Origin of the sequence: Pseudomonas sp. MYb13, from assembly GCF_002980075.1 — a bacterium.
GTDB lineage: Bacteria > Pseudomonadota > Gammaproteobacteria > Pseudomonadales > Pseudomonadaceae > Aquipseudomonas > Aquipseudomonas lurida.
The window spans coordinates 1-112,563 of record NZ_PCQI01000008.1 but is presented as its reverse complement, the minus strand read 5'-3'; the positions used below and the strand labels follow the sequence as shown (position 1 = coordinate 112,563).

The 112,563-nt window shown below is 61.6% G+C and carries 110 protein-coding genes and 1 pseudogene (1 of these 111 only partly in view); 60 read left to right on the top strand and 51 right to left on the bottom strand.

The genetic code is table 11. From position 1 onward, the window contains the following. Together wrbA and CQ002_RS16385 are read left to right on the top strand one after the other, a co-directional pair. Positions 1–330: the 3' portion of an NAD(P)H:quinone oxidoreductase gene (gene wrbA, locus CQ002_RS16390; protein ID WP_034106795.1), read on the top strand. The gene continues 285 nt to the left of window position 1, outside the view; only the last 330 of its 615 coding nucleotides appear in the window; its start codon lies off the left edge, out of view; its stop codon occupies positions 328–330. Continuing rightward, a complete protein-coding gene (locus tag CQ002_RS16385; RefSeq protein ID WP_069077612.1) occupies positions 314–724 on the top strand; it encodes a DUF2069 domain-containing protein in 411 nt (136 codons plus the stop codon). The genes wrbA and CQ002_RS16385 overlap by 17 nt, the downstream gene beginning before the upstream one ends. 100 nt (positions 725–824) lie before the next feature. On the opposite strand, the gene CQ002_RS16380 is transcribed toward CQ002_RS16385, so the two are convergent. Together CQ002_RS16380 and ttcA are read right to left on the bottom strand one after the other, a co-directional pair. Continuing rightward, on the bottom strand, positions 825–1,496 hold the full coding sequence (locus tag CQ002_RS16380; RefSeq protein ID WP_034106798.1) for a DNA-3-methyladenine glycosylase I: 672 nt from the start codon (positions 1,494–1,496) through the stop codon (positions 825–827). A gap of 67 nt (positions 1,497–1,563) precedes the next feature. Then, positions 1,564–2,388, bottom strand: a complete 825-nt coding sequence (gene ttcA, locus CQ002_RS16375) for a tRNA 2-thiocytidine(32) synthetase TtcA (protein WP_014718888.1) — start codon at positions 2,386–2,388, stop codon at positions 1,564–1,566. Positions 2,389–2,691: 303 nt separating this feature from the next. Between ttcA and CQ002_RS16370 the strand changes: the two genes are divergently transcribed. Together CQ002_RS16370 and CQ002_RS16365 are read left to right on the top strand one after the other, a co-directional pair. Then, complete coding sequence (locus tag CQ002_RS16370) at positions 2,692–3,294, top strand: Yip1 family protein (protein ID WP_105162491.1); 603 nt, start codon at positions 2,692–2,694, stop codon at positions 3,292–3,294. A gap of 128 nt (positions 3,295–3,422) precedes the next feature. Next, a complete protein-coding gene (locus tag CQ002_RS16365) occupies positions 3,423–3,917 on the top strand; it encodes a SprT family zinc-dependent metalloprotease (RefSeq protein ID WP_034106983.1) in 495 nt (164 codons plus the stop codon). A gap of 59 nt (positions 3,918–3,976) precedes the next feature. On the opposite strand, the gene CQ002_RS16360 is transcribed toward CQ002_RS16365, so the two are convergent. Continuing rightward, complete coding sequence (locus CQ002_RS16360; RefSeq protein WP_034106800.1) at positions 3,977–5,158, bottom strand: CaiB/BaiF CoA-transferase family protein; 1,182 nt, start codon at positions 5,156–5,158, stop codon at positions 3,977–3,979. 157 nt (positions 5,159–5,315) lie between these two features. Here CQ002_RS16360 and tusD point away from each other — a divergent pair, with 157 nt between their 5' ends. The 6 genes from tusD to CQ002_RS16330 all read left to right on the top strand — a co-directional run bounded on the left by tusD (position 5,316) and on the right by CQ002_RS16330 (position 8,752). Further along, on the top strand, positions 5,316–5,708 hold the full coding sequence (gene tusD, locus CQ002_RS16355; RefSeq protein WP_034106802.1) for a sulfurtransferase complex subunit TusD: 393 nt from the start codon (positions 5,316–5,318) through the stop codon (positions 5,706–5,708). 1 nt (position 5,709) lies between these two features. Next, complete coding sequence (gene tusC, locus CQ002_RS16350) at positions 5,710–6,060, top strand: sulfurtransferase complex subunit TusC (RefSeq protein ID WP_034106805.1); 351 nt, start codon at positions 5,710–5,712, stop codon at positions 6,058–6,060. After that, positions 6,060–6,338: a sulfurtransferase complex subunit TusB gene (gene tusB / locus CQ002_RS16345; RefSeq protein WP_034106807.1), complete on the top strand. Its 279-nt coding sequence runs from the start codon at positions 6,060–6,062 to the stop codon at positions 6,336–6,338. Before tusC ends, tusB begins: the two co-directional genes overlap by 1 nt. Next, entirely contained in the window at positions 6,335–6,670 is a 336-nt protein-coding gene (locus CQ002_RS16340) for a TusE/DsrC/DsvC family sulfur relay protein (protein ID WP_034106809.1), read from the top strand. The genes tusB and CQ002_RS16340 overlap by 4 nt, the downstream gene beginning before the upstream one ends. A 14-nt stretch (positions 6,671–6,684) precedes the next feature. Next, positions 6,685–7,668 carry a glycosyl transferase family protein gene (locus tag CQ002_RS16335; protein WP_371919460.1) on the top strand — a complete coding sequence of 328 codons (984 nt, stop codon included), beginning with the start codon at positions 6,685–6,687 and terminating at the stop codon, positions 7,666–7,668. An 88-nt stretch (positions 7,669–7,756) separates the two neighbouring features. Next, positions 7,757–8,752: a glutathione S-transferase family protein gene (locus tag CQ002_RS16330; protein ID WP_105162492.1), complete on the top strand. Its 996-nt coding sequence runs from the start codon at positions 7,757–7,759 to the stop codon at positions 8,750–8,752. A 105-nt stretch (positions 8,753–8,857) separates the two neighbouring features. Here CQ002_RS16330 and cysG read toward each other — a convergent pair whose 3' ends face one another. The 6 genes from cysG to CQ002_RS16295 are packed head-to-tail and all read right to left on the bottom strand — an operon-like array spanning position 8,858 to position 16,356. Continuing rightward, a complete protein-coding gene (gene cysG, locus CQ002_RS16320; RefSeq protein WP_105162493.1) occupies positions 8,858–10,252 on the bottom strand; it encodes a siroheme synthase CysG in 1,395 nt (464 codons plus the stop codon). Further along, positions 10,253–11,533 carry a serine--tRNA ligase gene (gene serS, locus CQ002_RS16315; protein WP_034106817.1) on the bottom strand — a complete coding sequence of 427 codons (1,281 nt, stop codon included), beginning with the start codon at positions 11,531–11,533 and terminating at the stop codon, positions 10,253–10,255. It abuts the gene before it with no gap. A 16-nt stretch (positions 11,534–11,549) separates the two neighbouring features. Further along, complete coding sequence (gene crcB, locus CQ002_RS16310) at positions 11,550–11,924, bottom strand: fluoride efflux transporter CrcB (RefSeq protein ID WP_003232122.1); 375 nt, start codon at positions 11,922–11,924, stop codon at positions 11,550–11,552. Then, positions 11,924–13,246 carry a replication-associated recombination protein A gene (locus CQ002_RS16305; protein WP_069077608.1) on the bottom strand — a complete coding sequence of 441 codons (1,323 nt, stop codon included), beginning with the start codon at positions 13,244–13,246 and terminating at the stop codon, positions 11,924–11,926. The genes crcB and CQ002_RS16305 overlap by 1 nt, the downstream gene beginning before the upstream one ends. A gap of 23 nt (positions 13,247–13,269) precedes the next feature. Further along, entirely contained in the window at positions 13,270–13,893 is a 624-nt protein-coding gene (gene lolA / locus CQ002_RS16300) for an outer membrane lipoprotein chaperone LolA (RefSeq protein ID WP_016975527.1), read from the bottom strand. Positions 13,894–13,947: 54 nt separating this feature from the next. After that, positions 13,948–16,356, bottom strand: a complete 2,409-nt coding sequence (locus CQ002_RS16295) for a DNA translocase FtsK (RefSeq protein ID WP_069077607.1) — start codon at positions 16,354–16,356, stop codon at positions 13,948–13,950. 498 nt (positions 16,357–16,854) lie between these two features. Between CQ002_RS16295 and aat the strand changes: the two genes are divergently transcribed. The 3 genes from aat to infA all read left to right on the top strand — a co-directional run bounded on the left by aat (position 16,855) and on the right by infA (position 18,617). Then, a complete protein-coding gene (gene aat / locus CQ002_RS16290; RefSeq protein WP_069077606.1) occupies positions 16,855–17,535 on the top strand; it encodes a leucyl/phenylalanyl-tRNA--protein transferase in 681 nt (226 codons plus the stop codon). A gap of 55 nt (positions 17,536–17,590) precedes the next feature. Continuing rightward, positions 17,591–18,298: an arginyltransferase gene (locus tag CQ002_RS16285; protein WP_034106829.1), complete on the top strand. Its 708-nt coding sequence runs from the start codon at positions 17,591–17,593 to the stop codon at positions 18,296–18,298. 100 nt (positions 18,299–18,398) lie between these two features. Further along, positions 18,399–18,617: a translation initiation factor IF-1 gene (gene infA, locus CQ002_RS16280; RefSeq protein ID WP_002553999.1), complete on the top strand. Its 219-nt coding sequence runs from the start codon at positions 18,399–18,401 to the stop codon at positions 18,615–18,617. Between the two features lie 139 nt (positions 18,618–18,756). On the opposite strand, the gene clpA is transcribed toward infA, so the two are convergent. Further along, positions 18,757–21,027: an ATP-dependent Clp protease ATP-binding subunit ClpA gene (gene clpA / locus CQ002_RS16275; protein ID WP_034106831.1), complete on the bottom strand. Its 2,271-nt coding sequence runs from the start codon at positions 21,025–21,027 to the stop codon at positions 18,757–18,759. A 29-nt stretch (positions 21,028–21,056) separates the two neighbouring features. Then, the gene (clpS, locus tag CQ002_RS16270; RefSeq protein ID WP_005789091.1) at positions 21,057–21,425 is read right to left on the bottom strand and encodes an ATP-dependent Clp protease adapter ClpS; all 369 of its coding nucleotides are present in this window, start codon (positions 21,423–21,425) and stop codon (positions 21,057–21,059) included. Between the two features lie 225 nt (positions 21,426–21,650). On the opposite strand from clpS, the gene cspD reads away from it, so the two are divergent. Continuing rightward, the gene (gene cspD, locus CQ002_RS16265; RefSeq protein WP_105163145.1) at positions 21,651–21,929 is read left to right on the top strand and encodes a cold shock domain-containing protein CspD; all 279 of its coding nucleotides are present in this window, start codon (positions 21,651–21,653) and stop codon (positions 21,927–21,929) included. 81 nt (positions 21,930–22,010) lie between these two features. Here cspD and icd read toward each other — a convergent pair whose 3' ends face one another. Continuing rightward, positions 22,011–23,267 (bottom strand): NADP-dependent isocitrate dehydrogenase, encoded by a 1,257-nt coding sequence (gene icd, locus CQ002_RS16260; protein WP_034106987.1) that lies wholly within the window; start codon positions 23,265–23,267, stop codon positions 22,011–22,013. Positions 23,268–23,760: 493 nt separating this feature from the next. Here icd and CQ002_RS16255 point away from each other — a divergent pair, with 493 nt between their 5' ends. The 23 genes from CQ002_RS16255 (at position 23,761) to nuoN (ending at position 50,734) form a co-directional block, all read left to right on the top strand. Next, positions 23,761–25,986 (top strand): NADP-dependent isocitrate dehydrogenase, encoded by a 2,226-nt coding sequence (locus CQ002_RS16255; protein WP_034106832.1) that lies wholly within the window; start codon positions 23,761–23,763, stop codon positions 25,984–25,986. Between the two features lie 177 nt (positions 25,987–26,163). Continuing rightward, entirely contained in the window at positions 26,164–26,571 is a 408-nt protein-coding gene (locus CQ002_RS16250) for a carbohydrate-binding module family 20 domain-containing protein (protein WP_105162494.1), read from the top strand. A gap of 67 nt (positions 26,572–26,638) precedes the next feature. Further along, entirely contained in the window at positions 26,639–27,085 is a 447-nt protein-coding gene (locus CQ002_RS16245; protein WP_105162495.1) for an NUDIX hydrolase, read from the top strand. Positions 27,086–27,144: 59 nt separating this feature from the next. After that, positions 27,145–28,269, top strand: a complete 1,125-nt coding sequence (gene mnmA / locus CQ002_RS16240) for a tRNA 2-thiouridine(34) synthase MnmA (RefSeq protein WP_034106836.1) — start codon at positions 27,145–27,147, stop codon at positions 28,267–28,269. Next, positions 28,266–28,889 carry a high frequency lysogenization protein HflD gene (gene hflD, locus CQ002_RS16235; RefSeq protein ID WP_017137510.1) on the top strand — a complete coding sequence of 208 codons (624 nt, stop codon included), beginning with the start codon at positions 28,266–28,268 and terminating at the stop codon, positions 28,887–28,889. Before mnmA ends, hflD begins: the two co-directional genes overlap by 4 nt. Before the next feature lie 125 nt (positions 28,890–29,014). Further along, positions 29,015–30,385: an adenylosuccinate lyase gene (gene purB, locus CQ002_RS16230; RefSeq protein WP_010209589.1), complete on the top strand. Its 1,371-nt coding sequence runs from the start codon at positions 29,015–29,017 to the stop codon at positions 30,383–30,385. Positions 30,386–30,469: 84 nt separating this feature from the next. Next, positions 30,470–31,636 (top strand): cupin domain-containing protein, encoded by a 1,167-nt coding sequence (locus CQ002_RS16225; protein ID WP_034106839.1) that lies wholly within the window; start codon positions 30,470–30,472, stop codon positions 31,634–31,636. Continuing rightward, entirely contained in the window at positions 31,629–32,051 is a 423-nt protein-coding gene (locus CQ002_RS16220; RefSeq protein ID WP_034106841.1) for a GNAT family N-acetyltransferase, read from the top strand. The genes CQ002_RS16225 and CQ002_RS16220 overlap by 8 nt, the downstream gene beginning before the upstream one ends. Positions 32,052–32,270: 219 nt before the next feature. Next, positions 32,271–33,008 carry a secretin N-terminal domain-containing protein gene (locus CQ002_RS16215; protein WP_034106843.1) on the top strand — a complete coding sequence of 246 codons (738 nt, stop codon included), beginning with the start codon at positions 32,271–32,273 and terminating at the stop codon, positions 33,006–33,008. A gap of 491 nt (positions 33,009–33,499) precedes the next feature. Next, positions 33,500–34,825, top strand: coding sequence for an isocitrate lyase (gene aceA, locus CQ002_RS16205; RefSeq protein ID WP_034106845.1), 1,326 nt, complete (start codon positions 33,500–33,502; stop codon positions 34,823–34,825). Between the two features lie 970 nt (positions 34,826–35,795). After that, positions 35,796–36,209, top strand: coding sequence for an NADH-quinone oxidoreductase subunit A (locus CQ002_RS16200; protein ID WP_003219575.1), 414 nt, complete (start codon positions 35,796–35,798; stop codon positions 36,207–36,209). Positions 36,210–36,219: 10 nt separating this feature from the next. Then, entirely contained in the window at positions 36,220–36,894 is a 675-nt protein-coding gene (locus CQ002_RS16195) for an NADH-quinone oxidoreductase subunit B family protein (protein WP_003174719.1), read from the top strand. Between the two features lie 72 nt (positions 36,895–36,966). Beyond that, positions 36,967–38,751, top strand: a complete 1,785-nt coding sequence (nuoC, locus tag CQ002_RS16190) for an NADH-quinone oxidoreductase subunit C/D (RefSeq protein ID WP_025858969.1) — start codon at positions 36,967–36,969, stop codon at positions 38,749–38,751. Between the two features lie 2 nt (positions 38,752–38,753). After that, positions 38,754–39,251: an NADH-quinone oxidoreductase subunit NuoE gene (gene nuoE, locus CQ002_RS16185; protein ID WP_105162497.1), complete on the top strand. Its 498-nt coding sequence runs from the start codon at positions 38,754–38,756 to the stop codon at positions 39,249–39,251. Next, positions 39,248–40,603: an NADH-quinone oxidoreductase subunit NuoF gene (gene nuoF / locus CQ002_RS16180; RefSeq protein WP_025858970.1), complete on the top strand. Its 1,356-nt coding sequence runs from the start codon at positions 39,248–39,250 to the stop codon at positions 40,601–40,603. Before nuoE ends, nuoF begins: the two co-directional genes overlap by 4 nt. A gap of 135 nt (positions 40,604–40,738) precedes the next feature. Beyond that, positions 40,739–43,453 carry an NADH-quinone oxidoreductase subunit NuoG gene (gene nuoG / locus CQ002_RS16175; RefSeq protein WP_034106847.1) on the top strand — a complete coding sequence of 905 codons (2,715 nt, stop codon included), beginning with the start codon at positions 40,739–40,741 and terminating at the stop codon, positions 43,451–43,453. After that, a complete protein-coding gene (nuoH, locus tag CQ002_RS16170) occupies positions 43,450–44,457 on the top strand; it encodes an NADH-quinone oxidoreductase subunit NuoH (protein ID WP_017137518.1) in 1,008 nt (335 codons plus the stop codon). The genes nuoG and nuoH overlap by 4 nt, the downstream gene beginning before the upstream one ends. Before the next feature lie 11 nt (positions 44,458–44,468). Continuing rightward, positions 44,469–45,017 carry an NADH-quinone oxidoreductase subunit NuoI gene (gene nuoI, locus CQ002_RS16165; protein ID WP_003174725.1) on the top strand — a complete coding sequence of 183 codons (549 nt, stop codon included), beginning with the start codon at positions 44,469–44,471 and terminating at the stop codon, positions 45,015–45,017. 9 nt (positions 45,018–45,026) lie between these two features. Next, entirely contained in the window at positions 45,027–45,530 is a 504-nt protein-coding gene (nuoJ, locus tag CQ002_RS16160; protein WP_017476146.1) for an NADH-quinone oxidoreductase subunit J, read from the top strand. 2 nt (positions 45,531–45,532) lie between these two features. After that, entirely contained in the window at positions 45,533–45,841 is a 309-nt protein-coding gene (gene nuoK / locus CQ002_RS16155) for an NADH-quinone oxidoreductase subunit NuoK (protein WP_003174727.1), read from the top strand. Further along, entirely contained in the window at positions 45,838–47,691 is a 1,854-nt protein-coding gene (gene nuoL, locus CQ002_RS16150; protein WP_034106852.1) for an NADH-quinone oxidoreductase subunit L, read from the top strand. Before nuoK ends, nuoL begins: the two co-directional genes overlap by 4 nt. 39 nt (positions 47,692–47,730) lie before the next feature. Further along, on the top strand, positions 47,731–49,263 hold the full coding sequence (gene nuoM / locus CQ002_RS16145; RefSeq protein WP_010209575.1) for an NADH-quinone oxidoreductase subunit M: 1,533 nt from the start codon (positions 47,731–47,733) through the stop codon (positions 49,261–49,263). A 7-nt stretch (positions 49,264–49,270) separates the two neighbouring features. Continuing rightward, positions 49,271–50,734 carry an NADH-quinone oxidoreductase subunit NuoN gene (gene nuoN / locus CQ002_RS16140; RefSeq protein ID WP_012724956.1) on the top strand — a complete coding sequence of 488 codons (1,464 nt, stop codon included), beginning with the start codon at positions 49,271–49,273 and terminating at the stop codon, positions 50,732–50,734. 98 nt (positions 50,735–50,832) lie between these two features. On the opposite strand, the gene CQ002_RS16135 is transcribed toward nuoN, so the two are convergent. Continuing rightward, entirely contained in the window at positions 50,833–51,585 is a 753-nt protein-coding gene (locus tag CQ002_RS16135; protein ID WP_034106856.1) for an outer membrane beta-barrel protein, read from the bottom strand. A 123-nt stretch (positions 51,586–51,708) separates the two neighbouring features. Further along, positions 51,709–52,545 (bottom strand): arylamine N-acetyltransferase, encoded by an 837-nt coding sequence (locus CQ002_RS16130; RefSeq protein ID WP_034106858.1) that lies wholly within the window; start codon positions 52,543–52,545, stop codon positions 51,709–51,711. A 120-nt stretch (positions 52,546–52,665) separates the two neighbouring features. On the opposite strand from CQ002_RS16130, the gene CQ002_RS16125 reads away from it, so the two are divergent. Beyond that, positions 52,666–52,902, top strand: coding sequence for a DUF6555 family protein (locus tag CQ002_RS16125; protein WP_012724960.1), 237 nt, complete (start codon positions 52,666–52,668; stop codon positions 52,900–52,902). 122 nt (positions 52,903–53,024) lie between these two features. Here the strand turns inward: CQ002_RS16125 and CQ002_RS16120 are convergent, their stop codons facing one another. The 3 genes from CQ002_RS16120 to CQ002_RS16110 all read right to left on the bottom strand — a co-directional run bounded on the left by CQ002_RS16120 (position 53,025) and on the right by CQ002_RS16110 (position 54,094). Further along, positions 53,025–53,435 carry an ASCH domain-containing protein gene (locus tag CQ002_RS16120; protein WP_034106860.1) on the bottom strand — a complete coding sequence of 137 codons (411 nt, stop codon included), beginning with the start codon at positions 53,433–53,435 and terminating at the stop codon, positions 53,025–53,027. Between the two features lie 264 nt (positions 53,436–53,699). Beyond that, a complete protein-coding gene (locus tag CQ002_RS16115) occupies positions 53,700–53,900 on the bottom strand; it encodes a DUF6021 family protein (protein ID WP_034106862.1) in 201 nt (66 codons plus the stop codon). 14 nt (positions 53,901–53,914) lie between these two features. Beyond that, complete coding sequence (locus CQ002_RS16110) at positions 53,915–54,094, bottom strand: hypothetical protein (protein WP_034106863.1); 180 nt, start codon at positions 54,092–54,094, stop codon at positions 53,915–53,917. Between the two features lie 113 nt (positions 54,095–54,207). Between CQ002_RS16110 and CQ002_RS16105 the strand changes: the two genes are divergently transcribed. Continuing rightward, a complete protein-coding gene (locus CQ002_RS16105) occupies positions 54,208–54,729 on the top strand; it encodes a DUF3087 domain-containing protein (protein WP_105162498.1) in 522 nt (173 codons plus the stop codon). 12 nt (positions 54,730–54,741) lie between these two features. Here the strand turns inward: CQ002_RS16105 and CQ002_RS16100 are convergent, their stop codons facing one another. Next, positions 54,742–55,872, bottom strand: a complete 1,131-nt coding sequence (locus tag CQ002_RS16100; RefSeq protein ID WP_105162499.1) for an MFS transporter — start codon at positions 55,870–55,872, stop codon at positions 54,742–54,744. A 70-nt stretch (positions 55,873–55,942) separates the two neighbouring features. Beyond that, complete coding sequence (locus tag CQ002_RS16095) at positions 55,943–57,307, bottom strand: MFS transporter (protein WP_034106869.1); 1,365 nt, start codon at positions 57,305–57,307, stop codon at positions 55,943–55,945. Between the two features lie 190 nt (positions 57,308–57,497). Here CQ002_RS16095 and CQ002_RS16090 point away from each other — a divergent pair, with 190 nt between their 5' ends. After that, positions 57,498–58,244: a carbonic anhydrase gene (locus tag CQ002_RS16090; RefSeq protein WP_105162500.1), complete on the top strand. Its 747-nt coding sequence runs from the start codon at positions 57,498–57,500 to the stop codon at positions 58,242–58,244. 5 nt (positions 58,245–58,249) lie between these two features. Here the strand turns inward: CQ002_RS16090 and CQ002_RS16085 are convergent, their stop codons facing one another. The 8 genes from CQ002_RS16085 to CQ002_RS16050 form a co-directional block, all read right to left on the bottom strand. Continuing rightward, positions 58,250–58,702 carry an alpha/beta fold hydrolase gene (locus tag CQ002_RS16085; RefSeq protein ID WP_105162501.1) on the bottom strand — a complete coding sequence of 151 codons (453 nt, stop codon included), beginning with the start codon at positions 58,700–58,702 and terminating at the stop codon, positions 58,250–58,252. Continuing rightward, on the bottom strand, positions 58,695–59,444 hold the full coding sequence (locus CQ002_RS16080) for a DNA-binding domain-containing protein (protein ID WP_105162502.1): 750 nt from the start codon (positions 59,442–59,444) through the stop codon (positions 58,695–58,697). Before CQ002_RS16080 ends, CQ002_RS16085 begins: the two co-directional genes overlap by 8 nt. Continuing rightward, complete coding sequence (locus tag CQ002_RS16075; RefSeq protein WP_034106879.1) at positions 59,441–60,265, bottom strand: DUF692 domain-containing protein; 825 nt, start codon at positions 60,263–60,265, stop codon at positions 59,441–59,443. The genes CQ002_RS16080 and CQ002_RS16075 overlap by 4 nt, the downstream gene beginning before the upstream one ends. Before the next feature lie 53 nt (positions 60,266–60,318). Beyond that, entirely contained in the window at positions 60,319–60,591 is a 273-nt protein-coding gene (locus tag CQ002_RS16070) for a hypothetical protein (RefSeq protein WP_034106881.1), read from the bottom strand. A 27-nt stretch (positions 60,592–60,618) separates the two neighbouring features. Continuing rightward, a complete protein-coding gene (locus tag CQ002_RS16065) occupies positions 60,619–61,380 on the bottom strand; it encodes an alpha/beta fold hydrolase (protein WP_034106883.1) in 762 nt (253 codons plus the stop codon). Between the two features lie 18 nt (positions 61,381–61,398). Continuing rightward, entirely contained in the window at positions 61,399–61,830 is a 432-nt protein-coding gene (locus CQ002_RS16060) for a DoxX family protein (RefSeq protein ID WP_105162503.1), read from the bottom strand. Next, a complete protein-coding gene (locus CQ002_RS16055) occupies positions 61,827–62,099 on the bottom strand; it encodes a DUF2282 domain-containing protein (RefSeq protein ID WP_069077593.1) in 273 nt (90 codons plus the stop codon). The genes CQ002_RS16060 and CQ002_RS16055 overlap by 4 nt, the downstream gene beginning before the upstream one ends. 328 nt (positions 62,100–62,427) lie before the next feature. Continuing rightward, a complete protein-coding gene (locus CQ002_RS16050) occupies positions 62,428–63,303 on the bottom strand; it encodes a Dyp-type peroxidase (protein ID WP_098466850.1) in 876 nt (291 codons plus the stop codon). A 138-nt stretch (positions 63,304–63,441) separates the two neighbouring features. On the opposite strand from CQ002_RS16050, the gene CQ002_RS16045 reads away from it, so the two are divergent. Both CQ002_RS16045 and CQ002_RS16040 read left to right on the top strand, forming a co-directional pair. Next, the gene (locus CQ002_RS16045; protein ID WP_098466851.1) at positions 63,442–65,058 is read left to right on the top strand and encodes an NADP-dependent glyceraldehyde-3-phosphate dehydrogenase; all 1,617 of its coding nucleotides are present in this window, start codon (positions 63,442–63,444) and stop codon (positions 65,056–65,058) included. A 169-nt stretch (positions 65,059–65,227) separates the two neighbouring features. Beyond that, positions 65,228–66,289: an FUSC family protein gene (locus tag CQ002_RS16040; protein ID WP_034106989.1), complete on the top strand. Its 1,062-nt coding sequence runs from the start codon at positions 65,228–65,230 to the stop codon at positions 66,287–66,289. Between the two features lie 209 nt (positions 66,290–66,498). Here the strand turns inward: CQ002_RS16040 and CQ002_RS16035 are convergent, their stop codons facing one another. Further along, positions 66,499–67,257 (bottom strand): TetR/AcrR family transcriptional regulator, encoded by a 759-nt coding sequence (locus CQ002_RS16035; protein ID WP_034106890.1) that lies wholly within the window; start codon positions 67,255–67,257, stop codon positions 66,499–66,501. A gap of 357 nt (positions 67,258–67,614) precedes the next feature. Between CQ002_RS16035 and CQ002_RS16030 the strand changes: the two genes are divergently transcribed. Genes CQ002_RS16030 through CQ002_RS16015 form a run of 4 tightly spaced genes read left to right on the top strand, consistent with a single transcriptional unit; the run spans position 67,615 to position 72,223 of the window. Continuing rightward, on the top strand, positions 67,615–68,322 hold the full coding sequence (locus CQ002_RS16030; protein ID WP_034106892.1) for an ABC transporter ATP-binding protein: 708 nt from the start codon (positions 67,615–67,617) through the stop codon (positions 68,320–68,322). Beyond that, the gene (locus CQ002_RS16025; RefSeq protein ID WP_034106894.1) at positions 68,319–69,518 is read left to right on the top strand and encodes an ABC transporter permease; all 1,200 of its coding nucleotides are present in this window, start codon (positions 68,319–68,321) and stop codon (positions 69,516–69,518) included. The genes CQ002_RS16030 and CQ002_RS16025 overlap by 4 nt, the downstream gene beginning before the upstream one ends. After that, positions 69,511–70,989 carry a TolC family protein gene (locus CQ002_RS16020; RefSeq protein ID WP_105162504.1) on the top strand — a complete coding sequence of 493 codons (1,479 nt, stop codon included), beginning with the start codon at positions 69,511–69,513 and terminating at the stop codon, positions 70,987–70,989. The genes CQ002_RS16025 and CQ002_RS16020 overlap by 8 nt, the downstream gene beginning before the upstream one ends. Beyond that, entirely contained in the window at positions 70,979–72,223 is a 1,245-nt protein-coding gene (locus CQ002_RS16015; protein ID WP_098466853.1) for an efflux RND transporter periplasmic adaptor subunit, read from the top strand. Before CQ002_RS16020 ends, CQ002_RS16015 begins: the two co-directional genes overlap by 11 nt. Positions 72,224–72,613: 390 nt before the next feature. Here CQ002_RS16015 and CQ002_RS16010 read toward each other — a convergent pair whose 3' ends face one another. The 11 genes from CQ002_RS16010 to CQ002_RS15960 all read right to left on the bottom strand — a co-directional run bounded on the left by CQ002_RS16010 (position 72,614) and on the right by CQ002_RS15960 (position 83,594). After that, entirely contained in the window at positions 72,614–74,008 is a 1,395-nt protein-coding gene (locus tag CQ002_RS16010) for an FAD/NAD(P)-binding protein (protein WP_105162505.1), read from the bottom strand. Between the two features lie 12 nt (positions 74,009–74,020). Beyond that, entirely contained in the window at positions 74,021–74,788 is a 768-nt protein-coding gene (locus CQ002_RS16005; RefSeq protein ID WP_034106902.1) for an ABC transporter ATP-binding protein, read from the bottom strand. Between the two features lie 3 nt (positions 74,789–74,791). After that, positions 74,792–76,132, bottom strand: a complete 1,341-nt coding sequence (locus CQ002_RS16000) for an ABC transporter substrate-binding protein (protein ID WP_105162506.1) — start codon at positions 76,130–76,132, stop codon at positions 74,792–74,794. A gap of 31 nt (positions 76,133–76,163) precedes the next feature. After that, positions 76,164–77,213: a branched-chain amino acid ABC transporter permease gene (locus CQ002_RS15995; RefSeq protein WP_105162507.1), complete on the bottom strand. Its 1,050-nt coding sequence runs from the start codon at positions 77,211–77,213 to the stop codon at positions 76,164–76,166. 4 nt (positions 77,214–77,217) lie between these two features. Then, positions 77,218–78,099: a branched-chain amino acid ABC transporter permease gene (locus tag CQ002_RS15990; RefSeq protein WP_034106908.1), complete on the bottom strand. Its 882-nt coding sequence runs from the start codon at positions 78,097–78,099 to the stop codon at positions 77,218–77,220. Next, on the bottom strand, positions 78,096–78,869 hold the full coding sequence (locus tag CQ002_RS15985; RefSeq protein ID WP_105162508.1) for an ABC transporter ATP-binding protein: 774 nt from the start codon (positions 78,867–78,869) through the stop codon (positions 78,096–78,098). Before CQ002_RS15985 ends, CQ002_RS15990 begins: the two co-directional genes overlap by 4 nt. Beyond that, entirely contained in the window at positions 78,866–79,768 is a 903-nt protein-coding gene (locus CQ002_RS15980; protein WP_069077698.1) for an AMP-binding protein, read from the bottom strand. The genes CQ002_RS15985 and CQ002_RS15980 overlap by 4 nt, the downstream gene beginning before the upstream one ends. 183 nt (positions 79,769–79,951) lie before the next feature. Next, on the bottom strand, positions 79,952–81,331 hold the full coding sequence (locus CQ002_RS15975) for an LLM class flavin-dependent oxidoreductase (RefSeq protein ID WP_098466858.1): 1,380 nt from the start codon (positions 81,329–81,331) through the stop codon (positions 79,952–79,954). Further along, complete coding sequence (locus CQ002_RS15970) at positions 81,331–81,669, bottom strand: acyl-CoA dehydrogenase (protein WP_034106915.1); 339 nt, start codon at positions 81,667–81,669, stop codon at positions 81,331–81,333. The genes CQ002_RS15975 and CQ002_RS15970 overlap by 1 nt, the downstream gene beginning before the upstream one ends. 10 nt (positions 81,670–81,679) lie before the next feature. Further along, a complete protein-coding gene (locus CQ002_RS15965; protein ID WP_105162509.1) occupies positions 81,680–82,876 on the bottom strand; it encodes an SfnB family sulfur acquisition oxidoreductase in 1,197 nt (398 codons plus the stop codon). A gap of 154 nt (positions 82,877–83,030) precedes the next feature. Then, positions 83,031–83,594, bottom strand: coding sequence for a helix-turn-helix domain-containing protein (locus CQ002_RS15960; protein WP_098466861.1), 564 nt, complete (start codon positions 83,592–83,594; stop codon positions 83,031–83,033). Between the two features lie 92 nt (positions 83,595–83,686). Here CQ002_RS15960 and CQ002_RS15955 point away from each other — a divergent pair, with 92 nt between their 5' ends. From CQ002_RS15955 to CQ002_RS15925, 7 genes are all read left to right on the top strand, one after another. Continuing rightward, positions 83,687–84,616 (top strand): DMT family transporter, encoded by a 930-nt coding sequence (locus CQ002_RS15955; RefSeq protein ID WP_034106921.1) that lies wholly within the window; start codon positions 83,687–83,689, stop codon positions 84,614–84,616. Between the two features lie 211 nt (positions 84,617–84,827). Then, positions 84,828–87,749: a monovalent cation/H+ antiporter subunit A gene (locus CQ002_RS15950; RefSeq protein WP_034106922.1), complete on the top strand. Its 2,922-nt coding sequence runs from the start codon at positions 84,828–84,830 to the stop codon at positions 87,747–87,749. Continuing rightward, positions 87,749–88,093 (top strand): Na+/H+ antiporter subunit C, encoded by a 345-nt coding sequence (locus CQ002_RS15945; protein ID WP_003192163.1) that lies wholly within the window; start codon positions 87,749–87,751, stop codon positions 88,091–88,093. The genes CQ002_RS15950 and CQ002_RS15945 overlap by 1 nt, the downstream gene beginning before the upstream one ends. Beyond that, positions 88,090–89,772, top strand: a complete 1,683-nt coding sequence (locus tag CQ002_RS15940; protein WP_098466862.1) for a monovalent cation/H+ antiporter subunit D — start codon at positions 88,090–88,092, stop codon at positions 89,770–89,772. The genes CQ002_RS15945 and CQ002_RS15940 overlap by 4 nt, the downstream gene beginning before the upstream one ends. Continuing rightward, positions 89,769–90,257, top strand: coding sequence for a Na+/H+ antiporter subunit E (locus CQ002_RS15935; RefSeq protein ID WP_034106927.1), 489 nt, complete (start codon positions 89,769–89,771; stop codon positions 90,255–90,257). Before CQ002_RS15940 ends, CQ002_RS15935 begins: the two co-directional genes overlap by 4 nt. Next, complete coding sequence (locus CQ002_RS15930; RefSeq protein ID WP_005789171.1) at positions 90,254–90,532, top strand: K+/H+ antiporter subunit F; 279 nt, start codon at positions 90,254–90,256, stop codon at positions 90,530–90,532. Before CQ002_RS15935 ends, CQ002_RS15930 begins: the two co-directional genes overlap by 4 nt. Continuing rightward, positions 90,529–90,867 (top strand): Na+/H+ antiporter subunit G, encoded by a 339-nt coding sequence (locus CQ002_RS15925; protein ID WP_034106929.1) that lies wholly within the window; start codon positions 90,529–90,531, stop codon positions 90,865–90,867. Before CQ002_RS15930 ends, CQ002_RS15925 begins: the two co-directional genes overlap by 4 nt. Positions 90,868–90,932: 65 nt before the next feature. On the opposite strand, the gene CQ002_RS15920 is transcribed toward CQ002_RS15925, so the two are convergent. Next, positions 90,933–91,391: an HIT family protein gene (locus tag CQ002_RS15920; RefSeq protein WP_098466863.1), complete on the bottom strand. Its 459-nt coding sequence runs from the start codon at positions 91,389–91,391 to the stop codon at positions 90,933–90,935. A gap of 113 nt (positions 91,392–91,504) precedes the next feature. Here CQ002_RS15920 and CQ002_RS15915 point away from each other — a divergent pair, with 113 nt between their 5' ends. After that, a complete protein-coding gene (locus CQ002_RS15915; RefSeq protein WP_034106931.1) occupies positions 91,505–91,834 on the top strand; it encodes a helix-turn-helix domain-containing protein in 330 nt (109 codons plus the stop codon). Here CQ002_RS15915 and CQ002_RS15910 read toward each other — a convergent pair. Continuing rightward, positions 91,831–92,613 (bottom strand): SDR family oxidoreductase, encoded by a 783-nt coding sequence (locus CQ002_RS15910; RefSeq protein WP_105162510.1) that lies wholly within the window; start codon positions 92,611–92,613, stop codon positions 91,831–91,833. The two genes, CQ002_RS15915 and CQ002_RS15910, sit on opposite strands and share 4 nt — an antisense overlap. Positions 92,614–92,793: 180 nt before the next feature. After that, positions 92,794–93,462 carry a signal peptidase I gene (lepB, locus tag CQ002_RS15905; protein ID WP_034106935.1) on the bottom strand — a complete coding sequence of 223 codons (669 nt, stop codon included), beginning with the start codon at positions 93,460–93,462 and terminating at the stop codon, positions 92,794–92,796. A gap of 112 nt (positions 93,463–93,574) precedes the next feature. Between lepB and CQ002_RS15900 the strand changes: the two genes are divergently transcribed. The 3 genes and pseudogenes from CQ002_RS15900 to CQ002_RS28565 all read left to right on the top strand — a co-directional run bounded on the left by CQ002_RS15900 (position 93,575) and on the right by CQ002_RS28565 (position 95,225). After that, positions 93,575–94,126 (top strand): dihydrofolate reductase family protein, encoded by a 552-nt coding sequence (locus CQ002_RS15900; RefSeq protein WP_069077705.1) that lies wholly within the window; start codon positions 93,575–93,577, stop codon positions 94,124–94,126. Positions 94,127–94,349: 223 nt separating this feature from the next. Then, entirely contained in the window at positions 94,350–94,589 is a 240-nt protein-coding gene (locus CQ002_RS28915; protein WP_199777305.1) for a Type 1 glutamine amidotransferase-like domain-containing protein, read from the top strand. Positions 94,590–94,890: 301 nt separating this feature from the next. Next, positions 94,891–95,225 (top strand): annotated as a pseudogene (locus tag CQ002_RS28565) (DUF6124 family protein). A gap of 213 nt (positions 95,226–95,438) precedes the next feature. On the opposite strand, the gene cysS reads toward CQ002_RS28565, so the two are convergent. Beyond that, a complete protein-coding gene (cysS, locus tag CQ002_RS15885; RefSeq protein ID WP_034106943.1) occupies positions 95,439–96,827 on the bottom strand; it encodes a cysteine--tRNA ligase in 1,389 nt (462 codons plus the stop codon). A gap of 42 nt (positions 96,828–96,869) precedes the next feature. Then, complete coding sequence (locus tag CQ002_RS15880) at positions 96,870–98,570, bottom strand: glutamine--tRNA ligase/YqeY domain fusion protein (RefSeq protein ID WP_034106945.1); 1,701 nt, start codon at positions 98,568–98,570, stop codon at positions 96,870–96,872. A gap of 249 nt (positions 98,571–98,819) precedes the next feature. Here CQ002_RS15880 and CQ002_RS15875 point away from each other — a divergent pair, with 249 nt between their 5' ends. Next, positions 98,820–99,323 (top strand): peptidylprolyl isomerase, encoded by a 504-nt coding sequence (locus tag CQ002_RS15875; RefSeq protein ID WP_034106947.1) that lies wholly within the window; start codon positions 98,820–98,822, stop codon positions 99,321–99,323. Further along, on the top strand, positions 99,320–100,069 hold the full coding sequence (lpxH, locus tag CQ002_RS15870; RefSeq protein ID WP_069077709.1) for a UDP-2,3-diacylglucosamine diphosphatase: 750 nt from the start codon (positions 99,320–99,322) through the stop codon (positions 100,067–100,069). Before CQ002_RS15875 ends, lpxH begins: the two co-directional genes overlap by 4 nt. A 137-nt stretch (positions 100,070–100,206) precedes the next feature. Here lpxH and CQ002_RS15860 read toward each other — a convergent pair whose 3' ends face one another. From CQ002_RS15860 to CQ002_RS15830, 7 genes are all read right to left on the bottom strand, one after another. Next, positions 100,207–101,736, bottom strand: coding sequence for a DHA2 family efflux MFS transporter permease subunit (locus CQ002_RS15860; protein ID WP_034106951.1), 1,530 nt, complete (start codon positions 101,734–101,736; stop codon positions 100,207–100,209). Further along, complete coding sequence (locus CQ002_RS15855; RefSeq protein ID WP_034106953.1) at positions 101,736–102,938, bottom strand: efflux RND transporter periplasmic adaptor subunit; 1,203 nt, start codon at positions 102,936–102,938, stop codon at positions 101,736–101,738. Before CQ002_RS15855 ends, CQ002_RS15860 begins: the two co-directional genes overlap by 1 nt. 15 nt (positions 102,939–102,953) lie before the next feature. Further along, complete coding sequence (locus CQ002_RS15850) at positions 102,954–104,405, bottom strand: efflux transporter outer membrane subunit (protein ID WP_034106955.1); 1,452 nt, start codon at positions 104,403–104,405, stop codon at positions 102,954–102,956. Beyond that, a complete protein-coding gene (locus CQ002_RS15845) occupies positions 104,402–104,875 on the bottom strand; it encodes a MarR family winged helix-turn-helix transcriptional regulator (RefSeq protein WP_034106957.1) in 474 nt (157 codons plus the stop codon). The genes CQ002_RS15850 and CQ002_RS15845 overlap by 4 nt, the downstream gene beginning before the upstream one ends. Before the next feature lie 236 nt (positions 104,876–105,111). Further along, positions 105,112–108,783, bottom strand: coding sequence for a translocation/assembly module TamB domain-containing protein (locus CQ002_RS15840; protein ID WP_105162511.1), 3,672 nt, complete (start codon positions 108,781–108,783; stop codon positions 105,112–105,114). Beyond that, positions 108,783–110,510: an autotransporter assembly complex family protein gene (locus CQ002_RS15835; RefSeq protein ID WP_034106960.1), complete on the bottom strand. Its 1,728-nt coding sequence runs from the start codon at positions 110,508–110,510 to the stop codon at positions 108,783–108,785. Before CQ002_RS15835 ends, CQ002_RS15840 begins: the two co-directional genes overlap by 1 nt. 64 nt (positions 110,511–110,574) lie before the next feature. After that, the gene (locus tag CQ002_RS15830; protein WP_034106961.1) at positions 110,575–111,225 is read right to left on the bottom strand and encodes an N-acetyltransferase; all 651 of its coding nucleotides are present in this window, start codon (positions 111,223–111,225) and stop codon (positions 110,575–110,577) included. A gap of 168 nt (positions 111,226–111,393) precedes the next feature. Here CQ002_RS15830 and xthA point away from each other — a divergent pair, with 168 nt between their 5' ends. Then, positions 111,394–112,206, top strand: coding sequence for an exodeoxyribonuclease III (xthA, locus tag CQ002_RS15825; protein WP_034106963.1), 813 nt, complete (start codon positions 111,394–111,396; stop codon positions 112,204–112,206). Positions 112,207–112,563 lie beyond the last annotated feature (357 nt).

The following is a 112,563-nucleotide window of genomic DNA, read 5'->3' as shown; positions in this document are numbered from 1 at the left end:
AGCAACCTGTGGCTCACCGGCGCCCTCGTCGGCAAGCCGGCCGGCGTCTTCACCTCCACCGCCAGCCTGCACGGCGGCCAGGAGACCACGCTGATGTCGATGCTGCTGCCGCTGCTGCACCACGGCATGCTCATCACCGGCCTGCCCTACAGCGAACAGGCGTTGCTCGATACCCAGGGCGGCGGCACGCCGTATGGCCCCAGCCACCATGCCGGGCCTGACGGCAAGCGCCTACTTGATCAACACGAAACTGCCCTGTGTCGCGCCCTCGGCCTGCGCCTGGCCAACACCGCCACGCTGCTGGAGAACGGCCGTGGCCAGAAAACCTAAGGTCCTGCCGCCCCAGGCGTGGCTGGAGCCGCGGGTCAAGGTGGCACGTGCACTGAGCTTGCTGGCGTTTTTTGCCCTGGTGGGGTTGCTGTGCGTGTACTACCTGTTCGTCGCCGACCTGCACGGCGCACGGCCATGGGTGATCCTGCTGATCGAACTGGTGCCACTACTGGTGCTGGCGCCGGGCATGCTGCTAGGCAGCGCGCGCGGGCATTCGTGGATGTGCTTTGTGGTGAACCTGTACTTCATCAAGGGCGCGCTGGCGGCGTATGACCCGAACCGGCAGTGGTTCGGGGTGCTGGAAATGCTCGCGAGCCTCGCGGTGTTTTGCACGGCATTGTTGTATGTGCGTTGGCGGCATCAGCTGAATCGGCGGCTGGCTGCCGCCTGCTAGCGAGTGGGCGCCTGTTAGTCCTCGCGGGTAAGCCCGCTCCCACATTTGGACTGCATTCCCCTGTGGGAGCGGGCTTGCCCGCGAAACCATCAACGCGGTCTCAATGATTCACCGTATACGCCAGCATCATCGACAACTGGCACATCGGCCGGCCACTCTCGGCATGCCATTGGTTGAACGCGCCCTGCACCGTCGCCAGGTCGCGAAGGCTGGTCGGTGCCTTGTCGACGATCTTCTGTGCGTTCAGCGCGGCCACCACGTCATCGCTCGGCACAAACGTATCCTTGCCGACCATGCGCAAGAAGCGCGGCGCGGACAACCCGCCGAGTTGATGGCCGTGCTTGCTCAGGTACTTCCACAGCCCGACGATATCGGTCACCGGCCAATCGGCGACAAACGCGCCGAAGCTGCCTTTTTCCTGCTCGATGTCGAGGATCATCTGCGCATTGCGCGGCACGCTCTTGAGCTTGCCCAGGTGGCGGATGATCCGCGTGTCCTGCATCAGCCGCTCCAGGTGCTCAGCCCCCATCAGCACGACCTTTTCCGGGTCGAAGCCAAAAAAAACCTGCTCGAACGCCGGCCACTTGGCGTCCACGACACTGTGCTTCAAGCCCGCACGAAACACGCGCAGCGCCAGGGTCGACAGGTAGCGATCATCGCTGATCTTGCGCAACTGCGCCGGGGTCTTGGGAACCGGTAGATGGGCTTCCAGCTTGGCCGCCGAACCGAAGCGGTTCAGACAATATTCGTGCAGCCACTTGTAATCGCGCATGCCCTCTCCTGGCAGTTGAATTGAAAACGGCGCCCGCGAGCGCCGTGTGTCAGAGCGATGAATGGGCTCAGAGGTTCACAACATTGACGAAGCGCGAGGCAGCGGTCTCGTCAATCTTGAGGCTGGTGAAGTCGAACAGGTTGCGGTCAGCCAGCTGCGAGGGGATCACGTTTTGCAGGCTGCGGAAGATGCTTTCGGTACGGCCCGGGGTCTTGCGCTCCCAGTCCACCAGCATCTCCTTGACCACCTGGCGCTGCAGGTTTTCCTGGGAGCCGCACAGGTTGCACGGGATGATCGGGAACTGCTTGAAGTCGGAGTAGGCCTGGATGTCCTTCTCGTTGCAATACGCCAAGGGGCGAATCACCACGTTGCGCCCGTCATCGGCACGCAGCTTGGGCGGCATGGCCTTGAGCGAGCCGTTGAAGAACATATTGAGGAAGAAGGTCTCGACGATGTCGTCGCGGTGATGACCGAGGGCCATCTTGGTCGCGCCGATCTCATCGGCAAAGGTGTACAACGTGCCACGGCGCAGTCGCGAGCACAGCGAGCAGGTGGTCTTGCCCTCCGGGATCAGTTCCTTGACCACCGAATAAGTGTCTTTTTCGACGATGTGGTACTCGACGCCCAGCTCTTTGAGGTAGGCCGGCAGCACGTGCTCGGGGAAACCCGGTTGTTTCTGGTCCATGTTGACGGCCACGATCTCGAACTTGATCGGCGCGACCTTTTGCAGGTGCAGCAGCACGTCGAGCATGGTGTAGCTGTCTTTACCGCCAGAGAGGCAGACCATGACCTTGTCGCCGTCCTCGATCATGTTGAAATCGGCGACCGCTTCACCGGCCAGGCGACGCAGGCGTTTTTGCAGTTTGTTCTGGTTAACCGTAAGAGTGCCCATGGCGCTTGGATCCGCTAGAGGTGTGTGACGAAAAGCCGGGTATTTTAGCGTCATGAGCGACCGAGTTCCAATGTGGGGGCGAGCACGCCCGCTCCCACACCCGAGCGCATCACCCTTTACAGACCCTGCCGCGATTAGGGCCAACGTTTACAGCGCAATTTGCTCTAAAGGCCCTACAGTTATTCAGGTCATCCCTTCCTATACTGCGACTAGAGGTCGCACAGCTATCCAGGACCTTTGAGGCCATTTGGCCCGTGGGCGCTCCGATGGGGGGCGATGGCAATAACGACAGGAGTGAATGGCATGATCCATCACGTCGTGGGGCTTTTTACCCATCCCGACCAGGAATGGCGGGAAATTCGTGGCGATAAAGAAGAAAGCATCGGCCACATGTACCTCACCCATACCTTGATTCTCGCGGCGATCCCCGCCGTATCCGCCTTTATCGGTACTACCCAGGTCGGCTGGGTCATCGGCAACCGCGCGCCGGTGATGCTGACCCAGGAAAGCGCACTGTGGATGACCCTAATGTCCTACGCCGCCATGCTCGGCGGCGTGGCGGTGATGGGCGCGTTCATTCACTGGATGGCGCGCACCTACGATGCCAACCCCAGCATGGCGCGCTGCGTGGCGTTTGCCACCTACACCGCCACACCGCTGTTCATCGGCGGGCTGGCCGCGCTCTACCCACATATGTGGCTGGGCATGATCGTGGGCACGGCGGCAATCTGCTACACGGTTTACCTGCTGTATGTGGGGCTGCCCACGTTCATGAGTATCGACCCGGATGAGGGCTTCCTGTTTTCCAGCTCGGTACTGGCCGTGGGCCTGGTGGTACTGGTGGCGATCATGGCGTTTACCGTAATCGTCTGGGGCCTGGGCGTTGGCCCGATCTACACTAACTGACCGTTTAAAACCGTAGGCAAGGCCACCGCAAGGTGGCCTTGTGCGTTATGCATGACCATTCGGCGCCTGACAGATTCGGAAACACGCAGCTTTGCGGCATACTGGACGTCTCTGGAGATATGTACAGCATGCCCGAGCAACTCAATACCCGCGTCGAAGATTGTTTCCTGCAAGCCGAATCCTTTTTCAAACGAAGCTTCAAACGCCCCCAGGTCAGCCTCAAGCTGCGGGGCCAGAAGGCCGGTGTCGCGCATTTGCACGAGAACCTGCTGCGCTTTAACCCACAGTTGTACCGTGAAAACAGCCAACACTTCCTGAAACAGACCGTGGCCCATGAAGTAGCGCATTTGATTGCCCACCAATTGTTTGGCGAACGCATCCAGCCCCATGGCGAGGAATGGCAATTGATCATGCGCGGGGTCTACGAACTGCCGCCAGACCGTTGCCACACCTATGAGGTCAAGCGCCGCCAGGTGACCCGCTACATCTACCGCTGCCCATGTGCCGACAGCGACTTTCCGTTCTCGCCACAGCGCCATGGCATGGTGGCTCAGGGACGGCGCTATTTGTGTCGGCGGTGTCGGCAGACGTTGGTGTTCACCGGGGAAACCCGCGTGGAGTAAGGGGCGCGGCGCGTTCAACCTGTGGGCGCTGGCTTGCCTGCGAGAAGGCCGCCCAGCCCCTACCCAACTATCTTGGCCTTGCGCAAATCCGCGATGTGCTGAGAGCTGAACCCCAACGCCACCAACACCTCATCGGTGTGTGCCCCCACCGCCACACCGATGTGCCTGGGCGCCGGCAACCCGTCGGAGAACTTCAGTGGGCAAGCCAGTTGCGCCTGGGTCGAACCATCCCCCCTCGGCACCTGGCTGACCAGTTCCCGCGCCTTCAACTGCGGATGCTCGACTGCTTCGCTGAGGCTCAATACCGGTTCCACACAGGCGTCCACCTCGGCGAACAATGCACACAGCTCATCGAAGCTGCGCTTCTCAAATTCGACTTGCAGCGCCTGCTTCAGGGCTTTTTGCTGGTCCGGATTGGGCGACAAGCCCTGCGCTGCCAGTTCCGGGCGCCCCAACGCTGTGCAAAGTGACTGCATGAACCCAGGCTCCAGGCTGCCGACTGACAGCCAGCGCCCGTCCCGCGAGCGGTAATAGTCGTAGAAACTGCCACCATTGAGCACATGGTTCTCCCACTCCGGCTCTACCCCGCATGCCAGGTACCCCGCGCCGGCCATGGCGTTCAGGCTGAACGAGCAATCGGTCATGCTCACGTCCAGGTATTGGCCAACCCCGCTGTGCTGCCGGGCGACAACCGCCGCGAGCAGCCCCACCACCGCATGCAGCGAGCCCCCGCCCACGTCCGCCAGCTGCACGCCGAGGGGCAGCGGGCCGCTGCCCTGGCGCCCGGTGTAACTGGCCACCCCGGCTAGGGCCAGGTAATTGATGTCGTGCCCGGCGCGATCCTTGTAGGGCCCGGTCTGGCCGTAACCGGTGATCGACACATAAATCAGCCGGGGGTTGATCGACTTCAATGCCTCATACCCCAGGCCCAGGCGCTCCATGACCCCGGGCCGGAACTGTTCGAGCACTATGTCGTACTCCTTCACCAGCGCCCGCACGATCTCCAGCGCCTCGGCCTGCTTGAGGTCCAGCGCCAGGCTGCGCTTGTTGCGGTTTAGGTAGGCGTGGCTGGCCGACGTGCCCTGGTCGAGAGGTGGCAGTACGCGCAACAGGTCCATGCGCGTGGGCGATTCGATGCGCAATACCTCGGCGCCCATGTCCGCCAGCATCAACGAGGCGAAAGGGCCAGGCAGCAAGGTAGAGAAATCCAGCACTTTGAGGGACGCCAAGGGACCTGACATGAGCACTCCGTTTCCGTTTTCGATGCCCACAGACTAGGCAGCCTTGCGCCTGCCGGCAATCGCCGGAACGGTCACCGACAGTGACTGTTTTGATCACGGCGGGCTTTTTCGTGGCGGCGGCTTTATCATTGCCCCACGTTTGCTTGCAGAGTGTTCCATGAAGTTCGCGATTGCACTGTTTTGCGCCGCCCACGCGCCCTCCTCGCGCCGTGCCCTGCTGTTCGCCCAGGCGGCACTGGCCGGCGGGCATGAGATTGTGCGGCTGTTTTTCTATCAGGACGGCGTCTACAGCGCCTCCAATGCCATCGTTGCGCCTCAGGATGAGCAGGACATCGCCCGCCAATGGCGTGAGTTTGTCAGCGCGCACCAGCTCGATAGCGTGGTATGCATCGCCGCCGCGTTGCGCCGGGGTGTGCTCAACCAGGATGAAGCCACGCGCTATCAACGCAGCGCGGTCAACCTCGAGGCGCCGTGGGAGCTGTCGGGCCTGGGGCAATTGCACGATGCCGCCCAGGCCGCCGACCGCCTGATCTGTTTTGGAGGGCCGTGATATGTCCAAGTCCCTATTGGTTATTAGCCGCCAGGCACCTTGGTCTGGCCCGAGCGCGCGCGAAGCGCTGGACATCGTGCTGGCCGGCGGCGCGTTCGATCTGCCGATCGGCTTGCTGTTCCTCGATGACGGCGTGTTCCAGCTGGCGCCGCACCAGGACGCCAAGGCCGTGCAGCAAAAGGACCTGAGCGCCAACCTGCAGGCGCTGGGCCTGTTCGGTATCGATGATGTGTTCGCCTGCCGCCACAGCCTGGCCGAGCGCGGCCTCACGACGCCTGCGAGTGCGCAGCCGCTGGACAGTGCCGCGATCTGCGCGCTGATTGACCGTTACGACCAAGTGATTACCCTCTGATGTCGACTCTCCATGTGATATCCCACTCCCCGTTTACCGACAGCCGCCTCGACAGCTGCCTGCGTATCTGCGGCGCCGAAGATGCCATCCTGCTCTGTGGCGATGGCGCCTACGGGCTGCACAACCCGGCCCTGCACACCAAGGGCGTGAAGGTCTTTGTGCTGGCCGAAGACATGCAGGCGCGCAACTTGCCGCTTCCAGACTGGGCCGACAGCGTCGATTACCCAGGTTTTGTGCAATTGTCGATTGACTACGACAAGGTCAACAGCTGGCTATGAACACCCTGACCGTAGGCGCACGCACCCTGGAACTGGACAAAGACGGCTACCTCGTAGACCTCAATGAATGGTCCGATGAGGTGGCCAACGCCCTGGCCGCCGCCGAGCCCCTGGCGTTGACCGCGGACCACTGGGAAATCCTCACCCTGCTGCGCCAGTTCTATGCCGAATTCCAGCTGTCCCCCGCTACACGCCCATTGATCAAGTACACCGCCTTGAAGCTGGGTCCGGAAAAGGGCAACAGCCTGCACCTCAACAAATTGTTCAACGGCACTCCCGCCAAACTCGCCGCCAAGCTGGCGGGCCTGCCCAGGCCAACGAACTGCTTATGACCGACTTTGCCCCGCTGACCCTTGAAACCCCCGCCGAGCATCCGTTTGCGCAGTTCGTGCGCATCCTGGGCAAAGGCAAGCGCGGTGCGCGCAACCTCACCCGCGAAGAGGCCCGCGAAGCCATGGGCATGCTGCTCGACGAAAAAGTCGAGGACACCCAACTCGGCGCCTTCCTGATGCTGTTGCGCCACAAGGAAGAAAGCCCGGAAGAACTCGCCGGTTTCACCGAAGCGGTGCGCGAGCGCCTGGATGGCCCGGCGCTGAACGTGGACATCGACTGGCCAACCTACGCCGGCAAGAAGCGTCACCTGCCCTGGTACCTGCTGGCGGCCAAGTGCCTGGCGCAGAACGGCGTGCGCATCCTGATGCACGGCGGTGGCGCGCACACGGCAGGTCGGCTGTACACCGAGCAATTGCTGGAAGGTTTGCAGATTCCGCTGTGCCGTAACTGGCAGCAAGTCGAGGCCGCGTATGAACAAGGCGACCTCGCGTTTATCCCATTGGGTGATTGGGCGCCGCAACTGCAGCGCATGATCGACCTGCGCAACACGCTGGGACTGCGCTCGCCGATCCACTCCCTGGCGCGCCTGCTCAACCCACTGAATGCACGTCTTGGCCTGCAAAGCATTTTCCATCCGGGTTACCAGGGCGTGCACCGCGACGCCAGCGGCCTGCTCGGCGACAATGTGATCGTGGTAAAGGGTGACGGTGGCGAGGTCGAGATCAACCCCGACACCCTCAGCCATCTGTACGGCACCACCGCTGGCGAAAGCTGGGACGAAGAATGGCCCGCCCTCTCCGCCCAGCGCCACGTCAAGCCGGCCGCACTCGACCCCGAACACCTGAAGGCGGTGTGGCGCGGCGATGTCGAAGACAGCTACCCGCAACTGGCGCTGATCGCCACCATGGCCCTGGCGTTGCGCGGCCTGGGCCACCCACGGGAACAGGCCTTTGAATTGGCCCAGCAATACTGGACCGCACGAGACAAATCGATTTAATCGATCATTCACGCCCGGTCTTTGCGCTTTTAGTTCGAACTCATCCCTTTAGACTGGGCTCCAACGCTTATTAGCCAAGGAGCCAGTCATGGGTTTGCTGATCGAAGGACACTGGAAAGACCAGTGGTACGAAAGTAGCGCAGATGGCGCGTTCCAGCGCGAACAGGCGCAACGCCGCAATTGGGTAACCGCTGACGGCTCGCCTGGCCCAAGTGGCCAAGGCGGCTTCAAGGCCGAGGCCGGTCGCTACCACCTCTATGTGTCCCTCGCCTGCCCGTGGGCCCATCGCACGCTGATCCTGCGCAAGCTCAAGGGCCTGGAAAGTTTGATTGAGGTGTCCGTGGTCAGTTGGCTGATGCTGGAAAACGGCTGGACCTTCGACAAGTCCCACGGTTCTACCGGCGACCAGCTCGACGACTTTGCCTTCATGCACCAGCGATACACCGCCGACACTGCCGATTACACCGGGCGCGTCACCGTACCGGTGCTGTGGGACAAAAAGCTGCAGCGCATCGTCAGCAATGAATCGGCGGAAATCATCCGCATGTTCAACAGCGCCTTCAATGAACTGACCAGCAACACGCTGGACTTCTACCCCGAGCCACTGCGCGTGACCATCGATGCGCTGAACGATCGGATCTACCCGGCCGTGAACAACGGCGTGTATCGCGCAGGCTTCGCCACCTCACAGCAGGCGTATGAACGTGCGTTTGATGATGTGTTTGCCGAGCTGGACTACCTGGAACAGCACTTGAGCGACCATCGCTACCTGGCGGGCGAGTTCCTCACCGAAGCGGATGTACGGTTGTTCACCACACTGATTCGCTTTGATGCGGTGTATTACAGTCACTTCAAATGCAACCTGCGCAGGATCGCGGACTATCCGAACCTGTCGAATTGGTTGAGGGAAATGTATCAGTGGCCGGGCGTGGCCGAGACGGTGGATTTTGCCCACATCAAGGGGCACTACTATGCCAGTCACCGCACGATCAACCCGACGGGCATTGTGCCGAAAGGCCCCTCGCAACGGTTTGATGGCCAGCATGATCGGCAGCGGTTGATTGCCAAGGGCGTGTGGGACTGATCCAAAGCATTGACTGGCTTTTAGCGCCTCATCGCGGGCAAGCCCGCTCCCACAGGGGATTGTATTCCCATGTGGGAGCGGGCTTGCCCGAGATGCTCCCAAGGCTTACACCTGGGATTGCGCGCCTTCAAACCACTTCAGCTTCTCTCGCAACACCACCACCTCACCGACGATCACCAGTGTCGGCGCATGCACTTCATGCTCCGCCACCATGCGTGGCAAATCCGCCAGCGTGCCGGTAAACACCCGCTGGTTGGACGTGGTGCCTTGCTGGATCAACGCCGCCGGGGTATCCGCCGCCCGCCCATGCTTGATCAGTTGCTCGCAGATGATCGGCAAGCCAATCAAGCCCATGTAGAAGACCAGGGTTTGCGAAGGCGCCACGAGATCACTCCAGGGCAGGTCCGAAGTCCCGTTCTTTAAGTGCCCAGTGATGAAGCGTACAGACTGCGCATAGTCGCGGTGGGTCAGCGGAATCCCGGCATAGGCCGCGCAACCGCTGGCCGCCGTGATCCCCGGTACCACCTGGAATGGGATGCCATGGGCCGCCAGTTCCTCGATCTCTTCGCCACCGCGGCCAAAAATGAACGGATCGCCACCCTTGAGCCGCAGCACGCGCTTGCCCTGCTTGGCCAGGTCCACCAATTGCTGGTTGATCTGCTCCTGAGGCACCGCGTGGTCGGCGCGTCGCTTGCCGACGTAGACACGCTCGGCATCGCGGCGGCACAGTTCGAGAATCGCCGGCGCGACCAGGCGGTCGTACAGCACCACGTCGGCTTGCTGCATCAGGCGCAGGGCGCGGAAGGTCACCAGGTCAGGATCACCCGGACCTGCGCCCACCAGGTAAACTTCGCCCGGTGCGTTAGGGGGCGCGCCATTGACCTTCTCGATCAACAGCCGCTCGGCTTCATCGCCCTGCCCGGCCAACTGGCGGTCGGCAATCGGCCCCTGGAAAACCTCTTCCCAGAACGCACGACGCTGTTGCACGTTCGGGTACAAGCCTTTGACCTGGGCACGAAAACGCGCGGCCAGGCCGGCCAGTTGACCGTAAGTGGACGGAATCCAGGTTTCCAGCTTGGCGCGGATCAAGCGCGCCAGCACGGGTGCATCACCGCCGCTGGAGACGGCGATCACCAACGGTGAACGATCGACAATCGCCGGGAAGATCACACTGCACAAGGCCGGCGCATCCACCACATTGACCGGTACGCAACGGCGCTTGGCGTCGCTGGACACTTGCGCGTTCAGCGGCTCGTCGTCGGTTGCCGCGATAATCAGGGTGCAACCATCGAGGTCGGCCTCCTGGTAACCGCGCAACACCAGTTCCCCGCCACTGCCCAGCACCAGTTCACGCAACTGGTCTTCGATCTGGGGAGCAACCACCCGCAGCAACGCACCGGCATCGGCCAGCAGGCGGGATTTGCGCAAGGCAATCTCCCCGCCACCGACGACCAACACACGACTGCCGCGCAGGTTATGAAACAGCGGCAGAAATTCCATTTAGCGGATGACCTCGACGCCCGCCATGTACGGCTTGAGCACTTCAGGTACGCGGATCGAACCGTCAGCCTGCTGGTAGTTTTCCAGCACGGCCACCAGGGTGCGACCTACAGCCAGGCCCGAACCGTTGAGGGTATGGACCAGTTCCGGCTTGCCGGTTTCCGGGTTGCGGAAACGCGCCTGCATGCGACGGGCCTGGAAATCACCACAGTTGGAGCACGAGGAGATCTCGCGGTATTTGTCCTGGCTCGGCACCCACACTTCAAGGTCGTAGGTCTTGACGGCGCTGAACCCCATGTCGCCAGTGCACAGTGCCAGCACGCGGTACGGCAGTTCCAGCAGTTGCAGCACGCGTTCGGCGTTGGCGGTCAGGCCTTCGAGGGCTTCCATGGAGGTCGACGGCTCGACCACCTGCACCATCTCGACCTTGTCGAACTGGTGCTGGCGGATCATGCCGCGGGTATCGCGACCCGACGCGCCGGCTTCGCTGCGAAAGCACGGGCTGTGCGCCACGAACTTGATCGGCAGTTGCTTGGCATCGAGGATCTCGCCGGCCACGATGTTGGTCAGCGACACTTCGGCAGTCGGGATCAGGTACAGGTCGGCTTCGCCGTCGCGGCTGATCTTGAACAGGTCTTCTTCGAACTTCGGCAACTGGCTGGTGCCCATCAGTGCCGGTGCCTGCACCAGGTAAGGGGTGTAGGCTTCTTCGTAACCGTGCTCGCCGGTGTGCAGGTTGATCATGAACTGCGCCAGGGCACGGTGCATGCGCGCGATCGGGCCGCGCAGCAAGGCAAAGCGCGCACCCGACATTTTGGCGGCGGTCTCGAAATCCAGGCCACCGGTCAACTCGCCCAGGGCGACGTGGTCCTTGATCTCGAAATCAAACGCCTTCGGCGTGCCCCAGCGGCGGACTTCGACGTTGCCGTCTTCGTCTTCGCCAATCGGCACGGATTCGTGCGGGATGTTGGGGATGCCCAGCAGGATCGAATCCAGCTCGGACTGGATCTTTTCCAGCTCGACCTTGCCGTCGGACAGCTCGGTGCCCATGCGCTCGACATCCGCCATCAACGGCGCGATGTCTTCACCGCGCTGCTTGGCCTGACCGATGGATTTGGAACGCGCATTCCGCTCAGCCTGCAGTGCTTCGGTGCGGGTCTGGACGGTCTTGCGCTGTTCTTCCAGCGCTTCGATGCGCGCAACATCCAAGGCAAAGCCACGGGATGCCAGGCGGTCCGCTACGTCCTGAAGGTTGCTACGTAACAGTTTGGAATCGAGCATGTCGGTCTCTCGTTTATCAAAGTTTGGTCAAGGACAGGCCAGCCCAGGTGGCGAGCAGCCCGCCGAACACGCTGATGCCCAGGTACCCGAAGGCTACCAGGGCCTGCCCGCTTTCCAGCAGGCGCAGCGTATCCAGTGAGAAGGATGAAAAGGTCGTCAGACCGCCTACAAAGCCGACAATCAAGCCAGCACGTATTTCAATCGGTACTTCCGGGCGCAACAGGAACCAACCGTACAACAGCCCGATGATCAGGCAACCCACCAGATTGACCGCCAGGGTCGCTGCATAAAAGTGCTTCGGCCAGTTAGCGCTCACCCAAGTACCGGTGGCGAAACGCAATAATGTACCAGCGATGCCGGCTGCGGACACGGCAAGAATCGTCTTGAGCACTACTTTCTCCGCTGTCTGGGGCTGAGTCGATCGAGTTGCGCGAGGTGATTGAGCTTTTCGCCGATCTTCAGCTCCAGTCCACGGGGCACCGGCTGGTAGAGCGGCAGCGGCTCAAGCTCATCGGGAAAATAGTCCTCACCGGCCGCATAGGCATCCGGCTCATCGTGGGCATAACGGTATTCATCACCGTAACCCAGCTGCTTCATCAACTTGGTTGGCGCGTTGCGCAAGTGCATCGGCACTTCGAGGGAGCCATATTCGGCGGCGGCGCGCAGTGCGGACTTGAAGCCCATGTACACCGCATTGCTCTTAGGCGCACACGCCAGGTAAGTGATGGCCTGGGCCACAGCCAACTCGCCTTCCGGGCTGCCGAGTCGCTCCTGCACGTCCCAGGCCGCAAGGCACAGGCTCAGTGCCCGGGGGTCGGCGTTGCCGATGTCTTCGCTGGCCATGCGCACCACCCGGCGCGCGAGATAAAGCGGGTCGCAACCGCCGTCGATCATGCGTGCGAACCAGTAGAGCGCGCCGTCCGGGTTGGAGCCGCGCACAGATTTGTGCAGCGCCGAGATCTGGTCGTAGAAGGCCTCGCCGCCCTTGTCAAAGCGCCGGCGTGTATCGCCGAGCAGGCTTTGCAGCAGGTCGACGCCAATCTCACCGCCGTCTTCAGCCAGGTCGGAGGCGTTCTCCAGCAGGTTGAGGAAGCGGCGGCCGTCGCCGTCGGCGGCGGTCAGCAGGATCTTGAAACCCTCTTCGCTCACGCTGAGTTGCCGCTTGCCCAACCCCTTGTCTTCGTTCAAGGCGCGGTGCAGCAGCTTCTGCATGGCAGCCTCGTCCAGGCTTTTGAGCACATAGACCCGTGCTCGCGACAGCAAGGCGTTGTTCAATTCAAACGAAGGGTTTTCGGTGGTGGCACCGATAAAGATCAGCGTGCCGTCCTCGACATAGGGCAGGAACGCATCCTGCTGCGACTTGTTGAAGCGATGCACTTCGTCGACGAACAGGATGGTGCGCTTACCGTATTGCCCGGCCTGTTGCTTGGCGACCTCCACTGCCTGACGGATCTCCTTGACCCCGGCCAGCACCGCCGAGACCGTTTCGAAGTGCGCATCCGAGACCTTCGCCAAGAGCCGCGCCAGGGTGGTCTTGCCCACCCCAGGCGGCCCCCAGAAGATCATCGAGTGCAGCGCACCCTGCTCCAGCGCTTCACGCAAAGGCTTGCCGCGAGCGAGCAGGTGTTCCTGACCGACGTACTCGTCCAGGTTGGTCGAACGCAAGCGCGCGGCCAGTGGCTGGGCAATCGGGTCACTTCGAAACAGATCCATGGGCAGCGTTTGAAACCTCTAGATTATTCCTGGATCACGTCGGCACCCTTGGGGATGTCGAACTTGAACTTGGACGCGGGAACCGGCTGGTTAGCCTTGACCCCGGAGAACAGGATATCGGTGCGTTGGCCGACGCTGTCGACCAGGCGCATGTTGTTGATCACGCCGTTGCCAAACGACAGGGACAGTGTGTCAAACAGCGTGTCCTTGGATTTCGGCTTGAGGGTGAACTCGATCACGTTGCTGGTCTGCTTGGACGTGATATCGAAGCTGTCGTTGATTTTCGACACATCACCCGACAACAGCAGCGCCGGAGTCTGGTTCAGGCGCGGGTCAAGCTTCTTGATGGTCGCCTGCTCCAGGTCCGGGTCCCACAGGGTGACCTTCTGGCCATCGGAAACGATGGTCTGCTCAGCCTTGCCCTCGGTGTGCCAGTAGAACAAGCCAGGGCGCTGCACGGCCATTTCGCCTGCAGTTTCCTGCAGTTGGGTGCCGCCGGCATCCAGGGTCAGCTGGGAAAAGCGCGCGGTCAGGGTCTGGGATTTGTCCAGCAGGTTTTTCAGGCTGGCGACGGAGGCCGGGTCAGCGTGGGCCGAAACAGCGGTCAGGGCCAGTGCCGGCAACAACAGCATGCGGATTAGACGCATGGGAGTCCTCATTGAGTAGTCAGGGCGTGCCGCGTGCTGCCACGCGGCGCGGGATCAGTCGCGCATCTGCCCGGGGGCAATGACTTCGCGCGAGCCGTTGGTGTTCATTGCGGTAACGACGCCGGCCATTTCCATGGCTTCGATCATGCGGGCGGCGCGGTTGTAGCCGATTTTCAGCTTGCGCTGCACAGCAGAGATCGAGGCGCGACGGCTTTCCAGTACGAAGGCCACGGCTTCGTCATACAGCGCGTCGGTCTCGGCGTCATCGTCACCACCGCTGCTGCCGCCGTCGAAGCCACTGCCGGCCTCTTCCACACCGGCGAGGATATCGTCGTTGTATTCCGGTGCGCCACGCAGTTTCCAGGCCTCTACCACGCGGTGGACTTCATCGTCGGAAACAAAGGCGCCATGCACCCGGATCGGCAGGCTGGTGCCCGGCGGCATGTAGAGCATGTCACCGTGACCGAGCAGTTGTTCGGCGCCGCCTTGGTCGATGATGGTCCGCGAGTCGATCTTGCTCGACACCTGGAACGCCATACGGGTCGGGATGTTGGCCTTGATCAGGCCCGTGATCACGTCAACCGACGGCCGCTGGGTCGCGAGGATCAAGTGAATACCGGCCGCACGGGCCTTCTGGGCGATACGTGCAATCAGCTCTTCAACCTTCTTGCCGACGATCATCATCATGTCGGCGAATTCGTCGACCACCACCACGATGGTCGGCAGCTTGCTCAGCAGTGGCGCTTCGTCGTGGATGCTTTCGCGCTTGTACAGCGGGTCGGTGAGCGGCGTCCCGGCCTCCTGGGCTTCCTTGACCTTGGCGTTGAAGCCAGAGAGGTTACGCACGCCCATCTTCGCCATCAGCTTGTAGCGGCGTTCCATCTCGGCAACGCTCCAGCGTAGGGCGTTGGCGGCGTCCTTCATGTCAGTAACCACCGGACACAGCAGGTGCGGGATGCCTTCGTAGATCGACAACTCCAGCATCTTCGGGTCGATCATGATCAGCTTGGCGTCTTCCGGGCCGGACTTGAACAGGATCGACAGGATCATCGCGTTCACACCCACCGACTTACCGGAGCCGGTGGTACCGGCCACCAGCAGGTGAGGCATCTTCGCCAGGTCAGTGATGACCGGCTTGCCACCGATATCGTGGCCCAGGGCCAGGGTAACCGGCGATTTGAAGTTGTCGTACTCGGGGGTCGACAGCACTTCGGAGAAGCGCACAATCTGTCGGTCTTCGTTGGGAATCTCGATACCCACGGTGGTCTTGCCAGGGATGACTTCCACCACGCGCACACTGGTCACGGCCAGGGAACGGGCCAGGTCTTTCGCCAGGTTGGCGATACGGCTGACCTTCACGCCGGCAGCCGGCTGGATTTCGTAACGGGTGATCACCGGGCCGGGGTGGATGGAGTCCACCGACACTTCGACGCCGAACTCCTTGAGCTTGATTTCCAGCAAGTGGCCGACGGCCGCCAGGGATTCCGGTGAATAGTTGAGTTGTTTCTTTTCGGCCGGATCGAGGATCGAGATCGGCGGCAAGGTGCCCTCGACCGCGCTGTCGACGAACAGCGGTGCCTGTTTCTCTTTCTGCACACGATGGCTCGGTTCCGCCGGCTTCGGCGGCGCTGGGGCAATCACGGGCGGCACCTGCTTCTCGCGGTCCGACATGTGTTTGCTCAGGGCCTGCTCGCGCTCGATCAAGCGCTCCTTGACCTTGGCCTGCTCGCGCCGGTCCGGCGTGCTCGGGGCCACGACTTCATTGACGCGGGTGTCCACCTCACGCAATTGGGCCACCATGCGCTTGCGGTCGACGCGCGCCGCCCACCAGCGGTTCGCGGCACCCTGGAACAGTTCCAGCAGGTCGAGGGTGATCTTGCCGGTCACGTCCATCACCTTGAACCACGACAGGTCGGTGAACACAGTAAGGCCGAACAGGAACAGCGCAATGAACATCAGGGTGCTGCCCTGGATGTTCAGGGACTTGCGCGCCAGGTCGCCGAGGCTTTCGCCCAGCGCACCGCCCGCGCCCGCCGGCAGGCCAGTGGGTGCATGGAAGTGGATATGGGCCAGGGCCGCGCCGGACAGCACCAGGAACACCAGCCCGATCAGGCGCCAGGAGAACAGCCAACCGCTCCACTGCCATGGCTCGTGACGCTGGCGGAAGATCTGCCAGGTCTTGATCGCCAGCAGCAGCGGGAAGATATAGGCGAAGTAACCCAGCACCATGAACAGGATATCGGCGCTGTAGGAACCGGCAGGCCCACCGAAGTTCTGCACGTCTTCGATCTTGCTGTTGTGGCTCCAGCCCGGATCGTCCTTGCCATAGGTCAGCAAGGCCATCATCAGGAACAGGCACAGGGCGCCGATAGCGATCAGCGCGCCTTCCTTGAGGCGATAATGCAGGTGCTGGCGCCAGGCTGGCACCACGGCTGCTTTAGGTGTTGCGGCGGATTTCTTCAAAACGGGTCTATTCCTGCGCCTTTAGCGCGTCCATCTGTTGAATGACTGCAAATACTGCCCAATCCGAGCAGCTGAAAAAATGAACGAGCGTCGTTGAATCTACTTTTAACACTGGGCGATTGCTGGATGAAATGGCGATAACGCCACAATCGCCGCATTGTACGGGTTTGTGCCCCTGATGCCACGCCACTTGGCGATCTTCAAGCAGCATAGCCAATTGCGTGTCACAAGATGTTCAATTTGAGCATGCATTGTCTTTGCTGACAAAGGCTTATGGGCTGTTTTTACTAATCCAGGCAAGCTTGGCAAAAGGCCTGCACGGGCCAGACCCGATTACGACCACGGCTTGCGCAGGGAGTTGCAGAAACACCCGCTCACGCTAATGCACGCCAATAGCCGATTCGGGCTGGCCCCAGAGCGCTGTGTCGACAATAATCACCTCTTCGGGGCACGCGCCGTACCTGCCCACTCCCCTCCCCTTCCGCAAGCCTGGATGCCATGCTGACCTGGTTACAACGCGACACCCTGACGTTCCCACCGCTGGCCAAAGCCATGCGCGAACCCAATGGCCTGCTCGCTGCCGGCGGCGACTTGTCCGCCGAGCGACTGATCAAGGCCTACCGCCACGGCTGCTTCCCGTGGTTCTCGGAAGGCCAACCGATCCTCTGGTGGTCGCCCGACCCACGCACCGTGATATTCCCCGACGAGCTGCACGTCTCGCGCAGCCTGGGCAAACTGTTGCGCCAGCAGCGCTACACCGTGACCTTCGACCAGGACTTCGCCGCAGTCATCCAGGCCTGTGCCGCACCGCGCGCCTATGCGGAGGGTACGTGGATCACCGAGAGCATCCAGAGCGCCTACCTGGAGTTGCACCAGCGCGGTTATGCCCACTCGGTGGAGGTCTGGGACAACGGTGAACTGGTCGGCGGCCTGTATGGCCTGGCGATGGGCCAGCTATTTTTTGGCGAGTCCATGTTCAGCCGCGCCGACAACGCCTCGAAATTCGGCTTCGCCACGCTGACCCGTCAACTGCAGGCTTGGGGTTTTGTGCTGATCGACTGCCAGATGCCCAACGATCACCTGCACAGCCTGGGCGCCCGCGCCATATCCCGCAGCGACTTCGCAGGTTTCCTGCGCGATCATCTGGACCAACCCAGCTCTGGACCGTGGGTTTCCTAGGCGACTTTCGCACTCCTGGCTTACACTTATTTCAAAGCTTATCCGAGGGTTGATCATGACCGAGTTGGCGCGCTTGAAGTTTTATGCCACTCAACCCCACTCTTGCAGCTATCTGCCCGACGAGCAGGCCACCACACTGTTCCTCGACCCCAGCCAGCCTATGGACGTGCATGTGTATGCCGACCTGTCGGAGATGGGCTTTCGGCGCAGTGGCGATCATCTCTACCGGCCGCACTGCCAGAATTGCAATGCCTGTGTACCGGCGCGCATCCCCGTGGCCCAGTTCCTGCCGGACCGTAACCAGAAACGCATCCTCAAGCGCAACGCCGACCTGACGGTGACGGCGACCAAGCCACGTTTCACCGAAGAGTACTTTGACCTTTACCAGCGCTATATCGAGGAACGGCACGCTGATGGCGATATGTTCCCGCCCAGTCGCGACCAGTTTTCCACGTTCCTGGTACGTGACCTGCCCTTCTCGCGCTTCTACGAGTTTCGTGCAGACGGCCGACTGGTGGCGGTTGCCGTGACCGATCTGTTGCCCAATGGCCTGTCAGCGGTCTACACCTTCTATGAACCTGCCGAAGAACGTCGCAGCCTGGGACGCTTCGCGATCCTCTGGCAGATCGGTGAAGCACTGCGCCAGGAACTGGAGGCGGTGTACCTCGGATACTGGATCAAGAACTGCAAAAAGATGAACTACAAGACCCAATATCGGCCCATAGAACTGCTGATTAATCAAAGATGGGTCACGCTTAACTAGAACCCCTTGGCTTGAACACCCTTTTTCGGGCACAATGCACGCCGCTTTTGCCTGGCGCAGTTGCACCGGGCCATTCACTGGATACCGAGGGCTTTACTGCATGTCGAAAGAAGACAGCTTCGAAATGGAAGGCACTGTCGTCGACACCCTGCCCAACACCATGTTTCGTGTGGAGTTGGAAAATGGGCACGTCGTAACCGCGCATATCTCCGGCAAGATGCGCAAGAACTACATTCGTATTCTTACCGGTGACAAAGTGCGCGTCGAGCTGACGCCCTATGACTTGAGCAAAGGGCGCATCACTTACCGCGCTCGTTAAGCAAGTCAATACAGGACGCCCGGTTATGCCGGGCGTTTTTGTGTGTGCGCTATTTAACTATCGCCACTTGATCCCATAGCTGACACGCAGGCAGCAAAAAGGCGCCTTAGGGCGCCTTTTTGTTGTGTCGCGACCGCTATCAGGCCATTTCAGCCGTGGTCTCGAACTCGAAGGTCAGCTCGCCGTCCTTCAGGTCGATATGCACCACGCCACCATGGTCGGAGAGTTCGCCAAACAGGATCTCTTCGGCCAATGGCCGCTTGATCTTGTCCTGGATCAGACGCGCCATTGGGCGAGCGCCCATTGATGCATCATAACCACCCTCCGCCAGCCAGTTGCGCGCCGCATCCGTCACATCCAGCTGCACGCGCTTGTCTTCCAGCTGCGCCTGGAGCTCGGTGAGGAACTTGTCCACCACGCTCTTGATAACCTCATGGCTGAGGCGACCAAACTGGATAATGGTGTCCAGGCGGTTGCGGAACTCCGGCGTGAAGCTCTTCTTGATCACTTCCATCGCATCGGAGGAGTGATCCTGATGCGTGAAGCCGATCGAAGCCCGCGCGGCCGTTTCAGCGCCGGCGTTGGTGGTCATGATCACGATCACGTTGCGGAAGTCCGCCTTGCGGCCGTTGTTGTCGGTCAGGGTCCCGTGGTCCATCACTTGCAGCAGCAAGTTGAAGACTTCGGGGTGGGCCTTCTCGATTTCATCGAGCAGCAATACGCAATGCGGCTGCTTGGTGATCGCTTCGGTCAACAGACCACCCTGGTCGAAGCCGACATAGCCCGGAGGCGCACCGATCAGGCGCGAGACAGTGTGGCGCTCCATGTACTCGGACATGTCGAACCGCACCAGCTCAATACCCATGGCCTTGGCCAACTGCCGTGCCGCTTCGGTCTTGCCGACGCCGGTCGGGCCAGCAAACAGGAACGAGCCCACCGGCTTGTCAGGCGACTTGAGGCCCGCACGCGACAGCTTGATCGCCGTTGAGAGCGCGTCGATGGCTGCATCCTGGCCGAACACGGTGAGCTTGAGGTCACGCTCCAGGTTACGCAGCAGCTCCTTGTCAGAACTGTTGACGTGCTTAGGCGGAATCCGCGCGATCTTCGCCACGATGTCCTCGACCTGAGGCACGTCGATGCGTTTGACACGCTTCTCGACCGGCTGCAGGCGCTGGTAGGCACCCGCCTCGTCGATCACGTCGATGGCCTTGTCGGGCATATGCCGGTCATTGATATAGCGCGACGCCAGCTCAGCCGCCGAGCGCAGCGCTTCATCGGTGTACTCGATGCCGTGGTGCGCTTCGAAGCGCCCCTTGAGCCCGCGCAGGATGCCGATAGTGTCTTCAACCGAAGGCTCGGACACGTCGACCTTCTGGAAGCGACGCGCCAAGGCACGGTCTTTCTCGAAGATGCCGCGGAATTCCTGGAACGTGGTCGAACCGATGCAGCGGATATCACCCGACGACAGCAGCGGCTTGAGGAGGTTGGAGGCATCCATCACCCCACCGGATGCAGCGCCCGCACCAATGATGGTGTGGATTTCATCGATGAACAGGATCGCCTGTGGACGTTTTTTCAGCTCACCGAGCAACGCCTTGAAGCGCTTCTCGAAATCGCCACGGTACTTGGTCCCGGCGAGTAGCGCGCCCAGGTCAAGGGAGTAGACGACACTGTTCGCCAGCAGGTCCGGCACCTGGTTGTCCACGATGCGCTTGGCCAGGCCTTCGGCAATCGCGGTTTTACCCACGCCAGCCTCACCCACCAGCAACGGGTTGTTCTTGCGCCGACGCGCCAGGATCTGCGCGACGCGCTCAACCTCGAGCTCACGACCCACCAGCGGATCGATCCGCCCCTGGCGCGCCAGTTCGTTGAGGTTGCTGGCATAGGCATCCAGTGGATTGCCCGAAGAGGAAGACTCACCGCCCTCATCGTCCTGCATATCCTGCTCACCCTCGGAATGATCGCCGTGCCCAGGCACCTTGGAGATACCGTGGGCGATGTAGTTGACGACATCGATACGGGCAACGCTCTGCTGTTTCAGCAGGAACACTGCCTGGCTTTCCTGTTCGCTGAAAATCGCCACCAGCACATTGGCGCCTGTGACTTCACGCTTACCGGAGCTCTGAACGTGGAAAACAGCACGCTGCAATACCCGCTGGAAGCCCAGGGTTGGCTGGGTCTCACGGTCCTCGTCGTGTACGGGGATCAGTGGCGTGGTGGAGTCGATAAACTCCTGCAGGTCGTGCTTGAGTTTGTCGAGGTTGGCGCCGCACGCACGCAGAACGGTGGCGGCAGCTTCGTTATCCAAAAGTGCCAGCAGCAGGTGCTCGACGGTCATGAATTCATGACGCTTCGAACGGGCCTCCTTGAAGGCAAGATTGAGGGTGACTTCGAGCTCGCGGTTTAACATAGCTTCACCTCATACCCAAGTGGTCGGCGTTAACCGTCCTTCTCGATTTCACAGAGTAGCGGATGCTGGCTTTCCCTGGCGTACTGGTTGACCTGCATGGCCTTTGTCTCGGCGATGTCGCGGGTAAACACTCCACATACTGCCCGTCCTTCTGTGTGAACGGCCAGCATTACCTTGGTCGCCAACTCGCGGTTCAGGTTAAAAAACACCTCGAGCACTTCGACCACGAAATCCATCGGTGTGTAGTCATCATTGAACAAAACCACCTTGTACATCGGCGGCGCCTGTAGAGCAGGCTTGGCCTCCTGAACAGCAATGCCTGCAGAACCGTCGTCATCATGTTCCTGATCCGGTCGATCCTGATTGAATGTTAGTCGAATCTGGCTGTTTGCATGCATGGAAAGAAAGGTTCGTCAGTGGTTCAAATACAGTGGTGGGGGCGACCTGTCAGAATTTCAACTGCTGACCGGCCGGTCGCCTTGACTATCGGCGAAACGGTGTTACAACCAATAGAACCCACAGTGGGTAAAAAAGGTCCGCGCAGTCAACCTTATTTATTCGGGTTAGGACGGATAAACTGGATGATACTCCAGTGATGGAGTCTGGTGCAGAGGGATATGGGTATGTCTGGCGTCAAGATCAATGGCAAGGTCAAGTGGTTCAACAATGCCAAGGGATATGGCTTTATCAATGAGGAAGGGAAAACAGAGGACCTTTTTGCGCACTATTCAGCGATCATCATGGACGGGTACAAGACGCTGAAAGCGGGACAAGCAGTCACCTTTGAGATCATTCAAGGCCCAAAAGGGCTACACGCCGTGAATATCGACACAGCCAAGGCAGACGTTCTTGCCAGCCCCGCAGCACACGCGAGCGAAACAGAAAAGAAACAAACGGCTTGATCCGCCGCCGAGCGCGCAGCGCGCGATAAAAAAACGGCCAACCCATCAATCTGGAATGGCCGTTTTTTATGCCCGCCTGCTTTACATGTGCGAGATCAACGCATCACCAAACCCAGACGACGACACCAGCTTCGCACCTTCCATCAGGCGCTCGAAGTCATAGGTCACGGTCTTGGCCGAAATCGCACCATTGGTGCCCTTGATGATCAAGTCGGCCGCCTCGGTCCAGCCCATGTGCCGTAGCATCATTTCCGCCGACAGAATCAAGGAACCCGGGTTGACCTGGTCCTTGCCCGCGTATTTGGGCGCGGTGCCGTGGGTCGCCTCGAACATCGCCACGGTATCCGACAGGTTTGCACCGGGCGCAATACCAATGCCCCCCACTTCCGCTGCCAGGGCATCGGAGAGGTAGTCGCCGTTCAGGTTGAGGGTGGCGATCACATCATACTCGGCCGGGCGCAGCAGGATCTGCTGGAGCATGGCGTCGGCAATGGCGTCCTTGACCACCACGTTCTTGCCGGTCTTCGGGTTCTTGAACTGCATCCACGGGCCGCCGTCGAGCAGCGTGGCACCGAACTCTTCGGCGGCCACTTCATACGCCCACTCCTTGAAGGCACCTTCGGTGAACTTCATGATGTTGCCTTTGTGCACGATGGTCAGCGAGTCGCGGTCGTTATCCACTACATATTGCAGGGCTTTACGCGCCAGACGCTGAGTCCCCTCCTTCGAGACCGGCTTCACGCCAATCCCGCAATCCTGATCAAAACGGATCTTGGTGACGCCCATTTCCTCCTTGAGGAATTTGATCACCTTGATCGCCTCCGGCGAACCCGCCTTCCACTCGATCCCGGCGTAAATATCTTCGGAGTTTTCACGGAAGATGGTCATGTCCACGTCGCCAGGCTTCTTCACCGGGCTGGGCACACCTTCGAACCAGCGCACCGGGCGCAGGCATACATAAAGGTCGAGTTGCTGACGCAGCGCCACGTTCAACGAACGGATACCCCCCCCGACCGGCGTGGTCAGCGGGCCCTTGATGGACACCACGTAATCCTTGACCGCATCCAGGGTTTCCTGGGGCAGCCAGGTGTCCTGGTCGTAGACTTGAGTTGCTTTCTCACCGGCGTAAACCTCCATCCACGAGATTTTTCGCTTGCCGCCGTAGGCCTTTTCAACAGCTGCGTCGACCACCTTGATCATCACCGGGCTGATGTCGACGCCGATACCGTCACCTTCGATGTAAGGGATGATCGGTTGGTCAGGAACATTGAGAGAATGGTCTGCATTGACGGTGATTTTGTCGCCGACTGCCGGAACCTGAATCTTCTTGTATCCCATGCTGAACTCCATCTATGGATTGAACATCTGGCTGCGTTCGAGCCTACTCCAGATAAATGGCGACTGAAACCTCACGCCATGCTCATTTGCATCGAAAACAGCATAATTTGTCGCCTACAAGCCTGAAAGCAAAGGGAAAAGCGCCAATCTTGAGCACATCGTGCGACTTTGGTAGCACCCTGCACCCTGCGACCTTTAGACCAATGGACGACACACCTTTTGTATGAAGGCTCGGCGTAAGCATAGCGACCTATGTATAATGCCGCCGCTGACCAAAGAGTCACGACGGCGGACCGCTCTAGAACACTGCCTTCCGCTACAAAGCAGGACTAATACAATAGTCCACCCGCTTGACGCTCGACTGATGCAACCCAACATCACCGCGAAGAAACCTCGACATTTCGCTCATGGATGACTTTGAACGAACGCGCTCCACCCGGCGCATCTCGAGTTTCTGCGCACGCTTTCAGCAAAGAAGAGAGTTAATCCGAATATGCCCACCCGCTCGAAGATCATCTACACCTTCACCGACGAAGCCCCAGCCCTCGCCACCTATTCACTGCTGCCTATCGTAGAGGCCTTCACCGCTTCCGCTGATATTGCCGTGGAAACCCGCGACATCTCCCTCGCAGGGCGCATCCTCGCAAGCTTCCCCGAGCAACTGGGTACCAAGGCCATCCCGGACCACCTCGCCGAACTGGGCGACCTGGCCGTTACGCCTGAAGCCAACATCATCAAGCTGCCTAACATCAGCGCCTCGACTCCGCAGCTGCAAGCCGCGATCAAGGAGCTGCAGGCCCAGGGCTACGCCCTGCCGGACTACCCGGAAACCGTAACCACCGACGCGGAAAAAGAAACCCGTGCACGTTACGACAAGGTCAAGGGCAGCGCCGTGAACCCGGTACTGCGCGAAGGCAACTCCGACCGCCGCGCACCGCTGTCGGTCAAGAACTATGCACGCAAGCACCCGCACAAGATGGGCGCCTGGGCTGCCGACTCCAAGTCGCACATTGCCCACATGAGCAATGGTGACTTCTACGGCAGCGAAAAAGCCGTCCAAATCGAAGCCGCTGACGCTGTCAAAATCGAGCTGATCGCGCAAGACGGCACTGCGACCGTGCTGAAGGAAAAGACTTCGGTACAGGCCGGCGAAATCATCGACACCGCCGTGCTGAGCAAGAAAGCCCTGCGCGCATTCATCGCAGCTGAAATCGAAGACGCCAAGCAGCAAGGCGTGCTGCTGTCGGTTCACCTGAAAGCCACCATGATGAAGGTCTCCGACCCGATCATGTTCGGCCAGATCGTTGCCGAGTTCTATAAAGATGCCCTGGCCAAGCACGCCACCGTGCTGGAGCAGATCGGCTTCAACCTGAACAACGGTATCGGCGACCTGTACGCTCGCATCAAGGCCCTGCCGGCCGAGCAACAAGCGCAGATCGAAGCAGACATCCAGGCGGTCTACGCCGCTCGCCCTTCCCTGGCGATGGTCAACTCCGACAAAGGCATCACCAACCTGCACGTGCCGAGCGACGTGATCGTCGACGCCTCGATGCCCGCCATGATCCGTGACTCCGGCAAGATGTGGGGCACCGACGGCCAGTTGCACGACACCAAGGCCGTGATCCCGGATCGCTGCTACGCCACCATCTACCAGGCGGTCATCGAAGACTGCAAGGCCAATGGCGCCTTCGACCCAACCACCATGGGCAGCGTGCCAAACGTTGGCCTGATGGCGAAGAAAGCCGAAGAGTACGGCTCCCACGACAAGACCTTCCAGATCAAGGCTGACGGCGTTGTCCGCGTCACCGACAGCAAGGGCAACCTGCTGATGGAACAGAAAGTCGAGGCCGGCGACATCTTCCGCATGTGCCAGACCAAAGACGCGCCGATCCAGGACTGGGTCAAACTGGCCGTCAACCGTGCCCGCGCCAGCAACACCCCAGCCATTTTCTGGCTGGACCCTCAGCGCGCGCACGATGGCGTAGTGGTCGAGAAAGTTCAGGCTTACCTGAAAGACCACAACACCGAAGGCCTGGACATCCGCATCATGTCGCCTGTCGACGCGATGAAGTTCACCCTGGAGCGCACTCGCAAGGGCCTGGACACCATTTCGGTGACCGGCAACGTACTGCGCGACTACCTGACCGACCTGTTCCCGATCATGGAACTGGGCACCAGCGCCAAGATGCTGTCGATCGTGCCGCTGATGAACGGCGGTGGCCTGTTCGAAACCGGCGCCGGCGGCTCGGCTCCAAAGCACGTGCAACAGCTGCTGGAAGAAAACTTCCTGCGCTGGGATTCCCTGGGCGAGTTCCTGGCCCTGGCCGCTTCCCTTGAGCACCTGGGCGTGACGTACAACAACCCGAAAGCCTTGGTACTGTCCAAGACCCTGGACCAGGCCACTGGCCAGTTCCTCGACAACAACAAGTCGCCATCGCGCAAAGTCGGCAACATCGACAACCGCGGTAGCCACTTCTACCTGGCGCTGTACTGGGCTCAAGCCCTGGCCGCCCAGACCGAAGACACTGCACTGCAAGCGCAGTTTGGCGAACTGGCCAAGACACTGACCGCGAACGAAGCAACCATCGTTGCCGAGCTCAACGCCGTACAGGGCAAGCCAGTGGACATCGGTGGCTACTACGCACCGAACCCGGAGCTGACCAGCAAGGCCATGCGCCCAAGCAACACCCTCAATGCGGCGATTGCTGCACTGAAGTAAGTTGTAAGGCAATATCGCAAACCCCGGCCAAGTGCCGGGGTTTGTGTTTTCAAGCCCCAAGCAAGCGCAACAATTGCGAAAGAATCTAATGAACTGTCAGTTCTGACAGGTGACTTGCCCCGCCCCTGAACACCATCATTCTCCCGTAACGACTGAGCCAAAACGGGAGGACTTACAATGTCGCGCACCAACTGCCTATTAGCCCTGGGCGCTTTCCTCCTGACGTTGCCGCCCTTGGCGAACGCCGGCCAAAACGCTCAGATGACGTATTTCCTCAGCGCAAGTTTTACCTGCCTGAACGGCAACACAACGCCTGGGTACAGCGTTTATGTAGTCGGCTCACACCGTGAGATCGGGGAATGGAAAACGGAAAACGCGGTGTTACTCACCACCACACGCGCGGATTATCCGAAATGGACTGGGCAGGTGCGATTTTCGGGCGTCCAACTCGATGAGAAGGTGCAATGGAAGTGCATTGTCCGCAACGAAGCCCCCCCATACGATGTCAAGGAATGGCAGCCCGACCCAAACAGCGAGGTGATATTGAAATTCTCCCCGCAAGCGCAGGCCACCGCTTCGTTCTGAGCAACACAGGCGCCCGGGGGGTATCATGCAGATTGCCTGAACAACGACCTGCATTCGAGAGCCACATATGACCTGGCAACCCCACATTACCGTCGCCACCATCGTCGAAGACAACGGCCGCTTCCTGATGGTCGAAGAACTCAAGGGCGGCCGCGCCGTACTCAACCAGCCTGCCGGCCACCTCGACCCGCACGAAACCCTTACCCAAGCCGCCGTACGCGAGACCCTCGAGGAGACCGGCTGGGACGTCGAGGCCACCGGCATAGTCGGCATCTACCTGTACACCGCCCCGAGCAACGGCGTGACCTACCAGCGTGTGTGCTTCATCGCCAAGGCCCTGAAACACCATCCCGACTATCAGCTCGACGAAGGCATCGTGCGCGCCCGCTGGCTCACTCGCGACGAACTGATGGACCTGCGCGAGGACTGGCGCAGCGAGCTGATCATTCGCTGTCTCGATGATTATCTGGCCGGCCACTGCCACAGTCTCGAATTGATCCGCCCTTCTCTTTAGCCTTGAAGGCTTGAGCCTGATAGAATCGCGTCCTTTTTCAAGACACCCGTTGAAACCCTATGCGTGATCCAGCCCCTTCTGACACACAAAAGAAGCGCGTCATCGTCGGCATGTCCGGCGGCGTGGACTCTTCCGTTTCCGCCGTTCTGCTCATGGAGCAGGGTTATGAGGTGGAAGGCCTGTTCATGAAGAACTGGGAAGAAGACGATGGAACGGAATATTGCACCGCCATGGACGACCTGGCAGACGCCCAGGCCGTGTGTGACAAAATTGGCATCAAGCTGCACACCGCCAACTTCGCCGCCGAGTACTGGGACAACGTGTTCGAACACTTCCTGGCCGAATACAAGGCCGGCCGCACGCCGAACCCGGACATCCTGTGCAACCGCGAGATCAAGTTCAAGGCGTTCCTCGACTACGCCATGATGCTCGGCGCCGACCTGATCGCCACTGGCCATTACGTGCGTCGCCGCGATATCGACGGCCGCACCGAACTGCTCAAGGGCCTGGACCCGAACAAGGACCAGAGTTACTTCCTGCACGCCGTCGGCGGCGAACAGATCGCCAAGACCCTGTTCCCGGTGGGCGAGCTGGAAAAACCCGAAGTGCGCAAGATCGCCGAGAAGCACGGCCTGGCCACCGCCAAGAAGAAGGATTCCACCGGAATCTGCTTTATTGGCGAGCGCCGCTTCAGCGACTTCCTCAAGCAGTACCTGCCGGCGCAACCGGGTGAAATCAAGACCACTGACGGTGAAGTGATCGGCCGCCACCATGGCCTGATGTACCACACCATCGGCCAGCGCCAGGGCCTGGGCATTGGCGGCTTGAAAGACGCCGGCGAAGAGCCGTGGTACGTGCTGGTCAAGGACCTGGAGCACAACGTGTTGATCGTTGGCCAGGGCAACGAACACCCGCTGCTGTTCTCCGGCGCCCTGCTCGCCTCCGAGATCTATTGGGTCAACCCGATCGACTTGAGCACGCCACGCCGCCTGACCGCCAAAGTGCGCTATCGCCAGAGCGACCAGCCGTGCACCCTGGAAAAAACCGCCACCGGCTACCGCGCCACCTTCGATGACCCGCAACGCGCGGTCACCCCAGGCCAGTCCGTGGTGTTCTATGACGGCGAAATTTGCCTGGGCGGCGGCGTGATTGAAGTCGCAGAAGCCTGGAGCAACCCGGCATGAGCCCGACCCAGGAGCAATTGACGGCACTCGGCGGGGTTTTCCTCGCCGCGGTGCTGGTCGACAAGATAGCCAAGACCGGCCAAGTCACAGAGGCAGGCCTGACCTGCATGCTCGGCAGCCTGCTGATCCGCGATCCCAAGGACACCCTGGAAGTCTACGGCGGCGATGACCTGGCGCTGCGCGAAGGCTATCGCGCCCTGATCGGCGCGCTGGAACGCGACCCCAGCACCCTGCAGCGCGAGCCGCTGCGCTATGCCTTGTCGATGCTTGGCCTTGAGCGTCAACTGGCCAAGCGCGATGACCTGCTGGAGACCATCGGCAAGCGCCTGCCGCAGATCCAGTCGCAGGTGGAACACTTTGGCCCGGCCCATGAAAACGTGATCGCGGCCTGTGGCGCGCTGTACCAGGACACCTTGAGCACCTTGCGCCAGCGGATCCAGGTTCACGGCGACATGCGCAACCTGCAGCAACCGAACAACGCCTCGAAAATCCGCGCCCTGCTCCTGGCCGGTATTCGTTCGGCACGGTTGTGGCGCCAGTTGGGCGGTCATCGTTGGCAGTTGGTGATCAGCCGGCGCAAATTGCTCAAAGAGCTTTACCCGTTGATGCGCAACGAATAAGTCGCAGCAGCAGGCCTTTTTCAAGCCGTTACGCGTAATACGCCGGTCAGTTGGCAACGGACCGGCGGATTTTTTCATGTATGATACGCGCCCCATTTCGTTGCCCGACTGTCCGAGAACACCCCATGCAGCTCTCTTCGCTCACTGCGGTTTCCCCTGTAGACGGCCGCTACGCCGGCAAAACCCAGGCCCTGCGCCCTATTTTCAGCGAATACGGCCTGATCCGTGCTCGTGTTCTGGTTGAAGTGCGCTGGCTCCAGCGCCTGGCCGCTCACCCTGCCATCAGCGAAGTGCCGGCGTTCTCCGCCGAAGCCAACGCCGTGCTCAACACCCTGGCGGAAAACTTCTCCCTGGAGCACGCCGAGCGTGTGAAAGAGATCGAGCGCACCACCAACCACGACGTCAAAGCCATCGAATACCTGCTCAAGGAGCAAGCGGCCAAGCTGCCGGAACTGGCCCAGGTCAGCGAGTTCATACACTTTGCCTGCACCAGCGAGGACATCAACAACCTGTCCCACGCCCTGATGCTGCGCGAAGGCCGTGATGACGTGATGCTGCCGCTGATGCGCCAGACCGCCAACGCCATCCGCGAACTGGCCATCCGTTTCGCTGACGTGCCAATGCTGTCGCGCACCCACGGCCAGCCGGCGTCGCCGACCACCCTGGGCAAAGAACTGGCCAACGTGGTGTATCGACTGGAACGCCAGATCGCTCAAGTTGCCGCTGTCCCGCTGCTGGGCAAGATCAACGGCGCCGTCGGCAACTACAACGCCCACCTGTCGGCCTACCCTGAGATCGACTGGGAAGCCAACGCCCGCGCCTTCATCGAAGACGAACTGGGCCTGGGTTTCAACCCGTACACCACGCAGATCGAACCGCACGACTACATCGCCGAACTGTTCGACGCCATTGCGCGCTTCAATACCATCCTGATCGACTTCGATCGCGATATCTGGGGCTACATCTCCCTGGGCTACTTCAAGCAGCGGACCATCGCCGGTGAAATCGGTTCGTCGACCATGCCGCACAAGGTCAACCCGATCGACTTCGAAAACTCCGAAGGCAACCTCGGTATCGCCAACGCGCTGTTCCAGCACCTGGCCAGCAAGTTGCCGATCTCCCGCTGGCAGCGCGACCTGACCGACTCCACCGTACTGCGCAACCTCGGCGTGGGCTTTGCCCACAGCGTGATCGCGTACGAAGCCAGCCTCAAAGGCATCAGCAAGCTTGAGCTCAATGAGCAAAAGATTGCCGCTGACCTGGACGCTTGCTGGGAAGTATTGGCTGAGCCGATCCAGACCGTGATGCGCCGCTACAACATCGAAAACCCGTACGAGAAGCTCAAAGAGTTGACGCGCGGCAAGGGCATCAGCCCTGAAGCGCTGCAAACTTTCATCGACGGCCTGGACATGCCAGCCGCCGCCAAGGCCGAGCTGAAACTGCTCACCCCGGCCAACTACATCGGCAACGCTGTAGAGCAAGCCAAGCGCATCTGATCCAAGCAAGACCCTTTGAGACGCCCGGCCGCGCCGGGCGTTTTTATTCCAGTCTGAAAAGTGCTTTTTTTCAATAGGTTACACATGAATCCTGATATCCCTCTTCAACTTTTGGGCGGCATCACAGCCCGGGAATTCCTGCGCGACTACTGGCAGAAAAAACCGTTGCTGATCCGCCAGGCCATCCCTGATTTCGAAAGCCCGATCGATGCCGACGAACTGGCCGGCCTGGCACTGGAAGAAGAAGTCGAGTCGCGCCTGGTGATCGAGCACGGCGAGCGTCCGTGGGAGCTGCGTCGCGGCCCGTTCGCTGAAGACGCGTTCAGCACGCTGCCCGAGCGCGAGTGGACCCTGCTGGTGCAGGCGGTCGACCAGTTCGTGCCGGAAGTCGCCGAGCTGCTGGAGCACTTTCGCTTCCTGCCAAGCTGGCGCATCGACGATGTGATGATCAGCTTTGCTGCCCCGGGTGGCAGCGTCGGCCCGCACTTCGATAACTATGATGTGTTCCTGCTGCAGGCCCAAGGCAAGCGCAACTGGAAAATCGGCCAGATGTGCAACTCCGAAAGCCCGCTGTTGCAGCACGCCGACCTGCGCATCCTCGCCGAATTCGAAGAAAGCGCCGAATGGGTGCTGGAACCGGGCGACATGCTGTACCTGCCGCCGCGCCTGGCGCACTTCGGCATCGCCGAAGATGACTGCATGACCTACTCCGTAGGTTTCCGTGCACCGAGCGCCGCCGAAGTGCTGACCCACTTTACCGACTTCCTCAGCCAGTACCTGACTGACGAAGAGCGCTACACCGATGCCGACGCCCAGCCGGCCAGCGACCCGCACCAGATCCAAGGCGACGCGCTGGACCGACTCAAGAGCCTGCTGGCCGAGCACATGAGCGACGAGCGCATGCTGCTGACCTGGTTCGGCCAGTTCATGACCGAGCCGCGCTACCCCGAGCTGGTGGCCGGTGAAGAACTGGGCGAAGAAGATTTCATCAGCAGCCTGCAAGACGGCGCAATCCTGGTGCGCAACCCAAGCGCGCGCCTGGCCTGGTCGGAAGTGGACGACGACGTCCTGCTGTTCGCCAGCGGCCAGAGCCGCTACCTGCCGGGCAAGCTGCGCGAGCTGTTGAAGCTGGTGTGCTCGGCCGATGCACTGCACAGCGAGAACCTGGGCGAGTGGCTGGCGGACGAAGACGGCCGCGACTTGCTGTGCGAATTGGTCAAGCAAGGAAGCCTGGGATTTGCCGATGAATAAGATTCACGTAAGTGTCGCGGACTGGCGAAAGGATATCGACGAGATTCGGCGCATTCGTGAAACGGTATTTGTCGCCGAACAGTCGGTTCCACCCGAACTGGAGTGGGACGCGGACGACGCCGGCGCAGTGCATTTCCTTGCCTTCGAAGGCGACTTCCCAATCGGTACCGCGCGCCTGCTGCCCAGCGGCGAGATCGGGCGCGTGTCGGTCCTCAAGGACTGGCGCGGGCTCAAAGTCGGCGACAAGCTGATGGAAGCAGTGATTGGCGTGGCCGAACAACGCGGCCAGACCAGGCAGTTCCTGAGTGCACAGGTGTATGCGGCGCCCTTCTATGAGCGGCTGGGCTTCAAGATCGTCAGCGACGAGTTCCTTGAGGTCGGGATTCCGCACGTGGATATGGTGCGCGAGGGCTGATCCAAGACCGAGGCGCTCCAATCGCAGGCAAGCCAGCTCCTACACGTGGAATGTATGCTCCCGGGGGAGCTGGGTTGCCTGCGATAGCCGTATCAGCGATACCAAAAAGGCCCTGTCATCCACCGATGCCAGGGCCTTTTGCCGTCTACGATTCAACTTGCGACCCGACGGGCCGACAAACTGGCACTATCACGCCTTTGACTCGCAGAGATAACGGACATGTCCCTACGCACCCTGCTCACCGCTCTTCTCCTGACCGCCAGCCTCTCGGCCGTGGCCGACACCGAAGTCGTCAACCTGAGCAACCGCACCAGCGCCGACCTGCTCCCCGTGGCGCAGAACTTTCTCGGCAAGGACGGCACCGTCAGCGCCTACGGCAACCAGTTGATCGTGAATGCCGACCCGGCCAAAATCCAGGACCTGCGCGCCCTGCTCTCCCAGCTGGACACACCCGCCAAACGCTTGCTGATCACTGTCGACACCAACGAAAACAACCAGCAGAACAGCGGTGACAGCCAGACCCGCATCATCAGCTACGGCACCACCAGCCGCGATGGCGGGGTCCAGCAGATCCAGGCCAGCGAAGGCGTGCCCGCGCTGATCCAGGTCGGCCAGAGCGTGCCTTTGACCACCACCCAGCAGGACAGCTACGGCCGACTGCAGAACCAGACCCAGTATCGCAACGTGACCCAGGGTTTCTACGTGACCGCCAGCGTCACCGGCGAGACCGTGCACCTGGCGATCAGTACCAACCGTGACCGCATGAGCCAGGAGCGTCCGGATGTAGTGAACGTGCAAAGCACCGACACAACCGTCAGCGGGCGCCTGGGCGAATGGATCACCCTGGCCGGCATCAACCGCGAGACCCAGGCCGACAAATCCTCTACAACCCGCAGCTACTCTACTCAGGGCCGCGATGACCTGACGGTGCGGGTCAAGGTCGATACCCTGAACTGAAGCACCAAAAACTGACTGGCGAGTCGTATTAGACTAAAGATGTAGTGCTTTAAAAAAAGCACTACAAACCATTTGACGATCCAAAAAAGCATGGGCATGATGGCCTCGCTCCCGCTAATCAGGGGCCCTGGCAAGGGCCTTCGGATCGTCGCTCTAAGCTACCCACCTGAGCCGATTCGTGTCTGTACTGCCCACAAGGCGTGTTTGACGAGGTTGCGACTGGAACGAAGTTGTCCCGAGGGACGGAAGCTAACCAGGTAACCCGGCTACACGCTGTTGAACATCCGAGGGCCCACGACGCCTGAAGACCGTTCTCGGTCCGCCTGTACCTACTCCACCCTCTCGCCAATCGTTCATCCCGTCGCATTCCCCGCCATACCCGACATGACCGCCTAAGCTTCTGGTCAGCGAGCAGCCCTGCCCACGCATCTGAATGCAGGGCTGGCAAATGGATTTTTCCACCACAAGAAGACGCGACGAGGTTTACTTCCATGGCACTGACACGCGAACAGCAAATTGCAGCCCTTGAAAAAGACTGGGCTGAAAACCCACGCTGGAAAGGCGTGACCCGCGCTTACTCCGCTGCTGACGTCGTCCGCCTGCGTGGCTCGGTTCAACCTGAGCACACCTTTGCAAAACTCGGCGCCGAGAAGCTGTGGAACCTGGTGACCCAAGGTGCCAAGCCTTCCTTCCGCCCCGACAAAGATTTCGTCAACTGCATGGGCGCCCTTACTGGCGGCCAGGCAGTCCAGCAGGTGAAAGCCGGTATCCAGGCGATCTACCTGTCCGGCTGGCAAGTGGCGGCGGACAACAACTCCGCTGAATCCATGTACCCCGACCAATCGCTGTACCCGGTGGACTCGGTTCCAACCGTCGTCAAGCGCATCAACAACGCGTTCCGCCGTGCCGACCAGATCCAGTGGAAAGCCGGTAAAGGCCCTGGCGACGAAGGCTACATCGACTACTTCGCGCCGATCGTGGCTGACGCCGAAGCCGGTTTCGGCGGCGTTCTGAACGCCTACGAGCTGATGAAGAGCATGATCGAGGCAGGCGCCGCCGGCGTGCACTTCGAAGACCAACTGGCTTCCGTGAAGAAATGTGGCCACATGGGCGGCAAGGTACTGGTGCCCACCCAGGAAGCCGTACAGAAGCTGACCGCGGCTCGCTTGGCTGCTGACGTTGCCGGCACGCCGACCATCATCCTGGCGCGTACCGATGCCAACGCCGCCGACCTGCTGACCTCGGACTGCGACCCGTACGACCAACCGTTCGTGACAGGCGAACGTACCCAGGAAGGTTTCTACAAGGTGCGCGCCGGCCTCGACCAGGCCATCGCCCGCGGCCTGGCCTACGCGCCCTACGCCGACCTGATCTGGTGCGAAACCGCCAAGCCAGACCTGGACGAAGCGCGTCGTTTCGCCGAAGCGATCAAGAAGGAATACCCGGACCAACTGCTGTCCTACAACTGCTCGCCTTCCTTCAACTGGAAGAAGAACCTGGACGACGCAACCATCGCCAAGTTCCAGCGCGAACTGTCCGCCATGGGCTACAAGCACCAGTTCATCACCCTGGCTGGCATTCACAACATGTGGCACAGCATGTTCAACCTGGCGCACGACTACGCCCGCAACGACATGACCGCCTACGTGAAGCTGCAAGAGCAGGAATTCGCTGACGCCGCCAAGGGCTACACCTTCGTGGCTCACCAGCAGGAAGTGGGCACCGGCTACTTCGACGACATGACCACCGTGATTCAGGGCGGCACCTCGTCCGTGACCGCGCTGACCGGCTCGACCGAAGAAGAGCAGTTCCACTAAGCACTGCGTACACGGCCACTGCGGCCCCAAGGAAGACCTAACCGCAGTGCCGCACAACAATCACGCCCCGACTGGTTCGGGGCGTTTTTTTGCCCCCACATAAATCCCCTGCCCCAACACAACCCAAACTGTGGGAGCGGGCTTGCCCGCAAAAGCGTCGGCCCCGCCAGAACACCTTCGGCTGACACACCGCCATCGCGGGCAAGCCCGCTCCCACAGGAAAATGCCGCAAGCCTGGAGACCTCGCACAGCACATTGCCCCAAACCGGCATTGGCCCGCTCCAGCACAAATCCCCTGCCCCAACACAGCCCAAACTGTGGGAGCGGGCTTGCCCGCGAAAGCGTCGGCCCGGCTGGAACACCTTTGGCTGACACACCGCCATCGCGGGCAAGCCCGCTCCCACAGGAAAATGCCGCAAGCCTGGAGACCTCGCACAGCACATTGCCCCAAACCGGCATTGGCCCGCTCCAGCACAAATCCCCCTGCCCCAACACAGCCCAAACTGCGGGAGCGGGCTTGCCCGCTTCAACAGGAAAATGCCGCAAGCCTGGAGATTTTGCGCAAAACATTGACCCAGAGCGGTATTGGCACGATTCAAATCGGTTAAAAGATCTGTTCCAGCAACTAGCGGTAATCAAAGCAAGTAACGGCAACTTCCCCCGCCACACGAGAAACATTCGCTTAAACCCCACGCAAACAATATTCATTATCATTTAGCGCATGAAAACTTCGTTACCGGTTAAACAAAACAGATTTGATCAAATGCCCGCTAATGCCCACCCTGCAAGGGCTGCAGCCCCACAAAGGTGCACTATGTGCTTATTCCATCGAATAATTTCGCTATAGGAATTTTACTTGCCCGGTGTTTAGCCATAAAATCACCGCGATTGATTGCAGTGCGACATATCGTCACTGCATCGTTACTTTTTCGAGCTCAGAGACCTTTGCTCTCTGTTAAGGATTTCCAGCATGACCGAAGCGACAGGACTCATGGCCCACAACTGGGGCTTTGCCATTTTCCTCCTCGGTGTTGTCGGCCTCTGCGCCTTCATGCTCGGTGTTTCCAGCCTCCTCGGGTCAAAAGCCTGGGGCCGCAGCAAAAATGAACCGTTCGAGTCCGGCATGCTGCCTACAGGTGGCGCCCGCTTGCGGCTCTCAGCCAAATTCTATCTGGTCGCGATGCTGTTCGTGATCTTCGATATCGAAGCCCTCTTTCTCTTTGCCTGGTCTGTGTCCGTCCGCGAAAGCGGCTGGACCGGATTCGTCGAAGCCCTCGTTTTCATAGCAATTCTGTTGGCAGGCCTTGTCTACCTATTCCGAGTGGGCGCCCTTGACTGGGCTCCGGAAGCTCGTCGTAAGCGGCAAGCGAAGCTGAAACAATGAGGCTTTGGCGATGCAATACAATCTCACCAGGATCGACCCGGATGCTCCTAACGAGCAGTACCCCATCGGCGAACGGGAAACCGTTTCCGACCCGTTAGAAGACCAAGTCCACAAAAACATCTACATGGGCAAGCTGGAAGACGTGCTGAGTGGCGCGGTCAACTGGGGACGTAAGAACTCCCTGTGGCCGTACAACTTCGGCCTGTCCTGCTGCTACGTGGAAATGACCACCGCCTTCACGGCGCCCCACGACATCGCGCGCTTTGGCGCCGAAGTTATCCGGGCATCGCCGCGCCAGGCGGATTTCATGGTTATCGCCGGAACCTGCTTTATCAAGATGGCGCCGATCATTCAGCGTCTCTACGAGCAAATGCTCGAGCCAAAGTGGGTTATCTCCATGGGTTCGTGCGCCAACTCCGGTGGCATGTACGACATCTACTCCGTGGTTCAGGGAGTGGACAAGTTCCTGCCCGTGGACGTCTACGTGCCTGGCTGCCCGCCCCGACCTGAAGCATTCCTGCAAGGCTTGATGCTGTTGCAGGAGTCGATTGGCAAGGAGCGTCGCCCGCTTTCCTGGGTCGTCGGCGATCAAGGCGTGTACCGCGCCGAGATGCCGTCGCAAAAGGAACAGCGCCGCGAACAGCGAATCGCAGTCACCAACCTGCGCAGCCCCGACGAAGTCTGATCCAGCACCGCTTCTTTTATAGAACGAAAACCTGGCTTCATTCTTTACGTTGACCGAAAGCGATAAAAAACCATGACTACAGGCAGTGCTCTGTACATCCCGCCTTATAAGGCAGACGACCAGGATGTGGTCGTCGAACTCAATAACCGTTTTGGCCCTGACGCCTTCACCGCCCAGGCCACACGCACCGGTATGCCGGTGCTGTGGGTGGCGCGCGCCAAGCTTGTCGAAGTCCTGACCTTCCTGCGCAACCTGCCCAAGCCGTACGTCATGCTCTATGACCTGCATGGCGTGGACGAGCGTCTGCGCACCAAGCGCCAAGGGCTGCCGAGCGGTGCCGATTTCACCGTGTTCTATCACCTGCTGTCGATCGAACGTAACAGCGACGTGATGATCAAGGTCGCGCTGTCCGAAAGCGACCTGAGCGTGCCGACCGTGACCGGTATCTGGCCGAACGCCAGCTGGTACGAGCGCGAAGTCTGGGACATGTTCGGGATCGACTTCCCGGGCCACCCACACCTGACGCGCATCATGATGCCGCCGACCTGGGAAGGTCACCCGCTGCGCAAGGACTTCCCTGCCCGCGCCACCGAATTCGACCCGTTCAGCCTCAACCTCGCCAAGCAACAGCTTGAAGAAGAGGCCGCACGCTTCCGTCCGGAAGACTGGGGCATGAAGCGCTCCGGCACCAACGAGGACTACATGTTCCTCAACCTGGGCCCGAACCACCCTTCGGCTCACGGCGCCTTCCGTATCATCCTGCAGCTGGACGGCGAAGAAATCGTCGACTGCGTACCGGACATCGGCTACCACCACCGTGGTGCCGAGAAAATGGCCGAGCGTCAGTCGTGGCACAGCTTCATCCCGTACACCGACCGTATCGACTACCTCGGCGGCGTGATGAACAACCTGCCGTACGTACTCTCGGTCGAGAAGCTGGCTGGCATCAAGGTGCCGGACCGGGTCGACACCATCCGCATCATGATGGCCGAGTTCTTCCGGATCACCAGCCACCTGCTGTTCCTGGGTACCTATATCCAGGACGTTGGCGCCATGACCCCGGTGTTCTTCACCTTCACCGACCGTCAGCGCGCCTACAAGGTCATCGAAGCCATCACCGGCTTCCGCCTGCACCCGGCCTGGTACCGCATCGGTGGCGTAGCCCACGACCTGCCCAATGGCTGGGAGCGCCTGGTCAAGGAGTTCATCGACTGGATGCCCAAGCGTCTGGACGAGTACCAAAAAGCCGCCCTGGACAACAGCATCCTCAAGGGCCGGACCATCGGCGTCGCGCAGTACAACACCAAGGAAGCCCTGGAATGGGGTGTCACCGGTGCCGGCCTGCGTTCCACCGGTTGCGATTTCGACCTGCGCAAGGCGCGCCCGTACTCCGGCTACGAGAACTTCGAGTTCGAAGTGCCGCTGGCCGCCAATGGCGATGCCTACGACCGTTGCATCGTGCGCGTCGAAGAAATGCGCCAGAGCCTGAAGATCATCGAGCAGTGCATGCGCAACATGCCAGCCGGCCCGTACAAGGCGGATCACCCGCTGACCACGCCGCCGCCGAAAGAGCGCACGCTGCAGCACATCGAAACCCTGATCACGCACTTCCTGCAGGTTTCGTGGGGCCCGGTCATGCCGGCCAACGAGTCCTTCCAGATGATCGAAGCGACCAAGGGTATCAACAGTTATTACCTGACGAGCGATGGCGGCACCATGAGCTACCGCACCCGGATCCGTACCCCCAGCTTCGCCCACTTGCAGCAGATCCCTTCGGTGATCAAAGGCGAGATGGTCGCGGACTTGATTGCGTACCTGGGTAGTATCGATTTCGTTATGGCCGACGTGGACCGCTAAGCATGAACAGCACGCTTATCCAGACAGACCGTTTCACCCTGAGTGAAACCGAGCGCTCGGCCATCGAGCACGAGCTGCATCACTACGAAGATCCGCGCGCGGCGTCGATCGAAGCCTTGAAGATCGTCCAGAAGGAACGTGGCTGGGTGCCGGACGGCGCCCTCTACGCCATCGGCGAGATCCTCGGCATCCCTGCCAGCGACGTTGAAGGCGTGGCCACGTTCTACAGCCAGATCTTCCGCCAGCCGGTCGGCCGTCACATCATTCGCGTGTGCGACAGCATGGTCTGCTACATCGGAGGCCACGAGTCGGTGGTCAGCGAAATCCAGAACAAGCTGGGCATCGGCCTCGGCCAGACCACCCCGGACGGCCGCTTCACGCTGCTGCCGGTGTGCTGCCTGGGCAACTGCGACAAGGCGCCGGCGTTGATGATCGACGACGACACATTCGGTGACGTGCACCCCGCTGGCGTGACCCAATTGCTCGAGGGCTACCCATGACCCTGACCTCTTTCGGCCCGGCGAACCTGATCAAGCGTTCGCCTGAAACCCATCCGCTGACCTGGCGCCTGCGGGACGATGCCGAACCCGTTTGGTTCGACGAATACCAGGCCAAGAACGGTTACGCCGCTGCGCGCAAAGCCTTCGCCGACATGGCCCAGGACGACATCGTCCAGACCGTGAAAGACGCCGGCCTCAAAGGTCGCGGTGGTGCAGGCTTCCCCACTGGCGTGAAGTGGGGCCTGATGCCCAAGGACGAATCCATCAACATCCGCTACCTGCTGTGCAACGCGGATGAAATGGAACCTAACACCTGGAAAGACCGCATGCTGATGGAGCAACTGCCCCATCTGCTGATCGAAGGCATGCTGATCAGCGCCCGCGCGCTGAAAACCTACCGTGGCTACATCTTCCTGCGTGGCGAGTACACCACCGCCGCCAAGCACCTCAATCGTGCCGTGGAAGAAGCCAAGGCCGCAGGCCTGTTGGGCAAGAACATCCTCGGTTCCGGTTTCGACTTCGAACTGTTCGTGCACACTGGCGCCGGGCGTTACATCTGCGGTGAAGAAACCGCACTGATCAACTCCCTCGAAGGTCGCCGTGCCAACCCGCGCTCCAAGCCGCCCTTCCCTGCCGCCGTTGGCGTGTGGGGCAAGCCGACTTGCGTGAACAACGTCGAGACCCTGTGCAACGTGCCGGCGATCATTGCCGACGGCGTTGACTGGTACAAATCGTTGGCCCGCGAAGGCAGCGAAGACATGGGCACCAAGCTCATGGGCTTCTCCGGCAAGGTCAAGAACCCTGGTCTGTGGGAGCTGCCGTTCGGCGTGACCGCACGCGAGTTGTTCGAGGACTACGCCGGCGGCATGCGCGACGGTTACACCCTCAAGGCCTGGCAGCCAGGCGGCGCCGGTACTGGCTTCCTGCTGCCCGAGCACCTCGACGCACAAATGTATGCCGGCGGCATCGGCAAGGTGGGCACCCGGATGGGTACCGGCCTGGCCATGGCGGTCGACAACACCGTGAACATGGTGTCCTTGCTGCGCAACATGGAGCAGTTCTTTGCCCGCGAATCCTGCGGCTTCTGCACCCCATGCCGCGACGGCCTGCCTTGGAGCGTCAAGCTGCTGATGGCCCTGGAAAACGGCGAAGGCCGTGAGGGTGACATCGAGACCCTGCTGGGTCTGGTCGGTTTCCTTGGCCCGGGCAAGACCTTCTGTGCTCACGCACCGGGCGCCGTGGAGCCATTGGGCAGCGCAATCAAATACTTCCGCTCGGAGTTCGAAGCCGGCATCGCGCCTACCAGCGCCGCCGTCCCGCCTCTGGCAAGGCCGATCGTAGTCGGCGCGTAACGCTTTAAAAGGCGAAGGGTCCGTGCCTTTCGCCTTCTCATGGGGTGACGCCGTAAAGGCTGTGTTAAGGCCCATGAATAACAAGATTCCATTAGCCACGCCCGCTGACAACGGGCCAACGAAGAACTTTGAACCATGGCCACTATCCACGTAGACGGCAAAGCGCTCGAAGTCGATGGGGCGGACAACCTGTTACAGGCATGTCTGTCACTAGGCCTCGACATCCCGTATTTCTGCTGGCACCCCGCGCTTGGTAGCGTCGGTGCCTGTCGCCAGTGCGCGGTCAAGCAGTACACCGACGAGAACGACACCCGTGGTCGTATCGTCATGTCCTGCATGACGCCAGCCACCGACAACACCTGGATCTCCATCGACGATGAAGAATCCAAGGCGTTCCGCGCCAGTGTCGTCGAGTGGCTGATGACCAACCACCCTCACGACTGCCCGGTCTGTGAGGAAGGTGGTCACTGCCACCTGCAAGACATGACGGTGATGACCGGCCACAACGAGCGCCGTTATCGCTTCACCAAGCGTACCCACCAGAACCAGGACCTCGGCCCGTTCATTTCCCACGAAATGAACCGCTGCATCGCCTGCTATCGCTGCGTGCGCTTCTATAAAGACTACGCCGGCGGCACCGACCTCGGCGTATTCGGCGCCCACGACAACGTGTACTTCGGTCGCGTTGAAGACGGCGTGCTCGAAAGCGAGTTCTCCGGCAACCTCACCGAGGTCTGCCCGACCGGTGTGTTCACCGACAAGACTCACTCCGAGCGCTACAACCGTAAATGGGACATGCAGTTCTCGCCGAGCATCTGCCATGGCTGCTCCAGCGGTTGCAACATCTCCCCGGGCGAGCGCTACGGCGAATTGCGTCGGATCGAAAACCGCTTCAACGGTTCGGTCAACCAGTACTTCCTGTGCGACCGTGGCCGTTTCGGCTATGGCTACGTCAACCGCGAAGACCGTCCCCGCCAGCCGCTGCTGGCCGATGGCGCCAAGCTGAGCCTGGACGACGCGCTGGATAAAGCCGCCGACCTGCTGCGCGGCCGCAACATCGTCGGGATCGGTTCGCCCCGTGCCAGCCTCGAAAGCAACTACGCGTTGCGCGAACTGGTCGGCGCCGAGCACTTCTACTCCGGCATCGAAGCCGGTGAGCTGGAGCGGATCCGCCTGGTCCTGCAAGTGCTGAACGACAGCCCGCTGCCGGTGCCGAACATGCGCGACATCGAAGACCACGACGCCATCTTCGTGCTCGGTGAAGACCTGACCCAGACCGCCGCCCGCATCGCCCTGTCGCTGCGCCAGTCGGTCAAAGGCAAGGCCGAAGACATGGCCGACGCCATGCGCGTCCAGCCTTGGCTCGACGCCGCGGTGAAAAACATCGGCCAGCACGCGCTGAACCCGCTGTTTATTGCAAGCCTGGCTGAAACCAAGCTCGACGACATCGCCGAAGAATGCGTCCACGCGGCACCGGACGACCTGGCGCGCATCGGTTTTGCCGTGGCCCACGCCCTCGACGCCAGCGCACCAGCCGTCGAAGGCCTGGACACTGAAGCCGGTGAACTCGCCCAGCGCATTGCCGACGCCCTGCTGGCGGCCAAGCGCCCATTGATCATTGCCGGCACCTCGTTGGGTTCCAAGGCATTGATCGAGGCGGCGGCGAATATTGCGAAAGCCCTGAAGCTGCGCGACAAGAACGGTTCGATCAGCCTGGTCGTGCCGGAAGCCAACAGCCTTGGCCTGGCCATGCTCGGTGGCGAGTCCCTGGACGCGGCCCTGCAAGCAGTGACCGATGGCAACGCTGACGCCATCGTGGTGCTGGAAAACGACCTGTACACCCGCACCGATGCTGCCAAGGTCGACGCTGCGCTGAACGCCGCGAAGGTCCTGATCGTCGCCGACCACCAGAAGACCGCCACCAGCGATCGCGCCCACCTGGTGCTGCCAGCCGCCACCTTCGCCGAAGGCGACGGTACCCTGGTCAGCCAGGAAGGCCGCGCCCAGCGCTTCTTCCAGGTGTTCGATCCGAAGTACATGGACGCCAGCATCCTGGTTCACGAAGGCTGGCGCTGGCTGCATGCCCTGCGCGCGACCCTGCTGAACCAGCCGATCGACTGGACCCAGCTCGACCACGTGACCGCCGCCTGCGCCGCAAGCGCACCGCAACTGGCACGTATCGTCGACGCCGCACCGTCCGCCGCGTTCCGCATCAAGGGCATGAAACTGGCCCGTGAACCGCTGCGTTACTCCGGCCGTACCGCCATGCGCGCCAACATCAGCGTGCACGAGCCGCGTACGCCGCAAGACCCCGACACCGCGTTCGCCTTCTCCATGGAAGGTTACTCGGGTTCGGTCGAGCCGCGTCAGCAGGTACCATTCGCCTGGTCGCCGGGCTGGAACTCGCCACAGGCCTGGAACAAATTCCAGGACGAAGTCGGTGGTCATATCCGCGCTGGCGACCCAGGCACTCGCCTGATCGAAAGCCAAGGTGACGCGCTGAACTGGTTCGCTGCCGTACCGCGTCCGTTCAACCCGGCCCAGGGCACCTGGCAGGTTGTGCCGTTCTTCCACCTGTTCGGCAGCGAAGAGAACTCTTCCAAGGCCGCGCCGGTTCAAGAACGCATCCCGCAAGCCTATGTATCGGTGGCCAAGTCCGAAGCTGACCGCCTGGGCGTCAACGACGGTGCCCTGCTCAGCCTGAACGTGGCTGGCCAGACCTTGCGCCTGCCGCTGCGCATCAATGATCAATTGGGTGCTGGCCTGGTTGCACTGCCCAAAGGCCTCGCCGGTATTCCACCGGCGATCTTTGGCAAAACCGTTGACGGTCTGCAGGAGGCAGCGCAATGACCTGGTTCACCCCTGAAGTGATCGACGTGATCATCTCGGTCGTCAAGGCCATCGTGATCCTGTTGGCCGTGGTCGTCGCGGGCGCCCTGCTCAGCTTCGTGGAGCGTCGCCTGCTGGGCTGGTGGCAGGACCGTTACGGTCCGAACCGCGTTGGCCCGTTTGGTATGTTCCAGATCGCCGCCGACATGCTGAAAATGTTCTTCAAGGAAGACTGGACCCCGCCGTTTGCCGACAAGGTGATCTTCACCCTGGCACCGGTCGTGGCCATGAGCGCCTTGCTGATCGCCTTTGCGATCATCCCGATCACCCCGACCTGGGGCGTGGCGGACCTGAACATCGGCTTGCTGTTCTTCTTCGCCATGGCCGGCCTGTCGGTGTACGCGGTGCTGTTCGCCGGTTGGTCGAGCAACAACAAGTTCGCCCTGCTGGGCAGCTTGCGGGCGTCGGCCCAGACCGTGTCCTACGAAGTGTTCATGGGCCTCGCGCTGATGGGCATCGTGGTGCAGGTGGGCTCGTTCAACATGCGCGACATCGTCGAGTACCAGGCACAGAACCTGTGGTTCATCATTCCGCAGTTCTTCGGCTTCTGTACCTTCTTCATCGCTGGCGTCGCCGTGACTCACCGTCACCCGTTCGACCAGCCGGAAGCGGAACAGGAACTGGCCGACGGTTACCACATCGAATACGCCGGCATGAAATGGGGCATGTTCTTCGTCGGTGAGTACATCGGCATCATCTTGATCTCGGCCCTGCTGGTCACGCTGTTCTTCGGCGGCTGGCACGGTCCATTCGGCATCCTGCCGCAGTTGGCGTTCTTCTGGTTCTTCCTGAAGACCGCGTTCTTCATCATGTTGTTTATCCTGCTGCGCGCTTCCATTCCGCGTCCACGATACGACCAGGTGATGGATTTCAGCTGGCGCTTCTGCCTGCCGCTGACCCTGATCAATTTGCTGGTGACTGCTGCCGTTGTGTTGTTGAACACGCCAGCGGGCGCGGTTCAGTGAGGATTTGACCCATGTTCAAATATATTGGCGACATCGTTAAGGGTACCGGTACCCAGTTGCGAAGCCTGGTGATGGTGTTCGGTCACGGCTTCCGCAAACGCGACACCCTGCAATACCCGGAAGAAGCGGTATACCTGCCGCCGCGCTATCGCGGCCGCATCGTGCTGACCCGCGACCCCGATGGCGAAGAGCGTTGCGTAGCCTGCAACCTCTGCGCCGTGGCATGCCCTGTGGGTTGCATCTCCCTGCAGAAAGCTGAAACCGAAGACGGTCGCTGGTACCCGGACTTCTTCCGCATCAACTTCTCGCGCTGCATTTTCTGCGGCCTCTGCGAGGAAGCTTGCCCGACCACCGCAATCCAGCTGACACCGGATTTCGAGATGGCCGAGTTCAAACGTCAGGACCTGGTGTACGAGAAAGAAGATCTGCTGATCTCTGGTCCCGGTAAAAACCCTGATTACAACTTCTATCGTGTTGCAGGTATGGCCGTTGCCGGTAAGCCGAAGGGCGCCGCACAAAACGAAGCCGAGCCGATCAACGTGAAGAGCTTGCTGCCTTAAGGAAGAAAGATGGAATTCGCTTTCTATTTCGCATCGGGTATCGCGGTTGTGTCCACGCTTCGCGTGATCACCAACACCAACCCCGTGCACGCCCTGCTCTACCTGATCATTTCGCTGATCGCCGTGGCCATGACCTTCTTCAGCCTCGGCGCACCGTTCGCCGGTGTGCTGGAAGTGATCGCCTACGCCGGCGCCATCATGGTGCTGTTCGTGTTTGTGGTAATGATGCTCAACCTGGGGCCGGCCTCGGTCGCCCAGGAACGCGTCTGGCTCAAGCCTGGCATCTGGCTCGGCCCGGTGATCCTGGCAGCCCTGCTGCTGGCTGAACTGCTGTATGTGCTGTTCGCTCACCAGAGCGGCCAGGCCATCGGCCACACCACCGTGGACGCGAAAGCCGTGGGCATCAGCCTGTTCGGCCCGTACCTGCTGGTGGTCGAACTGGCGTCGATGCTGCTGCTCGCCGCAGCCATCACTGCCTTCCACTTGGGCCGTAACGAAGCCAAGGAGCAATGACGATGCCTGCTATCCCTTTGGAGCATGGTCTGGCGGTCGCCGGCATCCTGTTCTGCCTTGGCCTGGTCGGCCTGATGGTCCGCCGTAACATTCTGTTCGTGTTGATGAGCCTGGAAATCATGATGAACGCCGCGGCACTGGCGTTCATTGTTGCGGGTGCACGTTGGGGCCAGCCGGATGGACAAGTCATGTTCATCCTGGTGATCAGCCTGGCAGCCGCCGAGGCCAGTATTGGCCTGGCGATCCTGCTGCAACTGTATCGTCGCTTCCACACGCTTGATATCGACGCTGCCAGTGAGATGCGCGGATGAACATGATCTTTCTGACTTTCGTATTCCCCCTGATCGGTTTCCTGCTGCTGTCGTTCTCCCGTGGACGCTGGTCGGAAAACGTTTCTGCCCTGGTGGGTGTGGGTTCCATTGGCCTGTCGGCGATTGTTGCCGCCTATGTCATCTGGCAATTCAACGTGGCGCCGCCGGAAGGCGGTCACTACACCCTGGTGCTGTGGCAGTGGATGTCGGTGGAGGGCTTCAAGCCCAACTTCGCCCTCTACGTCGATGGCCTGTCGATCACCATGCTCGGCGTGGTGGTCGGCGTGGGCTTCCTGATCCACCTGTTCGCGTCCTGGTACATGCGCGGTGAAGCCGGTTACTCGCGCTTCTTCTCGTACACCAACCTGTTTATCGCCAGCATGCTGTTCCTGGTGCTGGGCGATAACCTGTTGTTCCTGTACTTCGGCTGGGAAGGCGTGGGCCTGTGCTCGTACCTGTTGATCGGTTTCTACTACAGCAACCGCAACAACGGCAACGCGGCACTCAAGGCCTTCATCGTTACCCGGATCGGCGACGTGTTCATGGCCATCGGCCTGTTCATCCTGTTCCAACAAGTGGGCACGCTGAACATCCAGGAACTGCTGGTGCTGGCACCGCAGAAATTCCAGGTTGGTGACTTCTGGATCACCCTGGCCACCCTGATGTTGCTGGGCGGTGCCGTGGGTAAATCCGCGCAACTGCCACTGCAAACCTGGCTGGCGGACGCGATGGCCGGCCCTACCCCGGTTTCCGCACTGATTCACGCGGCAACCATGGTGACTGCGGGTGTCTACCTGATCGCCCGTACCCACGGCCTGTTCACCCTGGCGCCGGACATCCTGCACCTGGTGGGCATCGTCGGTGGCGTGACCCTGGTACTGGCCGGCTTTGCCGCGCTGGTGCAGACCGACATCAAGCGGATTCTCGCCTACTCGACCATGAGCCAGATCGGCTACATGTTCCTGGCCCTGGGCGTCGGTGCCTGGGACGCGGCGATCTTCCACCTGATGACCCACGCGTTCTTCAAGGCCTTGTTGTTCCTGGCGTCCGGTGCGGTGATCGTGGCCTGCCACCACGAGCAGAACATCTTCAAGATGGGCGGCCTGTGGAAGAAACTGCCACTGGCCTACGCCAGCTTCATCGTCGGTGGTGCCGCACTGGCCGCCCTGCCACTGGTGACCGCTGGTTTCTACTCGAAAGACGAAATCCTCTGGGAAGCCTTTGCCAGCGGTAACCAGAACCTGCTGTACGCAGGCCTGGTGGGTGCGTTCATGACCTCGCTGTACACCTTCCGCCTGATCTTCATCACCTTCCACGGTGAAGCCAAGACCGAAGCACACGCAGGCCACGGCGTCTCGCACTGGCTGCCATTGTCGGTACTGATCATCCTGTCGACGTTCATCGGCGCCATGATCACCCCGCCTCTGCACGGTGTACTGCCACAAAGCGTCGGCCACGCCGGCGGCGAAGCCAAGCACAGCCTGGAGATCGCCTCGGGTGCCATCGCCATTGCCGGTATCCTGCTGGCGGCCCTGCTGTTCCTCGGCAAGCGCCGCTTCGTGACCGCCGTTGCCAACAGTGGCATTGGTCGCTTCCTCTCGGCCTGGTGGTTCGCTGCCTGGGGCTTCGACTGGATCTACGACAAACTGTTCGTCAAGCCTTACCTGGCCATCAGCCACATCCTGCGTAAAGACCCGCTCGACCAGACCATCGGTTTGATCCCGCGTGCCGCCAAGGCCGGCCACACCGCCCTGAGCCGCAGCGAGACGGGCCAATTGCGTTGGTATGCAGCTTCCATGGCGGCCGGTGCCGTGCTGGTGATCGGCGCCATCGTAGTGGTAGCGGTCTGATATGAACTTTGCGAACTTGCGAAAGGAAACGAGCCCGTCATGATTCTGCCCTGGCTAATCCTGATCCCCTTTATCGGCGGCCTGCTCTGCTGGATGGGTGAACGCTTCGGCGCCACCCTCCCCCGCTGGATTGCGTTGCTGACCATGTCCCTGGAACTCGCGCTCGGCCTCTGGCTGTGGGCCCATGGCGACTATTCATTTGCTCCGGCACCGGGTGTCGATCCCACCTTCGCGCTTGAATTCAAGCACGTGTGGATCCAGCGCTTCGGCATCAACGTGCACCTGGCCCTCGACGGCCTGTCGCTGTTGATGATCCTGCTGACCGGCCTGCTGGGTATCCTCTCGGTACTTTGCTCCTGGAAAGAGATCCAGCGTCACGTGGGCTTCTTCCACCTGAACCTGATGTGGATCCTGGGCGGTGTTGTCGGCGTGTTCCTCGCCCTCGACCTGTTCATGTTCTTCTTCTTCTGGGAAATGATGCTGGTGCCGATGTACTTCCTCATCGCGCTCTGGGGTCACAGTTCTTCGGACGGCAAGAAAACCCGGATCTACGCAGCGACCAAGTTCTTCATCTTCACCCAGGCTTCCGGCCTGATCATGTTGGTGGCGATCCTGGGCCTGGTACTGGTCAACTTCAACAACACCGGCGTGATTACCTTCAACTACGCCGACCTGTTGAAGACCAAGATGTCCCTGACCACAGAGTACATCCTGATGCTGGGCTTCTTCATCGCCTTCGCGGTGAAGCTGCCGGTGGTGCCGTTCCACTCCTGGCTGCCTGACGCTCACGCCCAGGCGCCGACCGCAGGTTCCGTGGACCTGGCCGGTATCTTGTTGAAGACAGCTGCCTACGGCCTGCTGCGTTTCGCGCTTCCGCTGTTCCCGAATGCCTCGGCCGAGTTTGCGCCGATCGCCATGACCCTGGGTCTGATCGGGATCTTCTACGGTGCGTTCCTGGCGTTCGCGCAAACCGACATCAAGCGTCTGATTGCCTTCTCGTCCGTTTCCCACATGGGTTTCGTACTGATCGGCATCTATTCCGGCAGCCAACTGGCACTGCAAGGCGCAGTGATCCAAATGCTGGCCCACGGTGTTTCGGCTGCGGCGCTGTTTATCCTGAGCGGTCAGCTGTACGAGCGCCTGCACACCCGTGACATGCGTGAAATGGGTGGCGTGTGGTCGCGCATCGCGTACCTGCCAGCGATCAGCCTGTTCTTCGCCGCTGCGTCCCTGGGCTTGCCAGGCACCGGTAACTTCATCGGCGAGTTCCTGATCCTGATGGGTGCCTTCGTGCAGACGCCGTGGATCAGCGCCATTGCCACTTCCGGCCTGGTGTTCGGTTCGGTCTACTCGCTGATCATGATCCACCGCGCCTACTTCGGCCCGGCCAAGTCCGACACCGTCCTGCAAGGGATGGATGCGCGCGAACTGATCATGGTGCTCGGCCTTGCGGTACTGCTGATCTACATCGGCGTGTACCCGCAACCGTTCCTGGACACTTCTGCCGCAACGATGCATGGCGTGCAGCAGTGGTTCGGCACCGCCTTCTCTCAACTCGCTTCGGCCCGGTAAGAGCGCTATGGAATTCACGATCCAACACTTTATCGCGCTTGCGCCGCTGCTGATCACCAGCCTCACCATCGTGGTGGTGATGCTGGCGATCGCCTGGCGCCGCAATCACTCGCAAACGTTCCTGCTGTCCTGTGCCGGTCTGAACCTGGCCCTGCTGTCGATCATCCCGGCCCTCAAGGTCGCGCCACTGGCGGTCACGCCATTGATGATGGTCGATGACTTCGCGTTGCTGTACATCGCGCTGATCCTGGTCGCGACCCTGGCCTGCGTCACCCTCGCCCACGCCTACCTCGGCGAAGGCGGCACCGGCTACCCAGGCAACCGCGAAGAGCTGTACCTGCTGATCCTGCTGGCTGCGGCCGGTGGCATCGTGCTGGTCAGCGCACAGCACCTGGCGGGCCTGTTCATCGGCCTGGAACTGCTGTCGATCCCGACATACGGCCTGGTGGCCTACGCCTTCTTCAACAAGCGCTCCCTGGAAGCCGGCATCAAGTACATGGTGCTGTCGGCGGCCGGTTCCGCGTTCCTGTTGTTCGGTATGGCCCTGCTCTACGCCGAAGCCGGCAACCTGAGCTTCACCGGTATCGGTCACGCCCTCGCGGCCACCAGCATGCCTGCGCCGATTGCCCAACTGGGCCTGGCCATGATGCTGATCGGCCTGGCATTCAAGCTGTCGCTGGTGCCGTTCCACCTGTGGACCCCGGACGTGTACGAAGGCGCCCCGGCGCCAGTGGCTGCGTTCCTGGCCACCGCGTCGAAAGTGGCTGTGTTTGCGGTGATGGTGCGTCTGTTCCAGATCTCCCCTGCCGCCAACACCGGTGTGCTGAGCACTGTACTGACCGTGATCGCCATCGCATCGATCCTGTTCGGTAACCTGCTGGCCCTGACCCAGAACAACCTCAAGCGCCTGCTGGGTTACTCGTCCATCGCCCACTTCGGCTACCTGCTGATCGCCCTGGTGGCGAGCAAAGGCCTGGCCGTTGAAGCCATGGGTGTGTACCTGGTCACCTACGTGATCACCAGCCTCGGCGCGTTCGGCGTGATTACCCTGATGTCCTCGCCGTTCAAAGGCCGTGACGCCGACGCCCTGTACGAGTATCGCGGCCTGTTCTGGCGCCGCCCGTACCTGACCGCCGTACTGACCGTGATGATGCTGTCCCTGGCCGGTATCCCGCTCACTGCCGGCTTTATTGGCAAGTTCTACATCGTCGCCACCGGCGTTGAAGCTCACGAGTGGTGGTTGGTAGCTTCCCTGGTCCTGGGCAGCGCCATCGGCGTGTTCTACTACCTGCGCGTGATGGTCACCCTGTACCTGATCGAGCCAAACCTGCGCCGCGTGGATGCCGAGCTGCATTGGGAACAGAAGGCAGGCGGTGTAATGCTGCTGGCCATCGCCCTGCTCGCGTTCTTCCTGGGCGTGTACCCGCAACCGTTGCTCACCCTGGTGCAGCACGCGGTGCTGGGCGTTTGATCGCTTAGCGGGATGCAGTAAACAAAAACGGCGCCTTAGGGCGCCGTTTTTGCTTTATGGGGAAAAGTCAGGACACCGCAGCGCGGTGAATCGAGGCGTTAAAACGCGATACCGACCTTGAACCCGTACTCATTACGCTTGAGCTTGGTGTTGTCGGCCACTTCGGAATCACCGTCGAGCTTGTACTCGGTGCGGGTGTAGTACAGGCCCGCGACCACCGGCAGGTCACCCTTCTGGTTCATCAGCAGGCTGACTTCGGCGTAGGGATTGGTGCGGTCCTTGAGGTCCACGGTGTCGCTGCCAAAGTCATCCACCTTGAGCTTGGTGCGACCATCGATAGTACGACGGGCGCCGGCTTCGACACGCAGGGTCATATCGTCGAACTGGTGGTTGTAGCCCAAGGCCGCCTTGGCGAACGGGGACTTGTTGGTGAGTTTCACATCGAGGTCGTTGATTTCTGGCTCGTAGCGGGTCCAGGTGTAGCCACCGCCCACGATCACGTCGACAAAATTGCGCGCATCCAGCGCGGCTCGCCAGCCGAGATCCAGATCGGCCTGGCCTTCCTTGAGCTTGTTGTCGCTCTTCTCGCCGTACTTGGCTTCAATGCCGGCCTGGTAGATAAAGCCGGACTCCGCGGTGAGCTTGTTACCGAAGTTGTAGAACAGGCCCGCTTCGGGCATGTGGCTCTTGTCGCTTTGGCTGCCGCCTTCGAATTTGAAATCGTTGTAGCTGCCCAGGATCCCGAAGGTGGAAATCGGGTCGGTGGACGGTGCAGCGAACACCGCAGCAGGTGCAGCGACCAGCGCCAGCAGCGAGGAACCCTTGAGGAATTTTCCGAATAGCTTGGACATCGTTTACATCTCCTTGTCTGGTGAGCAAATTATTCAGGAACCGCTTCGAACCCCGCCTTGCACGAAAGGTTCGAATTAATTTGCACCGACTTGAAGATAAAACGGTTCAGCGAAGGCTCTAGCTCAATATTCTCCATCGACAGGCAATACAAGACGATCAAGCGCTTGGCGAAGCGTGGCTGAAACCGGCACCCGAACTCCAAAGGTCGCAGTCAGCAAGTCCAACAGCTCATCGGCGCTATCGAGCGTGCGTTTTTCACTCGGCCGATCCAGGTAATGCACCGCATAACTGGCGTTGTTCAGGGTATGCCGCTTGCCTGGCGCCAAGCGCGCAACTTTCAGCTGACCCACAAAAGGCGAATCCGGGTGTGTGGAGACGTACCAGTTGCCGATCTCGTAGTCGATGGCCGCCTGCACTTGCAAGTCGAACACATACAGCCCGCGCCACTCCCCTGCTACCTGCGCCCACAGCGTGTAGCTGCCCTGCCCGTCGAAGGTCAAGCGGTAGGGTTCATGCGCCGTGGCCTGTACCGTGTCGGTATCCAGCTGCAACGGGCTGCTGGGCACCATGCCGCCAAAGCCGACGTCGCTGATGTAACGCACACCCTCCAGCGTCACCAGGCTCAACCGATGGGTGCGCGCGGTGTGTGCCTCCGGTGGCCCGCCCATCACTACCCGACCGGTAATGCCGCGTGCGTCAAAGCCGAGTTCCTGCAAGAGCGCCAGGAACATCTGGTTCAACTCATAGCAATAACCGCCCCGCCCTTCCAGCAGCACTTTTTGCTCGACGCTGGGCAGGTCGATAGGCACCGGCACGTGCATCAACGTCGACAGGCTCTCGAAAGCAAACGTGCACACGTGGCGCAGTTGCAACGCCTGCAAGGTTTGCAGGGTCGGCGCGGGCGGTGCGTCATAGCCCAGGCGTTGCAGATAGAGGCGGCTATGGGTCAGCAGGGGCATGGCGCAATCCTTGGGCGCGAAGGGATGGCATCACTATGCCGCGCCACCATGCAGATTGTCATTTTGAATGAACCTTTTTGAACGCTCCCGTATCCATCTATAACAACACAGGGAGGCAACATGAGTACCGCAAAAATCTACACCATCCACTACCAGCTGCATGGCAAACCGAAGTCCTTTGTGGTGCGCGCCGAAGTGATGAACAACGCCGAGGCCTGGCATTGGGCGGCCGTTGATGCCGACATTGCGCACGTGAGTCGCGTTGGGCGCGTGGGGCACGAGCAGGTGAAGAAGACGACTCGGCCTTGGGCGGAGAAGTTTGGTATTACCGAGGTAACGTGGGTTGCACCCAAGTAAGGGGGAAAGCCCCGCTATATAGGGCGGGGCTTTCGGCCAACAGCGAAGTTTAACATTCGGCAAAGAGTCAACCATGCCCAACGGCTTAACGCCAAGGACAGTGGGTCAGGGAACCTGGTCGTCTACAAGACTTCCACCAGCTCAAACTCTTCGGCGACAAGCTCCATGGCCTCGTCGAACGAGCCCTCTCTTTGAAAAAAATCTCTATGCCCCTGCATCCAGTACGGGAGGCTGAGATCCCCTTCACCTTCCTTCCGTGCAAAATCTTGATCAACGTCGCAGTAACGAACGACACGCAGCAAGATAACCCGAATGACACATACCGGTTCGCGCCTACTGTTGAGGATGATGCTGTAGCCGCCAATGGTGGGTGATTCATCTTCACGGTTAAATGACGAAAGCGAGCAACACGTGGCCGTTTTTATTCCGCTGACAACACGTTCAGCCAGCTCATCGGCCATTTCAGGAGTATCCCCAAATGACCATGCAATGGCGCCGGGGTACCTGGCCTTTAAATCCTCAAGGGTGCTCATGACTAAATCCGTTTAAATCAGGTTGTTGGCGATCTCGCATAAGCCCTGGCTAAATGATCACGGTCGAGGCCTGTGCGCCACTCGGTTGCTGAGGATACTTTATTCTGGTCCAGCAACGAGGTGATGAAAAAAAACGCCAACCTATGTCGACGTTCAAGATAAAAAAGTGCGCCAGGCCAGCGTCTAAATAGCCAAAGACAGACTCAAAAACGCACCGTGGCGATGCTTCATTCGCCCACAGCGCTGAGCAACACGGTATCTAGCTCACGGTTTCAAATCGCCCAGAGGATCGTAAGGTGGCTTCTTCTCGTCCTTATCCTTTTTTTCCTTGTCCAATGGCGCGATAGCCGGCCCGATAGGGTCAACCTGCGGATCCGACACATCCGGCGAGTCCGGGTCAAAACCCAGCTCATCCTTGCCACTTGCATGCTCGTCTGAAGACGGGCCTTTCGGCGTATGACTCACGGCGTTCTCCTTGTTTAAAGCGGACGGGCTTTGTCGTGGAGGTTTTCCAGGTTTTCTTCGACGCGCTCTACATCGTCATTGTCTTCGCGCTCTTTCGGGTCGTTGGGGCGCAACGCATCGTTGTCGCGCTCCTCTTCACCGGGTGTGCGGTCAGGGTTTGGGGTACCGGGGGGTGGCTGGTTGTAGTCAGACATGATGGTTCACCTCAAAGGGTCTACACAGATTTAGAGAAACCGCCGTGCGCCATCGTTCAACTTGTTTGCCCAGGCGTGAGATGATGCCGGCCCCTCCTGGAGACATGACCCGGATGTTCGAACTCAAACCCTGCGACCCTGTGACCTTCCGCCAACAGACCCGGCGCAGCACGCTGATCGTCGCCGTGCTGTTCCTGGCACTGGCCATGGTGCTGTCGAGCCTGGCGGTAATGCTGTTCGGCGAACCTGGTGGTGACAATTTGCGCTTCAACGTCGGCGGTGTGTTTGCCGGGGTACTGATCACCGTAGCCCTGGTGCGTGGCCCGTTCTGGACCCAGCCGTGGCTGGCGTCGGCGGTGTATGGCTGGCAACTCAAGCGCAGCCTGATGAGCGTGACCAATGTGATGCACAAGGTGAACGAGCGCGTCCAGGCCAATGACCCGACGGCGATCAAAGTGCTGCGCTTCTATCACCTGGGCCTGACGCAGATGCATGAACTGGATGCCAACTCCAGCGCCCAGGTGCAGTTGGTCGCCGAGGTTGAGGCACACAAGGCCAAGATGCAGGCACTGGGGATCGATACCGAGCAAACCCGCTTCGACCCTGCTTGGCTGGAAGCCTTCAAGACCGCTTAAGCCAACACACCGTCAGCTGGAAACCTTTGCCCGCCAGCAGAACACCGCGCTCACTGCAATCGCCGCGCCCGCCAGGCCAAAAACCCAGGGGGCGGAGGCAATCGGCAGCAAGAGGCCGGCGAGCAATGGGCCGAGGCCAGCGCCGATATCCCGCCACACGGCATTCGAGGCCAAGGCCGACACGCGCATCGAACCTGGGTTGCGCTCGGCCACGAGGGTGGTCACCAGTGGCAGTTGCAGCGCGCGCAGTACCAGCACCGCCGCCGCGCCGACAATGACCCAATAACTGCCGAACGCGGTCAGGGCCAGGGCACTCAAGAACGAAAACAGCAGCAACATCGACGTGGCGCCAAATCGCTGGGCCGCGCGGCCGCCCAAGGGGCTCAGGAGCATTTCCGAGACATAACGCAGCGCCATCAGGCCACCGGCGATGAGTACCGCATCACCCCCCAGCAGCTTCTGCGCCTGGATCGACAGGCCGAAGATAAACAGGCCATCCAGTGCCACCCCTTCGATAAACGACCACACCGCCACACTGTCGGGCCACTTGAAGCGCCGCCCCGGCGTGGAGTGCAAATCATGCCCCGCCGCAGGCAAGCTGCGCGCCACCCACACCCCCACCAGGCAACACCCGGCCAGAATCACAAAGATCGGGCGCGGCCCCGCCCACAGCGTCAGCCAGCCGCCCAGTGGCAGCGCCAGCATCGGTCCGAGGGCAATCAGCGCGCGGGAACGCCCAGCCCGGCGTGCGGCACCGGCCGGCTCCGACGTGGCCAACACTTGGGTCGACAGGTTCAGCGCGGCGAAGCACAGGCCCCACACCAGTCGCAGCCCCAGCAACGCGGCGAAGCCCGATAACACCGAATTGCCCAAGGCACACAGGGTCGCGGCACCGGCGGCGATCATGCAGGTCAGGCGGTCGCCGTTGCGTGCGTAGAAATTGAGCACGTGCCGGTAGCCGAAAATCCGCACCAGGCGGTTGGCCGCCAGTAATACCCCGGCCTGGGCCAAGGTGATACCAAAGGCCTGGGACTCCATCGGCAGCAGCAGGTAGAGCAACACGTCACTGGGCAAGCATAAAGCCAGGGTCAGCGCAGCTCGGCGGGAGTGCGTATCAGCAGTACGGAGGGCCAGGCTGGACATAAATCTGAAACATCCCGAAATACTCAGGTCGCCACGGTAGCCTTCCGCCGCTCTGTTTTACAACGCCCAATCACGTCTTTTTGCCGTAGGGCAGCACACGCAAGCCACTGGCCACGGCCCCCACCAGGGCAAACCCGCAGCCCAGCCACAACGCATAGTGCGGCCCGCTGCCCAGTGACAGGTGGAAACACAACGCCACCAGCGACGCCCCCAGCGTTTGCCCCAGCAACCGCGAAATCGCTACGATGCCACTGGCCCCTCCGCTGCGAGCCAACGGCGCGCTGGTCATCAATGCCTTGAGGTTGGGCGACTGGAAGAACCCGAAACCGGCGCCACACAGCGCCATGCGCCAGCCGATATCGAACGCCGAGGCCCCACTGCCCAGGGTGGCCAACGCGGCCATTCCCACGCTGAGCATCAACAGGCCGATGCCGCACAGCACGCCAAGGGACACACGGTCGGCCAGACGTCCCGCCACCAGCGCCATCACCGCCACCACGGCCGGCCACGGCGTCATCAAGAAACCGGTTTCCACTTGGCTATGGCCCAGCACCGCCTGCAACATAAATGGCAACGACACAAACGCCAGGCCCTGGGCGCTGAAAGCACAGATAGCGGTCAGGGAAGACAAGGCAAAGACCGGACGCTTGAACAGGTCCAGCGCCAGCATCGGTGCCGGGTGCCCGGCCTGGCGCCGCAGCAGCAAGGCGCCGCACACCAGCGCCACGGCGATCAAGCCCAACGTCAGCACGCCCTGGGCCCCGTGCACCGCTGTGCCCAACCCCAACACCAACAAGGCAAACAGCCCCGCGCACAACACGGCGGCAAGACGGTCGAAGGCATGCCCGGTCATTGGCAGGGTCGGCAACGAGCGCAGGCCCAATAGCAGCGCCAGCAACCCCAAGGGCACATTGATCAGGTACAACCAGTGCCAGGTCGCCACCGACAGGATCGCTGATGCGGCGGTTGGCCCCAAGGTAAACGCCAACCCCACCACCAGGGAGTTGTAACCCAGGCCACGCCCGAGCATTTTCGAAGGGTAGATATGTCGCAACAACGCCGTGTTCACGCTCATGATCGCCGCCGCCCCAAGCCCCTGCGCCACCCGTGCGGCAGTCAGGGTGGCCAGCGAACCCGCCAGACCGCACAACAGCGACGACACGATAAACAGCAGTAACCCGCCGAGATACACCCGGCGATGCCCCAGCACGTCACTGAGCGAAGCAAACGGCAGCACCGTGGCAATGATCGCCAACTGGTAGGCATTGACCACCCAGATGACCGAGGCGGAATCGGTGCCAATCCCCTCGGCCAGGGTCGGCAAGGCCGTGTTGACGATGGCCGTGTCCAGTGTCGCCATGCCGATCCCCAGGGAGATCGCGATCACGGCCGGCAAGCGTTTATTGAGGGGCAACCCATCGGCAACAGAAGACATGAACAATCCGCGCAGGTGACAAAGGCCCCAGATTACGGGCAGGCGAGCATTTTTTCAGTGGACAATTGCCTGGCTGTCAAAATATTCATGTTCAGCCGGCACAGCCGCGCGCTACCAGAGTTCTCCTACAGCTTCCCACCGCCTATTTTGCAACCTTGGCGGTTTCTCCCCGCTCTTGAGAACCCAGCCCGTGTCCAAGACTCACGAACCCGTTCCATCCGTCTCGAGCAATGACCGTCGACAATTCCTGCAGCTGGCCGGCGCTGGCGCAGGGGCACTTTTGCTCGCAGGGGCACTGCCCAGCGTTGCGGCGCCTACCGCACCCGTTACACCGCCCAAGCCTGGCGATGAGGCTGACCCGCGCCAGGCGTTGGCCCGGTTGATGGCAGGCAATCACCGCTTCGCCGCCAACGTCACTCAGCGCCACGACTTCATGACAGAACGGGAAATACTGGTGAGTCACCAACACCCTTTCGCGACGGTGCTGGGTTGCGCCGACTCAAGAGCTGCCCCCGAGCACATCTTCGACACCGGCCTGGGCGAGCTGTTTACCGTACGAGTAGCGGGCAACTTCGTAACTGACAACGAACTCGCCAGCCTCGAATATGCCATCGCAGTGCTAGGCACGCCTGTGGTCATGGTGCTCGGACACGACAGTTGCGGCGCACTCTCGGCCGCGGTGAAGGCCATCCAGGAAAACGCCACTTTCCCCGGCAAGATCCAGGGCCTCGCGCAAGCCTTCAAACCCTCCGTGAACAAGGTATTGAAGGCTCCCGGCCCATTGCTTGCCAATGCCATCGCGCAAAACGTCATCGACACCGTCGCGCGCCTCAAGCACGAGCCTGGCCTGCTGCGCGACGCCGTGGCCCGAGGCAAACTCGGCATCGTCGGCGGCGTTTACCGATTGCACAGCGGAGTCGTGGAGTTGATCACTTAAGGCCCTCAGGTTCGCCAGTGTCCACTGTTCGCCATCACTCCCACAGCGTCGGCAAAACCGGCCTGGGGCGTGGTATTCAATGTCACCAGACCCACGCACCGACTCGGCTTCAGCGCCGCCGCGCGCGTGGCCACCCGCCCGCCCGCTTCCACCCCTGCCAGGACCGCTTCGGGGATGTGCAGCGCATTCATCAGGTCCAGCACATCCTGGCCGAGCACGGCGTCGTCTGCAGTGCGCAGGTACGGCACGATCACGCGAAAGCCCTGGGCGGCCAGCGGGGCCGTCAGGTCGGCAAACACGTGGACATCGGTTGCCAGCAAAATGATCGCCCGTCCCTCCTGCGCCCCGAACTCCTCATAACGGATCTCCTGGTCATCGGTACTCACCTGTTGCACCGCAAACGCCGGTGCGGCGATCACCACCGCTGCCAGCAGTAAAAAATCACGACGATCAAACATGACTCACCCCCACAATCAATTCACTGCCGAGCCAACCGGCCAGGTACTCGCCCGCCTGTATCACGCCCGCCTCTTCGCCCAGGCGCTGCACCAGCCATTCACACAGCCCGGCAAAACTGCCGTCGGCCTGCACGTGCTGCAACGCCTGAAGTTCCTGCGTATCCACCTGGCGCAAGCGCGAGGTGAATTGACGCCGCCACACCAGCAAGCCGCCCGGTTGCGCCAGCATCACAGCTTCGGGCGCGGGCACGTCCTGCCACAACGCCGACCAGACCGCCTCGGCATTGGTGGTCAGGCCGTGGCAACGCAACGACGGCGTCAGTTGCAGCACCGCTGTGTCCCAGTCCAGCCCAACCAACGCCTGCGGCGTCAGGGGCAGCGCATCAGCGGCGACGAAAGCTTCGTTCAGGGCGGACTCGATCCACGCCAGCTCATGCACATCCGGATTGCGCGGGAACACGTCCCTTAACGTCGCGTAGAACCCCTCGGGGTACGCGTCCAGTGTCCAGGCATGAGGCGGGTGGCGGTCGATGTGGGTGATGCTCGCAGCCAGGAAGGCCTCCTCCCCGAGCCAGCGGCGCAGGTTGGGAAACGCCTGTTCCAGGCAACCTACCAACTGTGCGCGGTAGTTGTTCTGGTACACCGCCAGGCCTGCGTGGTCATCGCCCAATAATTGCGCGGACGCGTCCGAGGCGCTCACCAACCACTCGCGAAAGGTCTGCTGTAGCTGCGCCAGGTTCATCGCTTTGCCCCCAAGGTGCGGGCCAACGCCAGTTCGTGAAGCAATTCGGCGAGCGGTGGGATCTCGTCATCGCGCTCGATCATGGTCGCCACCGGGCCGAGCCGGGTAATGGCGTGCGCGTACAGCGCCCAGACCCCGGAGCACACTGGGCTGTCATGGCTGTCGATCAAGAGGCCGCGGCCCTGGCTGTGGCCCGCCAGGTGCACCTGGCGCACCCGCTCGGCAGGGAGGCCCTCGAGAAACGCCAGGGCATCGAAACCGTGGTTGCTGGCACTGACAAACACATTGTTGACGTCCAGCAGCAGTTCACAGCCGGTGCGCTTGGCCATGGCCCCGATAAATTCCCACTCGGTCATGGAGGCGCCCTCAAATGCCAGGTAACTGGAGGGGTTCTCGAACAGCAGGGTGCGGCCGAGCACGTCCTGGGCCTGGTGGATATTGGCGCACACGCGCGCCAGTGCTTCGTCGGTGTAGGGCACGGGCAACAAGTCATGGGCGTTGAAGCCTCCGCTGCGCGACCAGCTCAGGTGGTCGGAGACAAACAGCGGCTCGACCTCGTCCACCAGCGACTTGAGGCGCAGCAGGTAGTCCATGTCCAGGCCCTCGGCCGTGCCGATGGACATGGACACCCCGTGCAGCGCCACCGGGTAGCGCTCGCGCACCTGGCGCAGGATATGCCGGGGCTGGCCGCCCGCGACCATGAAGTTTTCGGAGATCACCTCGACGAAATCCACGGGCACCGAGGTCTCCAGGAAGTCGCCGTAGTGCTCCTTGCGCAGCCCCAGGCCATAGCCTGAGAAGTGAGGGTTGGATATCGGCATCGCGGACCTTCGCAAAGAATAAGTGGCGAGCCCGCAGGGGCTCGCCGGGTGGTTTACTTCGGTTCGGTCAGGGTGCCGCCGGCCTTCAGGCACTCGGACGGGGTCTTGACGATCACGCCTTCGCCCTTGCAGCTGTTGAGGCCCTTGCAGTCGTTCTTGGCGGTGGCGCACAGGCTGGTGCCCTTGCACGTGTTGACGCCGTAGCAACGGCCGGGTTTTTCCTGCGAGTCGGCAGCGCTGGCAGCCGTGGCGAACGAGGCCGATGCCATGGCGATCAGGGCAGCAGCGGCAGCGAGGCTCAGGCGGGATTTGAGTGCAGTGCTCATGGGTGTTTCTCCGGGGGGTGGGGTGAATTACTGGATAACGGAAGCCGCGTCTTCGATGACCTTTGCCACAGCCTCAGGCTGGGAGATGTACACCGAGTGGCTGGCTTTGATTTCGGTGACCTTGGAACCGGCACGCTTGTACATCCAGCGCTGCAGGTCCGGGCTCAGGGCACGGTCTTCGGTGGAGACCACCGCGTAGGTCGGTTTCTTGTGCCAGGCCGCGGCCCAGACGGTGCCGCCGAACAAAGCCGTGGTCGCGGGCACTTGGGAGGCGGCCATGAAGTCGGTGCGGTTAGTCGTCAGGTCGGCGGCAAAGTCGGCGTTGAATTGGGTGCGATCAAAGAACAGGTGACCGTCGCGGCTGGCCTTGATGTCATCACTGGGCGCCGGCATGGAGCCGATCAACTGGGCCATGTTCTCGCCCACTTCCGGCTGCAGTGCCGACACGTAGACCAGCGACTTGACCTTGTCGCGGTCGCCGGCAATCGAGATCACCCCGCCACCGGAACTGTGGCCCACCAACACCACCGGGCCGACTTGCTGCTCCAGCACTTCGCGCGCCTCGGCCACATCGGCAGCCAGGCTCTCGTGGCCCTGGTGCACCACGGTGACCTTGTAGCCCTTGTGGATCAGAATGTCGTGCACCACGCGCCAGCCTGAACCGTCGACAAATGAACCGGGCACAATCACGACGCTTTTACCGGTGCCGGGCAATGGCGCGTCGGCCGCCTGGGCCAACATCGGAACGGTCAGGGCCATGGCAATGGCCAGGGAAGAAAGCATGCGCATTGGAAATCTCCATCAAAGTTACGAACGTTTGCCCGAGATCAGGCGGTCCAGCGACCAGGCTCCACCGCCGTACGCCAGCAGTGGCAACAGCAGGCCCGCCCAAGTCAGGTGCACCGGCCAGGCATCGGGGTACACAAACACCTCGATCACCAGGGTCATGCCCAGCAGCGCGGCGGCGGCCGGACGGGTCAACAGGCCCAGCACCAGCAACAGCGGGAACACATGCTCGGCGTAGGTCGCCAGGTGCGCTGCCCACTCCGGCGGGATCAGCGGCAAGGCGTATTCCGAGCGGAACAGTGTGTAGGTCGACGGCTTGAGTTCAAGGAACCCGCTGACCTTGGTGCGTCCTGACAGAAAGAACACCGCCGCAATGCCCACCCGAGCCACCAGCAACAGCAGGGCCTGTGGCAGCAGTCGCTGGATCACCCTCGTCGAGGCCGCTCGGCTCACGGCTGCTCCGTCAGGCTGCCGTGGCCTTTAGGCGTCTTGATCTGGGTGCAGGTGCCCTTGTCGACCAGCACCCACGCGTTGCCTTGGTAGTCGGCGGTGGCGGTGCCGGCACACGAAGTGCCTTTGCCCGCGGCGCAATCGTTGGCACCGGCGAGGGACACGCCGAAGCATTTTTCCTGGGGCTTGGGCTCATCGGCATGGGCCACGGCCGCAAAGGCGCTGATGGACAGGGCGAGGGTTGCCGCGAGGGCTGCGTAGGGACGCTTCATGGGGGTGAGTCTCCTGGCTTGACTGAGTGTGGCCAGGGCGCCTTGGGGTCGGTGACCGCCTGCGCCATCTGGTGGACAGAGTTAAAGCCAGGCGTGTATCCGCTCTGTGTCGCGAACGCGATAGAACGTCATGCGGGTGTATCAGGGGGGGACGGGGATACAGTCCGATACACAGTCGATAAAACAGTGCCAAGACGCGGGCGCTTTATCCGGCATCCCGAACGCCACCCCCTGCGAACTATCCGTCTTTGCGCAAGCGTGCGTTTCGGCGGCGTCGGTTACCGCAAAAATCACCACGAATGGGTAACGCGCCCCCCGCCCCCAGCCTTCAGATGGGTGTTGCCGGAAACATCGTACTCAGGTCCAGATGACCATCCTTCAACGGTGGGCACCAGTAGTACCCACCGGTCAACGGCTTACTGATGCGATACAGACCATCGACAATCCCATCCTCCAACCCACTCATCCGCCGCAACTGCGCTTCGAACGCATTGAACGAATGGCCAAACGCAAGGAACATCAGCCCAGCCTGACCGTTCTCGGCCCACGGCATGGAGCGGCGTACCACGAAGGCTTCCGGCGTGAAGCTCTCCTGGGCGGTGCGCTTGGTGTGGGCAGATTCGGGCGCGTCGTCCAACTCTTCGTTGTCGCCATGCCGGCGGCCAATGATGTGGTCGCGCTCTTGCGCAGGCAAGGCGGCAAAGCCGTCGAGGTCGTGCTGCCATTGCTGGATCGCGGCGAAGCTGGCACCGCTGTCGGTCAGGGCGGCTTCGACCGCTGCGTCGTCGTGGGGGTTTTCGGTACCGTCTTCGTAGTCGGTGAGGTCGAAGCCGGTCTTGTAGCGGAAACCTTCGGTCATCTGCACCAGGCGAAACGCCGGGGCCAATGCCTTTTCCAGTGCACGGCTGCGCAACAGCAATTCACCGCGGTCCTCACCCTGCTGCCATACCCACAATGCCTGCTGGGTAGACGGGTTATGCGCGCCCGGCCCACTGACCGTGGGGAATGGGCGCAGACCGTCAATGCGGGCGCCCAGCGCGGTGACCAGCGGCTCGCCAACACCGACCACTGTCGCCGTGTCGGCCAGCTGTACCAACGCATCCAGCGCAGCGGGCACGGCTGCCAGGGTATCCACGGCGAAAAACAGATGGCGTGCCTGCAACGGCACCGGTGTGACAAGAATGCCCGGCTGGTACTGACTCATGTGAACTCCTTCAAGAAAGCCGCGCAGTTTAACCTTCAGGCGCAGTGCGACGCACAAGAAAGCGCGCGAGCCTTGCCATAGAGCCTATTGTTGGGTGACTCTCTAGTCATGTTTTGCAACTATTCCAGGGGTAGCGACATGACCACCAGCAACCTGCTCGCCCAGCTGTTTCCCACCTGCGCCGCCGACATTCCCGAACAGTTCCGCCTTGCGGCGCCCATCGAACAGCGTGATTACCTGGTCGACGGCCAGTTGAAGGTATGGAACGGTCCCTTGGCCAAGGTGCAAAGCCCGGTGCAACTGGGCGACGAACGCGTGCACATCGGCAGCACGCCGCTGCTGGATGCCGAAACCGCCCTCACCGCGCTCGACGCCGCGGTGCGCGCCTATGATCGCGGCCAGGGTGAATGGCCGACCCTGCGCGTGGCAGATCGTATCCAGCATGTCGAAGCGTTCCTGCGGCGCATGCGGGAACAGCGCGACGCGGTGGTCAAGCTGCTGATGTGGGAGATCGGCAAGAACCTCAAGGATTCACAGAAAGAGTTCGACCGTACCTGCGACTACATCACCGACACCATCAATGCCCTCAAAGAGTTGGACCGCCGTTCCAGCCGCTTCGAGCTGGAGCAAGACACGCTTGGCCAGATCCGCCGCGTACCACTGGGCGTGGCGTTGTGCATGGGGCCCTATAACTACCCGCTGAACGAAACCTTCACCACCCTGATCCCGGCGCTGATCATGGGCAACACCGTGGTGTTCAAGCCGGCCAAGCTCGGCGTGCTGTTGATCCGTCCGTTGCTGGAGGCGTTCCGCGACAGCTTCCCGGCCGGGGTCATCAACGTGATCTACGGCAGCGGCCGCGAAACCGTCAGCGCGCTGATGGCCAGTGGCAAGATCGATATCTTTGCGTTTATCGGCACCAACAAAGCCGCGAGCGACCTGAAAAAGCTGCACCCGAAACCACACCGTCTGCGTGCGGCACTCGGCCTGGACGCAAAAAACCCAGGCATCGTGTTGCCTGAGGTGGACCTGGACAATGCCGTGAGCGAAGCCGTGACCGGGTCCTTGTCGTTTAATGGCCAGCGCTGCACCGCGCTGAAAATCCTGTTCGTGCATGAAGACGTCGTCGACCGCTTCATCGAGAAATTCAACCAGAAACTGGCCACGCTCAAACCCGGCATGCCGTGGGAAGACGGCGTGGCGCTGACGCCGTTGCCTGAAGTGGGCAAGGTGGACTACCTCAACGAGCTGGTGGCCGACGCAGCGCAGCACGGTGCCAACGTAGTGAATGAGAATGGCGGCAGCAGTCGAGGGTCATTTTTCTACCCGGCGGTGCTGTACCCGGTGAACCCGCAGATGCGCGTGTACCACGAAGAGCAGTTCGGCCCGGTGGTGCCGATCGTGCCTTACCGCGACTTGCAGACAGTGATCGACTATGTGCTGGACTCGGACTTCGGCCAGCAACTGAGTATCTTCGGCACCAGCGCCGTGGAGGTCGGGCGCCTGGTGGACACCTTCGCCAATCAGGTCGGCCGTATCAACATCAACGCGCAGTGCCAGCGTGGTCCCGACACCTTCCCCTTCAACGGGCGCAAGAACTCGGCCGAGGGCACGCTGTCGGTACATGACGCGTTGCGCGTGTTCTCGATCCGCACGCTGGTGGCGACCAAGTTCCAGGAAAGCAACAAGGCGCTGGTCAGCGACATTTTGCGCAACCGTGACTCAAGCTTCCTGACCACCGACTACATTTTCTGACAGCACCTGGGAGCCTGTGTGAAAGCAGGCACCTGTGGCGCTGGCTTGCCTGCGATGCAAGCACCGTGGTGCTCCCGCCACACTGGGCCGATGCGATCGCAGGCAAGCCAGCGCCCACATTTGATCGAGTCACCCCTGACTTTTTGAGGCCACTTTAATACCGATGAACCTGCACCTACCTCTGTTTGCCCGGCGCCTGCTACGTCCCCTGCTCGACCCCTACCGTCGCTATCGCCACGCCAAGCTGATCCACGCCGTGCGCGTGTCCATCGGGTTGCTGGCGACGATCCTGCTGACCACGGGCATCAACCTGCCCCACGGTGAGTGGGCGTCGGTCACCATGCTGATCGTGATCGGCGGTTTGCAGCACCACGGCAATATCGGCAAGAAAGCCGTGGAGCGCGCCTATGGTACGTTGATCGGCGCCAGCGTCGGCTTGTTGCTGGTGGTGCAGCAGGCCTACTTTGGCCAGCCGTTCTTGACCTACCTGTTGATGTCGGCGGTGTGCGGGTTCTTTTCGTATCACGCCATCGGCAAGGGCGGCTACATTGCGCTGCTGTCGGCGATCACCGTGTTCATCGTCGCGGGCCATGGAGACAACCCGATCTCGGATGGCTTGTGGCGCACGGTCGATATCCTGATCGGCATCGTCCTGGCCCTGGCGTTCTCCTTTGCCTTGCCGCTATACGCTGTGTACTCGTGGCGCTACAACCTGGCCAGCGCGTTGCGCGATTGCGCGGCGATCTACAGCCGAATCATCAATGGCCAGTCGGTCACCGACGATGAACACCTCAAACTGCTCAACCGCTTGAACGCGGCGATGGTGCAGTTGCGTTCGCTGATGCCGTCGGTGTCCAAGGAAGTGCGGATTTCGATGACGGAACTGGACGCGATCCAGCGGCATTTGCGCATGTGCATCAGCACCCTGGAAATCCTCGGAAATACCCGCCCAGATCCCCGGGACGAACAAGCGATGGCGAGGATGCAGGTGATGCTGAAAGCCGAACACCGGCAGATTCGAGTGCAGCTGGTAGGGATGGCGCGCGCCTTGAAGTCGGGCGTGACGGAGCGGTTGGAGCGGCCCAGTCACATCACGGGCGCCGAGCCAGCGCTGGATGCGCCGGTGTACAGTGCCCTGGATGGTTATCGGTTGTTGACGGTGCAACTGGCGGCAAACATTGATGCAATGCGCCAACGCCTGGCCAAAAGTGCCGGACACTGGAAGATTTAGAAGGTGGCGCGTCGACGCTGTTAACCGCCTCAGCACTTTCATACTTTTTCCTACATATTTTTCACGATTTATTCACATCCAGAGACGTAGGGTGAAGCCTCATCCGTTACAAACGTTGCACATCAAGCCCGCCGCCCCAGCGGGCTTTTTTTTGCCTTGCAAAAACACGTCTGCAAAACACGGCAGGCTTGAGGTGGCCCCAACAGGGATCAGCGCGAAACCTTGGCGGCGGGCGCCGACGCCTGTTCACGAATAGCCCGCTGGGTGTCGAGCACCCTGGCCAAGGCATTTTCCGCTTCCGGGCTTTGCTGCGGCACGCGAATCGCCGCCGACACCAGGGTGATCAACTTGGCCATCACTTCGGCATCCGTGGCCGGGCGCCCCAGGCTCATGGAGTTCATCAGCAGGCGCAGTTCAGTGCCGGCCATCACGCCGGATATCGCCTTGAGGGCAAATTGCAGGCGCACCCCCAGTTCATTGCGCGGCAGCTCGGGCAAGGCCAGGGCAAAGGCTTCGAAGAAGCGCTGGAACACCGGCTGGTAATGCACCTTGAGGTATTCCTGGATAAACGGCGATGTATCGCTGTAGACCCGCCCCAGGAACCGGATGAACGAACGCCCTTCCCCACTGGCGCTCGCCGGATCGCTACGCTCAAGGCCCATGGCCGGGGCAAACAGCACGCCGAGCAGGGTGTCGCAATCCAGCGGGCCGTCGGACTCGGCCTCACAGCGCGCGAGCAATTCCAGGCGCTGCTCGTTGAGCGGCTCCAGGCGCTGCATCAGCAGGGTTTTCATCAGGGAGTCCTTGTCCCCGAAGTGGTAGTTCACCGCAGCCAGGTTGACCTGGGCACGCTCGGTAATCTGCCGCAACAAAACCGCATCGTATCCGTACTTAATGAAGAGAGCCTCTGTCGCATCCAGCAGTCGAGTCTTGGTAATGTTTGGAGCGCTGACTTTCTTCGCGACCATAGAAGTTCCACGTGGGAAATATTGTTTTAAAAAATAATTTGATTTTTTATACCGGTGCCGTCGTCCGAAAGCAAGTAGTGACACACCGCCATATGATCGAAAGCCTTTGCTGGCGGGCTCGTTGAGCCTAGTCGAACGGATTCTGGACGGCCTGCAGTGCCATGGCAGAAATCGTTTCAAGGGGTGAAACCGCTCTATATCGATGGCTGGCGAAGCCGCTGGAACACGGTTAGTATTCAAACAATATTTTAAAAACAAGAAATAAAACCAGTCCGTGACGCGTACCAGGCAGCTCCCGAACTTGTAACAATGCTTTTCCGGGGACAGCACGGCACCGTCGAGACTGCAGGCGTAGTCATGATGACAGATACCCGCGCGCACCCAGGCTTGATCTCACTGCACGGCATCGGCAAAAGCTATCAGCTGGCCGGGCAACACCTGTCCATTCTCAATGATGTCTGCCTGTCCATTGCCAGCGGTGACAGCTGCGGCATCCTCGGCGCGTCCGGCTCCGGCAAAAGTACCCTGCTTAATATCCTTGGCCTGCTGGACCTGCCCAACTGCGGCGAGTACCGCTTTGCCGGGCACGACATTTTCAACGCCACCCCCGATGAGCTGGCGGCGATCCGCAACCAGCAAATCGGCTTCGTGTTCCAGAGCTTCAATCTGCTGCCACGCCTCAGTGCACTGGACAACGTCGCGTTGCCCCTGGGTTATCGCGGCGTGTCGCGCCATGAGTCGGTGGAGCAGGCCCTGCGCATGCTCGAACAGGTCGGCCTGGCCGACCGCGCACACCACCGCCCCGCCGACCTCTCCGGCGGCCAGCGCCAGCGGGTCGCCATTGCACGGGCTCTGGTGGGCAAGCCTTCGGTGATCCTGGCCGACGAACCGACCGGTAACCTCGACAGCACCACGGCCCAGGAGATCATGGACCTGTTGCTGGCACTGAACCGCGAGCAACAGGTCACGCTGATCATCGTCACCCACGACCCGCACATCGCCGAGCGCCTGGACCGCAAGATCCTGGTGCGCAATGGCGTGGTGAATGAGGCCGGGCGCCCATGAGCCTGCGGGTCGAACAGAGCGTCAGCCAACTGCTGCATGAAGCGTTCGTCAGCCTGCGCACCCTGGGCAAGCGCTCGGTCCTGGCACTGCTGGGCATTGTCATCGGCAGCTCGTCAGTGGTGGCGTTGATCAATATCGGGCACAACGCAGCAGTGGATGCCGCCATGATTTTCAAGGACATGGGCACCGACACCCTCGTCGCCCAGTTCCCGTCCAAAGGCAGCGGCACGGTGATGATGCCCGCCCGCCTCGACCTGGACGCCGTGCGCCAAACGGTGTCGGGCATTGCCCATATCGGCGCCCTCACGTTGTTCAGCGGGCCCATTGTGTTTCACGGCCGTACCGTCAATGCCAACTTCGTCGGCAGCACACCGGGCATCCAGGACGCGATGCGCCTGGCGGTGCAACAAGGGCGTTTCCTCTCAAGTTTCGATGCCAGTGAAACCTACGGCGTGATCGGCAGCCAATTGGCCGAGGCCCTGGGGGCGCCGGGCGACCCGCTGCAACTGGGCGACCGCGTGCGTATCAACGACTACCTGTTCCTGATCGTGGGCATCCTGCGCAGCCAGCCCCGGGCGATGTTGATGCCGGTGCAGGCCAACGAGTCGCTGTTCATCCCCGCCGAAGGCATGCGCCGCATCTATGCCCTGCCGCAGGTCGGCAATGTGATCATCCGCGCCATGCCCGGCCAGGACATGGAACGGCTCGCCCAGGAGGCGGCCACCGCGTTGAGGCCCCAACTTCCCGACCACGATGTGGATATCCAAGTGCCTCAGCAAATGATCGACGGCATGACCCGGCAAAGCCGCACCTTCGCCTATCTGCTGCTGGCCCTCGGTGCAATCTCCCTGGTGGGCGGTGGCGTGGGCGTGATGAACGTGATGCTGATGAACGTGTCGGAGCGGCGTCGCGAGATCGGCATTCGCATGGCACTGGGCGCGCGTCAGCGAGATATCCGTAACCTGTTCCTGCTCGAGGCCGTGACCCTCACCGCCGTCGGCGCACTGTGCGGCGCGGTCCTGGGCATGACCGCTGCCTGGCTGTACGCCTGGCTGTCGGGCTGGGCGTTTGCCCTGGCCGTCGCCGCCCTGCCGCTGGGAGTAGGCAGTACGTTATTGGTGGGGCTGTTTTTCGGCATCTACCCGGCGGTCTCTGCCTCACGGCTGCAGCCGGTGGAGGCCCTGCGCGATGAATAGGTGGCTGTTCTGGCTTGCCCTGGTCAGCCTGCCGGGCATGGCCGCCGACGTGGTGATCAAACCGTCGGCACCGAGTACGACCCGCAGCGGCTACGACCGCAGTGTCTCGCTGAATGCCCAGGTCACCACCATGACCCTGGGTGATGCGGTGTACCTGGGCTTGCGCAATAACCCGGCGATCCGCAGTGCGTACCTGCAACGGGTGGCGCAGAAATTCGACCTGCGCGTGGCCGAAGATGTGTTCAACCCCAAGCTCACGCTCAACAGTTACTACCGCAGCACCCGCGGCTCCGCCGACAATGCGCGCAATGCCAACGTGGCGCCGGCCACCAGCCTGCTCGGTGAGTACGGCACGCGCTTGAGCATGGCCTGGACCCAACAATTGAACAACGCAGACCGCGCCGGCCGCTACCGCAGCGACGGCCTGGACCTGGCAATCATCCAACCGCTGATGCGCGGCGCCGGCTGGGACGCCACCACCGCGCCGCTGCGCCTGTCGCGCCTGGCGGAGCAGGCCAACCGCCTGAACCTCAAGGCCACCGTGGCGCAGACCATCAGCCAGATCATCGCCACCTACCGCGAATTGCTGCGCGCCCAGGAGCAATTGAGCATCGTGCAGGACGCCCTCAAGCGTTCCGGCACCTTGCTGGAAGTGAACAAGGCGCTGATCAGCGCCGGGCGCATGGCCGAATTCGAAATCGTACAGACCGAAGCCGATATCGCCACCCAGCAACTGGGGGTGGAAGAGGCGCAGAACCAACTGGACTCCAGCCGCCTGGCCCTGCTGCGCCTGCTGGCCCTGGACCTGTCCACGCCGATCCGCGCCACCGAAGCCCTGGAGGCCAGGCCCATGCAGATCGACAAGCGCCAGGCCTTCAACCTGGCGCAAACCCAGCAACCGGAATACCTCGCCGCCCTGCTCGGCAGCCAGCAGGCCGACCTCGACCTGGTGATCGCCAAGGACTCCGGGCGTTGGCAGGTGGACCTCGTGGCCGGTGCCAACCAAGTGCGCGACGCCTACGATAACGATGCCGGCCGCTCCAACAACCGCACCTGGGAGAGCTACGCTGGAGTGCAGGTGCAAATCCCCATCGGTGATATCAGCACGCGCCAGGCCGAAGTGCGCGCGCGGGTGAATGTGGAGGACCAGGAGATCCGCATCACCGATGCCCGCCAGGAACTGGAACGCAGCGTCAACGACGTGGTACGCGACCTCGGCACCCGCTGGCGCCAATATGAAATCTCCCAGCATGCGGTGGAGTTGTCGCGACGCAAGATCGAGATCGAGCGGGAAAAACTCAGCGCCGGGCGTTCCACCAACTTTCAGGTGCTGAGCTACGAGACCGACCTGCGCAACGCCGAAAACGCGCAACTCAATGCGCTGATCGCTTATTTGAACGCCCAGACCCAGCTCGACTTGACCCTGGGCATGACGCTAGAGAGTTGGGAAATCGCCCTCAATGACTACTAATCAGAAACGCCTGCTGGGTGCTGTATTGATCGTGCTGCTGGGCGGCGCGGGCCTGGCCTTGCGCAGTCCGGCCTCCGACCCAGCCAGCACCGCCGAGCAGTGGCTGGCCATCAAGCCCGACGCGCTGGTGCACCAGATCGGCCTGGTGGGCAAGATCGAACCCGACACCACCATCACCCTCACCGCGCCCTTCGACGGCAATGTGCAAGCCAACCTGGTGGAACAAGGCCAGCGGGTCGAGGCCGGCCAGGTGCTGTTGCGCATGGACCCGGCCACCCTGGAAGTGCAACTGCGTGACGCCCTCTCGGCCCAGCTCAAGGCCCGACGCACCGTGCAAGAGATGCATGACTGGGACAGCAGCCCCGCAGTCGGCCGCGCGCGCCGCAGCCTGCGCACCACGGAAATGAACGCCGGCAATACCCAGCGCAAACTCACTGAAAGCGAAAACCTGTTCAAGCGCGGCATCATCCCACGCAACGAACTGGACGACCTCAGGCAGCAGGTCCAACAGCAACAGCTCGACCTTGCTTCGGCCCGCAGCGAACTGCAGCAGGCCATCGAACAGGGCAAGGGCGAATACCGCCAGATCGCCGACATGGAACTGACCAATGCCACGGTGAAATACGACGCCTTGAATAAGCTGCTCGAGGGCAAGGACGTCAAGGCGCCGTTCTCAGGCATCGTGGTGCCACCGCCCGGCAATACGTCCGCCCAAGGGGGTGGCAACAACAATGCCCCGGTCCAGGCCGGCAGCAAGGTCAGCCAGGGTCAGGTGCTGTTCGGCCTGGCGAATATCGAACGGCTGAAAATCGTCGCCAAGGTGTCGGAACTGGACATCAACCAGCTGCACCAGGGCCAGGCGGTGGAAGTGCTGGGGGACGGGTTCGATGGCGAGCGGCTGACCGGTTCAGTCAGCGCGGTCAGTGGCTTGGCGATTGCCGGTGACAGCCAGGGCAGCGCGCAGTTTCCGGTGACCCTGTCGATCCCCAAGCTCACGCCGCAGCAGTTGCAGCGGGTGCGGCTGGGGATGAGCGCGCGGTTGACCATCGTGACCTACAACAATGCGCAGGCGATTGTGATTCCGAGCCAGGCGATCCAGCCGGACATGACGGTCGAATACCGCGAGGCCATGGACAAGCCGGTGGAGCAGGTAAAAGTGACCACCGGGCAATCGACCGCGCAAGGCGTGGAAGTATTCGGCCTAAAGCCAGGGTTTGTGAAAATCCCCAGGTAAATGAAGTGCCAAATGTGGGAGCGGGCTTGCCCGCGAAGGCGGAGTGACAGTCGATACATTCATTGACTGATCCGACGCATTCGCGGGCAAGCCCGCTCCCACATTTAGATTTGTGTCAGCCTGGCGGCAGGCGCCTTGGCCTGAATCGCCCCTGTGCATCCACCACTGCCCCCGGCATCCGCCGCAATCCCCCAACGCCAGCGGCCCGGGCTGGATCAGCCAATCGACCGGCCAGGGTGTGGAAGTGTTCGGCCTAAAGCCAGGGCTTGTGAAAATCCCCAGGTAAATGAAGTGCCAAACGTGGGAGCGGGCTTGCCCGCGAAGGCGGAGTGACAGTCGATACATTCATTGACTGATCCGACGCATTCGCGGGCAAGCCCGCTCCCACCTTTAGATTTGTGTCAGCTTGGCGGCCAACGCCTTGGCCTGGATCGCCACATCGGTCACCGCCGTACTCTCCCACCACATCCCCCGCAACGGCGGGCCCATGGCGAACAACCGCTGGCTGACCCGCCCCTGTGCATCCATCACGGCCCCGCAGGCATCTGCCGCAATCCCCAACGCCAGCGGCCCGGGCTGGATCAGGCCACGCTTGAGCAACTGTTGCGGCAATGGCCGAGCCACCCGGCGCCAGTCGTATTCGATGCCACTGGAGTTGATCAGCGCTGCGCCCGAGACCAGGGTGATCCCTTGCTCGCCGCGATGACGCAAACGAATGGTCACGCCTTCAGCCGAAGGTTCCAAGCCCTTGAAGGAGGCAGCCCGGATGCGCAACCGCCCCTCGTCATGCAAGCGCGCCACCAACTGCGCGCTCAGCGGCGGCGAGCGGTGGTGATGACTTTCCCACCACGGCCGCACATGCCTCACGAACTGGCGTTTCTCCCGCTCGCTGGCCTGGCTCCACAACCGGCCGATATGTGCACGCACCGTGTCCAGCGGCGCTTGCCAATCGATCCCCTGCGCTTGCGCAATGCCACATTGCCGACGCACCTCGCGCAGCAATTGCCGTGGGCTGCGCAGGCGCTGGTCCTCGCCGAGAAAATCCACCCAGCCCGGCGGTTGCCGGCGCACATGAGGCAGTAGGCCGTGGCGCGAGAAAACCTCGATCGGCCCACGATGCCCAGCCTGCTCCAGGGAGACTACGGCGTCGACCATGGTGAGCCCGGAACCGATGATCAGCACCGGCGCTTGCGGGTCAATCTGGGTCATCGCTTGCACGTCCCAGGGGTCAACCGCCGTCGCGTTCAACCCGCTGGACTGGGTCTGCGGTGTACGCGCCGCCGGGAACATGCCGGTGGCCAGTACCACAAGCCCGCCGCGCAGTGGCTGGCCGTTATCGAGGGTCAGCAGCGTTGAGGCGTCCTCCCTTTGCAGGTCGACCACTTCGCCGCGCACGTGCTCAACGCTGGAGGCGGAACGTGCCTTTGCCTCGGCCAGGCGTTGCTGGGCATACAAACCAAATATCCCGCGCGGCGGGAATAGTTCGCTGATCGGCACGTGCTGCTGGTCCGACTCGGGCCAGCCGCCAGCGCCGATGTAGTCGGTGAGCCATTGGGTCAGGTCGTCGGGGTTGTCCGGGTCTACGCTCATGCGCGCCGCATTGCCGTTCAAGGTGTGGCCCAGTTCGACGGCGCTGTAGGCCTCGCCACGCCCCAGTTCAGCGCGCGGCTCGATTACCAGGATCCGGCGCTTGCCGGGCAGGCGCAAGAGTTGCACGGCCAGCATCGTGCCGCTCAGGCCGCCGCCGATGATCAGCACATCAGCGTTGCGGATGGATTCAGTCATGCAGGGTCGCCCTTACTGTTTGCCCAGGTAAAAGTCATGCAAATCGCCGCGCGCCAGCAGTTCAGCGGCGCTGCCACTCAAGGCTACGCGCCCAGTATCCAATACGTAGCCGTGGGACGCATAGGTCAACGCAACGTTGATATTCTGCTCGGCGACCAGGAAGCTCACCTGCTGCTCGCGGTTGAGCTGCGCGATGATCTCGAAAATCTCCTGCACGATCATAGGCGCCAACCCCATGGACGGCTCGTCGAGCAGTACCAAAGCAGGACGGGTCATCAACGCCCGGCCGATGGCGACCATCTGTTGCTCGCCGCCCGAGGTGAGCCCGGCGCGGGTGTGGCGCTTGGTCTTGAGCCGCGGGAACCAGGCATAGAGGCGTTCCAGGTCGTGTTCCATGTCCCGGCGGCTCAAGCGCCTGACAAAGCCGCCGCTGCGCAGGTTGTCCTCGACGGTCAACTGGCCGAACACATGACGACCTTCCAGCACATGGACCATGCCCTGGCGCACGCGTTGGCTGGGGTCGATCCCGGCCAGGTCGACGCCTGCGTATTCGATCACCCCACGGCTGACCTCGGCCCGCTCGGCACGCACCAACCCCGAGATGGCCTTGAGCGTGGTGCTCTTGCCGGCGCCGTTGGCACCAAGCAAGGCCACGATCGCGCCCTTGGGCACGTTCAGCGACACCCCGGCCACCGCGAGGATCGCGCCGTCGTAGATCACTTCGATATCGTTGACGGTCAGCAGCGACGGGCGCGCGACGTCGATGGCGGGTTGGTTCATGGTTTATTCATCCCCGGTGCAGGTACGCGGCGCCAGGCCTTTTTCCTTGGCGAACGCGGCTGACTTTTCATCGATCAACGGACGCAACAGCGCGCGGTCGGCGGCGATCCAGTCGCTGATCAGCGTCCAGTTGGCGCCATCCCACTGTTGCACCCGCGCCGAGCCGCCGCCTTCGTGATCGCGGCACGACAGCTTGAGGTTCTGCATCAGGCCCAGGTAGCCCATGTCTTTCAAGCGCGCGTCGTCGATGTTCAGGTGCTCCAGGCCCCAGCGGCCTTCTTCGCCATTGAGCGGGCGCTTGCCGAACTTGGCCTGGCCGGTGCGAATCGCTTCCACCGCGACCGCGGCATTCACCAGGCCGGAGTTGTAGTAGACGCTGCCGAAGTTCTTCAGGTCCTTGAGGTCACTGTGGCCCTTGTCGAGGATGTACTGCTTGAGGCGTTTGTGGATCTCGAAATCAGCCCCGGCCGGGTATGGCGTCAGGGCCAGGTAACCCTTGGCGGCGGCACCGGCAGGCAATACGTCCTCGCTGGAGCTGGCCCAGATGTCGCCGACGATGTGGTCCACCGGGAAGCCGAAGCGCGCAGCGGTCTTTACCGCGACCGGTGTGGACACGCCCCAGGTGCGCAGGAACACCCAGTCCGGGTTGGCCTGGCGCACCTGACGCCATTGCGCGGATTGCTCGTTGCCTGGGTCGGCGACCGGGATCTGGATATTGTCGAAACCGTATTTTTCCGCCAACAACTTCAGCGGTCCGAGGGTCTCGCGACCGTAGGCCGAGTCGTGGTAGACCGTGGCGATCTTCTTGCCCTTGAGTTTGTCGAAACCGCCTTCACGCTGGGCGATGTAGTTCACCAGCGTCGAGGCTTCGCTGTAGAAGGTCAGCATCACCGGGAAGTTATAGGGGAATACCGTGCCGTCGGTGGCTTCGGTGCGGCCGTAGCCGAGGGTGATCAGCGGGATCTTGTCCACTTCGGCGCGCTCGCTCAGCGCATACGCCGCCGGTGCGCCGTTGGGTTGGTACACCGCGACCGGCGCGCCATCCAGGCCATTCTTGAAGCGCTCGTAGCACTCGATGCCCTTCTCTGCCGTCCACTCGGTCTCGCACTCCTGCCACACCAGCTTCACACCGTTGATGCCGCCTTCGACTTCGTTGATGTAACGCAGGTAGTCGATCATCCCGGCCCACACCTGCACGCCACTGGAGGCATACGCGCCAACGCGGTAGGTGGCCAGGGGGATGAATTGCTGGTCGGCCGAGGCCATCGCCGGGGGGACGGCACCGGCCAGGGATGCCAACGTAAACGCGGCGCCGATCAAGGAACGTTTCAAGGATGCACGCATGGGGGATCTCTATCAGTCAGTAAAAAAAGGTTCAGAAACGCAGCGGCCACTGCCGCACACGGTCACGCAGGTTGTGCAACAGGCGGATCAAGCCCTCGGGTTCCTTGATCAGGAACACGATGATCAACACGCCAAAGATAATTTTCTGCAAGTTCTGCAACTGCCCCGCATCCACCGAGCCACCGAACAGTGCCTGCCCGGCATGGCTGAGGAAGATCGGCAGCAGACTGATAAAGGCCGCGCCGACAAAGTTGCCAGCGATGCTGCCCATGCCGCCGATAATGATGATGAACAGGATCTGGAAGGAGCGATTGATATCGAAGCTGCTGGCGCTGGCCGTGCCCAGGTAGGCAAAGGCCCACAGCGCGCCGGCTATCCCCAGGTAGAACGAGCTGACCGCGAACGCCAGGCGTTTGTAGCGCACCACCGGGATGCCGACCACGGCGGCGGCGGTGTCCATGTCACGGATCGCCATCCAGTTGCGCCCGACCTGGCTGCGCACCAGGTTGATGGCGGTCCAGGTCAACAGCAGCACGGTGACCAGGGTCAGCAGGTAGCGGCCCAACGGCGTATTGAGGTCGTGACCGAACAACGCCAGCTTCGGCGCGGAGATGGTCCCGGACGAGCCGTAGTTGTAGAACCAGGGAAACTTGACGAACAGCCACTCCAGGAAAAACTGCGCGGCCAGGGTGGTGACCATCAAGTAGAAGCCCTTGATCCGCGAGCTGGGCAGGCCGAACAGCAAGCCGACCAAGGCGCTGATGATCCCACCGCCCAGCAACGCCACCGGCAACCCCAGCTCCGGCAGGCGCAGCAGGAACCCGTAGGTGGCAAACGCGCCCACGGCCATGAAGCCGGCGGCCCCGACAGAGGTCTGGCCGGTGTACCCGGTGAGCAGATTAAGGCCCAGCCCGGCCAGCGACAGCACCAGGAACGGGATCAGGATCGCATTCAGCCAATAGTCATTGCCCCACAGCGGCACCACGACAAAGGCCAGCACCAGCAGGCCGATCAAGGCCCAGGGGATGCGCCGCTGGATCAGCAGCAGCGGCGCGGTTTCTTGAACAACGGGGATTGACATGGTTTCAGACTCGCTCGATGGCGCGCTCGCCAAACAGGCCGGCGGGACGGATATACAGGAAGGCCAAGGCCAATACGTAGGCGAACCACGGCGTGATACCGCCGCCGATCAACGGGCCGATGTACACCTCGGCGAGGTTTTCCGCCGCACCGACAATCAGCCCACCGACAATCGCCCCGCCAATCGAGGTAAAGCCGCCGATGATCAGCACCGGCAAGGCCTTGAGCACCACCAGCGACAGCGAGAACTGCACGCCCTGGCGCGCGCCCCACAGCAGGCCCGCCACCAGCCCGACGATCCCGGCCACCGCCCAGACGATCTGCCAGATACGGTTGAGGTTGATGCCGATGGACAGCGCCGCCGTGGTGTCATCCGCCACTGCCCGCAGTGACACACCGATGCGGGTCTTGTTGAACAGCAGCGCCAGCACCGTCACCAGCACCACGGCGGCTGCGGCGGCAATCAGGTCGAATTGGCTGAGCATCAGCGGGCCGACGAACAGCGGCACGTCGTCGATGCCCAGGTCGAGGGCGCGCACCTGGGAGCCCATCAAGCCCTGGGCCAGGCCTTCGATAATGAACGACAGGCCCAGCGTCGCCATGAACAAGGTGATCTGCGAACGGTTCACCAGCGGCCTCAAGACCAGACGCTCGATGAGCAAGGCGCCGATGATCATCACGATCACGGTCAAGAGCAGCGCCAGGGCAAACGGCACCCCCTGGTCATGCAGGCTGACGAAGGTCAGCGCGGCAAACAGCAGCATCGAGCCCTGGGCGAAATTGAACACACCACTGGCCTTGTAGATCAGCACGAAGCCAATGGCGACCAGGGAGTACATGGTGCCGGCGAGCAGGCCACCGAGCAGGGTTTCGAAAAAAAAGGTCATGCGTTTACCACTCCCAGGTAGGCCGCGATCACCTCGGGATTGGCCTGCACGTCGGCCGGCGTGCCGTCGCCCACCTTGCGCCCGTAATCGAGCACCACCACGTGGTCGGACAAGCCCATCACCACGCCCATGTCGTGCTCGATCAACACCACGGTGGTACCGAGGTCGCGGTTTACGTCAGCGACGAAGCGCGCCATTTCCTGTTTTTCCTCGGCGTTCATGCCGGCCATGGGCTCGTCCAGCAGCAACAAGCTGGGGCCTGCGATCAACGCCCGGCCCAGTTCCACGCGTTTTTGCAGGCCGTAGGACAGGTTGCCCACCAGCACATCCCGGTGGGCTTGCAGTTCAAGGAATTCGAGAATGCCCTGGGCGCGCAGCCGGAACCCCTCGGCTTCCCGGCGCGCGCGGGGCAAGCCCAGCGCTTGCTCGATAAAGCTGCTGCGCATATGCCGTGACAGGCCGGTGAGGATGTTGTCGAGCACGCTCATCTTCTTGAACAGCGCGTTGTTCTGGAAGGTGCGGCCGATACCTCGCCGCGCGGCGCCCAATGGGTCGATGCGGTGGAAGTGCTGGTCCTCGAAGACGATCTCACCGGCATCAAAGCAATACACGCCATTGAGCACATTGAGCAACGAGCTTTTACCGGCGCCATTGGGCCCGATCAATGCACAGATCTCGCCGCGCGCCACCTCGAAGGACAAGGCATTGATCGCCTTGACACCCTTGAACGACAGCGAGATATCCCGTACCTGGAGAATGGCCTGGCTCATGCGATGTCCCGTGTGAATTCAGCCAGCCAGGTTGGCTCGGCGGTCGGTTTAAGCGGCTGCCAGATGTAGGCCAGGCGTTGGAAACCCAGCAGCTTGCGCACGCGGTTTTTCAGCAGGCGGCGCAGGCCGCTTTGTGGGTGCGCGATGGCCCAGTCGCACAGGCGTCGGCGCCAGGTGCCGTGAGGGGCGAGGCGGCTTTCGATATCATCGGCCAGGTGCTGCAAACGCGCGGGCGACAGCAGCAGGCCGGTGGGCGCGACTTCACTGCGATCGCGCCGCGCCGAGGCCAGGCTTTCCGGAAATGCCAAGCCATGGCCGCTGTTGAGCCATTGCTCCAGCACCACGGCCAAGCCACCTTGCCAATGGGTGCCCTCTTCGCTCCACAACGCGGTTTCGCCCGAGGGGTGCCACCAGCGGGCGAGGTGTTGGGCGGGTGCCAACGGGCCGAGCAACTGGGCGAAATCCAACAGATTGGCCGACCGCCAATGCCGCGCGTACTGGCGGCCCAGCGCGTATGAATGGGTGGGACGAATGCGCCACAGGTGTTGCTGCAGCGCCTCCGGTTCCAGGTCATCGGCCAGGGTCAGCACTTGCCCGCCGATGGATTGCGCCGCCAGCGCCAGCAACAACAGGTTCGGCTCGAATGCACCGCTGAGTGCCAGCCGCGACTGCTCGCTGAAACCCTGCTGGCGCAAACCATCGGCCAGGCGCTCGACGTCACGCAAGGCATCGATCCAGCGCCACGCGTACCACTGCCCCTGGCGCTTGTGGCGCAGGGCGGTGTGCAGTGGTGTGATCTGCGCCCAGTGGCGCAGTTGTTCCAACGCCTTGGGCAGGTCGCCGAGCAGCTCGGCGGGCCATTCCAGGACCAGCGGACGTTTGAGTTCGTGCACGCTCATAGGGGGGTGCTCCTATTCAAGTGATGTGCGTGCGGTGGTCCGCTGGCCGGGATCGATCAAACAATAAAGATCAAACGGTGGGCGCTGGCTTGCCGGCGATGGCGGGCTGTCAGTGGAGACATCTCTGGCTGCCCCACCGCTATCGCCGGCAAGCCAGCGCCTACATTGACCGAGGTGTTCCAATCATAGGGTGGTGGCTTTGAGGTCGCGGTAGCCGGCGCCAGGATGGTTAGAGGCCAACCTCGCACCGTCGCCAAACAGCTTCTCGCGCAAAGTGCCCGGGGCGTATTCGGTCTTGTACACGCCGCGCTTCTGCAACGTCGGCACCAACAGGTCCACGGCGTCGATGAAGGTTTCGTGGGTGAGCGCATAGGCCAGGTTGAAGCCGTCCACATCGGTCTCCTCGACCCATTCCTGCAGCAGGTCCGCTACGGTTTCCGGGCCGCCGACGAACAAGGGCCCAAAGCCGCCGATGCCAACCCAATCGGCCAGCTCGTTCGGCGTCCAGACCTTGTTCGGATCCGCCGTGGAGAAGGCTTCCACCGCCGATTGGATCGCGTTGGTGTGCACATGCTTGAGCGGCTCATCGGGCTTGAACTGGCTGAAGTCGATGCCGGTCCAGCCGGAGATCAACGCCATCGCACCTTCGTAGCTGACGTAGGATTTGTATTCCTCGAACTTGGCCTTGGCCTTCGCATCGGTCTCGCCGACGATCACCGTCTGCAGGTTGAAGATCAGGATCTTCTTCGGATCGCGCCCGGCCTCGGCAGCTCGGCGGCGGATGTCGGCGACGGTCTTTTTCAGCAGGACCTTGGACGGCGCGGCGACGAAGACGCACTCGGCCTGCTCGGCAGCGAACTGCTTGCCACGGCTGGACGCGCCAGCCTGGTAAAGCACCGGCGTGCGCTGCGGTGACGGTTCGCACAGGTGAATGCCGGGGACCTGGAAGTGTTTGCCGACATGACGGATCTCGTGGATCTTGCTCGGATCGCTGAAAATCCGGCGCTCGCGGTCGCGCAGCACCGCCCCCTCCTCCCAACTGCCTTCCCAGAGTTTGTAGCAGACCTCCAGGTATTCCTCGGCGTAGTCGTAGCGTGCGTCGTGTTCAGTCTGGGCCTTCTGGCCGAGGTTCTTGGCGCCGCTTTCCAGGTACGAGGTGACGATGTTCCAGCCAATACGGCCCTTGGTCAGGTGATCCAGGGTGGAGAGACGGCGGGCGAACGGGTACGGGTGTTCGAACGACAAAGACGCCGTCAGGCCGAAGCCCAGGTGTTCGGTGACCAACGCCATCGGCGCGATCAACGACAGTGGGTCATTGACCGGCACCTGGGCCGCCTGGCGAATCGCCGCGTCGCCGTTGCCGTTGTAGACATCATAGATACCCAGCACGTCGGCGATGAACAGGCCATCGAACTTGCCGCGCTCGAGGATCTTGGCAAGGTCAGTCCAGTATTCCAGGTCCTTGTACTGCCACGAACGGTCACGCGGATGCGCCCACAGCCCAGGGGATTGGTGGCCGACACAGTTCATGTCGAAGGCATTCAAGCGGATTTCACGGGACATCAAAGCACTCCGTTGAGGTGGTAGTTGCCGACAACCTGGTATTTCCAGCGCAGAGGGTCATCGAGGGTCGGCGGCAGTGCAGTGCGTTGGCCGGTCAGTTCGAATTCGGCGTTGCTGGCAGCGATCAGGGCTTCGGCGGCGGCGATCTGCGCCTCGGTGGCGGCGACCGGGCTGGGATGGGTGTCGGCGCGCTCAGCCAAGGCGGCAGCCACATCGACGCGGATCTGCAGATCGCCGAAGCGGCTGATCACATAAGGGTCGTCGCTTTTCTCGACGTGGCGGCGGGTGCTGTCCAATAGTTGGCGCGCCTGATTCAGCACGGGGCTCAGTGGGGTCATGGGCAGGTCCTCAGTTCCAGGCGTGGCGAGCTGGCTTCACGCCGTTGAGCACGAAGTTGCCGATCAGGTGGTATTTCCAGCGGGCCGGGTCGTGCAGGGTGTGGGTGCGTGCGTTGCGCCAGAAGCGGTCAAGGTTATGTTTGCCGGTCACCGAACGGGTGCCGGCCAGTTCGAAGAGTTTGCTGCTGGCGAGCAAGGCGGTTTCCGCCGACAGCACTTTGGCCTGGGCGACCACCAGCGAGGCGTGGGCCACGCTGTCTTCATTCGGCTCGGCGAGAGCACGGTCCACGGCCTGGCCAGCCTTGGCGAGAATGGCTTCGGTGCCGTGTGCGCGCCATTCCAGGTCGCCGATGGCAGCGATGGTGAACGGGTCTTGCCAGCCGTGATCCTGATGGCTGTCGATCCACGGGCGCGCCTGGCGTGCGTAAATCTTCGCCTGCTCCAGGGCGCCCAGGGCGATGCCCGTGTCGACCGCTGCCTGGATAATCTGCGAGATGGGACCGTTGGCGGTGGGTTGGTCGAAAGCCTGATGGGCGGGGATCACTGCGCTGCGGGGCACGGTCACACCGTCGAGGGTCACGCCGCCGCTGGCGGTGGTGCGCTGGCCGAAGCCGTCCCAGCTGTCGATGACCGTCAAGCCCGGGGTATCGCGCTCGACGAAGGCGATAAACGCCTGGCCGTGTTCGTTATTGCCGACCGTCGGCACGATGTGGGCGAACAGTGCGCCGGTGCAGTAGAACTTCTCGCCGTTGATTTGCGCGCTATCGCCATGGAAGCGAATCTGGGTGTCGAAGGTCCCGGCATGCTTGCTCTTGGCTTCGGAGAAGGCGTTGCCGAAACGGTAGCCGGCCAGCACCTTGCCGAAATAGTGGCGCTTTTGTTCCTCGGTCGCGGTTTGCAGCAGGATGTCCACCACACCCAGGTGGTTCTGCGGGATTTGCCCCAGGGACGGGTCGGCGGCGGAGATCAATTTGATCACCTCGGCCACGGTCACATAGGACACCTCGGCGCCGCCGTAGGCCTTGGGAATGGTGATGCCCCACAGGCCGCTGGCGGAGAATTCGTCGAGCTCGGCGACCGGCAGGCGACGCTCACGGTCGCGCTCGCTGGCCTCGACGGCAAACCGTGCGGCCAGGCGCGTGGCGACTTCGATGGCTTCCGCGTCCGAGCGGATGATATGGGCAGGGTGTTGAGGGTGGGCTGACATGGGCCGACTCCAGGCTCCTAGGGAATGACCTGGTAATTGCAGGAGTCGTGCCTGAATTTAATCGCCAATGAAATCAGCGGGTTGCTGGAAATTCAACGCAGGAGAGCGGGTTTCAAACCAGCAAAGTGTCCATCCACTGTTGCCGGGTGAACAGTTAGATCACCACGGTTCGCACGAAGCACACCGCCACGTCGCCGTCATTGCGATAGCCGTGGGATTGGCGGCTGGCGAACATGTAGAACTCACCGGCCGCGACGTGTTTTTCTTCGTCGTCCAGGATCAGGGTCAGTGCGCCTTCGTACACAAACAGCTGCACGCTCCAGCCTTCCGGGTCCGGCTCAGGGCTGTAGCGATCACCGGGCTCCAGGCGCATCTCCCACAATTCCACCTCGCGCCGGGCGTTGGCTTTGGCCAGCAACACCGCTTTGCTGCCGGGAATATCACCGGCCCAGGCCAGCTCGTTGATACGGCTGTGATCGGGCGCATCAGGCGCCTGGATCAGGTCGCTGAAGGCCACGTCCAATGCTTCGGCCACCCGGTCGAGGGTAGACAGGCTGACGTTCTTTTCACCGGCCTCGATGGCCACCAGCATGCGCCGGCTGACCCCGGACTTTTCCGAGAGCGCGGTTTGGCTCAAGTCGGCGGCATGGCGCAGGCGACGAACGTTCTGGCTGACGTGCTGCAGGACCGAAGCCCGTTGTGGATTTTCTTTGTGCACTATATTGCTCAATGGGTGGGTGTGCGCAGTATACTGCCCAGCGTGCGGCGCATTGTGCGGTCCGTGCCTTTCCCTTGCAAGACCGAGCCGCCATGACCACCGCAAACGCCTCCCCTCGTTTCAACCGTTTCAGCAAAGCCGAATGCATCCTGGTGGTGATCACCATGATCTGGGGCGGTACCTTTTTGCTGGTGCAGCACGCGATGACCGTCAGTGGACCGATGTTTTTCGTCGGCCTGCGGTTTGCAGCGGCGGCGATCGTGGTGGGGTTCTTTTCCCTGCGCACCCTGCGCGACCTGACCCTGTTCGAGTTGAAGGCCGGGGTCTTTATCGGCGTAGCGATCATGTTTGGCTACGGCTTGCAGACCATTGGCCTGCAGACGATCCTGAGCAGCCAGTCGGCGTTCATCACCGCGCTCTACGTGCCTTTCGTGCCGTTGCTGCAATGGCTGGTCCTGGGCCGGCGCCCGGGGTTGATGCCGAGCATCGGCATCATGCTGGCGTTCGCCGGGTTGATGCTGCTGACGGGGCCTGCGGGCGCTTCGCTGAATTTCAGCCCGGGTGAAATCGCCACCTTGATCGGTGCGGTGGCGATAGCGGCCGAGATCATTTTGATCAGCGCATTTGCCGGCCAGGTGGACGTGCGCCGGGTGACCGTGGTGCAACTGGCCACCGCGTCGCTGTTGTCGTTCCTGATGGTGGTGCCGATGGGTGAAGCACTTCCAGGGTTTTCGTGGTTGCTGCTGTTCAGCGCGGTGGGCCTGGGCTTGACCAGTGCGGTGATCCAGGTGGCGATGAACTGGGCGCAGCAAAGTGTCTCGCCCACGCGGGCCACGTTGATTTATGCCGGTGAGCCGGTGTGGGCGGGCGTGGTGGGTCGGATCGCCGGGGAGCGCTTCCCGCCGATTGCGATGGTGGGGGCGGCGTTGATTGTGGCGGCGGTGATTGTCAGTGAGATGAAGACCAAGGGACAAAAAGCCCTCGAATTGCGAGATGAGCGGGAACAGGAACAACAGGGTTAAGGTCCGACGGGATGCGGTGGCTGTCAAATCGCCATCGCGGGCACGCCCAGCTTCCACAGAGAGCGATGTGGCGCGCTGGAATGGGGTCGCCTGAAACAATGCTAAATGAGCGGTTTCGGCCTACCTTGTAGGATCCTGCCACATCTTGCCGTTTGGTGATCGTGAAAGCGGCACGTATGATGCATCCCAAACTCCCGCAGATTAGAAGCCTATGTCTTTGATAGTTCTACTGCTTCTGCCGTTTATTGGCAGCTGTCTGGCGGCCTTGCTGCCGCACAACGCACGTAACACCGAGTCCCTGCTGGCTGGCCTTGTGGCCCTGGTCGGTACCGTTCAAGTTGCCCTGCTCTACCCCCAGATCGCCCACGGTGGCGTGATCCGCGAAGAATTCATGTGGTTGCCCAGCCTCGGGCTGAACTTCGTGTTGCGCATGGACGGGTTTGCCTGGCTGTTCTCGATGCTGGTGCTGGGCATCGGCACGCTGGTGTCGCTGTACGCGCGCTATTACATGTCGCCGGACGACCCGGTGCCGCGCTTCTTCGCGTTTTTCCTGGCGTTCATGGGGGCAATGCTCGGCCTGGTGATCTCCGGCAACTTGATCCAGATCGTGTTCTTCTGGGAACTGACCAGCCTGTTCTCGTTCCTGCTGATCGGCTATTGGCACCACCGCGCCGATGCGCGACGCGGTGCATATATGGCGTTGATGGTCACCGGCGCCGGCGGCTTGTGCCTGCTGGCGGGCGTGATGTTGCTGGGGCATATCGTCGGCAGCTACGACCTGGACCAGGTGCTGGCGGCGGGCGACCAGATTCGCGCGCATTCGCTGTACCCGGTCATGCTGGCGCTGGTGCTGATCGGCGCCCTGAGCAAAAGCGCCCAGTTCCCCTTCCACTTCTGGCTGCCCCATGCGATGGCGGCCCCTACGCCGGTGTCGGCGTATCTGCATTCGGCGACGATGGTGAAGGCTGGCGTGTTCCTGCTGGCCCGCCTGTGGCCGTCGCTGTCCGGCAGCGAAGAATGGTTCTGGATCGTCGGCGGTGCCGGCGCCCTCACGCTCCTCCTCGGCGCCTACTGCGCCATGTTTCAGAATGATCTCAAGGGCCTGCTGGCCTACTCCACCATCAGCCACCTCGGGCTGATCACCTTGCTGCTGGGCCTCAACAGCCCGCTGGCTGCCGTCGCGGCCGTGTTCCATATCCTCAACCACGCCACGTTCAAGGCCTCGCTGTTCATGGCGGCGGGCATCATTGACCACGAAAGCGGCACGCGGGATATCCGCAAGCTCAGCGGGCTGGTGCGCTTGATCCCGTTTACCGCGACCCTGGCGATGGTGGCCAGTGCCTCCATGGCGGGCGTGCCGCTGCTCAACGGCTTCCTGTCCAAAGAAATGTTCTTCGCCGAAACCGTGTTCATTACCTCGACCGCCTGGGTAGAGTTTGCCCTGCCGTTGGTTGCGACCATCGCCGGCACGTTCAGCGTGGCCTACGCCCTGCGGTTCACCGTCGACGTGTTCTTCGGCCCTACCGCAACCAACCTGCCACATACGCCGCATGAACCGCCACGCTGGATGCGTGCGCCGGTCGAGCTGCTGGTGTTCACCTGCCTGCTGGTAGGGATCTTCCCGGCCCAGGTCGTCGGTTCGATCCTCGCTGCCGCCGCGCTGCCGGTGGTGGGCGGCGTGCTGCCGGAGTACAGCCTGGCGATCTGGCACGGCTGGAACGCGCCGATGATCATGAGCCTGGTGGCCATGTCCGGCGGCGTGGTGCTGTATTTGCTGCTGCGCAAGCAACTCAAGCGTGGCCGCTTCAAGTATCCGCCCGTGATCAGCTACTTCAACGGCAAGCGCGGCTTCGAGCGCAGCCTGGTAGTGATGATGCGCGGCGTGCGCCGGATCGAAAAACGCATCAGCACCAAGCGCCTGCAGACCCAGCTGTTCCTGCTGGTACTGGTCGCGGTCGTCGGCGGCATGATCCCGATGCTCAACAGTGGCCTCAGTTGGGGCGACCGGCCGAAGATCCCAGGGTCCATCGTGTTCGTGACCCTGTGGCTGCTGGCGATTGCCTGTGCCTTGGGCGCAGCCTGGCAAGCCAAGTATCACCGGCTGGCGGCCCTGACCATGGTCAGCGTGTGCGGCCTGATGACCTGCGTCACCTTCGTGTGGTTCTCGGCGCCGGACCTCGCGCTGACGCAGTTGGTGGTCGAAGTGGTCACCACTGTGCTGATCCTGCTGGGCCTGCGCTGGCTGCCACGGCGAATCGAAGAAGTCTCGCCACTGCCCAGTTCGCTGCGCAAGGCACGCATCCGTCGCCTGCGTGACTTCCTGCTGTCCACCGTGGTGGGCGGCGGCATGGCGTTGCTGTCCTACGCGATGCTGACCCGCCAGACACCCAACGATATCTCCTCGTTCTACCTCAGCCGCGCCCTGCCCGAAGGCGGCGGCAGCAATGTGGTGAACGTGATGTTGGTGGACTTCCGTGGCTTCGACACCCTGGGTGAAATCACCGTGCTCGGCGCCGTCGCGCTGACGGTGTACGCCCTGCTGCGCCGCTTCCGCCCCTCCAAGGAAAGCATGCAGCTGCCTGCGCAACAGCGCCAGTTGGCGCCGGACGTGGCCACCGACCTGGTCAACCCGCGCCAGGCCAGCGACACCGCGTTGGGCTTCATGATGGTGCCGGCGGTGCTGGTGCGCCTGCTCCTGCCAATTGCGCTGGTGGTGTCGTTCTACCTGTTCATGCGCGGCCACAACCAGCCGGGCGGCGGGTTTGTCGCCGGCCTGGTGATGTCGGTCGCGTTTATCCTGCAATACATGGTCGCCGGCACGCAGTGGGTCGAAGCACAGATGAGCCTGCGGCCGATGCGCTGGATGGGCTTCGGGCTGTTCTCGGCGACCCTCACCGGGCTTGGTGCGCTGTTTGCCGGCTACCCCTTCCTCACCACCCATACTTGGCATTTCAGCCTGCCGGTGCTCGGCGATATTCATGTCGCCAGCGCCTTGTTCTTCGACGTCGGCGTGTACGCCATGGTAGTAGGTTCCACGCTGCTGATGCTCACCGCCCTGGGTCACCAGTCCGTGCGGGCCCATAAACCGAGCAACCAGGCCAAAGTGGTTGCCGCAACGGAAGGAGCCGCCTGATGGAAGAAGTCATCGCAATTGCCATTGGGGTCCTGGCGGCCTCCGGCGTCTGGTTGATCCTGCGGCCACGGACATTCCAGGTGGTGATGGGCCTGTGCCTGCTGTCGTACGGGGTCAACCTGTTCATTTTCAGCATGGGCAGCCTGTTTATCGGCAAGGAGCCGATCATCAAGGACGGCGTGCCGCAAGACCTGCTCAACTACACCGACCCGCTGCCCCAGGCCCTGGTGCTCACAGCCATCGTGATCAGTTTCGCCATGACGGCGTTGTTCCTGGTGGTACTGCTGGCCTCGCGGGGCCTGACCGGCACTGACCACGTGGACGGCCGGGAGCCCAAGGAATGAATTGGGTCAACCAACTGATCGTCGCCCCCATCCTGCTGCCGCTGCTCACCGCCGCACTGATGCTGATGCTCGGCGAAAAACGCCGTCCGCTGAAGGCCAAGATCAATCTGTTCTCCAGCGTCATCGGCCTCGGCATCGCGATCCTGCTGTTGTACTGGACGCAAAAAGGCGGCCCCGGCTCGATTGGCGTCTACCTGCCGGGCAACTGGCAGGTGCCATTCGGCATTGTGCTGGTGGTCGACCAACTCTCGGCGTTGATGCTGGTGCTCACCGGGATCATCGGCGTGAGCGCGCTGCTGTTCGCCATGGCCCGCTGGGACCGTGCCGGTACCAGTTTCCATGCGCTGTTCCAGATCCAGATGATGGGCCTGTACGGCGCATTCCTCACGGCGGACCTGTTCAACCTGTTCGTGTTCTTCGAGGTGCTGCTGGCGGCGTCCTATGGCTTGATGCTGCACGGTTCCGGCCGTGCGCGGGTATCGTCGGGGCTGCATTACATTGCAATCAACTTGCTGGCCTCGTCGCTGTTCCTGATTGGCGCGGCGATGATCTACGGTGTCACCGGCACGCTGAACTTCGCGGACCTGGCGCTGAAAATCCCGCTGGTGCCCGAGGCCGATCGCGGCCTGTTGCATGCCGGTGCAGCCATCCTCGCGACAGCATTCCTGGCCAAGGCCGGCATGTGGCCGCTGAACTTCTGGTTGGCCCCCGCCTACTCTTCGGCCAGCGCGCCGGTGGCGGCGATGTTCGCGATAATGACCAAGGTCGGCGTGTACACCGTGCTGCGCCTGTGGACCCTGCTGTTCTCCGGCCAGGCCGGTGCGTCGGCGCTGTTTGGCGGTGATTGGTTGGTGTATGGCGGCATGGCGACCATCGTCTGCGCGGCGCTGGCGATGGTGGCGGCGCAGCGGTTGGAGCGCATGGCCAGCTTGAGCATCCTGGTGTCGGCCGGGATCCTGCTGTCGGCCGTGGGTTTCGCCCAGCCAAGCCTGACCGCCGGGGCGCTGTTCTATCTGGTCAGTTCCACCTTGGCGCTGAGCGCGCTGTTCCTGCTGGCTGAGCTGATCGAGCGCTCGCGCTCGGCCAACGACCTGCCGCTGGACGAAGAAATCGACGCGCTGCCCAAGGCCATGGAGTCCCTGCATCCAAGGCCCGGCGTCAACCTCGATGATGAGCAGAAAGCCGTGGTCGGCCAGGTCATTCCCTGGACCATGGCGTTCCTCGGCCTGAGCTTCGTCGCCTGCGCCCTGTTGATCATCGGCATGCCGCCGCTGTCCGGATTTATCGGCAAGCTCAGCCTGTTGAGTGCGCTGGTCAATCCGCTGGGCCTGGGCGTCAGTGTCGATGAACCGATTCGCCCCGCGGCCTGGGGCCTGGTGGCACTGCTGATCCTCTCCGGGCTCGCGTCGCTGATCGCCTTCGCACGGCTGGGCATCCAGCGCTTCTGGACCCCAGAGGAGCGCCCATCACCGCTGTTGCGCCGCTACGAGTGCGTGCCGATCTTCTTCCTGCTTGGCCTCAGCATTCTGCTGACCTTCAAGGCCGAACCGCTGATGCGCTACACCCAGGCCACCGCCGTCAGCCTGAACAACCCGGAACACTATGTGATGGCGGTGATGGCGACCCGTCCGGTGCCAAGCCCTGAAGCCCAGGCGGCCGCGCTGGAGGTGCAACCATGAAGCGACTGTTTCCTGCCCCATGGCTGTCCCTGGCGTTGTGGGTGTTGTGGCTGGTGCTGAACCTGTCGGTCAGCCCCGGCAACCTGCTGCTGGGCGCCGCCCTTGGCTTTCTTGCGCCGCTGATGATGGCACCGCTGCGCCCGTTGCCGATCCGCATCCGTCGACCCGGCGTGATCATCCGCCTGTTTTTCCTGGTGGGCCGCGATGTGATCGTCTCCAACCTGCAAGTGGCGTGGGGCGTGCTGATGTGCGGCTCGCGCCCGCCGCGTTCGCGCTTCATCAAGATCCCCCTCGACCTGCGCGACCCCAACGGCCTGGCCGCACTGTCGATGATCACCACGGTGGTGCCCGGCACCATCTGGTCGGAACTGGCACTGGACCGCAGCATCCTGCTCCTGCACGTGTTTGACCTGGAGGATGAAGCGCCCTTCATCGAGCACTTCAAGACCACCTACGAGCGGCCCCTGATGGAGATCTTCGAATGAGCGCCCTGCTCTCCAATGCGATCCTGTTCAGCCTGTTCCTGTTCTCGCTGGCCATGGTGCTGACGCTGATCCGCCTGTTCAAGGGCCCCTCGGCCCAGGACCGGGTACTGGCGCTGGACTACTTGTACATCCTGGCGATGCTGATGATGCTGGTGCTGGGCATTCGCTATGCCAGTGACACCTACTTTGAAGCGGCGCTGTTGATTGCGCTGTTTGGCTTCGTGGGCTCGTTTGCCCTGGCGAAATTCCTGCTGCGTGGGGAGGTGATTGAATGATGCCGTTGTGGATGGAAGTAGCCGTCGGGGTACTGCTGGTGTTGAGCAGCGTGTTTGCGCTGATTGGCGCCATCGGGTTGTTGCGGATGAAAGACTTCTTCCAGCGCATGCACCCGCCGGCGCTGGCGTCGACGTTGGGGGCCTGGTGCGTGGCACTGGCATCGATCATCTATTTTTCGGTGCTCAAGTCCGGGCCGGTGTTGCACGGGTGGTTGATTCCGATCCTGTTATCGATCACCGTGCCGGTGACCACACTGCTGCTGGCCCGCACGGCCCTGTTCCGCAAGCGCATGGCCGGTGATGATGTACCCGCCGAAGTCAGCAGCCGCCGCTGAGTCCTCAGAAACACAGAGGTCCAAATGTGGGAGGGGGCAAGCCCCCTCCCACATTTTGAACTGTGTCAGGCAAAAGATCGGATTCTGACCGCCAATTCCGCCAACCCCTCATCATCGGCCCGCACATGATCGTGGGACGAGATGTACCCTTCATATGCCTCGAAGAACTTGTCCACCTTCGAACTCAGCGGCTTGAAGGTACTATCGCCGCCGGTCCCATGCATGGGAAACAACTTCGCATGCAGATGATCCACCCCATACCCTTCCAGCATCATCCCCGTACGGGCCACATCGGGAAACGCACGGTCGATCTGAAGCGCGGTTTTCTTCGCTGCAACGGCAAGCCCGGCCAACACCTCATCCGGCTGCGCAAACGCATAGCTGCCGTAGTGCTGCTTGGGGATCACCACGCTGAAACCCGGTGTATTGGGGAAAATCGAGAGAAACGCCATATGCTGGTCGTCTTCCCACAGAATGTGCGCTGGGGAGGTCTTCTTAACAATGCTGCAAAAAATACAATCCATTTAAATCACCGCCAGTTTCATCGTGGGTTTGGTCGTGTCGACCATCTAAAGCTAGGATGCGGCAGGCGTCAAAATAAATAGGCACTTTCAGATATGTCCGAAGGACACATGCGATGAGCACCCTCTACACCCCCGCCACCGCCGCGGCCGACGTTGAAACCACCCTTGCCTGGCTCGGCGGGCGCTGGAAACTGATCATCCTGTTCCACCTGTTCGGCGGTCAGGTGCAGCGGTATTCTGACCTCGAGCGGCTGATCCCGGACATCTCGCAGAAGATGCTCGCCCAGCAACTGCGCCAGCTCGAAGCCGATGGCCTGGTGCATCGCACCGTCTACCCGGTGGTGCCGCCCAAAGTCGAATACCGCATGACCGAGTGGGGCCAGAGCCTGTGCCCGGTGCTGGATGGCCTGCTCAAATGGCAGGCCGCCAAGCCGACGAGTTAGACCGTAGGCACGGTACCGCCGTCGATCACGTACTCGGTGCCGCTGATCGACGCGGCGCGGGGCGAGACCAGGAAGGCAATCAAGTCGGCCACCTCCCGGGGCTTGGCCGGGCGCCCAAGCGGAATACCGCCCAAGGCCTGCATGATGATCTGCTTGCCACCCTCGTAATCCGTTCCCGCCTGCTCCGCCAGACGCTCAGCCAGCGCCACCGCCGCGTCGGTCTCCACCCAGCCCGGCGAAACCCGCACCACTCGACCCCCCTTGGGCGTCACTTCTTTCGACAAGCTCTTGCTGTAGGTCGCCAACGCCGCCTTCGCCGCGGCATACGCCGTGGTCGACTCCGGCAACGGCAGCTCCCGCTGGATCGACGTGACATGAATAATCACCCCTGCCCCTCGCTCGATCATCCCCGGTAACAGCGCCCGATCCACCCGCACCGCCGCCATCAGGTTCTGGCCGAGTGCACTCGCCCACTGCTCATCATCGAGCACCGCAAAACCACCGCCTGGCGCGCTGGAGCCGCCGAGCACATTGACGATGATATCGACGCCGCCGAAGTGGTTTTTCACCGCCTCGGTAGCACTGGCACAACCTGCGGCAGTGGCCAGGTCGGCGACGATGAAATGCACGCCTTCGGGCGTCGAATCCGCCGCTGAACGCGCGACCGAAATCACTTGGGCACCTTGTTCACGCAACACCGCCACCACGGCAGCGCCGATACCTTTGGTGCCACCGGTGACCAGTGCACGAAGGCCTTTGAGGCCAAGATCAAAACTCATGGAAACGACTCCTGGGTAAACGAAGACCGCAGGATAGGAACCGGGCGCGCAGGCCACAAGAACGCACGAAAAGGTAATGGGCTCACTGAAAAGTAAGTGCCTGGATTCCGGGGCCCTCGTAACACGCCCACCCGTAGAAGCCGGCTTGCGAGCGCCTACAGATGCAATGCCCCCCCGTCATTACAGGATCGGCGCGCCGAATCTGCTCAGGCGTGGCATCCAGTGATCCAGGATCTGCGCCGACGCCAGGACATGATGTGCCCGCCCGATCAGCAGCCGACGCGGCACGACGCCGATATACCGGGAGTCATCGCTGTTATCACGGTTGTCCCCCAGCATGAAATAACTGTCGGCCGGCACCACCACCGGCCCGAAGTTGCGCAACGCCCGCACCGTTGGCATGAACTGCACGGTGCGCTGACGGTTGGCCACCCGTTCACTCAGCTTGATCCCCGGCACCGTATGACCGGGAACAATGGGCTCACTGATGTCTTGCGCGTCACTGTAAGTGGCCGGCACGCCGTTGACCCACAACACCTCGTCTTTCATTTCCAGGGTGTCACCGGGGATGCCGACAATGCGCTTGATCAGGCGCATGCCATCCTTGGGCGATGAGAACGTGACCACGTCACCGCGCTGTGGGTTATCGAGTTTGGCCAGGGAGATATCCGTGAGTGGGACCTTGAGGTCATACGCCACGCGGTTGACCAGCACCACATCGCCCTCCAGTAAAGTCGGGCGCATGGAGCCGGAGGGAATGGGGTTCCAGTCAGCCAGGGAGGTACGGAACACGCCGAAGCACAACCAGAAAATAATTGCGTAACGGTAACGGATCAGCCAACTTCGCATACATCCTCGCACGACAGAAAGGGGCATCAAGACTGCTTCTTGGACGCCCGGTTGTTGCACGCGCGGATTAAATCAACATTAGCGTCCACGCGCACTAAAAGGAGTTTTCGCCATGGATATCCGATGTTCAGTCTTCATCGCAGCCAGCATCGACGGCTTTATTGCCCGCCCGAACGGTGATATCGAGTGGTTGCACCGACCAGAGTACGAAACCGCCGAGTTGAACGGCGTGACCTATGAACGCTTCATCGCCACGGTCGATGCACTGGTAATGGGTCGCAAAACCCTGGAGAAAATCTTGTCCTTCCCCGAGTGGCCCTACGAGGGCACGCCCGTCATTGCGCTCTCCCACCAGCCGCTGCAGATCCCTGCGCACTTGGAGGGCAAGGTCGAGGTCATGGCAGGAGACGTCACCTCACTCGTGGCGACGTTAGCCGAACGCGGTATGAAGCACCTCTATATCGACGGAGGCCAGACGATCCAGGCGTTTCTTGAAGCGGGCCTGGTCAATGAACTGATCATCACGCGTATCCCGGTTTTACTCGGGCAAGGGATCCCACTCTTCAGCCAGATCGGTCGACAACTTGAGCTTCGCCATATCGGCACGCATGAGTCGGACAATGGTTTTGTTCAAAGTCGGTATCAAGTAATGCAATCTTCATAGCGGCGGCAGACACTCATATCGCGCAAGACGGACAGGAGGTCAGGATGACCAAGCACATTATTGTTATCGGCGGCGAGTCCACCGAAGACATGCAGCGTATGACGCGTATCGATAAACACATCGTCGCGTCATCAGGCAAAACTCACCCTACTGTGCTCTACATCTCCACCGCCAATCATGTTTCATCACTCTTTGAGCAAGCCGACATTATTTACGTACCAGCTTGCTGCCAGGAGCACTGTGTCCGCATTTCAGCTCAGAAGCAGGAAGGGAAACGTCGTTTGTCGAACTTGTTCAGCGTGAGGGGGTACGACCCGCCTACGCGGTCGATGATGGCGTCGCTTTGCATTTCAAGGACGGCAAGTACCACGAGACGATCTATAACGACGCCGCTAGTAACGCCTATAAAGTCAGTACAAGGGCCCCCTACCTAGCACAGGTATTGCAAACTTCAGGTGGGTAAACGCAGCAAGGAAATTTCCGACAGCGTTTTAGGGTTGTCGCTCGGAACATGGCTGCCTAATCTTCGGTGGTCGCTGAAAACTCAGCGACCGGGTTTCGCAGCCCGGTTAAACTCTAGACGCACAGCGTCCACCTCAAGATAGCGGGCGCTTTTTTATGCCTGATGTTATGGCGGCTGTGCGCGGGATACCTTCGGGTATGCCGGGTGCCTAGAGTCCCGGTCTGCGAACCTGCGCACAGCTGCCACCCGGGTATCGTTTCGCAGCGATGGGTGGTAGCTCCAATACTCTAGGAGCTTGGTCATGATCAAAGACAGTCGAATCCGCCGTCAGACTCAGCCGCGTTTCACACTGCGGCTCATCGAGCAATTAACCACTATCTGAACCCACCTGAGAAACCAGAGCCTTCTACTGAGGACCATAGTTTATTTACCGTACGCGAAGGATTAGACGTCGAGACGCTGCTGGTCAACGCGTCGGAGGATCTTGCCTCGGTTCAAGCGCTGACAAGCCATTTGGCTTTTGAGATCGACGGCAATCCTCGCAGCGTGGCCTTGGGAATGTGTCGGATGCTGGAGGGGATCCAGCTAATGGTGGATAAAACACTAAGCCTCAAAGACCATCCAACTCACACATAAATCTGAAACCGAAGAGTTCGCAAAGTGGGCACGGTAAAAACTGGGGGAGCTGGCTTGCCTGCGATTGCGGTGGGTCAGTCAACATTTCCGGTGACTGACACGCCGTCATCGCAGGCAAGCCAGCTCCCACAGTGGATCGAGTGAGCCGTTAAAACGGTGTGCAAAAAAAACGCCCCGAACCAGTCGGGGCGCTTTTTGTTCAGCGTTTACCGATCAGGCCTGATCAGCCAACCGCCACGTGGTCCCACCCTTGCCGTCTTCCAACACCACACCCATCGCGGTCAGTTGGTCACGGATACGGTCGGATTCCGCCCAGTCTTTATTGGCACGCGCAGCCAAACGCGCCTGGATCAGCGCGTCCACTTCAGCCGCATCTACACGCCCTTCGGCGCCGGCTTGCAGGAAGTCATCGGCTTCCATCTGCAACACGCCCAGTACGCTCGCCAGTTCTTTCAAGCGCGCTGCCAGGCCCGCCGCTGCGTCGAGGTCGCTCTCACGCAGGCGGTTGATCTCGCGCACCATTTCGAACAGCACGGCGCAGGCTTCCGGGGTGCCGAAGTCGTCGTTCATGACCTCGGTGAAGCGCGCAACGAACGCTTCGCCGCCTGCAGGTGCCACGGATGGCAAGCCTTTCAACGCATGGTAGAACCGCTCCAGGGCGCCCTTGGCGTCCTTGAGGTTGTCTTCCGAGTAGTTGATGGCGCTGCGGTAGTGGCTCGACACCAGCAGGTAACGCACCACTTCCGGGTGATACTTTTCCAGCACGTCGCGAATGGTGAAGAAGTTGTTCAAGGACTTGGACATCTTCTCGCCATTGATGCGGATCATGCCGCAGTGCATCCAGGCATTGGCGTAGGTCTTGCCGGTGGCGGCTTCGCTCTGGGCGATTTCGTTTTCGTGGTGCGGGAACTCAAGGTCGCTGCCGCCGCCATGAATGTCGAAGGTGTCACCCAGGCAGCAGGTGGACATCACCGAGCATTCGATGTGCCAGCCCGGACGCCCGGCGCCCCATGGCGACTCCCAGCTTGGCTCGCCGGGCTTGGTGCCTTTCCACAGCACGAAGTCGAGCGGGTCCTGCTTGGCTTCATCGACTTCGATGCGTGCGCCGATGCGCAGGTCTTCGATTTTCTTGCGCGACAGCTTGCCGTAGCCCATGAACTTGGCAACGCGGTAGTACACGTCGCCATTGCCCGGGGCGTAGGCATAACCCTTGTCGATCAGGGCCTGAATCATCGCGTGCATGCCAGGGATGTGGTCCGTGGCACGCGGTTCCATGTCCGGCTTGAGGATGTTGAGGCGCGCCTCGTCCTCGTGCATCGCGGCGATCATGCGCTCGGTCAGCGCGTCGAACGACTCGCCGTTTTCATTGGCGCGGTTGATGATCTTGTCGTCGATGTCGGTGATGTTGCGCACATAGGTCAAGTCATAGCCGCTGAAACGCAACCAGCGGGTCACCAGGTCGAACGCAACCATGCTGCGGCCGTGGCCGATGTGGCAGTAGTCGTACACGGTCATGCCGCACACGTACATGCGCACCTTGTTGCCATCCAGCGGCTTGAAGACTTCTTTGGTTTTGCTCAGCGTGTTGTAGATCGTTAGCACGATGCTTCCTTTTCTCTCTATGCAAAGCCGCTCACGGCTGCATCACTGGCCCCACGAATCACGCAGGGTCACGGTACGGTTGAATACCGGCTGACCTGGTTTCGAGTCCTTGATATCCGCGCAGAAGTAACCTTCGCGCTCGAACTGGAAACGGTCTTCCGGCTGTGCGTCGCCAAGTGATGGCTCGGCACGACAACCCGTGAGTACTTGCAGGGAGTCAGGATTGATGTTGTCGAGGAAACTGGCGCTGTCTTCGGCCTTTTCAGGGTTCGGCGAGCGGAACAGGCGATCGTACAGGCGCACTTCGCACTCGATGCTGGCAGCGGCCGGCACCCAGTGGATCACGCCTTTGACCTTGCGGCCTTCAGGGTTCTTGCCCAGGGTGTCCGGGTCGTAAGAGCAACGCAGTTCGACGATGTTGCCATCGGCGTCCTTGATCGCTTCGTCGGCACGGATCACGTAGCTGCCGCGCAGGCGCACTTCGCCATTGGGCTCCAGGCGCTTGTAGCCCTTTGGCGGCTCTTCCATGAAGTCATCGCGGTCGATGTAGATTTCACGGGCGAACGGCAGCTTGCGCACGCCGAGTTCTTCTTTCTGCGGATGACGTGGCAGCTCGAGGTGGTCGACCTTGTCTTCCGGGTAGTTGGTGATCACGACTTTCAACGGACGCAGCACGCACATGGCGCGCGGGGCGTTCGCGTCGAGGTCCTGGCGAATGCTGAACTCAAGCATGCCGTAGTCGACCACGCCGTCGGAACGGTTGGTGCCGACCATCTCGCAGAAATTGCGGATCGATGCCGGGGTGTAGCCGCGGCGGCGGAAGCCCGACAGCGTCGACATGCGTGGGTCGTCCCAGCCGTTGACGTGCTTTTCATCGACCAGTTGCTTGAGCTTGCGCTTGCTGGTGATGGTGTAGTTCAGGTTCAGGCGGCTGAACTCGTACTGGCGCGGGTGTGCCGGTACCGGCAGGCTGTCGAGGAACCATTCGTACAGCGGACGGTGGCTTTCGAACTCCAGGGTGCAGATGGAGTGGGTGATGCCTTCGATGGCGTCCGACTGACCGTGGGTGAAGTCGTAGTTCGGGTAGATGCACCACTTGTCGCCCGTCTGGTGGTGATGGGCGTGGCGGATGCGGTACATGATCGGGTCGCGCAGGTTCATGTTCGGCGAGGCCATGTCGATCTTGGCACGCAGCACGCGGGCGCCGTCCGGGAACTCGCCGGCGCGCATGCGGTTGAACCAGTCCAGGTTCTCTTCTACCGAACGGTCGCGAAACGGGCTGTTCTTGCCCGGCTCGGTCAGCGTGCCACGGTATTCCTTGGCCTGCTCCGGGGTCAGGTCGTCAACATAGGCCTTGCCGGCCTTGATCAACTCGACGGCCCAGTCGAACAACTGGTCGAAATACTTGGAGGCATAGCGCACTTCACCGGACCATTCGAAGCCCAGCCACTTGATGTCGCTTTCGATGGCGTCGATGTATTCCTGGTCTTCCTTGGCCGGGTTGGTGTCGTCGAAACGCAGGTGCGTGACGCCACCGAACTCCTGGGCCAGGCCGAAGTTCACACAGATCGACTTGGCGTGACCGATGTGCAGGTAACCGTTGGGCTCTGGCGGGAAGCGGGTGACGATCTGCGTGTGCTTGCCCGAATCCAGGTCCGCCTGGATGATCGGGCGCAGGAAGTTGACCGGGACGGCAGGTCCGGCCTTGGAATTCGAGGTAGGGTCGACAGTGGGCTTGCTCATAGGATCCTTGAACAGACAGGTTCGTGGCCGGTTGGGGCCAGACAAAACAAAGGCGATATCATAGCTGATGCTGTCAAGACACTGACAGAGCGCGGCCAAAAACTGCTGCTTTAATTGCCCCGGCGGTAAAAAACCACCTCGAAATTCCCGCCGGGCACGCTAAACTGCGCCCCTTGGCCGCAGTTTCGCCATACCGGCCGCGGTGCCCAGGCACCCAAACCCACGAATTCCCTGAAAAGAGTAGTGAACATGACTCAAGTCAAACTGACCACCAACCACGGTGACATCGTCATCGAGCTGAACGCCGAGAAAGCGCCGATCACCGTCGCCAACTTCATCGAGTACGTGAACGCCGGCCACTACGAAAACACCGTTTTCCACCGTGTCATCGGCAACTTCATGATCCAGGGCGGCGGTTTCGAGCCTGGCATGAAAGAAAAGAAAGACAAGCGTCCAAGCATCCAGAACGAAGCGGACAACGGCCTTTCCAACGACAAGTACACCGTCGCCATGGCCCGTACCATGGAGCCGCATTCGGCCTCCGCGCAGTTCTTCATCAACGTCGCCGACAACGCCTTCCTGAACCACAGCGGCAAGAACGTGCAGGGTTGGGGCTATGCGGTATTCGGTAAAGTCACCGAAGGCCAGGAAGTCGTCGACAAGATCAAGGGCGTGCAGACCACCGGTAAAGCCGGTCACCAGGACGTTCCGGTAGAAGACGTTATCGTCGAGAAAGCCGAGATCGTTGGGTGATATTGCTGATTTCAGATTTGCATCTGGAAGAGGAGCGCCCGGATATCACCCGGGCGTTTCTGGATCTGCTCCACCACCGCGCCCGAGGCGCCCAGGCGTTGTACATTCTGGGGGACTTCTTTGAAGCCTGGATTGGCGACGATGGGATGACCCCCTTCCAGCGTTCGATTGGCGCAGCCCTGCGCGAGCTGAGCGACAGCGGCACCCCGATTTTCATCATGCATGGCAACCGCGATTTCCTGATCGGCAAGGCGTTCTGCAAAGCTGCAGGTGCCACCTTGCTCAAGGACCCGAGTGTCGTGCAGCTCCATGGCGAGCCCGTGCTGTTGATGCACGGCGACAGCCTCTGCACCCGCGACGTCGGCTATATGAAGCTGCGGCGCATCCTGCGCAACCCGATTGTGCTGTTTATCCTGCGGCACCTGCCGCTGGGCACGCGCCATAAACTGGCACGCAAGCTGCGCAGTGAAAGCCGCGCGCAGACCCGCATGAAAGCCAACGACATCGTCGATGTGACCCCCGAGGAAGTGCCACGGGTGATGCAGCAGTTTGGCGTGCGCACCCTGGTCCACGGCCACACCCACCGCCCCGCCATTCACAAGTTGCAGATTGGCGACCAGGCGGCCAAGCGCATTGTGCTGGGGGATTGGGACAAGCAGGGTTGGGCGTTGCAGGTGGATGAGCAAGGGTTCCAGTTGGCGGCGTTTGACTTCGTCAATCCGCAGTTGGCGTTACCTGGAGCCTAAGCCCAGGCCCGACACCCTTCAACTGTGGCAGCTGGCTTGCGTGCGATGCAGGCACCTCGGCGCCTCAGATGCATCGAACTGAAGCTATCGCAGGCAAGCCAGCTCCCACAGTGGATTGCATTCCAACGCTATGACGGTCAGTGGCCGGAAGCCTCCGGCCCCGCCTTCGCCCCAAACGGCGGCTTGGCCAGCCACACCAGCAACATCAACCCCATGAACATCCACCCCAGCAACGTGAAGTAATCCACGGTGGACATCATGTAGGCCTGGCTGGTGAGGATCTGGTCCAGCTGCGTGTAGGCCTTCTGCCCTGCCCCGCCCAACGCCTGCAGGGCATCGCGGGTCGCGGAGTCATAGGTGGTCATGTTCTCGCTCATGTACGCATGGTGCTGGTCCGCACGGCGAATCCAGATCCAGGTGGTCAGCGAGGCCGCGAAGCTGCCGCCCAGGGTCCGCAGGAAGGTCGCCAGGCCCGCGCCGTCGGCAATCTGCTGTGGTGGCAGATCGGACATCAGGATGCTGAGCGTCGGCATGAAGAACAGCGCCACGCCGATGCCCATGAACAGCTGCACCAGGGCGATATGCTGGAAGTCCACCTCATTGGTGAAGCCCGCACGCATGAAGCAGCTCAAGCCAATCGCCAGGAACGCCAGGCCTGCCAGCAGGCGCAGGTCGAACTTGTGTGCGTACTTGCCGACGAACGGCGACATCAGCACCGGCAGGATACCGATCGGCGCGACCGCCAGGCCCGCCCACGTGGCGGTGTAGCCCATCTGGGTCTGCAACCATTGCGGCAGGATCAGGTTGATGCCGAAGAAACCCGCATAACCGAGGATCAACACGATGGTGCCGATGCGGAAGTTGCGATAGGCGAACAGCCGCAGGTTGACCACGGGGTGTTTGTCGGTGAGTTCCCAGATGATGAACACCGCGAGGGCAATCACCGAAATCGCCGCGCCAATGATGATGAAGTTGGATTCGAACCAGTCCAGGTCGTTGCCCTTGTCGAGGATGATCTGCAGGGCGCCGACACCGACGATCAGGCTCAACAGCCCCACATAGTCCATTGGCTGGAAACTGGTGACCACCGGACGTTTCTTCAACTGCGAACGCACCACCATCACCGCAAAGATCCCGATCGGCACGTTGATGAAGAAGATCCACGGCCAACTGTAGCTGTCGGTGATCCATCCGCCGAGAATCGGCCCCGCAATCGGCGCCACCACCGTGACCATCGCCAATAACGCCAGGGCCATGCCTCGCCTCGCCGGCGGATAGACCGCGATCAGCAGCGTCTGGGTCATCGGGTACAACGGCCCGGCCACCAGGCCTTGTATGACCCGGAACGCGATCAGCTCGGGCATTGAGGTGGAAATACCGCAGAGGAACGACGCCAGCACAAACAGCAGGGTCGCCCACAAAAACAGCTTCACCTCGCCAAACCGGCGGCTCAACCAACCGGTGAGCGGCAAGGCGATGGCGTTGCTCACCGCAAACGAGGTGATCACCCAGGTGCCTTGCTCCGAACTCACGCCGAGGTTGCCGGAAATAGTCGGCAACGCCACGTTGGCGATGGTGGTGTCGAGCACCTGCATGAAAGTCGCCAGCGACAGGCCAATAGTGGCCATCAACAGGCTGGGTGGCGTGAAGGAGGCGTTATTGCTCATCAGCGTTGCGCAGCCTTGGGTGTTGCCGTGCTGTTGTCATGAATCAACTGATTGATCATGGCGTCAGCCTCGGCCAATTGGCGGTCGTACACGTTGGTGGTGAACGACGCCTTTTGTGGCGCCTGTTGCGCCAGCACCGGGCCGCTCTGGTCGTGCAGGTCCACGTTGACCACCGTGGAGAGACCTACGCGCAGTGGATGCTTGGCCAGCTCTTCGGCGTTGATATGGATGCGCACCGGCACCCGTTGCACGATCTTGATCCAGTTACCGGTGGCGTTCTGCGCCGGCAGCAGGGCAAACGCGCTGCCGGTACCGGCGCCCAAGCTGTCCACGGTGCCGCTGTACTTCACGTCACTGCCATAGATGTCCGACTCGATGTCCACCGGTTGGCCAATGCGCATATCGCGCAGCTGGGTTTCCTTGAAGTTGGCATCGATCCACAACTGGTTCAGCGGGATCACCGCCATCAACGCCGTGCCGGGTTGCACACGCTGGCCCAGTTGCACGGTGCGCTTGGCGACGTAGCCGGTGACCGGTGCAATCAAGGTGCTGCGCGCATTGGTCAGGTAGGCCTGGCGCAATTGCGCGGCGGCCGCCTGCACATCCGGGTGGGAGCTGATGACCGTGTCATCCACCAGCGCGTTGCTGGTTTTCAATTGCTGCTCAAGGTTGGTCAGGGCGTTCTTGGCCGCCGTCAGGCTGTCACGGGCGTGAGACAGTTCTTCCTGGGAGATCGCCCCGCCCTGGGCCAGGGTCTTGCGACGGTTGAAGTTGTCTTGGGCGGTTTGCACGTCGGCTTTCTGTGCATTGACCTGGGCCTTCATGCCATCGACGTTGCTGTACAGCCCCCGCACCTGGCGCACGGTGCGGGCCAGGTTGGCCTGGGCGCTCTGCAGGCCAACGGCGGCGTCGTTCGGGTCGAAGTTGACCAGCACCTGGCCTTCGTGGACCAGGTCGCCATCATCGGCGCCGATGCTGACCACAGTCCCTGTCACCAGCGGGGTGATTTCAACCACGTTGCCGTTCACATAGGCATCGTCGGTGCTTTCGTTGAAGCGGCCGTAGAGCTCATACCAGCCCCACACGCCGACCACGCCGAGGATGACGATCAGCGCCAGGCCGATCAGCATCACTTTGCGTTTGCGTGGGTTGTTGTCTTGTTTGGGTTGTTCGCTTGCGTGGGTGTTTTCGGCAGTGGCCATGACAAATACCTCAAATTATTCCGTGCGTGTGGCTGGGGTGGTCGCTGCCACGTTGTCGGCGCTGTAGCCGCCGCCCAGGGCCTGCATCAATTGAATCGACAGATCGATCTGCGCCGCATTCAGGGTCGCCAGCTGACGCTGGGCCTGCAGCAATTGCTGTTCGATGCTGAGCACATCCAGGTAGTTACCGATCCCGGAGCTATAGCGCTGCACGCCGGTGTCGTAGGACTGCCGGGCAATGTCCGCAGCGTGTTGCTGGGCCTGGATCTGCCGGCCGGTGTCGCGCAGTTGCGAAAGGGTGTTGCCGATATCGCCCAAGGCTTGCACCAGGGTCTTGTTGTACTGGGCCACGGCCAGGTCGTAGTCGGCGTCACGCGCATCGAGGTCCGCGCGCAGCCGCCCGCCGTCGAAGATCGGCAGCGAGATCGTCGGTGCTATGTTGAAGAAGCGGCTGGCCGAACCGAACATCGCATCACCCAGCAACGACTCGGCCCCGGCGCTCGCGCTCAGGTTGAGGTTGGGGTAAAAGCGGGTCTTGCTCGCATCGATGTTTTTGCCTGCGGCCTCGACACGCCAGCGCGCGGCAATGAGGTCCGGGCGACGGCCGAGCAGCTCGGCCGGCAGCACCGACGGCACGGCGACGGCGCTGGGTTTCAGCACGGCGGGCCGGGCCAGTTCATTGCCACGGTCCGGCCCCTTGCCGAGCAACACCGCCAGGGCAATCTTGGCGCTTTGCAGTTGTTTTTCCGCATCGATCAATTGCGACTGGGAGCTGGCTTCCAGGCTTTCGGTCTGCTGGTACTGGTACTGACTGTCGATGCCCGAGTTCAGGCGGCGCTTGCCCAGGTCGAGCATCTGCCGGGTACGCTTGAGGTCGTCGTTGGCCAGGTCCCGCACGATATGGGCCTGGCCCAGGTCGCTGTAGGCCTTGGCCACGTTGGCGGCCAGGGTCAGGCGCGCCGCCTGCTGATCGACCTGGGCGGCACGCGCCTCACCCAACGCGGCCTCCCAGGCAGCACGCTGGCCACCCCAGAGGTCGAAGTTGTAATTGAAGCTGGCGCCGATGTTGCGCACGGTCGAATAGGCATCACCTTCACCGCGCGGGTCCTGGTCTTTGGCCAGGCGTGAACGGCTGACACCCGCGCTGGCGTCCAGGGTCGGCATGCGCTCGGCGTCTGCAGCGTAAGCAGCGGCTTCGGCCTGATGGGCACGGGCGCTGGCGACTTGCATGTCGGGGCTGTTTTGCAGGGCTTCCTGGATCAGGCCGTCGAGCTGTGGGTCGCCGAGGCTTTTCCACCAGTCGGCGGTGGGCCAGGCGGCACTCGACAAGGTCATGCCGCTGAGGGATTTACCGGTTTGCAGGGTGTTGGCGTCGAGGCGTTTGCCTTGGGTGTCGAGGCCACTGTAGTTGGCACAACCGGCCAGTGTCATCGCCACCAGCACCAGGCTGAATGCGCGTGTGTTCATGAATTACCTACCCGCTGGATGACGATGGCGTCACCTGCTGCGACGAGAATTTTCTTGAGGATGTTTTCCAGGGTTTGCAGCTCGCCGGGCTCCAGGGCGCCGGCCAGTTCGTTCATCGACTGGGCGCCAATGTGCGGCAGCATGTCCGCCAGGCGCTGGCCGTCTTCGGTGAGCACCAGCCGCACCTGGCGCCGGTCCTGCTCGGAACGTTGGCGCGCCAGCAGGCCCTTTTGTTCCAGGCGGTCGAGCATGCGGGTCATGGAGCCGCTGTCCAGGGACAGGTTGCGACACAGCTCCGCCGGGGTATCGACGTCGAACTGGGCAATGATGATCAACACCTTGAACTGCGCAGCGGTCACGCCGTGCGGCTCCATATGGGTGTCGATAATGCGGTCCTTGAGCAGCGCCGCCCGGCCCAGGAGCAGGCCGAGATGGCAGTTGCGAAAGCTGTCAGGGGTGAAGTGGGGCATCGGAAGTCACCTTATTACTGCCTAGGCAGTGAATGTATGACAAGATGTTACTGCTTAGGCAGCGAATGTCAAATGGAATTATTAGCTTGCTTGGTAATTGCGCGACAGGCGGGCTGGAGGGCTTGCACATGTGAAAAGGGGCTTGCCCCCGATGGCGGTGTTTCAGTCAGCCCCCACTTGACTGACCCACCGCCATCGGGCGCAAGCCCCCTCCCACTTTGTTAACCGAGCAAGGTTCAGAAATCGCGTTTGTAGAAGATATCTAGGGAGCTGGCCACGCCGCTCGCCACTTCCAGGTACACCTTCTTGCTCAACAGGTAGCGCAACGCAATCGTGCTGGCCGGTTCGAACACCCCGACCCCGTAACGCAGGCTGAGTTTCTCGGTGATCTTGCCGCTGGCTACCACGGCGGTGTTGTTGCCGCTGCCCTGGGTGTCGAGGTCGAAGTCCTGGATGCCCAGCTTGTTGGCAAGGTCCGAGGTCACTCCGGCGCTGCCCATGAGGCCCAGGCCCAGTGCGGCTTGGGCCAGCATGTTGTTATCTTCGCCGGTGCTGCTCAACGGACGGCCCAACACCAGGTAGGACAGTGCCTGCTCCTGGCTCATGGCCGGCTCGGAAAAGATTTGCGTCGTGGGTTGTTCGGCGCTGCCGCTGAGGCGGATGCCGGCCACCACATCGTCGGTCTTGCGGATCGCCTCAATGTCCAGGTACGGCTGGTCAAGGGGGCCGGCGAACAGCAAGCGCGCGCGACGCACGTCCAGCCGCTGCCCATAGGCACGGTAGCGACCATCGTTGAGCCACAGCTCGCCACGGGTGTCGAGGTTGTCGCCGATATGCACCTGGCCTTGCACCTTGGCGGTGAGACCGAAGCCGGAGAAGTTCAGCTTGTCTTCACCCACCACCACGTCGATGTCCATGGCCATCGCCATTGGCGGCTTGCCCTCTTCGGTCTGGCTACCGACGATCACGGTGTCATCGGAGACCTTGACGGTGGACGGCGGCAGTTCGCGCACCGTGATATCGCCACGTGGGATGTGCACTTTGCCGGCGACGGCCAGCTTATCGTTCTTCAGGCTGATTTTCAGGTCGGGCGCCACTTCCAGAACGGCGTATGGCTCGACCGTGACCGGCAATTGCGAGCCTTGCAAACTCAGATCCACCACCAGCGCCTGGCCCCAGTCGATCTGGCCCTTGAGGCTACCCTGCCCCGCCTTGCCGCTGCGCCAGGCGCCGTTGAGCTGCACACTTTCGCCCGCAATCAGCGCTTGTACATTCAAGCCTTCGAGACTGATGGGCAGTTCCGGGCCCGACACCTCGCCTCCCACCAGGTTCACGTTGCCGTTGACCTGGGGCGCCAGCAAGCCACCGGAGATACGGCCGTTGCCATTGAGCTTGCCGGTGAGGGTTTCCACCATCGGCACAAAGGGTCGTGCCACCGCGAGGTCGAGGCCGGCGAGGCTGAAGTTGCCGGTGATGGGCTTGTTTTTCGGCAAGGGGTTGATCTGCGCCTGCACCAGCAATTCACCGAGCTTGCCACCGCGAAAGTTCAGCTGTGTGTCGATGCGCTTGGGGTTGAGGGTGGTTTCCAGCTTCAACGTGTCATACGGGAAATCCAGCCACTGGTCCTTCTCCTTGACGCGCAGGGTGCCGCCACTGGCGTCCACCGAGACCACGCCTTTGGGGCCGCTGTCCGGCAGGTCCAGTTGAAGGTCGGCGTTGAGCTTGCCCTGCCAGGCAAAATCCTTGGGCAAGAACGCCGCCAGGCTGTCGATGGGGAATTGCTTGAGGTGGTAACGCAGCTTCGGCTCAGGCATCAGGCGCTGGTCTTCGCCACACAGGCTGGCAGGCCCGGACACCCAACAATGCGCGGCGAACGTGAGCTTGCCATCGGCAAAGCGCTCGATCTTCGCTGGCGCCTGCAGCTTCCAGTCCTGGCCTCCGGCTTGTACATCACCACTGGCCAGGCGCCCGCGCCAATTGCCCTTGTCGAGATTGCCGTCCAATGCCAGCGCCAGCTTGACCAGCGGGCCGGCCAGGTCCAATTGGACTTTCTGGTACTTGATATCGCCTTGGGCGCTGGCGGTCAGGGTGCCGACCTGGGTGTCGCCGGACTGGATGCCGCTGCCCTTGAGGTCGATCTTGGCGCGCTGGGCGTTATCCAGGTTGGCGTCGAGGGTGAGGCTTTGCAGGCGATTGTCAGCAAACGCCAGTTGCTGGCCCTTGAGGGCAAGCTTGCCCTGCGGGGCGTTGAGGCTGCCCGCCACGTCGAGTCGGCCGTTGACCTGGCCGCGCAACTGCGGCCACAACTGGGCCAGGCGCGCCAGTTTGATATCGATCTGCCCGGCCAGGCGTTGTTGCAGGCTGCCACTGCCATTGATGCGGTTGTCGCCCAGGCGGATATCCAGGTTGGCCAATGTCCATTGCTCGCCCGCCCCTTCGGCCTTGGCTGCCAGTACCGCGGTTTGCCCGCGAAGACGCCCCTTGAGGTCGAGGTCGGCATCCAGCTTGAGGTGCTCGTTCTTGAACTCGCCTTTGCTGCGCAGCGGCCCGGCCAGGGTACCGGGCAGTTCAGCCACCCAGTACGCCGGGTTCAGCGCCGACAGGTCGAGCGCCGTGTCCCAGGCAATGCCATCGGCAAATTGCAGGTTAAGGTGGCCTTCGGCCTTGCCTTGGCCGGCGGTCAGTTTCAGCTCGGGCAAAAAGACCTGCTTGAGGTCGCCACTGAACGGCGTGACCACATTGAACTTGCCCGCCGGGCCATCGAGGTCGGCCTTCAGGTTGCCCAGGTAGTTGCCGTCTTTGTAGGAGACCTCGCCATTGAACGTACGCAAGGCGACTTGCGGCTCGTCAATGACCGGGTAGAGGCGATGCCAGGGGAAGTCCAGCCAGTCGATCTTGGCGTCGGCGCTGAACCCTTGTTGCCAATCCAACTGGGCCGTCAGCTTCAGGCTTTGCTTGTCACCGGCACTCAGGTCCAGGCCGGCGATCTGCGCGCCCTTGGCGTCGACCTTGCCTTGCAGCAGCAAGTCCACCGGACCTTTTTCCGCCGGCAACACGGCCTTGCCCATCAATTGGTAACCGCGGTTCAAATCACCTTTGGCGGTGAGGTCGAGTTGATTGAGTTGCAGCGTGTCGGGCAGATCGGCGCTGGGCTTGAAGCCGTCGGCGGTGATGTGCAATTGAGCCGGGAGATTTTCCACCAGCGGCTGCAGCTCTGCGCTGAGCTTGGCCGGCAGGTAGCCCGTGCTGTCGGCGTCAAGCTTGAGGGTCTTGAGCAGATCGCCGTCGACCTTGAGCGCCACCTTCCACGGTGCACCGCCTGGCGCGTACGGCAGGCTCAAGTTACCGCTGGCGCTCAACGGCCAGTCGCCGGTGGGTTGCAGCAGGCCGGCCAGGTCCAGCACCAGGTCATCGCGCTGCAGGTGCACCGAGTCGATCTGCAGGCCGGCGGCGGTCCAATGCGCCGCCAGTTGCAGGCCCTTGAGTTCCTCGCTGCCGTTGAACAGCAGGCTACCGACGCGAACGTCGCCCACTTGGATCGACACCGGCAACTTCACGTCGGGCAGTTCGATTGGTCCGCTGCTGTCCTCGGTGCTCGGTGGAAATTGCAGGCTGACCTGCTCCACGTCCAAGCGGTCAATACACAAGGTCATGCGCAACAGGCACGCCGGTGACCAATCAAACTGGGGCGCCTGGAGTTCGACGCGACTGCTGCCCTGCTGCCACAGTAAATGCTCGGCGCTCCACTGGCCGCCCAGGTGGCCCTGGAAATTTTCCACGCTCAAGCCCGGTACGCGGGCCAAAGCCCAGCGGCTGCCCGCCTGGGTGCCAAGTACCGCCCACAGCGCCAATAACAACACGGCAAGGCTGGCCACCACGGCCAGCCCCGCTATTTTCACACCACGCATCACAGCTCAGGCCCCATGGAAAAGTGCAATCGAACGCCGCCCGGGTCTTCCAGGGCATGGGCCAGGTCAAGGCGGATTGGGCCGACCGGCGAGACCCATCGGATACCCACGCCCACGCCGGTTTTCAGGCTGGGCAGTTCCAGGGAGTTGAAGGAGTTGCCCTGGTCGATAAAGGTCGCGATCCGCCATTTCTCGGCGATGGAATATTGATACTCGGCACTCAAGGCCACCATGTAGCGGCCACCGATGCGGTCACCACGATCGTTCTCGGGCGACAACGTCTGGTACTCGTAGCCACGTACGCTCTGGTCACCACCGGCAAAGAAACGCAAGGACGGCGGCACGGATTTGTACCCATTGGTGGCACTTCCGCCCACCTGTGCGCGCGCGAGGAAGCGGTGGTTGTCCCACAAGGTGGTCAGCCCTTTGACCATGGCCGTGCCGTAGAGCAGGTTGGTATCGGAACCCAGCCCTTCTTTCGCCACCTTGGTATCGAATTGCAGACGGTAGCCGTGGTGCGGGTCGATGCGGTTGTCACTGCGCAGGTAGGAGTAACTGATCCCCGGCATGACCAGGTTGCTCAGGCCGGAGTCATTGCCCAGGCGATATTCTTCGCGCTGGTATTTGAGCGAAATCACCCGGGTCCAACCGCTCGGCAACTTGCTGTGCCACTCGGGGCCGAGGGTGAGCAATTTACTCAGGGTGTCGGTGTTGGCGATTTCTTCATTCTGATAACCACCGGCGAAACGCAGCTTGTCGGTAAGCGGCGGGTCGAGGGGGATGTCGTACCACAGGCCAACGTTCTGCCGTGGCGCCGACAGCTCGGCCTCCCAGCCATAACTGTGGCCTTGAGGGTTGACCCAGTGGCGGGTCCAGTTGGCTTTACCGCGCGGGCCGACGTCGGTGGAGAACCCCAGGCCCAGGCCCATGGTGCGTGGCTTGCGGGTCTCCAGGCGCACGGCGACAGGAATGATGTCATGCGTCGAAGCGGCCGGGGCGGCGTCCACGCGCACACCTTCGAAAAAACCGCTGGCCTGCAGGTTCTGGTTGAGTTCGGCGATCAGTTCGGAGTCGTAAGGCGTGCCGCTTTTGAACGGCACCATGCGTTGCAGCAGTTCTTCGTCAAACGGCGTATCACCGGCAAAACTGACGTTGCCGAGGGTATAGCGCGGGCCGCTGTCGTAGACGAGTTCGATATCGGCGACGCCGGCCTGCGGGTCTACCGAGAGTTTCTGGCGGGTGAAGCGACCGCTGAAAAAGCCGTAGCGCGACGCCTGGTTCTGGATCAGACGCTTGGCGTCTTCGTAATGGCCATGGTTGAGCACGGCACCGGATTTGAGGTCGTCGCTGACGGGCACGCGAAAGGCCTTGAGGTCGGCGGCAGGGCCGTCGACCCGAATGGTCACGTTACGCAAATGCACCGGCTCACCGGGGTCGATGGTGAGGATCAGGCGCGGGTTCTTGCCGCCCTTCACGTCACTCTCGATCTGTGGCTGATAGAAGCCTAGAGCCTGCGCAGCTTTGCGCGCCTGCTCCTCGGCGCCACGGCTGAACCGCAGCAAGGCCTCTTCATCACGATCGCCCACCCCGCCGATATAGCCTTCGATGTTGGCTTTCAACGCGTCGTTTGCGGGTTTGATCCGCACGTCCAATTCGCTCTGCGCCAAGGCGCCGCAGCTTGTGAACAGCAGAACCAAGCCGCTGGTAAATCTTCCTGGAAACTTCATAGGCGCGGATGCTACACGAGCTGGGGAGAAACTTAGAACTCAGACAATTCTGAAAAATTCTGCGCTAAGCCGTTGCAGCATGTAACGACTGGGGGTTGGGGTGAAAAAACACGTGCTCCAGAACGGGTCCGACAGCGACTTCACCAATTTCCTCATAACCCTGACGCTTGTAGAAATCCAGGTAGCGTGAGTTGCCCGTGTCGAGCACTACACCGGAGGAGTGCGGGTCTTCGGCGCACCAGTTATGCACGGCCTCCAGCAATTGCTCACCATAATGCTTGCCCTGGAATTGCGGGTGAATACCCAGCAATGGCAGCACATGCACCGACTCATTGGGCAGGCATGCCAGCACCGCGTGATGGTAGTCGAGGTAGCGCCGCGTACCGCGCACGCCCGTGCTCAGCCACATGCGCAATTGCCAGGCCCAGCTCTCGGTAATCCCCAGGCGCCGCTGCGGTGGCGCGATCAGGGCGATGCCGATCAACCGGTCGTTGACGAACAGGCCAATGGCCGGAAGCTTCTGAAAAAAGTGCTGCTTGACCAGTTCGCGCACCGTGGCGCGTACCCGCTGCTCGTAGCCCGGCCGCTCGGCTTCAAAGATATAGGCAAAGGTCGGCTCGTGACGGTAGGCCTGATACAGCAGGGAACGGGCCTCGCGGGAATAGCCGCTGTTGAGCAGGCGAATTTCGGCAATGGCAGTCGAGGTGTCAGGCATACGATCAATCTCCCTGGGCACCGCTCAGGAGGCGGCGTTCTTATGGGTACGAACCCACGCAGCACGAGTCGTTCCCAGACATTAGCAGCGCATCTGTCCTACCGCCACGCTGGCCCCCGTCCGACTTGTCCGCTAGCATCGCCCTTTTGCCAGACTGGACTGCCGACCATGAAAATCGTCTCCTTCAATATCAACGGGCTGCGCGCCCGCCCTCATCAGCTGGCGGCGCTGATTGAAAAGCACCAACCTGACGTGATCGGCCTGCAGGAAACCAAGGTCCACGATGATCAATTCCCTCTGGCCGAAGTCCAGGCCCTGGGTTATCACGTGTACTACCACGGCCAGAAAGGCCACTACGGCGTGGCCATGCTCTCGCGCAAAGAAGCCTTGAGCGTGCACAAAGGCTTTGCCAGCGACGAAGAAGATGCCCAGCGTCGCTTTATCTGGGGCACCTTCGCCGACGAAAACGGCCACCCGGTCACCATCATGAACGGCTATTTCCCCCAGGGCGAAAGCCGCGACCACCCCACCAAGTTCCCGGCCAAACAGCGCTTTTATGAAGACTTGCAGCACCTGCTGGAAAGCCAGTTCAGCAATGACCAGGCACTGGTGGTGATGGGCGATGTGAATATTTCCCCGGAAGACTGCGACATCGGCATCGGCGCCGACAACGCCAAGCGCTGGCTGAAAACCGGCAAGTGCAGTTTCCTACCAGAAGAACGCGAATGGATGGCCCGCCTGAAAAACTGGGGCCTGGTCGACAGCTTTCGCCACCTCAACCCGGACGTGGCCGACCGCTTCAGCTGGTTCGACTACCGTAGCCGTGGCTTTGAAGACGAGCCCAAGCGCGGGCTGCGCATTGACGTGATCCTGGCCTCCAATGGCCTGCTGCACCGGGTCAAGGACGCCGGCGTGGATTACGATCTGCGCGGCCTGGAAAAACCGTCGGACCACGCGCCGATCTGGCTCGAACTGAGCTGAAAACACCCTCCTTTGTGGGAGCGATAGCCACAGGTTGCTACAGAACGCTGTAGCAACCCCGGTAACCACGATGCGAAGCGAGCCGCTTTTGATCGTGATCTTGATCTGGCTTTTGACCTTGCTTCTGATCTGAGCCGCCCCATCAAACACGCTGGCCGGAATTCGACAGGGATTTGGGGGGTAAACCGGCAGGGATGCCGGTTTAGCCGCCCCGCGCCATGGAGGGCGCGTGGCGGCGGCCCCCCAAATCCCTGTCGGATTACGGGCACACCGAGCCTAGGCGAGGTGCCGAGTGTTGGGGCAAGAGCCTTTTGGTTACTTTGGGGCTCTTTTCCAAAGTGACCCGCCGTCAGAGCG

Excerpts from the sequence above, each read along its gene's own strand:
- CQ002_RS16380 (WP_034106798.1), bottom strand. The coding sequence starts at position 1,496 with ATGCGCGATTACAAGTGGCTGCACGAATATTGTCTGAACCGCTTCGGT.
- ttcA (WP_014718888.1), bottom strand. The coding sequence starts at position 2,388 with ATGGGCACTCTTACGGTTAACCAGAACAAACTGCAAAAACGCCTGCGT.
- CQ002_RS16370 (WP_105162491.1), top strand. The coding sequence starts at position 2,692 with ATGATCCATCACGTCGTGGGGCTTTTTACCCATCCCGACCAGGAATGG.
- CQ002_RS16365 (WP_034106983.1), top strand. The coding sequence starts at position 3,423 with ATGCCCGAGCAACTCAATACCCGCGTCGAAGATTGTTTCCTGCAAGCC.
- CQ002_RS16360 (WP_034106800.1), bottom strand. The coding sequence starts at position 5,158 with ATGTCAGGTCCCTTGGCGTCCCTCAAAGTGCTGGATTTCTCTACCTTG.
- tusD (WP_034106802.1), top strand. The coding sequence starts at position 5,316 with ATGAAGTTCGCGATTGCACTGTTTTGCGCCGCCCACGCGCCCTCCTCG.
- tusC (WP_034106805.1), top strand. The coding sequence starts at position 5,710 with ATGTCCAAGTCCCTATTGGTTATTAGCCGCCAGGCACCTTGGTCTGGC.
- tusB (WP_034106807.1), top strand. The coding sequence starts at position 6,060 with ATGTCGACTCTCCATGTGATATCCCACTCCCCGTTTACCGACAGCCGC.
- CQ002_RS16340 (WP_034106809.1), top strand. The coding sequence starts at position 6,335 with ATGAACACCCTGACCGTAGGCGCACGCACCCTGGAACTGGACAAAGAC.
- CQ002_RS16330 (WP_105162492.1), top strand. The coding sequence starts at position 7,757 with ATGGGTTTGCTGATCGAAGGACACTGGAAAGACCAGTGGTACGAAAGT.
- cysG (WP_105162493.1), bottom strand. The coding sequence starts at position 10,252 with ATGGAATTTCTGCCGCTGTTTCATAACCTGCGCGGCAGTCGTGTGTTG.
- serS (WP_034106817.1), bottom strand. The coding sequence starts at position 11,533 with ATGCTCGATTCCAAACTGTTACGTAGCAACCTTCAGGACGTAGCGGAC.
- CQ002_RS16305 (WP_069077608.1), bottom strand. The coding sequence starts at position 13,246 with ATGGATCTGTTTCGAAGTGACCCGATTGCCCAGCCACTGGCCGCGCGC.
- lolA (WP_016975527.1), bottom strand. The coding sequence starts at position 13,893 with ATGCGTCTAATCCGCATGCTGTTGTTGCCGGCACTGGCCCTGACCGCT.
- aat (WP_069077606.1), top strand. The coding sequence starts at position 16,855 with ATGCTGACCTGGTTACAACGCGACACCCTGACGTTCCCACCGCTGGCC.
- CQ002_RS16285 (WP_034106829.1), top strand. The coding sequence starts at position 17,591 with ATGACCGAGTTGGCGCGCTTGAAGTTTTATGCCACTCAACCCCACTCT.
- infA (WP_002553999.1), top strand. The coding sequence starts at position 18,399 with ATGTCGAAAGAAGACAGCTTCGAAATGGAAGGCACTGTCGTCGACACC.
- clpA (WP_034106831.1), bottom strand. The coding sequence starts at position 21,027 with ATGTTAAACCGCGAGCTCGAAGTCACCCTCAATCTTGCCTTCAAGGAG.
- clpS (WP_005789091.1), bottom strand. The coding sequence starts at position 21,425 with ATGCATGCAAACAGCCAGATTCGACTAACATTCAATCAGGATCGACCG.
- cspD (WP_105163145.1), top strand. The coding sequence starts at position 21,651 with ATGTCTGGCGTCAAGATCAATGGCAAGGTCAAGTGGTTCAACAATGCC.
- icd (WP_034106987.1), bottom strand. The coding sequence starts at position 23,267 with ATGGGATACAAGAAGATTCAGGTTCCGGCAGTCGGCGACAAAATCACC.
- CQ002_RS16255 (WP_034106832.1), top strand. The coding sequence starts at position 23,761 with ATGCCCACCCGCTCGAAGATCATCTACACCTTCACCGACGAAGCCCCA.
- CQ002_RS16250 (WP_105162494.1), top strand. The coding sequence starts at position 26,164 with ATGTCGCGCACCAACTGCCTATTAGCCCTGGGCGCTTTCCTCCTGACG.
- CQ002_RS16245 (WP_105162495.1), top strand. The coding sequence starts at position 26,639 with ATGACCTGGCAACCCCACATTACCGTCGCCACCATCGTCGAAGACAAC.
- mnmA (WP_034106836.1), top strand. The coding sequence starts at position 27,145 with ATGCGTGATCCAGCCCCTTCTGACACACAAAAGAAGCGCGTCATCGTC.
- hflD (WP_017137510.1), top strand. The coding sequence starts at position 28,266 with ATGAGCCCGACCCAGGAGCAATTGACGGCACTCGGCGGGGTTTTCCTC.
- purB (WP_010209589.1), top strand. The coding sequence starts at position 29,015 with ATGCAGCTCTCTTCGCTCACTGCGGTTTCCCCTGTAGACGGCCGCTAC.
- CQ002_RS16225 (WP_034106839.1), top strand. The coding sequence starts at position 30,470 with ATGAATCCTGATATCCCTCTTCAACTTTTGGGCGGCATCACAGCCCGG.
- CQ002_RS16220 (WP_034106841.1), top strand. The coding sequence starts at position 31,629 with ATGAATAAGATTCACGTAAGTGTCGCGGACTGGCGAAAGGATATCGAC.
- CQ002_RS16215 (WP_034106843.1), top strand. The coding sequence starts at position 32,271 with ATGTCCCTACGCACCCTGCTCACCGCTCTTCTCCTGACCGCCAGCCTC.
- aceA (WP_034106845.1), top strand. The coding sequence starts at position 33,500 with ATGGCACTGACACGCGAACAGCAAATTGCAGCCCTTGAAAAAGACTGG.
- CQ002_RS16200 (WP_003219575.1), top strand. The coding sequence starts at position 35,796 with ATGACCGAAGCGACAGGACTCATGGCCCACAACTGGGGCTTTGCCATT.
- CQ002_RS16195 (WP_003174719.1), top strand. The coding sequence starts at position 36,220 with ATGCAATACAATCTCACCAGGATCGACCCGGATGCTCCTAACGAGCAG.
- nuoC (WP_025858969.1), top strand. The coding sequence starts at position 36,967 with ATGACTACAGGCAGTGCTCTGTACATCCCGCCTTATAAGGCAGACGAC.
- nuoE (WP_105162497.1), top strand. The coding sequence starts at position 38,754 with ATGAACAGCACGCTTATCCAGACAGACCGTTTCACCCTGAGTGAAACC.
- nuoF (WP_025858970.1), top strand. The coding sequence starts at position 39,248 with ATGACCCTGACCTCTTTCGGCCCGGCGAACCTGATCAAGCGTTCGCCT.
- nuoG (WP_034106847.1), top strand. The coding sequence starts at position 40,739 with ATGGCCACTATCCACGTAGACGGCAAAGCGCTCGAAGTCGATGGGGCG.
- nuoH (WP_017137518.1), top strand. The coding sequence starts at position 43,450 with ATGACCTGGTTCACCCCTGAAGTGATCGACGTGATCATCTCGGTCGTC.
- nuoI (WP_003174725.1), top strand. The coding sequence starts at position 44,469 with ATGTTCAAATATATTGGCGACATCGTTAAGGGTACCGGTACCCAGTTG.
- nuoJ (WP_017476146.1), top strand. The coding sequence starts at position 45,027 with ATGGAATTCGCTTTCTATTTCGCATCGGGTATCGCGGTTGTGTCCACG.
- nuoK (WP_003174727.1), top strand. The coding sequence starts at position 45,533 with ATGCCTGCTATCCCTTTGGAGCATGGTCTGGCGGTCGCCGGCATCCTG.
- nuoL (WP_034106852.1), top strand. The coding sequence starts at position 45,838 with ATGAACATGATCTTTCTGACTTTCGTATTCCCCCTGATCGGTTTCCTG.
- nuoM (WP_010209575.1), top strand. The coding sequence starts at position 47,731 with ATGATTCTGCCCTGGCTAATCCTGATCCCCTTTATCGGCGGCCTGCTC.
- nuoN (WP_012724956.1), top strand. The coding sequence starts at position 49,271 with ATGGAATTCACGATCCAACACTTTATCGCGCTTGCGCCGCTGCTGATC.
- CQ002_RS16135 (WP_034106856.1), bottom strand. The coding sequence starts at position 51,585 with ATGTCCAAGCTATTCGGAAAATTCCTCAAGGGTTCCTCGCTGCTGGCG.
- CQ002_RS16130 (WP_034106858.1), bottom strand. The coding sequence starts at position 52,545 with ATGCCCCTGCTGACCCATAGCCGCCTCTATCTGCAACGCCTGGGCTAT.
- CQ002_RS16125 (WP_012724960.1), top strand. The coding sequence starts at position 52,666 with ATGAGTACCGCAAAAATCTACACCATCCACTACCAGCTGCATGGCAAA.
- CQ002_RS16120 (WP_034106860.1), bottom strand. The coding sequence starts at position 53,435 with ATGAGCACCCTTGAGGATTTAAAGGCCAGGTACCCCGGCGCCATTGCA.
- CQ002_RS16110 (WP_034106863.1), bottom strand. The coding sequence starts at position 54,094 with ATGTCTGACTACAACCAGCCACCCCCCGGTACCCCAAACCCTGACCGC.
- CQ002_RS16105 (WP_105162498.1), top strand. The coding sequence starts at position 54,208 with ATGTTCGAACTCAAACCCTGCGACCCTGTGACCTTCCGCCAACAGACC.
- CQ002_RS16100 (WP_105162499.1), bottom strand. The coding sequence starts at position 55,872 with ATGTCCAGCCTGGCCCTCCGTACTGCTGATACGCACTCCCGCCGAGCT.
- CQ002_RS16095 (WP_034106869.1), bottom strand. The coding sequence starts at position 57,307 with ATGTCTTCTGTTGCCGATGGGTTGCCCCTCAATAAACGCTTGCCGGCC.
- CQ002_RS16085 (WP_105162501.1), bottom strand. The coding sequence starts at position 58,702 with ATGTTTGATCGTCGTGATTTTTTACTGCTGGCAGCGGTGGTGATCGCC.
- CQ002_RS16080 (WP_105162502.1), bottom strand. The coding sequence starts at position 59,444 with ATGAACCTGGCGCAGCTACAGCAGACCTTTCGCGAGTGGTTGGTGAGC.
- CQ002_RS16075 (WP_034106879.1), bottom strand. The coding sequence starts at position 60,265 with ATGCCGATATCCAACCCTCACTTCTCAGGCTATGGCCTGGGGCTGCGC.
- CQ002_RS16070 (WP_034106881.1), bottom strand. The coding sequence starts at position 60,591 with ATGAGCACTGCACTCAAATCCCGCCTGAGCCTCGCTGCCGCTGCTGCC.
- CQ002_RS16065 (WP_034106883.1), bottom strand. The coding sequence starts at position 61,380 with ATGCGCATGCTTTCTTCCCTGGCCATTGCCATGGCCCTGACCGTTCCG.
- CQ002_RS16055 (WP_069077593.1), bottom strand. The coding sequence starts at position 62,099 with ATGAAGCGTCCCTACGCAGCCCTCGCGGCAACCCTCGCCCTGTCCATC.
- CQ002_RS16050 (WP_098466850.1), bottom strand. The coding sequence starts at position 63,303 with ATGAGTCAGTACCAGCCGGGCATTCTTGTCACACCGGTGCCGTTGCAG.
- CQ002_RS16045 (WP_098466851.1), top strand. The coding sequence starts at position 63,442 with ATGACCACCAGCAACCTGCTCGCCCAGCTGTTTCCCACCTGCGCCGCC.
- CQ002_RS16035 (WP_034106890.1), bottom strand. The coding sequence starts at position 67,257 with ATGGTCGCGAAGAAAGTCAGCGCTCCAAACATTACCAAGACTCGACTG.
- CQ002_RS16030 (WP_034106892.1), top strand. The coding sequence starts at position 67,615 with ATGATGACAGATACCCGCGCGCACCCAGGCTTGATCTCACTGCACGGC.
- CQ002_RS16025 (WP_034106894.1), top strand. The coding sequence starts at position 68,319 with ATGAGCCTGCGGGTCGAACAGAGCGTCAGCCAACTGCTGCATGAAGCG.
- CQ002_RS16020 (WP_105162504.1), top strand. The coding sequence starts at position 69,511 with ATGAATAGGTGGCTGTTCTGGCTTGCCCTGGTCAGCCTGCCGGGCATG.
- CQ002_RS16015 (WP_098466853.1), top strand. The coding sequence starts at position 70,979 with ATGACTACTAATCAGAAACGCCTGCTGGGTGCTGTATTGATCGTGCTG.
- CQ002_RS16010 (WP_105162505.1), bottom strand. The coding sequence starts at position 74,008 with ATGACTGAATCCATCCGCAACGCTGATGTGCTGATCATCGGCGGCGGC.
- CQ002_RS16005 (WP_034106902.1), bottom strand. The coding sequence starts at position 74,788 with ATGAACCAACCCGCCATCGACGTCGCGCGCCCGTCGCTGCTGACCGTC.
- CQ002_RS16000 (WP_105162506.1), bottom strand. The coding sequence starts at position 76,132 with ATGCGTGCATCCTTGAAACGTTCCTTGATCGGCGCCGCGTTTACGTTG.
- CQ002_RS15995 (WP_105162507.1), bottom strand. The coding sequence starts at position 77,213 with ATGTCAATCCCCGTTGTTCAAGAAACCGCGCCGCTGCTGCTGATCCAG.
- CQ002_RS15990 (WP_034106908.1), bottom strand. The coding sequence starts at position 78,099 with ATGACCTTTTTTTTCGAAACCCTGCTCGGTGGCCTGCTCGCCGGCACC.
- CQ002_RS15985 (WP_105162508.1), bottom strand. The coding sequence starts at position 78,869 with ATGAGCCAGGCCATTCTCCAGGTACGGGATATCTCGCTGTCGTTCAAG.
- CQ002_RS15980 (WP_069077698.1), bottom strand. The coding sequence starts at position 79,768 with ATGAGCGTGCACGAACTCAAACGTCCGCTGGTCCTGGAATGGCCCGCC.
- CQ002_RS15975 (WP_098466858.1), bottom strand. The coding sequence starts at position 81,331 with ATGTCCCGTGAAATCCGCTTGAATGCCTTCGACATGAACTGTGTCGGC.
- CQ002_RS15970 (WP_034106915.1), bottom strand. The coding sequence starts at position 81,669 with ATGACCCCACTGAGCCCCGTGCTGAATCAGGCGCGCCAACTATTGGAC.
- CQ002_RS15965 (WP_105162509.1), bottom strand. The coding sequence starts at position 82,876 with ATGTCAGCCCACCCTCAACACCCTGCCCATATCATCCGCTCGGACGCG.
- CQ002_RS15955 (WP_034106921.1), top strand. The coding sequence starts at position 83,687 with ATGACCACCGCAAACGCCTCCCCTCGTTTCAACCGTTTCAGCAAAGCC.
- CQ002_RS15950 (WP_034106922.1), top strand. The coding sequence starts at position 84,828 with ATGTCTTTGATAGTTCTACTGCTTCTGCCGTTTATTGGCAGCTGTCTG.
- CQ002_RS15945 (WP_003192163.1), top strand. The coding sequence starts at position 87,749 with ATGGAAGAAGTCATCGCAATTGCCATTGGGGTCCTGGCGGCCTCCGGC.
- CQ002_RS15940 (WP_098466862.1), top strand. The coding sequence starts at position 88,090 with ATGAATTGGGTCAACCAACTGATCGTCGCCCCCATCCTGCTGCCGCTG.
- CQ002_RS15935 (WP_034106927.1), top strand. The coding sequence starts at position 89,769 with ATGAAGCGACTGTTTCCTGCCCCATGGCTGTCCCTGGCGTTGTGGGTG.
- CQ002_RS15930 (WP_005789171.1), top strand. The coding sequence starts at position 90,254 with ATGAGCGCCCTGCTCTCCAATGCGATCCTGTTCAGCCTGTTCCTGTTC.
- CQ002_RS15925 (WP_034106929.1), top strand. The coding sequence starts at position 90,529 with ATGATGCCGTTGTGGATGGAAGTAGCCGTCGGGGTACTGCTGGTGTTG.
- CQ002_RS15920 (WP_098466863.1), bottom strand. The coding sequence starts at position 91,391 with ATGGATTGTATTTTTTGCAGCATTGTTAAGAAGACCTCCCCAGCGCAC.
- CQ002_RS15915 (WP_034106931.1), top strand. The coding sequence starts at position 91,505 with ATGAGCACCCTCTACACCCCCGCCACCGCCGCGGCCGACGTTGAAACC.
- CQ002_RS15910 (WP_105162510.1), bottom strand. The coding sequence starts at position 92,613 with ATGAGTTTTGATCTTGGCCTCAAAGGCCTTCGTGCACTGGTCACCGGT.
- lepB (WP_034106935.1), bottom strand. The coding sequence starts at position 93,462 with ATGCGAAGTTGGCTGATCCGTTACCGTTACGCAATTATTTTCTGGTTG.
- CQ002_RS15900 (WP_069077705.1), top strand. The coding sequence starts at position 93,575 with ATGGATATCCGATGTTCAGTCTTCATCGCAGCCAGCATCGACGGCTTT.
- CQ002_RS15880 (WP_034106945.1), bottom strand. The coding sequence starts at position 98,570 with ATGAGCAAGCCCACTGTCGACCCTACCTCGAATTCCAAGGCCGGACCT.
- CQ002_RS15875 (WP_034106947.1), top strand. The coding sequence starts at position 98,820 with ATGACTCAAGTCAAACTGACCACCAACCACGGTGACATCGTCATCGAG.
- CQ002_RS15860 (WP_034106951.1), bottom strand. The coding sequence starts at position 101,736 with ATGAGCAATAACGCCTCCTTCACGCCACCCAGCCTGTTGATGGCCACT.
- CQ002_RS15855 (WP_034106953.1), bottom strand. The coding sequence starts at position 102,938 with ATGGCCACTGCCGAAAACACCCACGCAAGCGAACAACCCAAACAAGAC.
- CQ002_RS15850 (WP_034106955.1), bottom strand. The coding sequence starts at position 104,405 with ATGAACACACGCGCATTCAGCCTGGTGCTGGTGGCGATGACACTGGCC.
- CQ002_RS15845 (WP_034106957.1), bottom strand. The coding sequence starts at position 104,875 with ATGCCCCACTTCACCCCTGACAGCTTTCGCAACTGCCATCTCGGCCTG.
- CQ002_RS15840 (WP_105162511.1), bottom strand. The coding sequence starts at position 108,783 with ATGCGTGGTGTGAAAATAGCGGGGCTGGCCGTGGTGGCCAGCCTTGCC.
- CQ002_RS15835 (WP_034106960.1), bottom strand. The coding sequence starts at position 110,510 with ATGAAGTTTCCAGGAAGATTTACCAGCGGCTTGGTTCTGCTGTTCACA.
- CQ002_RS15830 (WP_034106961.1), bottom strand. The coding sequence starts at position 111,225 with ATGCCTGACACCTCGACTGCCATTGCCGAAATTCGCCTGCTCAACAGC.
- xthA (WP_034106963.1), top strand. The coding sequence starts at position 111,394 with ATGAAAATCGTCTCCTTCAATATCAACGGGCTGCGCGCCCGCCCTCAT.